Origin of the sequence: Pseudoalteromonas rubra (assembly GCF_005887095.1) — a bacterium.
GTDB lineage: Bacteria > Pseudomonadota > Gammaproteobacteria > Enterobacterales > Alteromonadaceae > Pseudoalteromonas > Pseudoalteromonas rubra_E.
This window is the reverse complement of the sequence record NZ_PNCI01000001.1, coordinates 57672-173014: the sequence shown is the minus strand read 5'-3', so window position 1 is coordinate 173014 and position 115343 is coordinate 57672. Positions and strand designations below refer to the sequence as shown.

Genomic DNA, 115343 nt, shown 5'->3' with positions numbered 1-115343 from the left:
ATCTACTTTGTGCCACTCAAGTACCTGCCCATTTGCATCGGTCGCATCAAATGTGCGGATCCCGTTTGCAAGATTAAGAATTTCATAACGTCCGGTTCGCCAGTCTGCCAGTTTGATATCCATGTGGGCCTGGGCACTCTTTGGAAAAGTAATTTCAACTTCGCCAAGGTGGTGCTCTGGTTCTGTGATAGTCAGGGTATATTCAACATCTGCGAATGCAGGGAACGCGCTCAACGCAATGAGCATGGAACAGATTTTTTTCATAATGGATCGGTAAAATTGCAAATATGGGACTAAGCTAACAAAAAAGTTTGAGTTAATACCACCAAACACGACGAGTCGCCTGCCAAAATAGGTAGATCTACGACCTAAAATCTTCCACATTAATCAGTAATTTGATGTAAACTTGCTAATGAGTAGGTTAAAATAAAAATGTTAGGTTTCTGTGACTGATAATACTGCGCGATTAGAGAAAAAACTATCACAAGCAATTGAAGCAAGAAAAGCGCTGGAAGAAGCGAGAAAACAGCAGGTGGATACCCTGTCTGAATTTGCTGCAAAGCTCACCCTCGGCTGTAAAGGGCAAGATGTGTCTTTGGACAACTTGTTGGCAAAGTATCGTAGTGCACTAGCAAAGGGGATGGACTTTGATCACCTGGCCCCCTTAATCGAAAATACCAGCGTTCAATTAAAGCAGCTAGATAGCACCAATTCTGCGAATCACCGCAATCTTGTTACACATATTCAAAGTGCGGGTAAGCAGTTGCAAAAGCTGCGTGGTGTGCCAGAAGATACCCGTCGTAAGTTACGTAATTTACTCGACAATGAACTGGGTGACATAGATGCTATCCCAGAGTTTATCCCCTTGCTTGATAAACTTTTACAATTTTATATGCAGGTCTTTGATGCCAAGTACGACATTGATACCTCCACACAACAAAACAACCCAGAGTTAGCAACTGAATTACTTGGGCTGACCAACGAACTTGTTTTCGAAGATGATGTTGCGGACGAAGTAAAAGCCATCAAACACAGTATTTCGACCGATTCAAATATCGACTCCCTGCTGGAAAATGCGATCGCTGTTATTCGTATTTTTGCGAAGTCAATCGCTCGGGAAAGGCAATCTGCGCAAGGATTTTTGGTATCTTTAAATCAGACTCTGGAAGAGTTGCACAAGTCAATTATAGATACCACTAGCCACTCTAAATCCATCAACAAAGAACTCAATGCGTTAAATGAACGTATTGATTCAAAGATCAAACGGCTAACAGAAAACACACAAAAAGCCTCCTCAATTGCCGAGCTTAAGGGGCTAGTCGACGATGAGCTTGCTCAGATAAGCAAAGATTTAGTAGAGCGTGAAAACATCGAACGCCGCGATAAAGAGGCTCTACTTGAGAGCTTTGATGCTATCAATAGTCGTATTAATGTACTTGAGAACAAAGTCAATACCTATAAAAAGCGGCTTAATGAGCAGAGATTTAAGAGTCTCCTGGACGGCTTAACCAAACTACCTAACCGATCGGCCTTTGATGACAGATACAGTCAGGAATTTCATTTGTTTGAAATACAGGGCAATGACGTTACTTTGGTTGTAGTCGATGTAGATCACTTTAAATCTATCAATGATAAATATGGCCACAGCGCAGGAGACAAAACACTACAAGTGATTGCTCGTGCACTGAAAAAGTCCATCCGTAAATCTGATTTTATCGCACGATACGGCGGCGAAGAGTTTGTCATTCTGATGCCTGGTATGCCAATAGAGGCAGCCTACGCACCGCTGGAAAAAATTCGTACAACGGTTAAATCAATTCCGTTTCGCTTCAAAGACAAAGAAGTGCGGATCACTATCTCATTAGGGGCAACACAGCTCAAAGAAGGCGACTCCAAATTGACCGCCTTTGATCGTGCCGACGAAGCCCTTTATGAAGCTAAAAACAGCGGCAGAGATAAACTTTGCTTACGTGATTAACAAGGAGACTGCCTATGCATGTACAGTTGAACCCAACAGGTGTACTTAATCTACTTTCTAAACTGGAAGTCGACCTACTTCAACAGTCCTCTACGATTGAACGATACCGACTATTCAGAAACTGTGTACTAGCAGTACTTAATGTAGGCAGTCATACAGACTCTAGCTACGAGATTTACAACAAATATCAGGACTTTGATATAAAGTTGATTGCGCGCGAGCGTGGCATAAAAATAGAGCTGACAAACCCACCTGAATCCGCCTTCGTCGATGGTCAAATCATTGCCGGGATCCATGAACACATTTTTTCCGTGATCAGAGACATACTGTTCATCTGCCAACGTCACGAGGAACAGATTAAAGATCCCAGAGCCATTACACACATGGTCTTTGATATGTTACGCAATGCAGATGCGCTCGAAGTTAACACCGACCCTAATATGGTTGTCTGCTGGGGCGGCCACTCTATCAATGAAGAAGAATATAAATATACAAAAGAAGTTGGTTACCAACTTGGGCTCAGAGGCCTGAATATCTGCACCGGGTGCGGCCCGGGTGCAATGAAAGGCCCAATGAAAGGTGCGACCATTGGCCATGCCAAACAGCGGATAACAAGTAACCGCTACCTGGGATTGACTGAACCCAGCATTATTGCTGCTGAGCCGCCAAATCCGATAGTCAACGAACTCGTGATCCTGCCTGACATAGAAAAGCGCCTGGAAGCGTTTGTCAGAACTGCACACGCCATCATCATTTTTCCTGGCGGTGCAGGTACAGCTGAAGAACTGCTCTATCTGCTTGGGATCTTACTCCACCCTGATAATGCCAAGCAGCAGCTGCCTGTTATATTAACCGGCCCAAGCTCGGCAAAGGCCTACTTCGATGAACTCTGTGATTTTGTAGAGAAGACACTGGGCAAAGAAGCCCTGAGTAAATTTGAAGTACTGGTGGATCAACCAGAGCAAGTTGCACAGAGGTTACGCAGGGGGATGGAGCAGGTCAGAGAATATCGCAAAGTCCAGGGCGATGCCTATTACTTTAACTGGACACTAAAAATCGAAGATCAGTTCCAACAACCATTCGAACCGACTCACGAGAATATGGCAGGTTTGGATTTACACTTAACACAGCCTAAGCAAGATCTGGCTGCCAACCTGCGCAGAGCGTTTTCTGGTATAGTAGCAGGTAATGTAAAGGAGCAAGGTATCACTGCCATCAAACAGAAAGGGCCTTATACCCTAAGCGGTGACGCTTCTTTAATGAGCGATATGGACAAGCTGCTACACGCTTTTGTTGCACAAGGCCGAATGAAATTACCCGGCAGCACTTATGTGCCCTGCTATGAAATAAAATCATGACACCTGGGTAAGGTACTGCCTTACCCCCTATTTTTAACTGCTAAGAAATCCCCCTAATTCACACATGGCAAAACTACTTCTTATTGACGCACTTAACCTTATTCGGCGAATCTACGCAATTGATGTCGATCAACACGGGGTAAGTGAACAGCAAGTCATGCAATCATGTAAAGCTCGCGTAAGCAATGCCTGCACAAAACTGCTGCGGCGCGTTGACCCAACCCATGCGATTGCCGTTTTTGATGGTGAGCGCAGCTGGCGCTATCATTATTACGCGAATTACAAACACAGCAGAAAGCCCATGCCTGAGTCACTCAAGCAAAACCTCTCCCTGATTGCCGAAGGGTTTAAAACGTGCGGTATTACCGCCTTTTTCCCGGAGCAGGATGAAGCTGATGATGTTATTGCCACGCTGGCAAGCAAAGCAAGCCACAACCAGGTGCCCTCAGTGATCGTGTCAACAGACAAAGGGTTTTTGCCTCTGTGTTCAGACAAAGTGGCCGTTTACAACTATTTTTCCCAATCCTATCTGGGTCATCAGCAAATTTTGGACAAGTTTTCGGTGCCCTATCACGCGCTCACAGAATTATGGGCATTAATGGGTGATAAAACCAATGATATCCCAGGTGTGAAAGGTGTAGGAAAAAAAACCGCCATAGAACTGATAACAGAGTTCGGTAATGTTGAACAAGCCTTAAATGCATCAAGCCTCTCGTCGACTACTCGACGCAAGCTAGAGGATGGTCTGGATGACTTTATTTTGAGTAAAACACTCGTTTCACTACAAACTGACATCAATCTTGGCTTTAATTTAAGTCAACTCAGAGTGATTGAGCGCAAATAACTTGTTCCGGTCAAGCGCTTCCGTTACGCTAGCTTTGGGAGTTTTTGGTGTATTTCAATGATTAAAAAGGTTTTACAATACGTTTTTCTTGGTCTTGCTGTATACGGTGTCATTGTGTACCTGGTCATTAATTTCTATAAAGATGACCCTCAGGCCATGATCTGGCAAGACAGAGAAGCCTTCAATAAACGTTATATCAGCAAGCTCAAACCCGACATGGTAGTCGAACTGGATGAGGTGTTAGAAACGCTTGGCAGCCCAGACCTGACTTATGTTAAGTCTGAGGGCGATCGCGTGCTGCAGATCGTCTTTTACAGAACACAGCTGGTCAAACCGGATGGGATCACCACGCAAGATGAATGTACCGGATTACTGTTTGAAAATGGCCAGCTTACACTTTGGGGAGCTGGCGCAATTGTTGCGTATGACAAGGCTTTCTAATGACTGTCAATGAGGATATCGCAAGACAGCTGCATAAACTTCTGACTCAGTCTGAGTCCGTATTGTCCTTGTACTACGACAAGGCTAGCTGGCCTAAAATTGATGTCACGCTTGCACAGCTCGCTGAACAATACACCCGTTTGTACCGCCAAGCACCCAATGCCCTGCATGCCCATCTACACTTTGTAGCCACCCCCTACAGACATTCAACTAACGTACTGGTTAAGCAGTCGATATTGCTGTGCATGCTTGGCTATGCCCATGGTTATACAGAGCAAATGATCCATGAACTGTTGGTTGCAAGCTTTGCCAGTGTATTGTGCGCCAGTCGCGAATATGACAAAGTCGCGGCTGATAAACCCTTATCAAGTGTCGAGTCGAAAAAACTGAGACTGCGCCATCAACTGGCAGTTAAAGTACTAAGTGCCGGACAGCTACAGTCGCCTCAGGTAACCCGGATCCTAGCAAGGTTATCTGGCTATGAACTGTCTATCAGCCGCAAACGCTCCACCCCGCTATATGACAATGTGACATTATTGGTCGCGATTGCGACCCAGATATCCGTTGCATTGATGAAAAAGAGTCATCGAATTTCTCTACCCACGATTATTAAGCAACTGTATCTGAATAATACCCATACTTTTTTGCAAACCAGTTTACAACTACTGGCCAGACAACTTGATGCCTATCCAGCAGGTGCTGTGCAACGACACCCGGATCATCAGGCACTGTTACTTTGTGAAGAAGAGAATCATGCTATTCTTGCGATTATGCAATCAGGGAAGATCACTCGCCTGATCAAAACGCAAAGGCGTTACCAACAGCGCTACCAGGCATTAAAAGTGTCAGACTCGCAACTACTCTATCGAGTATGGTCACGTATCCCACCCAAGCCGTTGGCTACAGCATCTGATCAGATGACAGAAGCCTTGCATGTGGTCGAACAGCTTGGAGGCGCAAACTTTGGTAGCTTCAGAGCCATAGAAAAAACAATCGCCCCATTCCCAGAAATTGAAACAGCCTTGTCACAGGCGGCAAGACTCTACAACAGAGAAGCGCAAAAAGGGGCAAATCTGAGACATTGTCTCACTATGGTTGGCCTGGACGCAGCGGCCTTACTCTGTCAACGAGTCTTGGTGGAGCAATTAATTGTGCAACTTAAGCACCCTTTTGCCAAAGATATTTGGCATAAATATCAACTCTTTGCTCAGGTCTTGGCTGCGCTTGTACAGCAAAATTATGGCCACCACTATGAGAACATCCTTTCTCCGGTTAGTGCAGCTGTCGCATTTATGCTTAAGCGACACAGTGTAGACATAAAACGATTCCCCTTTGCGCTCGACTCAACTGACAGTATTCACCCTGTTTCTCTTGCACATTTATTTGGCTTTGCAGCGTTCAGTGAAGAGGAGTTCAAGCATTACTTTCATACCCATTTTGCCTCCAGTGAGGCCCACCGTGCGTTTGAACAGTCTGAACTATCTCGTAAATCAAAATTATCAGGCCTGGCACTGACCTTTACTGCTGTGAAGATACTAACCTTGTTGATCTGTGACTCAAATTTTGAAACCTCAGCCTGGCAGCGTCAGGTATTGGATGAACAAGCAAGGTTACATGACTGGTCCGGCATTGATGCTCTGATGGCACACCTTCAGTCTATTGGTTTATATAATTTAATTGACTGATATTTACCCGATAAATACCATGCATTTTGGGTATTCACTATATTTATGTCTTTTATTCATTCCTTACTGGAATATAAATGAATAAATTGCTATAAAACGCGCTTAAATTTTCAAGCGATCTAACATCACAGAAAAGGTCAACTACACTAGGTTAGATCTGTTCTACGATGTAAATTTACTTTTGATAAAGGAAACATAAATGGCTAAGCAAACTATCACGGTGATCCGTGGCGACGGCATCGGTCCAAGCATCATCGACTCAGCAATTGAAATTTTGAATGCAGCTGGTTGTGAATTCGATTATGAGTACGTTGACGCGGGACTGGCAGCACTGGAAAAAACCGGTGAGCTGCTGCCTCCTGAAACGTTGGAAGCCATTGAACGCAACAAAATTACTCTTAAAGGCCCACTGACGACGCCTGTTGGTGAAGGCTTTACTTCTATTAATGTGACACTGCGTAAGCACTTTGGTCTGTATGCAAACGTGCGCCCTGTTAAATCTTTTGAAGGCACTAAAGCACGCTACGACGACATTGATATCATCACAGTGCGCGAAAACACACAGGGTATGTACTCTGGCCTGGGTCAGGTAGTCTCTGAAGATGGTAGCGAAGCAGAAGCTATGTCTAAAATCACGCGTGAAGGTGCTGAGAAAATCGTTACTTTTGCATACGAGCTAGCCCAGCGTGAAGGCCGTAAAAAGGTAACCGCAGTTCATAAAGCAAACATCCTGAAGTCTACTTCTGGCTTATTCCTGAAAGTGGCACGTGAAGTTGGAGAGCGCTTCCCGGAAATCGAATCAGCGGAAATGATCGTCGATGCAACTTGTATGAAGCTGGTTATGACCCCAGAAGAGTTCGACGTTGTCGTCACAACTAACCTGTTTGGTGACATCATTTCTGACCTGTGTGCAGGTCTGGTTGGTGGGCTGGGCATGGCTCCAGGCGCAAACATCGGCGAAAATGCGGCCATTTTTGAAGCAGTACACGGTAGTGCTCCTGATATCGCAGGTAAGAACCTGGCAAACCCAACTTCTGTAATCCTGGCGTCTATTCAAATGCTTGAATACCTGGATATGGGTGAGACAGCCGACAAGATCCGCAACGCTGTTGCTGATGTGATCAAATCTGGTGACCGTACAACACGCGACCTGGGTGGCAACCACGGTACGACTGACTTTACACAAGCAGTTATCGAGCGCCTGTAAATCTTACCAACGCTCTTAGCATCCCTGCGCCCTGCTTTTATGCAGGGCGTTTTCTCATCCCTGTAATTACAAACATCAACATACTCAACGCGAATAAACCACCCGCGGATCCACCCTGCCCTTCGTCCGTCGGCTCAACAAGCACTACATCTGCTGATACAACGATTTGCTGATTGTCGCTTAGATCCGTGAGCGTTGCTGACACCTGATAGCTACCGGCACCGTCGTAACTATGACTGACTGATGCGCCACTACCTGTCTGACCATCACCAAAAGCCCAGCTAATTTCATAATTTCCTGACCCACCTTCAGTAACTAGCGTAAAGTCTGCCGCTAACCCACGCTTTACCACGTTAATCGTTCCGCTGAGTGGCACCACAATACTCTCTTCTATCGATTTGCTCACTTTGCTGCCATTGGCATCTTCCAATGTGACCACGATTAAGTACCTAGCGGACAAACGATATTGATGTTTAATATTATACCCTTCTAATACTGCACCATCCCCCAAATCCCAGCTTACAGCGACTGGGCTAGCCCCTCCATGAAACTCTACACTGGCTTCCAGGCTACCCTTATCGATAGCAACATTAGTACCGGTCAATACTAATGGTGCTGTGATCACCACTTGTTGTTCAATCGACAGCGTCTCTCCAGATTCATTAGTTCGTGTAAATGTCACCTTATAAACTCCCTGACCCTGATACTGATGTTCCGGTTCAAGTAATTCACTGTGGTTACCGTCGCCGAATTGCCATTGAAAGGTATCGGTCGTATCAAGTATCAGGCCAGAAACGGAAAAGCCCACGCTCAGGCCATTCACCTTCAGCTTAATTTTAGGCCTGGTATCTACAGATACTTGGAGCTGTGCATTGCGGTAATCTTGGCTGATTTCAAGTACTTCAATCGATAGCCCGTTTTCAGGTAACACGACCCCAGATAGCGGCTGCTGAGGGTGACTATAGTCCTGGCTATCATTAAATTCAGAAACGGGCTGCAATCGGTTATCGCCAAGGCCAGCAGGCTGATCTTGTACTCTCATTGCCGCATCCCGTAATTGGATCCGAGTTGCAGCAGGCGTCACGCCATTTGCTCCGGGTATGATAAGTTGGTCTGTATCGACCACCAGGATTTTACCTTTGCCCGGATGTAAAGACACAGAGTTATTCTCGACATTCTCATTACCGTACCAAACTAAGACACCTGGCGCATAACTGGCACCTTGTAGCCCCGCATCTATGCCCAGATGAGACCTCAGCTGTAAATAGTATGCCTGTTCAAGTCCTGCTCGGTAACTGGAAATTCGACTAAAACCTGCGAGCAAGAGCTGCTCAGGAGATTCTGCATCTGCAACAGAGATCACATTCTCTCCGGCGTAAACAGTGATATCATCCAGCAGAACCCCAAAACCATATTCAACATTATCCGTTTGGTATAATAGTTCCAAAGTGACTGTCTGGCCTGAATACTCAGTAAGCGGGTATACTAACTCGACAACCTTACTCCCGTTTGAACCACCCTCAGCCTGGCCACTGTCGCCGTCAATATAATGAGTAACAGAAGGATAGATAGGATGTTGTGCTTTCGTCAAATTGCCGGCAAGGGACTGCTCGTTGACCTTTACCTGGAAAAAGTCGTAGCCGTCCTCAATATCAAAACGAGCCTGAACTGTCAGACGAAGCTCGGCTGTATCAGGTAACGTCACAGCCATGGTAGCACGGTTGATTTTGGCATTGCCCTGACCTGAGTAATACTGATACTTACCATTGATTGGTTCGCCTATATACTCGAGACTGGCAGGTAAATTTACCTTCAGCTGATCCGTTTTCCCGGAGTACTCTCCAACATGATTCAGCTCTACCTCGCTGCCCTGAGTCAGCTGAGCAAGCTGTAACTCGCTCTGATTCACCCAGTTTCCACCTAATTTAGCTTGCAGCCTTTCCAAATTGCGAGGCGAAAAAGACACAGGTTGTGAGCCTCGCAGAGCACCCAGCCAGTTTCCGTTAGACATCACGGACCAGTTTGCAACCGGTTCACCAATAGTACCATTGCTAAGATCGTATTCGTCTATTAGACCTAACTCATGACCGAACTCATGTACCACTACACCCATGCTGGCATCAATCGGGTTAACGGTGTAATTATGGATGCGTACATCACTGTTGGAAATTGCTACGGGTGTGTAGCCATCTTCTGATACCACAAAGCGGTGTGACCAGATGGCATCTGTGCCTAAGACTCCGCCACCTGCTTCCTCACCAATGCTTGAGTGAAACAGCATAATATGATCCACAACGCCGTCGGGTTCATTTATGATGCCGTCCCCATCCAGGTCGTTTAAGTCACTAAGATCGTACTCGCTCAGATTAATGTCGTAGCGGCTAACCGCTTGCTCCACCGCCTCTTTCACTAGTGAGGCGACATTGATATCTCGGCTGACACCGACTCTTTGACCGTAGTATTGTGCATTTTGTGCTGCCGTGATCCAGCCGTAAACCTCGCCTGTAAGGCTGAAACTCCCCCCTGAGGCCAGCTGATAGTATTGATACGCACTCTTGAGTAGTTGTCCGTCAGGTGCTTTAAATCCTTGTTCCGAAAATATCAGCTGCTCGTAATGACTGACAGGATAGCTTGGATAGAACATATCAGAGTCAGATTGCACCAAACGGTTATCATCATGTGGCAAGTCAGGAAAATCGACCAGAATAGCCAGTATTTTTGCACCACTGACAGGGCTGCCTGACGCACCCTGATAGCCACGTAAATGCAAAGACTCAGCAGGCGGTTTGCCATTGAACGGCACACGCACAGTAAAGCCATCTACCTCTGACAGATAATCTGAAATTTGCTGACTGGCCTCGTAGTCAGAAAGCGTTCGGCCCGCACGCTTTTCTAGCCAGTAACGAAGCTGCTGTTGGTCTACTTGTAACGCTTGCAATGGTTGTGCAAACAACGCCAGAATAACTAAAAGGCTGAATTTCATACTAATATACCCAATACGATAGTCAAAGGGATAGTAACAGGTTGCTGAGTATAATTCTAAACGCGCCAACAGCGTGAGAAAAAGCATTATTTATCCATAAAAACATCACCAAACCGCAATGAAATACTACATTTCAATATTTAAAACACCGAAAAGGCACATTAATGCATTTTGGCCATTTTGTAACTTGACAGTTCAGATGATTACCCTTTAAATAAAGAGCATCAGATTAAACTTTTTACGCAGAAATTAACTATGCAAACTATTCTATTCACAGTTGTGGTACTCGTACTGGTCTTAGTGGTAAGTCCGGCGGGGCCGTTGTGAGCGAACGTTTGCACAGACCCCGCACTAGCGGGGTTTTTTTTTGCCTTTAATTTAAACTTTGCTGAGGAATGAGGTAATGAATGAGCAATTTAACGGCTCAGAGCTAGTTGTAAAAGCACTGGCCGAACTGGATGTGGACTATATTTTCGGGTACCCGGGTGGTTCAGTGCTGGATCTTTACGATGCGTTGTTTGCACAAGATGAGGTTGAACATATCCTGGTCAGACATGAACAGGCTGCTACACACATGGCTGATGGCTACGCCAGAAGTACAGGAAAGACCGGGGTTGTGCTCGCAACCTCTGGACCTGGCGCCACAAACTGTGTGACGGGTATTGCCACCGCTTATATGGATAGCATTCCTATGGTGGTGCTGTCAGGTCAGGTACCCTCCAATTTGATAGGTGATGACGCGTTTCAGGAAACAGACATAGTTGGCTGTTCGCGCCCCATCGTTAAACATAGCTTTAACTGTCGTGACGCTGAAATGATCCCGTCGGTGCTGGCCAAAGCATTTTATTTAGCAAATTCTGGCAGACCAGGTCCCGTGGTTGTCGAACTGCCAAAGGATATTCTCAATCCTCAACTTAAATTCGATTACAAGATGCCTGCACGCATTGAAATGCGTACTTATAACCCAAGCTCAAAGGGACATTCTCGCCAAATCAAGAAAGCGGTAGATGCAATTTTGGGTGCTAAACGTCTGGTCGTATATTCAGGTGGCGGGATTATTCTATCCAATACCTCAGAGCAGCTCACTGAGCTGGTTGAGACGCTTAATGCCCCGATCACCAACACCTTAATGGGCCTGGGCGGAATCAGCGGTACGCACCCAAATTTTGTGGGCATGCTAGGTATGCACGGCTCATTGGAAGCAAACAAAGCGATGGCCAATGCAGACGTTATTCTGGCATTGGGTGCCCGCTTTGATGATCGGGTAACAAATAATGTCAAAAAGTTCTGCCCCGATGCCACCATAGTGCACGTTGATGTAGATCCGACCTCAATTTCCAAGACAATCCAGGCACACATACCTGTTGTCGGTTGCCTGAAGACCGTACTGGAACAGCTACAAAGTGCAATTGAGAAAAGCGCATTGCGTATTGACCGCGCAGCACAAGAGTCATGGTGGCAGCAAATTACAGCTTGGCGAGAACAACGCTGTTTGTCGTACGAGGCTCAGGGGGAAAAAATCAAACCACAAACCGTAATCGAAAAGCTCTACCAAATTACCCAAGGTGACGCATATGTATGCTCGGATGTAGGCCAACATCAAATGTTTGCAGCCCAGTACTACCCCTTCAAACACCCCAGACAATGGATTAACTCCGGCGGTCTGGGAACCATGGGGTTTGGTCTGCCCGCAGCAATGGGCGTAAAAGTTGCCTACCCCAACGCGGATGTTGTGTGCGTGACCGGTGATGGGTCTATACAAATGAACATTCAGGAACTTTCCACCTGCCTTCAGTACGGACTCAATGTAAAAATTGTCTCTCTCAATAACCGCTCTTTAGGCATGGTACGCCAATGGCAGGACATGATGTATGGGGGACGTCATTCGAGCTCTTATATGGAATCCCTGCCCGATTTTGTTGCCCTTGCACAAAGCTATGGACACGTCGGGATCCGAGTCGACCACCCGGATGAACTGGACGACGCTTTGGCGCGAGCATTTGCCATCAATGACCGCCTGGTTTTTCTGGATATTTGTGTGGACGAAAATGAACACGTTTACCCCATGCAAATTAAACTGGGCGCCATTGATGATATGTGGTTGAAAAAAGGAGTGAAAGCATAATGCGTAGAATATTAGCCATTTTACTTGAAAACGAGCCGGGTGCTCTGTCGCGCATTGTGGGCCTGTTCTCTCAACGTGCATATAACATTGACAGCTTAACGGTAGGCACAACCGACGACAAAACACTTTCTCGCATTACCATAACGACACATGGAGATGACAGAGTTGTTGAGCAGATCACCAAGCAGGTAAACAAACTCGTTGACGTGCTTAAAGTCATCGACCTTACTGAAGCTGCTCATATCGAGCGCGAGCTATTGCTCGCCAAGGTATTTGCGGGTAACGAACAAACCAGAGCCTCGGTCACGCGTGTCACAGACGTCTTTGGAGGCGTCATACTGGACATGGGTAAACGCAGCTATACCGTACAACTGGCAAGCAGCAGTGACAAGATCGAGTCATTTCTGGATATGCTCAGACATGAAAGCGATATTATTGAAATCGTTCGTTCCGGAACCGTAGGAATAGGACGAGGAGATAAGGCATTAAGAGGTTAATACAAAAAGGGGCAAAAGCCCCTTTTTTAAAATATATAAAACTGTGCTAGCAGTTTATTAAGGGTTAACCTGATCTTTAAGGCCTTTACCCGCCTTGAAAGAAGGGATATTCGCCGCTGGAATTTGGATTTCAGCGCCAGTTTGAGGGTTACGACCCGTACGCGCTGAACGCTCTTTTACAGAGAAAGTGCCAAAACCAACCAGTGCCACTGAGTTACCATCTTTAAGAGACTGAGTTACAGCACCAGTGAATGCTTCCAGCGCGCGTGCCGCTGCAGCTTTTGAGATCTCAGCGTCAGCCGCCATCTTTTCAACTAGTTGAGCTTTATTCATTGTATAATTCCTATGTTTTTATAATTTGCCGAAGCGGATTCTATGTTTATCCATTTTTTTTCTTTGTGCAAGCCTAAAATCCCCTTTTAACTAAAATATTTACGCTATTTCGCCTTATCTGGCGCGGGTGTAATCATATCAGGCACAAAAAACCCCATTTTTTGATTACTTTACATCCACTGCGTCTTAGCCCCCGTCGCTATTGAGCTCACAAGAAATTGCTGTGACTGCTTAAACCTTAAACGCTGCCAGCGCTCTTTCCCGTGCCGCTTTATGTTCCACTATGGGTTCAACATAACCATCTATGGAAAATGCCTGTAAATAATCATGAGGAAAATGGATCGACTTGGCGGGTATCTCACTCAGTTCTGGCACAAACTTACGTATAAAATCCCCTTGGGGGTCAAACTTTTCACTTTGGCTGATCGGATTAAAAATCCGAAAATAAGGCTGTGCATCACACCCGGTACTGGCAGCCCACTGCCAGCCTCCGTTGTTACTCGCCAGGTCACCATCAATCAGCTTGCTCATAAAGTACTGCTCACCTTTGCGCCAGTCTATCAACAGATGTTTAGTTAAGAAGCTTGCTACTATCATGCGCAAACGGTTATGCATCCACCCGGTTTGGTTAAGCTGACGCATAGCCGCATCGACTATAGGGTAACCTGTTTTTCCTGCACACCAGGCCTGAAACTGAGCCTCATCCTGGCGCCAGCTGACCTCGTTGTACTTTTCATTAAAATTAAAGCCTTTACATAGTTTTGGATAAGCACAAATAAGGTGTCGGTAAAATTCTCGCCAGATCAACTCATTGACCCAGCTGAACGCAGGTGCACTGGTCATGTGTAACAGTTCAGGCAAATGAAGCTGGATTTCAGCCAATAATTGCTTCACCGATACTATGCCCAATGCTAGATAAGGGCTCAGTCCTGAGGTGCCTTTTACACCCGGGAAGTCCCTCTGATCCTTATAATCTGCCATTTTATCCTGAATAAACGCTTGAGCGACCTTCACCAGGGTTTCATCATCCACTGGCCACTTAGCTGAACTGCCGTCCCCCGTAAGCAGCTCAGGCGCTTCCCACTCAACGGGCGTCAGGTCTAGTTTGGGCCAGCCTGGCAAAACAAAGTGCTGTTGCTCATACTGTTTGAGCCAGGCTTTTTTAAATGGCGTAAACACTTTGTACATTTCGTTACTGGCCGTCGTAACACTCCCAGGTGGTGCTATGACATCGCCATCGAATAGGTGAAATTGTACACCGGCCTCCTGACAGGTTCTGTCTCTGGCCTGCTCATTTACTTCATACTCTCGGTTGGCGTATACCCGTTTAACCTCATGAGTCTGGCAAAACTGAGCAAGCAGTGTTGGTACCTTGGCAAAGTTACCTGCATCCAATACATGTAAGCGCACACCTAACTCGGCCAGTTTATGCCCCAACCACACCACACGTCGCTTGAGCAAATCAACCTGCACAGGTGCCGTATTGTGCTGTTGCCACTGTTGTTCACAGACAAAAAAAAGGGCATCACGGGCCCCATTTTCAACAGCCTCTATGAGCGCCTCATTACCATAAATACGCAAATCGCGACGAAACCAAAACAGTGTAGACATTAAATCGCATACCTCAATTTGAGTTCATTTGGATAAGGATGGAAATACACTTGCTGCATCAGATAATCGTTTGGATGCATTATCAGGTGGTGGCGCAATAAAGTTAACGGTACCTGCAAGGGCACCTGACCAATGCGATAATCGTCAATTGCACGGCAAAGTTCCTGTTTCTCAACCTTGCCCAATACTTTCTTAAAATAGCCCTGCAAATGCGATAATGTATTCGCCTGATCTTTACGTCTGGCCGGTCGAGACAAGGCCTCCATCAGCCCTTTAATGTAGGTCCCTCTGAGCTCATCCAGATCTGTTCCCTTACCTTCTGCCAACAGCCTGCCAAGTTCGCGATAAGCCTCGTAATTGTGGCTCATCAATAAATATTTGTGGCGTGCGTGAAAGGTCGTTAATTCATGTAATCCTGGGTTGCTGACCACCAGTTCCTGCCAACTTTTATACACATAGACACGCATCACGAAATTTTCTCTCAGGTGCATATCGTTTAGCCGGCCATTTTCCTCGCACGGCAGCAGCGGGTTACGTGCCATGATTTGTTCGGCAAAGATGCCTATACCTTCGGAAGTATTGCCCGTTTCGGCTTCATTATAGATTTTCACCCGCTCCATACCGCAACTAGGGCTTTTGGCACAAAAGATGTAGCCAGACAACTGCGCACCATGCTCATCTGATACCTTCTTTCCGTATTGTGCCAGATCTGGAGCATAATCTTCGTCGCTGTGTGCAGGACCAACCTTAATCACATCCTCTACCCTCACCTGACGAATGGTTTTTCTCGGAATGGGTAAACCGATGGCAACTTCTGGACAAAAACGGACATATTCGACGTAGTCTGCCAGTTCGTCCATACAAAAATTGCTGCGTTTATGCCCGGAATCAAAACGCACTTTATCCCCTGCCAGACACGCGCTGATCCCTATTTTAATGGGGCTGTTGAAGTTAAAAGCTTGCTCTATCATTGCTCTCTCCATAACTTAAAAATGACGGATAGATTTAGCACCACTGATACTGGCGTAAAGCAACTTTACCGCCTTGTATCTGCACTCCCTCCGAGCGCAGCAACGCACTCTGCTCGCTGAATTTGTCGCTCTCGGGTGGAAAAGAAATCTTCCCCTGACTGTTAATCACTCTGTACCAGGGCAGACTCGAACCCGCGGGCAAATGCTTCAACAAGTAACCAACCGCCCTGGCATGCTTGGGTGCCCCGGCAAGAGCGGCTATTTGCCCGTATGTTGCGACATTACCAGGTGGAATGGCGCCAATCAGGGTGAAGACTTTGGTTCTGAATTCCTCTTTAGTTTCCTCTAGCAAACTGCGCTCCTAATGCTGTGAACTGTTGCCATAAATGCCGGGCAACCGGCCCATAATGACTCTGGTGACGACGAAATGCATGTATTGCAGCAGTGAATTCATGTTGTCTGTCTATGATTTCAATGCGCTCAAGCTCGCCGCTTTCCAACTCCTGTCTACAGGTGTTGAGGCTGGTCAATGCAAACCCAACCCCCTGAGACAAGAATAGTTTGATGGTACTGACATCATCCAGTTTCATCACATGTAATCCTCTGGAATAGGCCAAACGTTCACTGTCAAAATCAAAACCGCTCTCTACCATCGCAAGACAAGGATAAAGACTCAATTGATCATAGTACATACGTTTGGGCAACAAGCCCCGTTTGGCAACCACACCTAACTTAGTTTCTCCAATTGCAATGGATTCAAGTTCTCCCGTGGCGTGAAATAAGTCAAACCAGGGGCCTATCCCTAGGTCGGCGGCGCCAGCATTCACTTGCTCAAGGGCCACAAAGCGCCGGCCGCTGGAAATCACCAGCTCTGTTGAGGGAAATTGCTTAAAAGTGCTACTAATCTGCGCGTTATACGTTTCCTGATGGCACATGGGTTCATAGCAAATACGAAATTTTGCTTCGTTGCCCTGAGAAAATTCATCCGCCAGAATTTTGAGGTGGTTGTGGTGCTCTAATAGCTTTTGGGCGTGCTGATGAAAGCGCTTGCCCTGCTCAGTCAGTCGTATCCGATAATCTTCTCTCGTCACCAACGCAAAGCCCAGCTCATCGGACAGCCTTTTTAAGGCTTGCGTTACCGCCGGTTGTGATTTATACAATCGTTTTGCCGCCTCGCTCAGGCTTTGTGCATTTGCTACGGCATCGAGTACCTGAATATCTGCCAACTTCATAAATAAAATTTATTTTATACCAAAGTTTTAATAATTTTTATTTTATGCCCAAATTCATTATCCTGCACTAAATTTTAGTCTGAGGGAGTAATATTCGTGAATAAACTCGCACTCTTTTTTCCCGCTTTGCTGTTTTTGTCTGCCTGTCAGGAAGCCACACAGCCGGCATCAACCAGTCAAGTCATTCGCCCTGTTAAACTACACACGGTGTCCGATCCACAAGCCAGTCAGTTACGGAGCTTTCCAGCTGAAGTCGTCGCCAATCAGGGGTCCTATCTTGCTTTCAGAGTCAACGGAGAGCTAATGGAGTTTCCGGTATTGGCCGGTCAGGAAGTGAAAAAAGGACAGCTTCTGGCTAAGCTCGACCCGGAAGACTTCGAGCTACAACATCAGCAACGAAAAGCACAGTTTGAACTGGCCGTTGCGCAGCTGAACCGTATTGAGTCTTTGTACAAAAAGTCAATTGCCAGTAAAGCAGAATACGATCAGGCTCTGGCAAATGAGCAAGTCGCCGAATCCGCTTTTAAAATCGCTCAGACTAACCTGGAAAACAGTGAACTCAGAGCACCATTTGACGGTACGATTGCCAAAGTATTTGTGAAAAACTTTGAGAACATTGTCGCCAAACAAAATATTTTGCGCCTTGAAACACGCGACCGTATGGATGTGGTTATTCAGGTACCCGAAAAGCTAGTTGCCCGCGTTAACAAAGACCTGGATTATCACCCGACAGTCATTTTCGACGGCTACCCGGACAAATCTTATCTGCTAAACATTAAAGAGTGGGACACGCAAGCCGATCCGGTCACCCTCACCTATAAAGTGGTGTTTTCACTGCCTATTCCGGAAGACTTTAACCTGCTTGCCGGTATGACGGGACATGTCTATGTCGACCCGAGCAAAATCACCAATCAGAGTATCTCCGCGATTATCGTGCCTAATGAAGCAGTATTTTCAGAGCAGACTCAGGCCGCTGAAGGCAACCACTACGTCTGGATCTATAACCCAGATACTCAGCTTGTTTCAAAACGCGCCGTCCAACCGGGCTTGTTCCGCCAACAAGGATTTGAGATTAAGAGTGGCCTGCAGCCGGGTGAAATCATTGTCTCTGCCGGCGTACATCACCTCAGCGACGGTCTGAAAGTCCGTCCGTGGACTAAAGAGCGAGGCCTGTAATATGAGTCTTGCCAAATGGTCTATTGAAAACAAAGTCATCAGTGCGATGTTTGCACTACTGCTGCTGTTAGCAGGGACAGTCTCGTACTTTGGCCTTGGGCAACTGGAAGACCCTGAGTTTACGCTTAAAAAGGCGATGGTCATCACCGTTTATCCGGGTGCATCCCCTCAGCAGGTTGAAGAGGAGGTCACTTACCCTATAGAGAATGCCATTCAAAGCCTGCCTTATGTTGATTATGTCACGTCTATTTCTTCGCCGGGCCAGTCTCAGATCACGGTAGAAATGAAAAGCACCTACCGCAAGGAAGATCTCAAGCAAATCTGGGATGAGTTAAGGCGTAAAATAAACGATTTAGAGCCCAATTTACCACCGGGTGTTTACCCTCCTAAGATCATGGATGATTTTGCCGATGTTTATGGCGTACTGTATGCTATAACCGGAGATGGGTACTCCTATGAAGAACTTAAGGAATACGTAGATTACCTGAAGCGAGAGCTCGTGTTGGTCGATGGCGTCAGTAAGGTCACCATTGCCGGAGAGCAACAGGCTCAGGTGACCGTTGAAATATCCAGTCAGAAGCTTTCGCAGCTCGGGATATCACATAACCGTATTTTTTCGCTACTCCAGACACAAAACAGTGTGTCAAATGCTGGTAAGATCCGCGTCGGAGACGAGTCTATCCGTATTCATCCCACAGGGGAATTTAACCAGGTTTCCGAGCTCGAAGATCTGCTGATCTCAAAGCCAGGCGCCAAAGAGTTAATCTACCTGGGTGATGTTGCAACAGTCAGACGCGAATATGCAGAAATTCCGACGCATATCACTCGCTACAATCGCGATCAGTCTTTGCTACTCGGTATCTCGTTCAGCTCGGGTGTCAATGTAGTAGAAGTAGGTAAAGCCATAGACAAGCACCTCGCTTCGCTAGAGTATCAACGCCCACATGGCATGTCTGTCCACACAGTTTACAACCAGCCTAACGAAGTAGAAAAATCCGTCGACGGATTTATCGTCAGTCTGCTTGAAGCCGTTGCCATCGTTATTGTCGTACTGTTGATCTTTATGGGAGTCAAAAGCGGTATTCTGATTGGCGGCATCCTGCTTCTCACAGTGCTCGGTACGTTCGTTTTCATGAAGATGTTTGCAATTGACTTGCAACGAATTTCACTGGGTGCTCTGATCATCGCACTCGGTATGTTGGTTGACAATGCCATCGTTGTTACTGAGGGGATCCTGATCAACCTCAAACGTGGGCAAACCAAGATTAAAGCAGCAGTCAACATTGTGGAGCAAACTAAGTGGCCATTGTTAGGTGCGACGGTGATTGGCATTACCGCCTTTGCGCCCATAGGGCTGAGCTCTGATGCCAGTGGTGAGTTTGCTGGCTCTCTGTTCTGGGTGTTACTCATTTCCTTGCTGCTTAGTTGGGTAACGGCCATCACACTTACGCCCTTTTTTGCAAACATATTATTCAAAGAAGAGATCCAACAAGGTAACAACAGCGAAGACCCTTACCAGGGCTTGATCTTCACCGCGTACAAAGCCCTGCTAAGAGCTTGCCTGCGATTCCGCTGGACAACTGTCGTTGCTATGATTGCACTACTCGGGTGTGCAATGGTTGGTTTTAAATCGGTAAAGCAGTCCTTTTTCCCAGCTTCAAACACACCTATGTTTTATGTCGACTATTGGCACTATCAGGGGGCTGATATTCGCAGTACAGCAGACAACCTTGAAAAGCTTGAACGGTTTTTGCAATCTGATGATCTGGTCAAGGAGATCACCACCACTATCGGCCAGGGTGCCCCCCGATTTATGCTCACCTACAGTCCGGAAAAGCAATACGCTTCTTATGGCCAGTTAATCATTCGAGTTACAGACAGAGACGCAGTTGCGACAATGATTGCGAAAGTGAGAGATTTTGCCGCTAACAATGAACTCGATGGCAAACTCAAAATCAAGCGCATGGAGATTGGCCCATCGACGGATGCTAAAATTGAAGCTCGCTTTTCCGGGCCAGATCCTGTGGTCCTGCGTCAGCTGGCAGATCAGGCAAAAAACAGGTTAGCCCAAGACTCAGGGGCATTTAATATCCGTGACAACTGGCGTCAGCGTTCTAAAGTGCTGGAGCCGGTGTTTAATGAGCAAAAAGCACGACGCCTGGGGATCAGTAAATCCGATCTCGATCAACTATTGCTGACCAGTGTATCGGGCAACAAAGTTGGCCTGTATCGCGATGGCACCAAAATGCTACCAATCGTCGCGCGTGCTCCTGAAATCGAAAGGCGCAATGTCGAAAACCTTGTTGACCTGCAGATATTCAGCCCGGTCCTCAATGTCTATGTGCCGTTGGGCCAGATCCTTGACGGCGTGGAAGTCGTCTGGGAAGACAGCCTGATAATGCGTCGCGACCGCAAGCGGACGATCACCGTCATGGCAGATCATGACGTCATTGGCAATGAAACACCGGCTAAGCTGTTTGCCCGGGTTCGTGCTGACATCGAAGCCATTGAACTACCACAAGGTTACGAAATGCAGTGGGGCGGTGAGTTTGAATCCTCGAGTAAGGCACAAAAGGCGATCTTTGGCTCACTTCCTCTGGGTTACTTATCCATGTTTATCATTACTGTGCTGCTGTTCAACTCAGTACGCAAACCTCTGGTGATCTGGAGCACAGTACCACTTGCCATTATAGGAGTAACAGCGGGACTGGTCATATTTCAGGCTCCCTTCAGCTTTATGGCACTACTTGGGTTACTCAGCCTGTCTGGTATGTTGATTAAAAACGGCATTGTTCTGATGGATCAAATAAATCTGGAATTAGACAGTGGTAAAGACCCCTACCAGGCGGTGTTCGATTCCGGTGTGAGCCGTGTGCGCCCCGTTTCAATGGCTGCAGTGACCACCATTTTGGGTATGATCCCTCTGTTGTTTGACGTGTTCTTTAAATCAATGGCCGTAACCATCATGTTTGGTCTGGGCTTTGCGACAGTCCTGACCTTGATAGTTTTACCCGTTATTTACTGTTTGTTCTTTAAAGTAACCGCACCGAGATAGTAAAAGGGCCGCATACTGCGGCCCTTTTACTCATTTATTTTTTCAAAGACAATGTCCCTTTAACTCGCGTGCGTGGATTAGCTCCCGTGCGGTTTTTTGGCTTTTCAGAGCGCACTGCTTTTTCGGAACGACTTCTGTCTGAGCCATGCTGTTTTTTAGCCTGACCAGCTTTACTTCTGGTGCTTTTTGGTGCCGACTCATGACGACTATGATCTGACCTGGCTGGTTGTCGTGCGACACGTTTTTGCTCATCAACGGATGCTTCTTCCGTTTTCGATGACCCTTCGATTGAGGCATTGATCTCTGCCATTTCCGATTCACTGAGGTGACGCCACTGCCCCGGGCGCAACCCATTCAGATTGACATTCATGATGCGCACACGCTTAAGCGTTTGTACTTCATAGTCAAAGTATTCGCACATGCGTCGGATCTGGCGATTCAGCCCCTGCGTTAACACGATAGTGAACTGCTTCGCTGCAGTTTTCTTAACAAAGCATTTTTTAGTGACAGTGCCAAGAATTGGCACTCCTGAGCGCATACCACGAATAAACTCCTCGGTAACGGGCTTGTCGACCGTCACCACGTATTCTTTTTCATGGTTGTTTCCAGCGCGAAGTATTTTATTGACGATGTCACCTTCATTGGTCAAAAAGATCAAGCCTTCGGATGGCCTGTCCAGTCGGCCAATAGGAAATATGCGTTCAGGGTATTGAATGGCACTAACAATATTACTTTTTATCTTGCGCTCCGTTGTGCAGGTCACACCCACGGGCTTGTTGTAAGCGATATATACCCGCTTTGGTTTAGATTTTAGCGGTTTATTGTCAATCAGTATGGTGTCTGCATCACTGACCTTAAGTCCCATTTCGGCGACCTGGCCATTGACGGATACCCGGCCGTCGCTGATCAGCGTATCCGCTTCTCTGCGGCTACAAAACCCTGTTTCACTGATGTATTTATTTAATCGCTTAAGTTCGTTCATAAAGAAGCAGTTATCTTATCTTGTACATGGAGGCAATACTCACCTTACGACCAGATGAGTTACAGGAAGCGCATGGTAACAAACTTTGCAAGCCAGTAGAAATGTTTCATTGTTATTGTGGCTCACAAGGTACTGACTCATCAACACTGCTATTCGGATATTACACCAGGTGCCGTCTCTCTGGCCAAAAACTCGGGTGACACTAGATATTGCGTCTGTTTGTTTTTTAATAAGCTGAACTTACTAAAATCAACACCTGACCAGTCTGATTTATCAGCCAGCCACAGGTAGCGATGGACATTATGTCCATTGATCACGACTAAAGGGTAAGTGATTGACTGGTGCTCTTGCCAGTATTTATGACCATGGAACCTATCGTATAAGGACAAGATGGCTAGCCCGCCCATGATAAAATGTCCGCCAACAGACGCTTGTAACTCCCCCTTTTCTATCAATCCAAGTGTATCATTGAGCCAGTCAAAGCCGCCAATTGCAACGAACCTCTCTTTATCACTACTTTGTTGCTTGACCGCACTCAGTGCGCCCATCGCCATTAAATCGGACGCACTCCAGATAATGTTCGTTTCTGGATATCGCTTAAGAAGCCGTTGTGTTTTTTCCATTGCCTGAGTCTTGGACCAACTGGCATAGATAGACTGCTGTAAGGCAACTCCCTGACTTCCAAAATACGACTGCGCTCCCTGATTGCGGGCATCTGACTCGCTGCCATAATGACCATTGATTGCTATGGCCTGAGGTTTAACCTGGCTATCTTGTTCACGCAGGGACTCTGTCAAAGCCTTAGCCAGCTCTGCCCCGGCACGAAAATTATCAAAGTAGATTTCTCCCAGCCAGTTTTTATATCTTTGGCCGGGCTTGCCTATTTCAGTCTGTTCAGGCCCGTTAATGGTTTGCTCCAGAGTCAGGTATTGGATCCCATATTTTTCTAACAGATCCAGATGTTGCTCCGCGTTACCCGGGTACAGCATCAGTACGACGAAGTCAGGTGTGGCACGATACTCCAGGTACTTTTGCAGCTCGGCGAGCTGAATATACCGGCTCCCGTCACCATATATCACGTCAAGTTTCACATTGAGCTGTTTACTTGCAGCCTGTGCAATGGATTCGACTTTTTGCCAAAATGGCTCCCCGGATACAGAGGGATTAACCAGCAAAACTGAAAAGTCCGCCTTTGCAAAACTCAAATGAGATGACAATAAAAGAAAAACCCAGAAAATACACTGCACAAACTTCACGATAAACTGCCTTTTTTTGTGTTACGCACGGCTCAGATACCCTACGCAACGCTTCAATATGTACTCAGCCGGACCCGATTTTTTGGCCCTATCAAGCAGTATAGCCAAAATCACTTGCCCCAGCGTAAGGTTCAGGAAAAACAAGAAGTAATCAACACGGGTAAATGAGAGTCGGCTGTCCGGAAAAACAAAATGAAAAAAACTTATTCCGATGACCGTTTGGGTTAAGTAAAGCGTCAAAGAATAACGTCCGACTATCGCCAGCATGCCGCTCAGGGTCGGTATGTTCCTATTTATGGCCTGGAGCAAAACTAAATAACACAGTGCCATAGGGATGGCTGCGAGCCAGTTTACTGTTTCGAGTACCTGTCCAATAACCGACTCTTTAACCAACCAAAGGAGCAACGAGATACAAATACTGGCCCACCATGCCGCCCATAGCCACTTCCGGGAAAGTAATATTTTCTGTGTAAACCACCCTCTTTCATACAGCTCCATACCCAACAACATTAATCCGAGTGTATTCCATAACGTGGCAATGGGGATGAGTAAAATCATCATAGTGAAATTGCTCATATTCTGGCTCAGTAACTCGTTGTAGGTCAGCGGCAAGGTATCCATCACAATGGCATATTCCACGCTCGTCCGATCTATAGCGGGTTCACGCACTAGATAGCTGAGCACAACCAATAAACCCACAGGCAAAACGGTCAGTAGGCCAGCTGCAAACAGTCTCTGTTTTGATTCTAACCACATCAGAGCCAGCAATCCTGACAACGCGTAGTTTAGCAAAATGTCTCCGGGCCATAGCAAGTACCCATGCAAGATACCAAACAAAGCGAGTATGCAGAGCCTGGTTTTTATAGGGAAAAGGCGGTGAGTGCTATGCTCATATCTCTTAAACTGGATCAATAAAGCGGCGCCAAACACCAGGCAAAACAAGGTTCGAAATCGCCCATCAGCCAACACAGTGGTCAGAAAAGATAACACCTGTTCAAACAGTTCTGTGTCGACAGGAGGAATATAGCCATACGAAAAATTGGCCATAAAAAACAGGTTGGTCAGGCTCAAACCAAGTAAAGCAAACCCCCTAACACTGTCAATAAATGGATTTCTCAACATTAATACACATGATCACGATACATATCAGCCCAAGTAACGGCCGACGCATGGAACTCGGGTAAGCTTTCGTCTGGCATATTGAGTAATGCACAGGCTTCTTGTAATGCCCACCAGCTGCCACTCTCATAGGCTTTCACGACATTCAAAATGTAATACAACGTGTTTGATTTACCTAACAGCGCGTCGTGAATTATTTCTGGAAATGGCAAACGTCCCACCAACAACTCCATTGGCTTATCTAAAATTGCATCAAGCAATGAAAACAGCCCCGTCAGAAAACTCATACTTGCAATACCTGGGGCGATCTGCTGGGCAATCAGCTCACAAAAGCGTGAACGAACAATACTCAGACGGGTCAGCTCGGTTGGCTTGTTCGTTGCTACATGTGCCGTCATGATAAGATTTACAAACTTGAGCACGCGCTCATTCCCCAGATAAACAAGCGCCTGTTTCAGGGATTCAATGCGGCTTTTTATCGGAAAGACACCAGAATTTATCAGACGTAGCAGCTTGTAGGCCAATGCTGTATCCTGGGCGAATAGCTCGGAGATCCGCCCCAAATTCATATGAGGTTTCAGCACTTCGGCATAAATCAACATGACTATGGCATAATTAATTTCGATGTCCTGCTGGGATATCATGGTTGGTTTTGCAAAAAAGTAACCCTGGAAAAATGTAAAGCCCATCTTTTTCGCTTGCACGAACTCTTCTTCAGTTTCTACTTTTTCGGCGAGTAACTTGAGGTTTTTGCGCTGCTTTAGTTGCTCTACCAGCGGGGCTATTTTATCCAGCGGACTTTCAACTAAATCAAACTTAATGAGTCGGACCAACTTAAGGAAAGGTTCCCAATCTTTGGAATATGTGAAGTCATCCAGCGCCAGACGATAATTATTATGAAACAGTTGTCTCACTCTTTCATAATTATCCTTCGTTGGGGGAATGGTTTCCAGTAATTCGAGGATCACATCACTGCTTGGTAGGAAATGCGCAAGCTCCTGATTCAGCGACTCTTCACCGATATTGATAAGTGCCTTCTTTCCCGACGTCAGATAGCGGGTACCCAGATTAAGTTGGTTGTCCATAATCAGCCTGGCTGTGGCGGCATCATCAGCAATGTTGGGGAAGCAATTTTGTTTACCATCACGAAACAGCAATTCATACGCAACCACCTGTTTCTTTCGATTAAAGATGGCCTGCCTTGCCACAAACACTTTCAAATCATTGCTCCCAGCTATCTACTGCTCAATTAATAGCACTTTTGTTTTATTAGCTTGTTCTATTGGGGAATATTTTAACCCCATTTCATTAGAAAAAAAATCAAACTAAAACATTAATGTATTAGAATAGTCGATAGCTGAGTGAGCAGGCAAACGCCTACTCATACAATTTCTCTATATACTGGCTTGCAATCGTACCCCAGCTGAAGCGTTGTGCCCCTGCATTTGCTTTGATCTCAAGGTATTTCTGAGGGTCATCTCTGTGTATATCAAGCGCTTGCCCTAAACATTCTAGCAACTGCTCAGCTTGCTCTGATAAGTTGTCGCCACCGAATAAAAACCCTGTTTCACCATGTGTTATGGTGTCTCTCAAACCGCCCACCTGATGTGCCAGACAGGGTTGTCCCGCTCGCATAGCCAACATTTGACTAATGCCGCATGGTTCAAATGAGCTAGGCATCAGGAATAAATCGCCAAGTGTGTAGAGGTGATCTCCCAAAGCTTGCCCATATCCTTGTAAGTAAAGCACATTCTCATTACGGGCCATCACCTGAGTAAATAGGTATTCCAGATGAGGATCACCTGATCCCAAAATAACCAGTACGCCCCCATACTCATTAATCAAAGCTGCAACATGATCAAGAATGAGCTGTCCATCTTTTGGTTGCCTGAGCAACAGAGCTTTCTGATCCGTCAGGCGCCCGACACTGGTGATGAGCGGTCTGCGAAATACTGATTGCTGACGCCACTGAATGACTCTCTGATGAGCAATATAATGGGCCGGTTTAAGCGTGCCTCCGTTTGCCATCCAGACAAACAGCGCTTGTTCCGCCAGATCACAGTATTGATGCAAAGAGATGTCAGTTGCTTCGTCTGATGATGCATCATAAGTACACCCATTCAGAATTCCCGCCAGCCTTCCAGTTCGATCCGCGGCCTGCATATCATGCTCTAGCCCTTCCCCACCAAAAAACCCCCTTTCATGATCACTACTGAGTTGCACTTCCTGACAATAAGTAGGAGAAACCAGATGAACTTTGTCTGAGAGGCTTATTGCTGCCCGCATCGGATTAAAACAGTGAGGATATACATGATCACAAATCTGGCTGCCATCATAACTTAACGTCGGGAACCAGGATTCCAGACTGGAATCATCATGCTTGAAAGGACGGATCCCCTGCAGGGCCAGGTTGTGTACTGTGTAAACCGTTTTAATCTGTTTCAGATTCACAAACCGCGGACTAAAGGTTTTTAGCACAGCAACGACCGCTGCATGCCAGTCGTGTAAATGAAGTACATCGACAGGCCCAATCATAGTATGCTCAAGCAGCTCACTTACTGCAGCGCAAAACAATGCAAACTTATTCGCATCTGTTGCAAAAGGCTGATCACCATCATTGCAATAAATTGCGCCATCATGCTGTGAGAACAAAGAGTGCGAAACCACATATTGATCTACACCGGCGTCACTGGCTACCCGCCACAAAGTGGCAGTTTCCAGATGCTGCTTGAATGGCACTGCGATGTCTGCCACAAACGTCCGGTTTAGTGCATACTGACCGTAATCAGGCACAATCACGGAACAACGCACTTGCTGTGTTGCCAGTGCATAAGGGATGTCACGGATCACATCCGCAACTCCCCCGACTTTACAATTAGGCAGACGGTCGTTCTCCGCTGCCACCATAACTACGTGCATGCTTGTCCTTTTACGCTGTTTCCTGGGTTTGCCCTGCTAACAGCCGCTGTTGCTTTTCTAATGCAGCTAGCATATCACGAGTCACCAGCACGATGCCTTTTTTAGACACTCTGAAACCGTTTCTTTCATCTTGTGCCCTGTCATAGCCAATTTCCATTCCCTCCGGGATATGACAGCTTCGATCAATAATCGCATTTTTTATGCGACAGCCACGCTCTATCACCACACCAGGTAACACAACCGCGCCTTCAATCTCACAGTATGAATGAACATGGACATTCGAAAACAACAAAGATTTACGCACTCTGGATCCTGAGATAATACAACCGCCAGATACCGTTGAATCTACTGCCATACCGCGACGCTCGTCATCATCAAAGATGAACTTCGCCGGTGGTAACTGCTCTTGGTAAGTCCAGATTGGCCAGCTCGGGTCGTACAAGTCAAGTTGAGGCTGAGGTGAAACCAACTCCATATTGGCCTCCCAGAATGAATCAATTGTCCCTACATCGCGCCAATATGGCTGTCCTGGGTGACTGGGGTCACGAAATGGAAACGCAAATACATTATGCTCTTCAATGATTGCGGGGATGATATCATGACCAAAATCACGGCCAGAGCCTTCACGCTCAGCATCTTCTTTTAGCTGTTCAAAAAGAAACTCTGTATTAAAGACATAGTTCCCCATAGACGCAAGACACAAACCGGGTTTACCCGGGATTTCACTGGGCTTAGGTGGTTTTTCATCAAAGCGCCTGACCCGCTTATTTTCATCTACCGTCATCACACCAAATGTATTTGCAGCATCCTCACAGGGCACTTCAATACAGCAAACGGTCATATCTGCCCCGGTTTCAACGTGCTTAGCAAGTAATGCACCGTAGTCCATGCGGTAAACATGGTCGCCGGACAAGATCATTACATACTTAGGCAGTTCATGACGAATGATGTCCATATTCTGGAATACGGCATCTGCGGTGCCACAGTACCACTCGTCGCCGTAACGCTGAGACGCTGGCAATATTTCTACCGACTCACCAAGCTCTTTCTTAAAATGACCCCAGGCACGATTAACATGTCTGATTAAAGAGTGAGATTTGTACTGCGTGGCTATGCCGACTCGGCGGATACCCGAGTTAATACAATTTGATAACGGAAAGTCTATTATTCTGTGTTTGCCTCCAAAATACACTGCGGGCTTAGCTCTCCAGTCGGTCAGCTCGTGCAGCCTGCTACCACGACCACCTGCCAGTATCAGTGCATACGTTTCTCTGGTCAGGTTACTAATATATCGGTTTGCATAACTGGGCATTCATAATCTCCATTAAAAGTCTATCTACGATCTACTGCATTGGGGTTAAGCGCCAAATATCGTCACAATATTGTTGAATAGTTCGATCGCTAGAAAAACTGCCACTAGCGGCCGTATTAAGTATGCTCATTCGCAGCCACTGCGACTGGTCCTGATAGGTTTCAGCGGCACGTTGCTGAGCTTCAAGATAGCTGTCAAAATCGTGCGCAACCAGCCAGGGGTCGTGGGGACTGCGAATAGAGGCAATGATGTCGTTAAAAATACCAGGCTCAAACAAGTTAAAATGACCACTTTCTAGCAAAGTCATCGTATTGCTCAAAGCCTGGCTGGATTGAATAATGGCATTGGGGTCATAATGCTGACGGACCTCGTCTGCCTGCTGAGCGGTGGCACCAAATAGAAAGAAATTATCTGCCCCAACCTGCTCTCTGATTTCGATATTTGCACCATCCAGGGTGCCTATGGTCAGCGCGCCGTTCATCATGAACTTCATATTGCCGGTTCCTGATGCTTCCTTACCAGCCGTTGATATTTGTTCTGACAGATCGGTTGCTGCGCAAATCGTCTCCATCGCTGTGACATTATAATTGGGGAAAAACGCAACTCTTAACAATGGACTAGCCTGTTCGTCTTTATTGACGACGTTAGCGACATTGTTAATGAGCTTAATCACTTGTTTGGCCATGGCGTAACCGGGCGCTGCCTTTCCGCCGAAAAGCACACACCGTGGTACCATGTTTTGTGTATCTCCGCGACGAATACGGTCGTACAGAGAAATAACGTGTAATATGTTTAATAGCTGACGCTTGTATTCGTGGATCCGTTTAACCTGAACATCGAACATCATCTTGGCATCAAACTCAACGCCACACCGCGCTTTAACAAGTTGCGCCAACTTACGCTTGTTACCTTCTTTCACGGACTGCCACTGTGCCTGAAAAGCCCTGTCATCGTAATAACGTCGCAAAGTCTTGATTTCAGCAAAATCAGCTTGCCACTGCTCACCAATTTTACTGGTAATTAATTTAGCCAGCGCCGGGTTGCAATAAGCCAACCAGCGTCTGGGTGTTACCCCATTGGTTTTGTTGTTAAATTTAGCAGGCCAAAGCTGGTAAAAGTCATGGAATAGTCCTGATTTGAGTAATTCAGTGTGCAGTGCAGCAACACCGTTTACCGAATAGCTACCCACTATCGCCAAATAAGCCATGCGGATCTGAGGGTGATCCCCTTCTTCTATCAAGGATAATGCACGCTGTTTTTCCATATCTCCCGGCCACATAAGTGCCACTTCAGATAAGAAACGCGCATTAATTTCATAAATAATCTCAAGTAACCTGGGCAACAGACGTGAAAACAAGGAAACTGACCACTTTTCGAGCGCCTCAGGCAACAATGTATGGTTAGTGTACGCCATAGTCGAGGTCGTGATCGACCAGGCAACCTCCCACTCCAGTTCATGTTCGTCGACCAGCAGACGCATCAGCTCAGCCACTGCGATACTTGGGTGTGTATCGTTAAGCTGGAACACATGCAAATCGGCAAATTCACTGAAATCATCTCCATGTTGTTCTACCCACTGATGTAGTATGTCCTGCAAACTGGCACTGGAAAGGAAGTATTGCTGCCTAAGCCTGAGTTCTTTCCCATTTTCGCTACTGTCGTTTGGATATAGCACCATAGTGATCTGCTCTGCCAAATTCTTTTTGGCAACCGCTTCAGAGTAACTTCCGGCATTGAACTCTTTTAGGTTGAACTCATCCGTAGCCTCTGATTTCCAGAGCCTCAGTGTGTTCACAACCCCATTTCGGTATCCGGGGATCGGCACATCGTAAGGCACCGCCAGTACATCCTGAGTGTTCACCCAGATACGATGAGAGCGACCTTGCTTGTCCTGATGGGCCTCAACATGGCCAAAAAACTTAATTACTCGGGATTGCTCTGGTGCTGGCATTTCCCAGGGATGCCCCTCACGTAGCCAGTTGTCCGGATGTTCAACCTGGAACCCTTGATCCAGCGACTGATTGAACATGCCATATTCGTAACGGATCCCATAACCAATCACGGGCAAAGCAAGCGTTGCACAGCTATCCAAAAAACACGCGGCCAGACGACCCAGGCCTCCGTTCCCGAGACCAGCATCATGCTCGGCCTGTTCAACGTATTCAAATTCAGTGCAGTATTCTTTGAGTGCATCACGAGTTTGCTTTTCCAGATCAAGGCTGAGTACTGCGTTACCTAATGCCCGCCCCATCAAAAACTCCAGCGACAGATAGGCTGCTCGCTTACACTTGTTGTCTGCCAGGTATTGGTTCGTCGCTCTGCACCTGGCCACCAGCCGATCTCTGACTGTCAGCGCCAGCGCCTGAAATAAGTAGTGCTTTGAATCTCCAACTTTGTCGCGCCCCAGGGTATAATAGAAGTGTCGCATCAGATCATCCGCTAGCGTACTTTCGTCCAGCTTTGGGGCTTCCTGCCAATGCTTTACAACACACACATTTGACGTTTTCTTAGTCATTCTTGAGATCCTCGTTAAGAGATTGGTATACCCAGGCACTGTGTGCACTCAGGGTTTGGGTCTGGTGGCCATTATCTCCGGTTTCAGTAGGGTGTACTGAACTCAGTAACAGCTTCCAGGTTGCGCCTGGAATCGCGGGTAGCTTAACCTCCAGATCGTCGTTTCCGGCGTGCAGTATCACTAACAAATTTTGCTTCCTAAGCGTATCTGTCAGCATATAAATGAGCGTTTTGTTGTGGCTGTCATGCCAGTCACCTTCAGTCATAGGCGTTGCATTTTTACTGAACCAGCTAATATTGAACCGCTCTTCTTTGGTATGGATATAAAATGGATGATGGAATATGGCGTAATCACACCTTAATTTCTGAAGCTGAGACATTAAATCGCACAGAACACTGGCCTCATCTTTAGCGCCCCAATCAGTCGACCTTTGGCTTAGGCCTACGCGCTCAACAATACTCCCAGGCCAGTCCAGCCAGTTAATTTCATTGTCCTGACAGTAGGCGTTGTTATTGCCCTGCTGTGAGTGGCCAATTTCAGTGCCGGCTGCCAACATAGGTACGCCTTTGGACATCATCAGTGTAATGAGCGCACTTTTCTGAATTTGAAGCCTTAAAGAGAGGATATGTTCGTGTTCTGTCTCACCTTCTACACCACAATTAAAAGAGATGTTTTCGCTGTGACCATCGCGATTATCTTCTCCATTGGCAAAATTGTGTTTTTGTTCATAGCTCACCCAGTCCGCCAGCGTAAATCCATCATGGCTGGTAAGAAAGTTCACGGAATTGAGCGGCCCACGCTGGTTGTGTTCAAACAGCTCATGTGAGCCATGCACCCGCTTAGCCAACTCTGATAAAGTCCCTGCATCGCCACGCCAAAAACGCCTTACCGTATCCCGATATTTGTCATTCCACTCGCGCCAGGGTGATGGAAAACCGCCAAGTTGATAGCCTCCTGGTCCCACATCCCAGGGTTCTGCAATCAACTTGACTTTGCTCAACACAGGGTCCTGTGCAATGACCTGTAAAAATGCATGATGCTGAGTAAAGCCATGTTCGGTCCGTGCCAAGATCGTAGCTAAGTCAAACCTAAACCCATCCACCCCCATATATTCAACCCAGTATCTTAGGCTATCTACAACCAGTTTTAGAGTATAAGAATCGTCTATATTCAGCGTGTTGCCACACCCGGTGTCATTAATATAGTTTGCCGGCTCACCCACCATACGATAGTAGCCCGTGTTATTTAATCCTTTAAGTGACAACATCGGGCCATCCATTCCCCCTTCTGCTGTGTGGTTATAAACCACGTCCAGGATCACTTCTATTCCGGCACGGTGTAACTCACGCACCATCTGCTGGAATTCTTTGATTTGTCCGTCAACCAGGTAGGCTTTATGGGGGACAAAAAAACTCAGTGAATTATAACCCCAGTAGTTTTTTAACCCTTTGGCTGTTAAGAACTGCTCTGAAATAAACGCATGACAAGGAAGTAGCTCGAGCGTTGTGACGCCCAGGTTGGCAAGGTGCGCCACAAAATTGCTATGGCTCAGCCCAAGAAACTTGCCACGCAGATGCTTAGGCACAAACTCACATTGTTGCGTGGCGCCTCGCACATGGCACTCATAAATCAGGGTTTTGGACCAGGGAATACAAGGCCTTGCCCCGTCATATCTGGGTATATCTTCAACCCTGGACTTGGGCATATCCACTGCGTTGTCGCTGGTGTTGAAGGTGCCAACTGGCAAGTGACAAAAGTGTCGCTCACTCCAGGTAAACTCGCCCTGAAAGTCTTTACAATAGGGATCTAACAGCAGCTTGTGATGATTAAATAGCTGCCCTTTGTCTGGATCATAGAGACCTTTGACCCTGAAGCCGTATAATGCACCTGCCCGTAGTGGAGAGACGAATACCGACCACAAGCCGCCCTCGTGACGATACATAGTAAGCGCGGCGATTTCGCTGTGCCCGCTTTGATCAAACAGACACAACTGCACCTCAGTCGCATCTGGGGCATATACAGCGAAGTTCACACCTTGTTCGTGCAGTGAGCTACCTAATGGAGCAGATTGGCCTCGGTGCGACGTTAACATGGTTCATCTGTACCCAGGTATTGTAAATACACTGTGCTCAATGGCGGGATCGTAATTTCTATGCTGTGCTCAAAACCGTGACACTTCATTGCTTTGCTCTGAAGCATTTGTTGTCGATGTGCAACCACTGTTATACCACTGCCATATAAATCAGTATCATCCGAGTTGAACACGACCTGATATATACCCGCCTGTGGGACACCGATCCGATAGCTGTGCAAAACCTGCGGCGTAAAATGGCTGACCACCAGCATCAGATCTGCCCGCGACTTGCCGAAACGGGCAAAGCTTAAAATCGATTGTTCACCATTGTGACAATCTATCCACTGAAATCCACACGGCGAGTTGTCAAGCTCAAACAAAGCCGGAGAGTTAGTGTAAAGGTGATTCAACGACTTAATTGTCTGATATATACCTTTGTGCGCTGGTGACTCCAGTAACGTCCAATCCAGCCCTGAGTTATGATCCCACTCCGTGCGAGGAGCCAGTTCACTGCCCATGAATAAAAGCTTCTTACCTGGGTGCGCATACATAAAAGCATAATAGGCGCGCAAATTGGCGAATTGTTGCCAGTCATCACCTGGCATTTTACTCAAAAGTGCACCTTTGCCATGTACGACTTCATCGTGACTAAGCGGTAAAATATAGTTCTCCGAGTAAGCATAGGCCATTGAAAAAGTCATTTCATGATGGTGATATTTACGATGAACTGGGTCTCGCTGCATATAGCTTAGGCTGTCATTCATCCAGCCCATATTCCACTTATAACCAAACCCCAACCCATTGTGCTCTACTGTTTGAGTCACACCTGGCCATGCTGTTGACTCCTCAGCAACCATCATAATATGTGGATGCCGGCCATATCCGCGTGTATTCACCGCTCTGATGCAGTCTATCGCCCCCAGATTTTCTCTGCCACCAAACTGGTTTGGGACCCATTCACCATCTTTACGAGAATAGTCCAGGTAAAGCATAGAGGCCACGGCATCGACTCTTAGCCCATCAAGTTTAAATACGTCCAGCCAGTAGTTTGCATTGGAAAGTAAAAAGCTCTTAACTTCTGGTCGTTCGTAGTTATAAATATAAGTATTCCAGTCTGGGTGAAAACCCTGTCGGCTGTCGGCATGTTCATAAAGGTGTGTGCCATCAAAACGATGTAATCCATGTGGATCAGAGGGAAAATGCCCTGGTACCCAATCGACCAAGATGCCCAGGTCCAGCTCAGCACACTGCTCAATGAAATAGCGGAAATCTTCAAGGCTACCAAACCGGCTGGTTGGCGCAAATAATCCCACAGGCTGATATCCCCAGGAACCATCAAACGGATACTCACTGACAGGCATAAGCTGAATGTGAGTAAACCCAAGTTCTTTCACATAAGGCAGTAAATCATCAGCCAGTTCACGATATGTCAGATAACGACCATTTTCTTGAGCTCTGCGTTTCCACGACCCTAAATGCACTTCATAAATTGTGATGGGCGCATCAACAGCGTTGCGCTTACGGCGCCGCTCCTGCTCCTGCTGGGTGAGAGGCAGATTATGCTGCTCAGGTTGAATAACACTTGCGGTACCGGGGGCTTGTTGCATTTTGATAGCGTATGGGTCGGCGCGTTCAGTGACAACGCCATCTACGCCAACAATGGAGTATTTATATCCCTGCTCGCCTGTGAGATGCGGAACAAACAGATCCCACACGCCACTGGCTGGGTGAAAGCGCATAAAATGCTGAGTGGACTGCCAATGATTAAACTCACCTATCACAGATACACTGCGTGCGTTCGGCGCCCACACACAAAATTGGGTACCTGCACATCCCTGATGTGAAATAGCGCGGGCGCCAAAATGCAAATGACCGTGCTCTAACGATCCTTCGTTAAACAGGTACATGGCAGCCTCGTCAAGCGCACTGCTAAAGTCATAAGCATCCCGGGTTGTAATCGTCGCTTCCGGGTATTCGATTCTCAGCAGGTAACCAGATGAAACTGGTTGGTCAAACTGCGTCACAAACAATGCAGAGTCGTCTATTCTGTGTAGCTCGGTCACTTGTTTGCCATGTATCACAGAGACCGACAATGCACCGGGCACATATACTCGGATAATGGAACCCTGCCCGGCACTATGTAAACCGAGAAAAGAGAAGGCATCACGAAAACACCCGGCTTTCAGTGCCGAGATTTGTGCTGCATAGTCGTAGGTAATAATGGGCGCTTTACTCGCTGAATTCATGCCTGCTCTCTGATCCTTTTAATTTCTGTCATTAGGTTGCTGTTTTGTTTAATTGTTTGATCTGCTTGTACAGCCAAACGACGGCGCCAGTTGGGATACTCCCGGTCTGTGCCTGGGATGTTGACGGGTAGTAGCTGCTGCTCAAGGTCGTCCAGCTGGATAGCCAGTAATTTGCTCGGACTCGCTGCGAGCTTTTTAAGTACCGCACAGTAAACACGCATAGCGTCGCTTTTAATCTGCTCCACTTGCTCTGCACTCAGCTCAAGCCAGGACAACAGGCGCTCTTTATCTTCATTTCTTGTCAGCGCCATCTGCGCGGCTTCTTGTTCATTACATAGTTGGTATTCTTTTCTGAGATCCACATCCATGCCATTCCACCACGCAAAAAATGGCGCAACATCATGATTGGCAACCATTAGTAATGTATCAGAGCGATACTGGTGAGTTGGCTTGAAATCACCTCTCTGATCTTTGGCAAAATACATCAAAATGTTGCCATAGAGATTTGACTCTTCCATGGCGGTTGATATCTCAGGCGGCACTATGCCCAGGTCTTCTCCTATCACCATGGTCTGATTGAGATGAGATTCAATCTTCAATATGGCCAGCAAATGTTCAAACGGATAGTAAACATAGCACCCACTTTGCTGACCGTCGGCTTCAAAACACCACCACAAACGCCGAATAGCCATAACGTGGTCAATGCGCAGTGCGCCAACGGACATCATGTTGCTCCGCACCAGTGAACGAAAATAGGCATACCTATCTTGTTTCAAGGTGACTGGATTCAGGGCTGGAAGCCCCCAGTTTTGACCTGATTCGGCCCATGGATCCGGTGGCGCGCCAACATTAGCCCCCTGTGCAAATAGCACGTCATTTTGAGCAAACTCATGCCCTTCTTTTGCACACCCCACAGCCAGGTCATTGATCAGCCCAATCACCATCCCAGATGCCTTAGCATGCAACTGACAAGCACTCAGCTGCTCATATGCGAGCCACTGAAAAAACCATTCTCGCTCGCTAAGAAAACTCAGGTCTAACGCCTGTGTTCTGCTTAGTTTAAACGCTTCTACCGCAGAGCTAACTGCTTGTACACCTTGGCATTGCTCAAACAAATGCGTTAACTGACGGTACTTCACCTCAGCTACAGCGCAATAGTCGATGTAGTCTTCATGATGGCTGCTCTGAGCAGGCTCATCACTCGTTTCAACAACCAGATGATAGTCCTTGCTTAGCAATTCAACGGACCAATCCAGTGCAATGTACAAAGGATTAATCAAACAACGGTGCGAAGGACTATATGGACTTGCCCGTTCTGGTTGCGCTTCAAATAGCAGGTGAAGTGGATTAAGCAAAATGAAGTCACACTGATTGACAGCAGCACTGCTTATCAGTTGATATAGGTCCCTAAAATCGCCTATACCTGAATTACGTGCACTGCACAAAGTGTACAGCTGAACCGACAGGCCAACTCGTTTTTCGTGGTCGTTTTCTATTGCGTAGCAATGTGGTGGCACTGACCACAGTTGCGTAGTTTTTGTCCCAAACGGCCCTTCAATTTGCATTTCAAAATAGCCAGCAGGCAGCTGGCCTAGCTCAACTTTTACCTCAAGATAGGTTTGACCTTCATATCGATAGTCACCGCACACTGGTGCTTGTGACAATCCAACAGTGACAGACAAAGACAGCTCAGGAATACGAATAACGATAGAGTCACTCAGAAATGATTCAGGTACCTTTAACGAAAACTTGCCACTGTTGGCATCAGCCAGTGTCACCTCTTCGACCACATTGAGCCAGGGCATGACATCAAGATTAAAGTTCAGCTCATCAACTTGAGCGCCATTTTCGGTGTTTACACCACAGCAGCGTAGCGCGCTGAGCCTTGTTTGGTGATCGAAATAGACATGTTCACCATTGTATTTAGTGTAGTCATAGCCTATTCCATGCAGGTAAAACAGCTGATCCAGCCCTTGCATTGTGCTTAACCCTGTTTATGTGTATCGACAATGCTGTTCTGCGTCCCAAAACCATTTGGCACATAGCCATCGGCCTGCTCGTCATTGTCCCAGTATTCACCATCAATTAAATATCTAAAATGATACTCATGCCCGGTTGGTAAACGGTGCTTAAGCTTAAATCGTTTGTCTTTTTTATGGAATTTCATCGCCAAAGGCTGCCAGTCGTTGAATTCTGCAACTAACTCAACTTTAAGAGCTTCCGGATGAGTGATTTCAAACGTGACTTCCGCTTCGCTTTTTGTTTTGAAAAAACGCTTAGTTAACATTGTGGGCTCCAAAAAACCGCTAGGTTGTTTATCCTTGCCACAGTGCCGTGCCCGTTACAGCTAGACGAACGGTTGCTGTGAAACTACAAAGCATAATTGCTCATTGTCTACATACAGTGTGTACGCTTCATTACAGTACAATGACAGTCCAGTCTTGCACAAATGTGGTGATTTTCACTTAGAAAGCTGGCACAACTGCCTGTATATTAGTATACGGGCAATAAACGCGCCAAAACTTGTTAAAAAGTTAGGTGAGAACTATTCTCGTGTAAAGTGAATTTAATTGATACTTGATCTCAAACACATCACCGCAGTATTAATAAATTAGAATACACTGAGGCACTGAGCTGCGATTAAGATCACCCTGAATTAGGTGTAAAACATGTCATACTTAGGGCTTATTTATAGTATACTTACTGCTCCTGGCAGGGACGAATTTCATTAGGTAGGTGGATACGCTCAATCATGCAAAGTGTTTTTAAAAATATAGCAACCTGTATTGTCTGTTTTGTTGTGATTGGCATCGTCATTAGCCTACTGTTTACAAAGCATGTGGTTGACGTACAAACTGGTCGCACCACTGTGACGGTGCACAAACAGCCATTAAGCGCGCAGATTGAGCGCGCGCCTTGGTATGGGTTTCTATTCCCCGATCAACGGTTTTTAGATGTAAACAACCAAACACATGTCTTGATTAAACAAGATAAAATGGGTACGGCTTCGGTGACTGTCAAGCATGTTTTAACGCGTGTGCTCTCTTCGCCCGTTTTATTGTTATTGATTATGGTGATGCTGCTACTCACTTTGACCAGATTGCGCGAATTAAGACAGCAGCACACGCGAACCAAAGCGCTATCAGATATCGACCGTGACCTGCAAGACATCATTGGTAACCTTGAGATAGATTACAAAGCCCTACCAATTGGAGGGTCAGTGGCCCAGATAAGCCATGCCGTTCATACCATAGCGAGCAATATCCAACGTATAAAAATTAAGACCGACAGCCATGTCTTCCAGGATAAACTGACCAAACTGATAGACCGCCACGCTTACATTGAGCACATCAGCAATGAGTTGGCGATGGCTGAGCAACAGCAAAGTAAGTGTGGCTTATTATTTATCGACCTGGACGGATTTAAGCAGGTGAACGATTCTTTCGGTCACAGCTTTGGTGATGAAATATTAATTCAGGTTGCCGAGCGTTTATGCCAGGTAGTACGCCAGTATCAGTTGCAGGCACTGCATGCCGTACACGGACTTGACCAAAACCTGTCGAGACTTGGCGGCGATGAGTTTTCCATATTTATACCTGACTTGAAAGATACAGGGTTTTGCACTGAAGTGGCGCAGACCATACTGGGCGAAATTGAGCGTGATTTTGTTCTGGGCAACAAACTGGTAAAAATCAGCGCAAGTATCGGTATTGCGGTGTACCCAGACAGTGCAGCGACCCCAAATGCTTTGCTGCAGATGTCTGATGTAGCTATGTATCGCGCAAAAACGGATGGCCGGGGTATCTTCCGAGTTTATTCGCCGGAAATGGGTAACAAAATCAGACGCTATCATTATTTGCTGGAAGAGTTACGACTGGCCATTGCATCACAGAACTTCCACCTGTCGTTTCAACCCATAGTCCATGTGGAAGACTGCTCAATTGATTACTTTGAAGCTTTGGCTCGTTGGCATCATCCGATTGAAGGGCTTATTCCTCCTTCTGAATTTATTCCTATTGCCGAAGAGTCGAATCTTATATTGGACCTTGGTGACTGGATTTTACTGGAATCTTGTCGCCAGATGTCAGCCTGGCACAATGCGGGAATGAAACGAGTACGTATCTCGGTCAATGTCTCTGGGATCCAGCTCAAACACCGTGCTATTTTTGATTGGGTGATGGCTGCTTTAGAAAAGACAGGCCTGCCTCCCACCTCTTTAATGCTGGAAATTACAGAGTCAACGCTTATCACCGCAAGCAATGAAATCATTGCTCAGCTGGAGCGCTGTCGTGCAGCGGGCGTGACCATTGCTATTGATGACTTCGGCACTGGGTTTAGCTCACTGAGCACTTTGGCAGACTTACCAATTGATGTGATTAAAATTGACAAGCTATTTATTTCTCAGGCCAAGGACAATCCTAAGTATTACAAGATACTCAATTCAATCAGCGAGCTTGGTGCACAGCTGGACCTTAAAATTGTTGCCGAAGGGGTCGAGCAGGTTGACCAGTTTGAACTGGTCAAACAAATGGGCATACGCTGTGTTCAGGGCTACCTGGTCTCGCGCCCCGAAACCTCGAGCCGGGTGGGTAACAAAGTGCTTAAAAGTAACATGAATCACATTGCTTCTACGGGAACCAGTGTGTGGCTGCCTGAATCCAGTTAAGCCAACACGAGCTCTCTAGCGCTTAAACTTGGTTTCCAGAATCACCGAAGAAGTCGTACGTTCAACCCCTTCCAGATTCCCTATGTCGTCGAGCAGCTGACTCAGCTGTTCAAGACTTTGTGCTTCCACCTCTGCAATCATATCGTATTCGCCGCTGATGGCGTACAAAGCCGAGATGTTATTGATCTGCTTGAGTGCATTGTTGGTTTGTGCGGTCAGTTTTTGTCTGACCTTAATAGACACATGGGCAGCAACCTGAGACGCCTGATATTGTCTGCCCAGCTCAACACTGTAGCCCTGGATCACCCCATTTTGTTCCAATTTTTGTAAACGACTTTGGACCGTTGTTCTGGACATATCAAGCGTTCTTGCCAGCTCAGAGATACTGGCACGGGCATTTTTCCTCAGTTCAGAAAGTAAACGTTCGTCTTGTGAATGGATCATTGTGAAAAATTCAATCGTCATTTTGACCGCTATTTTAATCATTTTATTTATTTTTGCACTGCAAATTGACAACACAACGCGTAATAATGACAAAAAAGCGGGGAAAGCGAATTCGTCTGTTGCAGATGAGCGCCTAATTCAGCCCTAAGAAGTAAAGATTTATTAAGAGGAAGTCATCATGCAAGTGAATCGCGAGTTGTTTAACGAAGTAATGGTACCAAACTACAATCCATCTGAAGTGATCCCAGTAAAAGGGAAAGGTTCACGTGTTTGGGATCAAAAAGGCGACGAGTATATCGACTTCGCAGGTGGTATCGCCGTAAACTGTCTTGGCCATTGTCACCCTGCTTTGGTTAACGCGCTGAAAGAACAAGGTGAGAAAATCTGGCACCTGTCTAATGTGATGACCAATGAACCAGCTCTTCGCTTGGCGAAAAAACTAACAGACGCCACTTTTGGTGAGCAAGTCTATTTTGCCAACTCAGGCGCAGAAGCCAATGAAGCAGCACTGAAACTTGCACGCCGCTGGGCAATTGATAACTATTCAGAAGAAAAAACTCAAATCATCGCATTCAACAAAGGCTTCCACGGTCGTACATTTTTCACGGTTACCGTAGGTGGTCAGGCTGCATATTCAGATGGCTTTGGACCTAAGCCACAAGATGTGACCCACGTTGATTACAATGACCTCGAGACCTTTGCCAAGCTGATCTCGGACAAAACCTGTGCAGTCATGATGGAACCACTTCAGGGTGAAGGCGGTATTATTCCACCTACCAAAGAATTCATTCAGGGCGTACGCGAATTGTGTGATAAACATAACGCATTGCTGATTTTTGACGAAGTTCAGACGGGTGTTGGTCGTACCGGTGATCTATATGCATACCAGGGTCTGAACGTAACACCTGATATCCTTACTACGGCTAAAGCACTGGGTGGTGGTTTCCCAATTGGTGCAATGCTAACAACTAAAGACATTGCTAAACACCTGAAAATCGGTACTCATGGTTCGACTTACGGTGGTAACCCACTAGCCTGTGCGGTAGCTGAAGCAGCATTCGACACTGTTAATGATGAGCAATTACTGGCAGACGTAAAACGTAAAGAGCAACTATTCCGTGACGGTCTGGCTGCAATCAACGAAAAGTACAATGTATTTAGCGAAGTACGTGGTAAAGGGCTACTGCTTGGAGCAGTTCTGAACGACAAGTTTAACGGTCGCGCCCGTGACTTCCTGGTTGCCAGCGGCAAGCATGGTTTGATGGCACTGGTAGCAGGTATGAATGTGGTTCGATTCACACCATCACTGGTTATTCCGGACGAAGATATCCAGGCTGGTCTGGCTCGCTTTGAGCTGGCAGTCGCGGATGTTGTGAACGGTTAATGGTGAGGGGCGCGAAAGCGCCCTGTTTAAACTATGCAAGTACTCAGACCAATTTCAGAAAAAGATTTTGCGGCTTTAAAAACCATCGCCATCGAGTCTGGCCACGGATTCACGTCCCTGCCTGTTGATGATGACTTACTAAGCAGTAAAATTGCGCGCTCAGAAAACAGCTTTGGAAAAACTGTCGGCTTGCGTACCGACGAAGGCTATTTGTTTGTACTGGAAGACAGCAACAGTGGTGAAATCTTAGGCACCACTGCAATTGAAGCTGCGGTTGGCATGCAAACCCCACTGTATCACTATCACCTAGGCAAAACCGTTCACCATTCGCGCACCCTGAATGTTTACAACACAGTCGATATCCTGACTATGTGTAATGACTACACGGGTGCGTCAGAGATCTGTACCCTGTTCCTGAGAGAGCCATTTCGTCAGGGTCTGGCTGGTCGGTTTTTGTCACGTACGCGCTTTAACTTTATGGCTCTGCACGCCGAACGCTTTAGCGATACCGTGATTGCCGAAATGCGCGGCGTCAGCGATGAAGACGGGCATTCACCCTTTTGGCAGTGGTTGCAGGAGCACTTTTTCAGCATTGAATTTCCTCAGGCGGACCATCTGGTTGGGCTCGGCGATAAAGTATTTATCAGCGAGCTTATGCCTAAGTACCCAATCTATGCAAACTTACTGAGCAAGAAGGCACAGGCAGTGATAGGTCAGGTGCACGAAAAAACCAAGCCAGCCCTGCGACTCCTACAAAAAGAGGGGTTCGAACACCGTGGCTATGTTGATTTATTCGATGCAGGTCCAACTGTCGAGTCCAGGCTGCACAACATTAAAACAGTGCGTGAAACTAAACGCGGTAGCGCACGCATCGTCAGCTCAGCTGAACTTAACGCAACGGGAAGCGAAACCTGGTCTGTTTCTAATTGTCGTTTAGCCGACTTTAGGGCTACTTTTGCTACTCAAGTTGGGTGGTGTGGGAACTCCAGCACGTTCAAAATAAGTGCAGACATTGCAGCAGCACTTCAAGTCTGTGAGGGCGATGAAATCAGCGGGTTTATACTCTGAAACACATTTGTACATCAGGTTATTTGACAACCCAATGCCATCGCCTGATGTAACAACCGAATTAAACGTTTGCGTCGTGCTTAGTCGTAACATTTAACGCGGCTGGGCCGCCATTTTAAGGATTGTCATTATGCACAACAATGTAGATAGCTTATTTGAAAAACTATGGAATAACTACCTAGAAGTTACTCCTTCTGCTGTTAAGGTTCACGAACTACTTGGTTCTACACAGCAAGATGACGTGATCAACGATCATATTGCACTGCGTACCTTCAACCATGAGAAAATTGGTCTGGAAAAACTGGCTGCTCATTTCAAAGCAGTAGGCTATACAGAGTGCGGTGAATACCACTTCGAAGCTAAAAAACTGTACGCTAAACATTTCGAACACAGCGACCCGACTAAACCAAAAGTATTCATCTCTGAGCTGTTGGTTGAGAAGTGCTCTGAAGCGCTTCAAGCCATTGTGAATGAGCTTGTTGAGCAAATCGATGAAAACGCCGTCACTGCAGACAACTTCCTGTACTCAGGTACCCACTGGCAGGTCAGCCATGAAACTTACAAACAACTCCTGGCCGAGTCTGAGTACGCAGCCTGGATGGCAGCCTGGGGCTACCGTGCTAACCACTTTACAGTCAGTATTAACCACCTGGGCAACTTCGAGACTATCGAGTCCGTAAACCAAGCGCTGAAAGATGCTGGATTCGAACTCAACGCATCGGGTGGTGAAATTAAGGGCTCGCCTGAGGTCTTGCTTGAGCAGTCATCGACTCTGGCAGATCACCATACCCTTGCTTTCAGCGATGGTGAATTCAGCATTCCAAGCTGTTTCTACGAGTTCGCACTGCGCTACAACAAGCCAGATGGCGAGATCTACACGGGATTTGTTGCCGCATCAGCCGACAAGATTTTCGAAAGTACTAACGCGCGTTAAGCGTATATCACAGTAACTTGTCAAAGCAGCCAATCGGCTGCTTTTTTATTGTCAGTCAAATCTAATTCCCTTGCCAGATCAATACTCCAAAGCAAAAACTATGTCAGTATGTGGCTACACACCGGTTGTTTCAGGGCAGATTACAGGTTAAGTTTTCTGTTGTCGGATAATGACCTTAACGAAACTGTCATTTATGTGGGCTAGCGTAGAAGCTGTGTAGCTGACAACGTGTCGCGGTCATGACAGTATAAACTGCCAACGAGGTGCAGCTGTGAATATTGAACCAAAGTTAAGTGTACTATTGAATCGCAAAATCACGGTTAAGGCACCGTTGGAACATCCTGCGCTGGATGACAAAAAAGCCTATCGTCAGGCACTCAAATACTGGCAGAATGAGCTGCTACATGTGCAACAAGCGTATTACCACCAGGGCCGCAGGGCGCTGATTATCTTTGAAGGATGGGATGCCGCCGGTAAAGGCGGCGCCATCCGCCGTATAACTGAACGCCTGGACCCTCGGGGTTATCAGGTTTTTCCCATCAGTGCACCAAAAGAAGAAGAGCAAGGCAGACACTATCTTTATCGTTTCTATAACAAGTTGCCCAAAGCCGGAACGCTGACTATTTTTGACCGCTCCTATTTCGGCCGAGTGCTGGTAGAACGTGTTGAAGGGTTTGCGACACAAACGCAGTGGCAGCGTGCTTACCAGGAAATCAATGAATTTGAACGCCTGCTCCATGACGACAACGTCAAAGTGGTGAAACTATTCCTACATATCAGCGCAGAAGAGCAGCTAAAACGCTTCGAAGAGCGGCTAAACAACCCCTACAAACGCTGGAAATTGACAGAAGAAGATATTCGAAACCGTAATAAACGCAAAGAGTATGAGCAAGCTATAGATGACATGTTTACTCTAACCGATACCGAACAAGCTCCCTGGCACCTGATACTGGCAGAGCACAAGTGGTACACCCGGGTAGAAGTACTAAAAACGCTGGTCAAAACGCTCAGTGAGGGTATCGATATTACACCGCCTCCGGTTGACCCAAATGTGGTTAAACTGGCAAAAGAGCACTTAGGTATCAAACATAAGAGGAAGGACTAATGGAAAGAGCAGATGTACTTGGTCAATATTTTGACCACCATGATGGTACACACCCAAGCATGACTTTGCCTAAACACAGCAAAATGGCATCGAGCGCATTTCGTTTTTTCCGTGGTAGCGCGCCTTTAATGTACAGGGACATTGCCAATGGCATCATTACATTACCACAGCCGCTGTTTGAGTTACCCCTGACTTATGTTCAGGGAGATTGCCATGCCAGTAATTTTGGCTTTTTGAGTGAGGAAGGCTCTCATGGTGAGACATTGGTTTTTTCGCCCAACGATTTTGATGATGCCTGTATTGGTCATGCAGTTTGGGATCTGCTGCGCTTTTTGGTCAGCATACCGCTTGCCCAGCAAGAGGGTGCCTTGCTTCAGAGCACCAGCGATGATTTGAAGCTTAGGCAAAAGCCGCTGGCGGACTCAACACAAGTTAATCAGGCCCAACAGACTTTCATTGACAGCTATGTGGCTACCTGCCAAGCCTCATTGCGGGGAGAAAACAATAATCAAAGTGCCCTCACCGAGTTCAGCCAGGAGCATATATTACACAAGCGTTGGCAAAAGGGGTTGCAGCGTTTGGTCGGGGGTGTGGCATTTAACCTAAAAAGTAGCCTGGCCAAAGAAGTAGACCTCAACACTACCCCTCTTAGGTTTAAGGACAATGGTGAGAAATTCTCTCGCCTTCATGAAGATCTGTACAATACCTTGGTCGAATATTTCCGCCCATATGTTGACGACGAGATAGTCGATTGCGTTGAGCGCATTGATGCTGGCACGGGGTCGAATAATCTCAAACGTTATTACTTACTGGTAGGTCCAAAATGTTGCTCTTCAGCCGAGCTATACCACATAGTCGAAGTCAAGCAGCAAAGACTCGCCGCCCCCTTACATTACAACGCCGACCTGAGCCCAACAAACCGGCTCAATCATGCTCATCTAACGGTCAATTGCCAGCGTCAGATGCAGCGCAGGCCCGATCTGGTTCTGGATGATGCGTTATGGCAAGGAGTCCATTGGCTAGTACGTTCCCGCCATCATGCCCGCGTTGGCATTGATCCGGAGCACATTGTGTTAGGCAAACGTGCCGCCGAGCGCAATGGCTTGAGTCAGTATACAGAAGCCTGTGCCACAGCCCTGGCCTATGCACATATGCGTGGCGACCGTCGCTCATTGATGTTCCAGCAAGTTGTCTGTGACATCATACCTGAGTATAAAACCGAGCTAATCGCGTCAGCAAACCAATATGCAAGTCAGGTTGAACAGGACTGGGGTCTATTCTGTTCACTCAGAAAGTAGTCTTTTAGGGATAGACACCACCAAAGAGTCGTAAGCCAGATGCAATGTACCCTGAAAATAGGCTCTGGCTTCCTGCTCAAGTGCATCCAGCATGCCTTCACCATGATATCTGACACTAAAATGAGTCAGAGTTAGTGCCCTGACGTTTTGCTGCTGTGCAAACTGCGCAACCCGTTTCGCATCGCTATGCCCTGTATGTGTGCCAACCCTCATAAGATCAGAATGGGTAAATGTTGCCTCATGAACCAGCATGTCAACATCAGCACAATAAGGAGACAGCAATGCTGGCTTTTCGTTATCGCCACAAATGATAGCCACCCGCGGCCGCCAGCTTGGAAAGGCATAAGTGTCAGCACGCAGTCGTCGCCCTGCAAAATCGACATCCAGGCCCTTTTGCAGCAAGTTGTAGTGTGGGCCGCTCTCAACACCGTCATTCGCAAGTTGGGACACTCTCAATTTACGAGGGATATCGGTTTCTGTGATTTTAAACCCGTAGCTTGGAACTCTATGTTTCAGCTTGATAATTTCAACCTTACAAAACTCAAAACACACTAACTGATCATTTTGCTCAATTGGCATCGTATACAGATTAAAAGGTAAAGCCACTTGAGTTACGGTCAGTGTTGACATAACAAACTGGATGACCGCCTGAGGGGCAATAAGATGAACGGGAGCTTGTCTGCCCGACATGGCCATAGACGCCAATAAGCCGGGCAAGCCATAACAATGATCACCATGCAAGTGGCTGATACAAATCACACTTAAGTGATAAGGGGATAAGTCGGACTTGAGAAGCTGGTGCTGAGTTGCTTCTGCGCAGTCCACCAGCAACCAGGATTTGCTTTTGTCGAAACTGACACCGGTTGCTGACATGTTTCTGCTCAGACTCGGGCTTCCTGATGAAGTCCCCAAAAAATGTAACTGCAAAACAACTCCTAAAATGCGGTCAGAGACATTGATCCTGCCACAGCTTAGGTTACAGTGGAACCAGGGCCAGTTGAATTCAGTTAGGTTGGCTGCACTGCCCTGGTCGAAGGAAGTTGCAAACCCCTTGCTATGACAGGAGTATGATATGAAAAATGAAATAGATAGTCGTCAAATACTCGCCGTATATGAATACATTCAGCAACATGGTGAAACAGACGAAAACGGTAAGCTGTTTGAAGGGATCCGTGCCTACTCAGATCCCGATGGATATACCATTTACCTTGAAGGCAGTGCTTTGTTACTCAGGTTTGGTTTTCACAATACTTATCATATGGATTACCAGCACGAAAAGAATAAAGAGGACTTCATCAATAAGCTCAACTTTATATACCAAATGGCTAACGAGGCCAAAGATTGACCTTTATTGTTAGGTACAGCTGAGTATTTTACTCATTTTGTCTCAGAATCTTTCAAAATTAACGCTTTGCTATAAACCTAGCGAGTGATTGGTGGTAGAGTAACGGCATTTTTTATAACCGAGAAATTTGCTATGTCGAATGCTGTAGAGACGTCAGCTGATCAATCCAACCAAAAGCAAGGCGGCCTGTTTAACCGCTTTTTAGCAACGGTTGAGTTTCTGGGCAATATGCTGCCCCACCCCATCACTCTGTTTGCGATGTTCTGTGTCGCCATTGTCGTTTTCAGTGGCATTGCCGACTGGATGGGCCTCAGTGCCATAGATCCTCGCCCAGAAGGAGCAAAAGGTCGCGCACCAGACGGTGTGATTGAGGTAGTAAGCCTGATGAGCGCAGAAGGTCTGCAGCGTATTGTCACCGGACTCGTTACTAACTTTACCGGCTTTGCGCCGCTTGGAACCGTTCTGGTCGCACTTCTGGGTGTAAGTGTTGCAGAACACTCAGGTATGCTCTCTGCAGCAATGCGAGGCATGGTAATGGGCGCATCGAAACGCCTTGTTACCTTTATGGTTGTGTTTGCTGCGATTCTTTCGAATACCGCTTCAGAACTCGGTTATGTTGTTTTAATTCCATTGGCAGCGATGATATTCCATAGCCTGGGACGCCATCCATTGGCAGGCCTGGCTGCTGCATTTGCAGGTGTTTCGGGTGGTTACAGTGCAAACTTATTGCTGGGCACCATAGATCCTCTGCTTGCCGGTATTACCACCCCTGCAGCTCAGATGATCGACCCTAGCTATCAGGTTGGGCCAGAAGCAAACTGGTATTTCATGATGATTTCTGTATTCCTGATTGCCATCGTCGGTACCTGGGTAACAGAGGCTATTGTTGAACCTCGACTGGGTAAATATAACCCGGATGAAGCCAGTATCGATCTCTCAAGCAACAATATTGAACACCTCACTGACAAAGAAAAGTCTGGTCTAAAGTGGGCCGGTGTTGCCTTACTGGTTGTTTCTGCTCTGCTAGCATTAACCATAGTCCCGGAAAATGGCATTCTGCGTCACCCGGAAACAGGCGCGGTCGCAGGCTCTCCTTTCCTTAAGGGTATAGTTGTATTTATCTTTGTGACATTCGCTATTCCGGGATTTGTCTATGGACGCGTTGTTGGCACCATGCGCAACGATCGTGACGTCATTGATGCCATGAGTAAGAGCATGAGTTCGATGGGCATGTATATCGTGCTGGTATTCTTTGCCGCTCAGTTTGTTGCCTTCTTTAAATGGACAAACTTGGGCACTATTCTGGCTATCAACGGCGCCGCTATGCTGCAGGCACTGAACCTGACAGGACCAGAAGTCTTTGTATTGTTTATCTTAATGTGTGCGGTTGTTAACCTAAGTCTTGGCTCTTCATCGGCTCAGTGGGCAGTTACGGCGCCAATTTTTGTGCCTATGCTAATGCTGGTTGGCTACGCCCCTGAAACGATTCAGGCCGCTTACCGTATTGGTGACTCAGTAACTAACCTGATCACACCTATGATGAGTTATTTTGGCCTGATCCTGGCCGTTGCTACCAAATATAAAAAGGATATGGGAATTGGTACTCTGGTCGCAACCATGCTGCCTTACAGTATGTGTTTCTTTATCGGCTGGGTAGCACTTTTCTATATCTGGGTGTTTGGGTTTGGCTTACCTGTCGGGCCTAATTCACCGATTTATTATCAACCCTAACTAAATGATGCCAGCGCTTGCTGGCATTTTTTTTGGCGAATATGCAAGGTTCTATTTGTTTAATAGTCGATGCTGTCCTACAGTCCTATAGGAATCGCCGAAAAGGAGTTTACACCTACGACATAAACTATTTAAGGCTAACCATGTATACACTGTTTTACTATCCACGCAATGCGAGTTTAGCACCCCACTTTGTTCTAGAAGCCCTCCAGGTCCCTTATCAGCTTGAACTTGTCGACAGAAAAAAAAATGTTCAAAGATCGGCACAGTATTTACGGCTCAACCCTACAGGAAGGATCCCTACTCTGGTAGACGACGAGTTTGTTCTGTTTGAGAGTGCTGCAATATGCCTCTATTTATGTGAAAAACACCCCGAAGGGAACCTAATACCTTCTGAGTCACAGCACAGAGCTGAGTTTTATCAATGGCTGATGTATCTCACAACAACAGTACAAGCAGAGTTGATGATTTATTTTTATCCGGAGCGACATACACAAAGTGCACTGATGTATGATGATATTATTCGGACTCAGCAATCGCGGGTTCAGGACATGCTCACTATACTGGACAGGCACCTTGCAGATAAGACCTATATGGTCGGTGAGCAATTCACAGTCTGTGACTGCTATTTATTTATGCTGTGCATTTGGGCTGACGAGCTTGCAAAACCTCCCCTACAGTTCGAGCATCTGGGGCGTTACTTAGCAGGTATATCAAGACACCCAGCTATTGAAGCGGTATGTAAGAAAGAAGGGACAGAATTAGGCATGTATCGCTGAACGCTGAGATCTGGTCCATATGGCCAGATCTCAAACACTGAATTACTTTTGTAATTTTAGCTGAGCGCCTTTTAATCTCTGACGTACATTACTAATTTTAGAACGGTTTTTAGCACGAGCTTCGCCACTGGCCTGGTTGCTCGGACGGTTGGTACGTGCTTTTCGACGCTGATGAGACGGCTTCTTGGCCAAATTCTCAATCAGGTTTTCTCGGTTGGCAACCTCATATCCTGGTAAATAGTAGCGTTTAATCTTTTGCTCAATCAAGGTTTCAATGTGGATAAGAGTTTGCTCTTCCTCTCGCGCCACAAAAGAAATTGCCTGACCCGAATTGCCGGCACGACCAGTACGGCCTATACGGTGTACATAGTCTTCTGCCAGATACGGTAGGTCATAGTTAATGACGCGTGGCAAGCCATCAATGTCGATACCACGAGCCGCTACCTCAGTTGCCACTAATACCCTGACTTTACCTTCTTTAAATTCGCGCAATGCACGACGACGAGCCCCCTGACTCTTGTCACCGTGACATACAGTAGCACTGATACCATCCAATTCGAGCTCTTTGACCAGTTGATCCGCATCGTCTTTCATATTGACGAAAACCAGTACTTGCAACCAGTTTTTCTTGCCGATTAATTCTGAAAGTAACTCCTGCTTACGTTTTTGTTCAACCGGATAAACAACGTGTCTTACCGTTTCAGCGGTTGTATTCTCTTTGGCTGCCTGAACGAATTTTGGCTCTCGAAGCACTTGCTTTGCGAATTGTTTTACGGCTGTTGGGAAGGTCGCGGAGAACAACAACAGCTGTCTGTCTTCGCTAACCATGTTAATGACCTTCTGCATATCGGCAATAAAGCCCATATCCAGCATACGGTCCGCTTCATCCAATACCAGGTATTTAACCTGAGCAAGACTGACAGCACCTAAACGAATTAAGTCGAGCAAGCGGCCCGGTGTCGCAACCAGGATATCAACGCCCTGAGACAAGCGCTGTGTTTGACCATCTACGTTCACACCACCAAAGACAGCCTGAACGGTTAAAGGGGTATATTGACAAAATGCGTCGCAGTTATTGGCTATTTGCTCAGCCAACTCACGGGTTGGAGCCAGGATCAGCGCTCTTGGCGATGCTAGTGACTCTCCCTCCAGCAGACGGTGTATCACAGGCAATGCAAACGCTGCGGTTTTACCCGTTCCGGTTTGCGCCGTTGCCAGAACGTCGTGTCCACGCCTTACAACTGGAATAGCAGCTTGCTGTATCGGTGTCAGGGTATGGAAATTTAATTCATCAAGCGCCTGTAGTAAGGCATCGGGAAAACTGAAAGACTTAAAATTCATAGCAAAAAACCTGCGACCAATAATGAAGGGCCGCAGATTATACGCTATTTACAGGTTCAGTGTCACCAATAGTAAGCGGTTAATATAATTTAACATCGTCAGGGTTGATAACTGTCGCAGTATCACCGACCACTGCTTCATGACTCAGGCTGTTGATAAGCTCTGCGCCGATCTTCTGTTGTGCCTCGCTCAATGGCACATAAGGCAAGCGAAATACAGGCAATGCCGCGCCAGTCATTGCTAACGCTGTGTTAATCGCTATAGGGTTTGGTTCGCAGAACAACCAGTTCATCAATGGCTGCAACTGAGCGTTCAACTCATCATTCTTATTGTCCATCAGTGTTCGGAATAACTGCGGTACAAGATTTGAGGTAACCGAGATCACCCCATGTGATTGATGTAAATGGCGGCTATCATGAGCTTGATCATCGTTTCCAGACCAGCAAGCTATGCCCTTCTCTTCGTAATGGGCTATCCGTTCATGTCCCGCACATTCTTTCATACCAACAAAATTAGCGTGTTGAGCAAGCGGCTCTATGAGATCAGGTGTCAGGTCCTGACCTGTACGCCCTGGCACGTTGTAGATAAATGCAGGTCCTATTTCAAGCAAACGAGAAAAGTGCTCATTCAACCCTGCCTCTGACGTACGTCCATAATATGGATTGATCTGCAGTGCGGCATCCATTCCGGATGCAAAACCATATTCCGTTGCTTTGACCGCTTCACGGGTATTGTTACTGCCGGTATTGCCGACAATCACCAGCCTGTCTGAAAATTTGTTAACACTGTGGGCGATAAGCATCAAGTGCTCTTCCCAGTTCATCAACTGGCCTTCACCTGTGGTACCACCCACAATGATCCCATCAACGCCCGCCGAGATTTGAGCATCGACAAGCCTGTCGAAGCCGGCAAGGTCGATATTACCATGCAAATCATAAGGTGTTTTGATAGCAGTAATTAAGCTGGCTTGTTTTATAGTTTCTATGTTGCGCATACGGATATCGTTTGGTTCTTTGTTGGCGCTAAGTTTTAACATAAATCAATGTCAGATCCGAGGGGCAAGTGGAAATTTTGTAAAACAACTTGCCTAAACAGATTGATTCCGACACAATAAAAACACTGTACATACAACCAGTGTTTGTTTTATGCGTCTGTCCCAACATCTTAATACACACTTCTTCAGTGCCGAAGAGCTATGCAGCACGCTCAGAATCACGCAAGACCAACTGCTCCATTGGCAGGAGTCGTGTATTTTTCCCAATGCCAGTTACAGCCTGGAAAACCAAATAAAATGCAGCTCCTATCTTGGCCTATATGAATGTGTTGAGCATACGGAGTATTACCCACGAGGAGCGGAACAATGGGGTCAATTGCTACTAAAACATCAGGTAGAGCAATCATCGCATGCCTTTGAATTGTTCCAACAAAAGTACACCCAGACATTGAGCAAATGTGCACAACAAGGCTTGATCAGCCATGATTGTCGGTTTAACGAAGATTTACCTGAGCACATTCAGCAAAGCTGGCAACAATACTTGTGCAGCAAGTACGGTGTTATCAGCCAAAACGGACTCGTGGAAGAGGTCGTATTCATTGACTTAGGCCGTGCGCTGGTTGACGCATTAACGGAGGAGCGCACAGCCAGCCATATTCCAACAGAACACAGAGCTGAGCTGCTTAACGCACTGAAACTCTTGAACCGCTCGCTGAGTCATCATATGGAGCACGAAAAGCCCATGTCTATCCGTTATAAATACATTGAGTGCCTGGTCGCAAAATACGACCTATCAATTCGCTAGCCAGTGCGCTCTGCAGGTAACCATTGATTGGCTAATGGGCCTGCTCATAGTGGGCCCGAAAAATTTCAAACGCCTTTAAAACGGTCAGTTGATCTGGGCATAAGGCATCGTACCAGGTATCAAACTGGCTATCATCATCTTGCTCACTCAATGCCAGATACTGTGCTAACAGCTCAATGATATCGCCATGCGTGCAGCTCAGGTTATCCAGTTGCTTTAATTGCTCTGAATGGTCTTTATTTTGTAATTCAGCAATGACGCTGTTATCCAATTGTTGTGTTTTGTCCATCATGACGAATTCCTGTTTCTCAATCCATAGCTAGTTATATCAGCCTAGTCCGTAAGATCCAGTGCTTTGTATGCCGTTCGCTCAATCTATCAACAATTTGTTATAAAAAGTAACCTTAGTTCGACAAAACTGCGCGCAACGTACAAATTTTATGCTACTTCATAACACAAAAAAGGCGAGCCGGTATGCACTGACTCGCCTTGAATTCGTCTTCTATCAGATTACTTACGTCTTCTGCGTAGCATCACTAATGGTAAACTTAGAAGTGACAACCAAGCGAATGAACCTGAATCACCATCATCATCGTCATCATCGTTACCGCGCAGGTCTCTGATTGTGACATGCACTTCAGCATGGTTAGACAAGTTACCATAGGTATCTTCAGCCTGAACACCAAAGTAAACCTCTTCCTGGAACTCAAAGTCCAACTCTTTCGCAACGATTACATTGCCCTCAGCGTCAACACTAAAGAAGCTGTCACCATAGACGTGGAACTTAGCTACAGGCGATACCTCTACATCTGGGTCGCTGAAGTCAAGTTGACCGACAACGGTACCAATTGGTGTATTCTCTGCTACTTCGAAGCTCTGATTAGATTCTATAACCGGAGAAGCGTCATAGATATTGACTGCGAAGCTTGCTGAAACTTCATACTCACCATCTGTTGCATGTAGTTTAACATCACCGTTGAATACGCTGCTCGCTATACCGCTCAGCACACCATCTGTGAATCTCAGGCCCGGGATCTGCGGCTCAATTGACAGGGTAATATCTTCACTGTCCAAATCAGAAACCTTACCATTAAAGTCTACTTCAACAGCCTGGCCTAACATGATTTCAAGGTTTTCAAGCTCTGCGATAACAGGCATGTCATTGACGCTTTCAACGTTAAGCTCAACGGTTACCTCTTGTGTCGACTCGGCTTTTTCAGCAGTACCGGTGAACTTGAAGGAATCTTCCCCAGTAAAGTCAGCGTCTGGCTTGTAGGTCACCATGTCAAACTTATCCAGCGCAACAACAGCGCCAACAGCCAATAGCTCTTCTCCCAGCATCAAATCGCCTGATTCAGGTAGCTCGGCAATTTCGACCGATGCAAATGCATTTTTGAACCTGTCTGCAAATGCAGGTGCAACACTCGCTGAAGAGTCTTCATCCAGCGTGATTTCATAATGCTCGTCGGTGGCTGATGCAACTTTGTAAGCACTGCGTCCATGTGTGAATGCAAAGACTTCATTACCATGGAATGTCACCTTAGCAACATTGGTATTTGCCAGGCCTGAACCATCAGCAAACCAGTTTTCACCGCCATCTATCGAAATAAACACACCTAGATCGGTACCAATAATGATGCGCTTCGCATTTTTCGGGTCAACCGCCACAGACGTTGCTGGCACGTTCGGAATGCCCTTATCAATCGGCATCCAGCTCTTACCACCGTCAGTGGTCTTCCATACATGTGCCTGATCAAAAGTCGATACAGTTGCGTAAGCAATTTCGTCATCTGTCGGGTCAAATGCTATCGCACTGATCGTTGCGCGAACGCCTTCATCACCGATTTTGAAGCTATTCCAAGGTGTCGAAGCATCCGCTTCACCCGCATTATAATTAATGTAGATATAACCTTCTCGGGTACCCGCAGCTACAATGTTTTCGTCTTGCGGAGCAATTCCGATTGCATAAACCGAACTGTCCAGTACCGGGCTACCTGCCACCCAGTTTTCAGCCTGATCAGTAGTACGCCACAGCTGGTTACCGCCTATCCACAGAACCTGTGGGTTAGATGGCGCCATTTCGAAACGTGTAATAAACGGGAAGCCATCACCAGTAATACCATTGAAAGAATCAGCAAATGTCACACCGCCATCAGTCGATTTCTGTATAGATAGGTTGGTATATTCACTGAACAACACATTTGGATTAGTTGGATCAACTGCTGTCCAGCCACCGTCACCACCAGTGATTTCACGCCACTCATTAAATCCGCCGTCTTCACCAAGCAATGTACCATTATCCTGTGTACCACCAAAATAAGCCGTACCATCAGGCATTACTGTACCGTGGTAGAATTGCGTTACCGCATACCCATTATTGAGTGTTTGCCAATTCACTTTTCCTTTAGGGTCATTTGATGCACCACAGACTTGTTGAAGATCTAGACGCTCATCAAGCGCGTTGTCCGTTCTTTGGATACCACCATCGTTACCCACGAACATGGTCGTGTTGTTCACACCATCATATGCAGGGTGGAAAACAATGGTATGTTGGTCTGCATGAGCATACAGCTCATGATCCATATCAAACCACCAGATACTGGTCGGTACGAAGGTCTTGCCGCCGTCATCTGACCGGAATGTATCAATACCACCGGTCCACACAACGTCAGGGTTTACTGGGTCAACGGCAATAATGCTGTCATACCAGCCTTGGTTGAAGAATTGAGGCTCAGGACCATACCCACACTGAGGGAATAACCCGTAAACAGTGTTACTAAGTAGTAATCGGCTAAAATCATCCGCCGTGTCTCGAGTCACAGTTGCGTTCCAGGTAGCCCCCATGTCTTCTGACTTGTAAACCGCTTCCATACCGTGGTCATCAATATTCGCCAGCAGCGCATACATGATGTTGTTGTCAGACGGTGCTACTGCAATCGTCGAGCGGCCTTGGGTTTCAAGTTCCAGTACTGCCGCCCAGGTATCACCACCATCGGCGCTTCGGTGCATACCACCTGTATCAAAAGAACCACAAGCGGTGACCAGTACGTCATGATCGCCACCATCGACTACGGTCAGATCAGTACAGCCAACAGCCGCCTCCTCTTTTACGAATACGGTTTCCCAACTGGTGCCATTGTCTTTTGAGCGCTGAACACCACCGCGGGTGGCCGCATAAAGTGTCGACGGATCGTTCTGACTAAATACGATTTTATTAGTGTAGTGGAATAGCTCATTACCAGCAGTCGCTTCCAGCTGCGTCCAGGTCATACCGCCATCAGTTGACTTAAAGATACCATCGCCGCGTAACGCATCTGCATTGAAAAAACCTTCACCAGTACCTGCGTAGATAGTGTTAGGGTCGTTTGGTGCAAAAGTCAGAGTTGTTACTGCCAGGTTTGTTGCTAAATCACTGAGCGGTTGCCATGATTTGCCGGCATCTGTTGTTTTCCAGACACCACCAGCAACACCAGCGGTGTACATAGTATCGTGCTCAGTTGGGTGAATGATCAAGGCTCTGGTACGGCCGCCTATGTTGCCCGGGCCAAGCTCTTCCCACTGCCCAAGTTCACGGTGGACCCCATCTGGAGAGTTAAGTTGCGGCACATAATCAAAGACAATCTTGTTATCTGCCAGAGAATAACGGCGCATATTCTTAATATCTTCAAGCGCCTGTGAATACTTTTCAGTCGGTATTGTCTCTACGCCTTTAGGCAAACGCTGCGAAATATAAAACTCTTGTGCCTCTTTCGGCTTGTCATAACGTTTCGGTGAATTGGCTTTTTTCTCAGCTTTTGCAGCCAGATAATCAGCCTTCTGATCGTATGGCGTCTGTTGCGCATGTTGATATGTCAAATAACTGGCACCGCCCAGCGCTATCGCCACAGCTAGGCTAACAGGATGTAAGAGTTTCATATTTTTCCCTTCAGTTTATTTATCGTTTTAATTAAATGTCAGCAAACCGAAATACCAGTTTACTTTTGAACCGTTCACACCAAAAAACGTCAATAAAGTTAAGCACAAATACAGAAAGTTACAAACAATGTCATTTCACCGCATTTGCTTTAACTTCATTAGCAATTAAAGGTACATTGAAAATGTAACAATAACAGAATTTCATCAAATATGAATGAGTTCTTAACGAGTAAGAACAACTAACTTAGGGTTTGCAGTACATGATCCAGTGTTTACTATTATCCACGATCGCGACGCAAGGCAGCGCTATTGAGACAATTGAAGTCATAGGCGGGAAAAATTTACTTGCCTCAGAGTCATTTACAAACGTTAACATTACACATATTGGCAAGGAAGATTTGCATGGTGCTAACAACACTATTGCAGATTGGATAATACAGGTTCCAGGCGTTGCGCTAAATGGTCAGGGTGGCCTATATCAGAGTTATAGTATACGAGGCCTCAGCCGCTGGCGTGTCAGGACGGAAGTCAACGGTATTGTCTTACTGACCGACAGACGTGCTGGCAACTCAGCCTCATTTATTGACCCCGGTTTACTGCAGCTTGCCAGTGTCCAAAAAGGCCCTGCCGCTATGCTCTATGGTTCAGAAGCAATAGGAGGCGTCATTTCCATGAGTTCAGTTCAGGGGGAGCAAGATACGCTGGAACTAGGCTATGAAGACACAGGAAATGGTCGTCGTTTCCTTGCTGTTACAGGCGAAGAGCACTACAACCTGGCGTTTGCATATAGGAAGAAAGAAAAAAGCTACGCGCCAAACGGCGACGAGCTGAACAATGGGTTTGAGCAATTTTCTTCTAGTTTACGCTACCAGCATACGCTCACCAATGGTATCGAACTGAACATGTCATGGCTCCCATCCCTCAGTAAAGACGTTGGAAAAAATAGTGTCACTTTCCCTGACAGCCAGATAGCGACTTATCCCGAAGACTTGCATAGTCTGGCACAACTGTCATTGAACTCTGAGACTTGGTTTGTCAATGTGTTTCACCACTATCAGAACTGGGATAGCGATGTCACACGCCTTGGTAAAAGACATAACTTAACTCAATATCAGGCACATACATTAGGTACTAACTTGTATCACGAATACGACTGGCAAGGTATTCCTTTGCGCGCAGGCTTAGACTGGACGGCAAGGCGTGGTGTCTCCATTACGGATCAGGAGTCAGACCTGAAAGCTGTCAACGACCCAACTAATAGTACTTTGCTCAATGGCAAACAGGATAATATTGCAGCCTTTATAAACGGTATATGGGAAGACAAGGGCTGGAGAGTCGATTTCGGTGCGCGCTTTGATCACTTCAGTGCCAGTAACTTTGGCCGCAGTAAATCAGATAGTCACATCAGTCACAGCATTGGGGTTACCAAACAATGGCAATCCCATAGTCTGTCATTAAATTATGCCAGTGCATTCAGGTTCCCCACACTTACAGAACTATATTTTAATGGTGTTACACCAAGAGGAAATACTCTGGGCAATGATACGCTTGAGCCTGAGACAAGCCAGGGATTTGAACTGACTTATCGCCTGGAAAAAGACAATATAGATACCACAGTGAACTTGTTTCATACCCGATTGGATGACTATATAGAAAGAGTCAAACTGGTGTCGGGAGACAGGACCTATCAAAATCTCGACCAGGCAATAATTTCGGGCGCTGAAGTTGCCACCAACATAGAAGTCAGTGATGCACTGTCTTATACTTTTGGCTACACACACCAGCAAGGTAAAAGTAAATCAGGCGATCATCTTGCGGACATTTCACCCAGCAAGCTTAGCCTGTCTGGCCACTATGCCTGGCAATCCTTTGAGTTCGCACCCGCAGTCCATTATCAACTGGCAAAACAAAATGTTGGCTCTGGTGAAGCGGCATTGAAGCGCAGCCTTGTCGCAGACCTAAATATGAGTTGGTATATGGATGAAAGCTGGACGCTAAGAGCGGGCGTACTAAACCTCTTCAACCGTTTACATCGAACCACAGCAGACGAAGATGCGCCCTATCATGCCGAGCGAACCATAAAACTTGATATTAGCTGGCAAATTTAGAGCTCTTTTGCCCTGGGGCGCAATCATTGCGTGGCTCCCGGGCAATACGAAAGCGCACAATGTTATTTACCAAACAGCAGCTCCCAAAAACCAGGTGGCTCGTGCAATTTGTGATAGTCTTTGCGCAATACATCCACTTCTTTTAGCAAGTGCTTGGCCTGTTGGATTTGCTTTTGAGCCAGCAAGCTTTGCGCTTCGTTTATTACTCCCGCCACTTTGTCAAGTCCCTGTAATGACTCAGCTTTAACATCGGTTTTAAAATGATGTTGTTTACTTTGCTGCAGGAGTGACAACATAGTATCCAGATGTCTATTGATCTCTTGCGCTTCTGTGGCTTCCATCGCTTGCTTATATGCGTGACCCATATTTTTCATGGTCTGATTTAAATCCTGGCCTTGTGATGCAATAGCCGACTGGACAAAAAACAATGAAAAAATAATAATTACCAGGCGTTTCATTTTCCCCCCTTATTTAAGAATGGACTAGTATATAAGTAAAAACGTGGCAAACAAACTAACGTCTTCATATTGAGAGGTGTAATGGAACGATTAATTATCCCGGTCGCCACACTGTTTTTTGTTGCATTCACCATTTACGCCCAGCCAATTACAGTCACTTTTATAAATCCAGGCCATAAACAAGACAACCCGACCGGTGCATTCTGGCACAATGTATCTAAGGTTATGGATGCTGCTGCAGAAGATCTAGATATCCAGTTAGAGACGCTGTACGCGGAACGAAATCATATCGTTATGAAGAAACTCGCTCAACAAGCACTCCTTTCCAGTGCAGACTATTTGGTATTGGTCGACGAAAAAGGAGTGATTACAGACGCATTGCTTACAGCAACAGGCGAACATAAACGGGTTTCATTTTTGCTCAACAGCCCCGACAAACTAGCGCAGAAACGCCTCGCAGCCAAAGGGATTGGTGTACTAGGATCCGTCACCCCCGATAACTATCAGGCAGGCCGAGTGCTTGCACAACTACTCCATCAGTCTTTGCCAGATGAATTACAAAAAACAGGCGAACGTAGCACCATGCTAGCACTGCTCGGAGATGTCGCCACCAATGCCGCGATTGAACGAGAGCAAGGCTTACTTGGCTACACAAACAGACACTATGGGGTCAATCTGGTTGATCGGGTAGATGCACAATGGTCAGAAAAAAATGCTTATGATTTGGCAACAGGACTGCTGCAACGATTTCCGGATACAAGGCTGATCTGGTGTGCAAATGATGCTATTGCGCGTGGCGCCGCACGGGCTGCAACAGAACTTAATATCAGAGATCAAGTGCACATCGGCGGTATTAACTGGGACAAAGGGCACGAAAAGACCGTCGATGTATCGCTGGGCGGTCACGTTTTGCTAGGAGGCTATCTGTTAACCGAGATTAGAAAGTTCCATGATCGCAAGATAAGTGCAATCGGAGAGCAAAAAATTGCTATTTTTCGACCATATTCAGAAAACTTTAGACCATTGTATGACGCACTGCACGGTAGTGGCTTACGTGACATAGACTTCAAAAAGTTCACGACTGGCGGCCAAAGTTACAATATTAAGACACTGAATCAGCAAATAAAATTTTAATTTTTTTATTCTTTATATAAAAAATATATTACCACACAAGTTGCATATGCAACAAATTTCTATCCACGAAACCAGCCTCAATAGTATAAAAAATCCCCAAGCAAATATTCCTAATTTTTTCATTATTGACAGCGCTAGCATTCCCTGTTTTAGTTATAAGGGTTAACAACATGTAATAAAGGTAAACTTATGAAAACCAAAGTTCTAACAGGCGTAAAATACTCATTGCTGGCCCTGGGTGTCACAGCAGCACTAGGCACAGCGCAAGCCGCTGAAACGCAGCGTGTCATCGTTACAGTCAAAGACTCTGCAGTTGCTAATACACTTCCTATGCGTGTATCAGGCGCAGAACTGTCTCAGTTTAAAGCGCAGGGCCTTGTCAGCATCGCTTCACAGGCCAATGTTGAAGCGATTGAGACTTTGCCAAGTGTCAATGCTGTTGTTATGGAATTAACCTCTGAACAATTAGCAGAACTGGAAGCCAGTGGAAACGTTGAATCTGTAGAGGTGGATCCTAAGCGTTTTCTACCTGAAGTGAGCAGCCAAGCTATCTCTCCTTACGCAGAGTCAGTCCCTTACGGTATTACTATGGTTCAGGCAAACCAGGTTAGTGATAGCAGTGCCGGAAACAAGAAAGTCTGTATCATGGATACTGGCTACACACGCGGCCACCCTGACCTGCCAAACACAGGTGTTACCGGTAACGACGGTCACGGCTCTTATAACACTGGCAACTGGTATCAGGATGGCAATGGCCACGGTACACACGTTGCGGGTACGATTGCAGCCCTTGGTGGCAATGGCCAGGGTGTGGTTGGTGTCAATCCGTCGGGTCAACTTGGCTTACATATTGTAAAGGTCTTCAATGACCAGGGCCGCTGGGCTTACGGTTCAGACCTGATAAAAGCGATCGAGCAATGTGAAGCAGCAGGCGCAAACGTAACCAGTATGAGCTTAGGAGGCAGCGGTAGCTCAACAGCAGAACGCAATGCCTTTGCCCAAAGTGCTCAGCGTGGCATGTTACACATCGCAGCAGCTGGTAATGGCTCTAATAGCTCATTCAGCTACCCAGCCTCTTATGACGCAGTTGTTTCTGTTGCGGCTGTCGATAGCTCTGAAAGAGTCGCCTCATTTTCACAGTACAACAGCCAGGTTGAAATTGCAGGCCCGGGCGTGAATGTTAATTCAACCTGGAATGACAATGGCTATAAGAGCATCAGCGGTACATCCATGGCCACACCTCACGTCTCAGGTGTGGCAGCACTGGTCTGGAGCAACTTCCCAAGTTGTAGTGCAGATCAGATCCGCTCTGCGTTGAATGCAACTGCGAAGGACAAAGGTGCTGCTGGACGCGATAACTATTACGGCCACGGTATCGTACAGGCAAAAGCTGCCTATGACTATCTGACAAATGGAAACTGCAGTGGTCCAGGCCTTATCGCCGACTTCTCAGCAACACCAAACGGCCTGAGCGTTCAGTTCAGCAACAAATCAAGCGCAGGCTCTTATAGCTGGAGCTTTGGTGATGGTAATTCAAGCTCACAAACCAGCCCTAGTCACACTTATGCACAGGCAGGCACATATAACGTAACCCTGACAGTGACTGGTTCAAACAACAAAACGGCGACTAAGAGCCTGAGCGTTACTGTCACAGATGGTGGCAATGGTGGAGGCTGTAGCGGTGTTGAAGCTTGGAATTCAGGCACCTACTACAACACAGGCGATAAAGTGTCTTACAAAGGCTACGAGTATCAGGCTACCTGGTGGTCACTGGGCGCTCGTCCTGACATCTTCAGCAATGTATGGCGCAAAGGTGCACAATGTAAGTAATTAAACAAAGGCAGCGCTCATGGACGAGGTTGTCGCTCTGGGAGCAGGCACTTAGCTTGCTCCTTAGTATAAGGACAAGGTCCCGGCAAGGATCACAAAGATACTGAACCACTGGTGGCGTTTTAGAGTTTCTTTGTAAAAATAAACACCAAGTATTGCCGCACTGATAATACCGATCGCACGTTTAATGGCTTCCATAACTCCGGGCTGCAACTGTTGTAAAGCAATTAACTGACCTAACACAGCAAACGAAAACACGAATGCCGCACACCCCCACTGCCATTTGAAACTCAAAATTGATTTAATGGGTAACTCAGGCCTGAAAACAATACTGTTTATGAGTACCACAGACAAAGTCAGAAAAATCAGATGAAAGCTGACACTGCCAAACTCCAGTGCTTGTTTATCGAATACAATGCACATCCCCCAGCACAAAGCGGTTACCAGCATGTACCCAGTGCCCCGCTCTGCCATTGACAGCCTGCCTCCTTGCAATATAAACGACCCCAGGGTAATGGCCGCCAAGGCCACCAGCTCAGCTTCACCCAAGGGTTCTCCTAACCAGGCCCAAGCAAAAGCGCCAGACACCACAGGAGTGATAGACAATAAAGGGAGCATTACAGCAATTTTTCCTACCGCCAAACCGCGAATAAAACACACGCTGCCCAGAGCGGCAAGCAATCCACTGACTGTGCCCGGAATAAAGTACGCCGCATCAGGCAGAGGGGCTTCGAGCCAGGCCCAGTAAATCAGGTAGCCAGGTAACACCAGCAAACTGAACATAATTGACATTAAAGGTGCGCTAAATTGCTGAGCCAATTGCTTGCGCAAGAAATCAAAGCACGCCCAGCATAGAGCACTGAACAAAGCCATCAGCATTACGCTTCTCCGAGTTGTTCAAGGCAAAGCTCTGTTTGATGGAGCATGTATGATGTCAGTTTTTCATGGTCAGGTTTCCAGCCAAGTAAAAAACGATGAAAATCCGCCCACACAAACGTCCATAGGTGTCGCCAGCACTTTTCCAGATCAAGAAACTGCTCTTTGGGCCAGTGCTCAGCTAATGCCTCCGATAGCTGCTCAAAGTACACGTCAAGATACTGCTCAGCATGTAACTCCAGGTCGCGTCCACAATACAAACTACTAAGCAGCAGCATAACATCAGCAACTCCAATACCCTCTCCTATATGCTGGAAATCGTAGCCCAACGCCTGGTTCCGAGAAAAAGCGAAATTTGCCAATTTTGCATCTCCATGAATTAAGGTCTGATAGGGACAATCCAGCAATCGTTGGTCAATCTGGTTCGCACTGCTTTTAAGTAGGCCAGACATCATGCGTTCATACTCGTCTGGGCGTGTGCTTAAATGCCAGTAATTTCCTCGTCCGTATGTACCGCGCGAGGGCGAACTGACAAGCCCTATTGCGTGAAAACGCGCAAGCCATGTCATCATTTGAGTGACGTGCGAAGGGTCTGCTTTGCTGATGTTGTGATACCCCTGAGCTTCAAAGTCAGTAAACACAGAGATAAAAACCTGATTATGATTTGCAACAGCTTTTACCTCTGGCAAAGCACATTCACTAGCATAACTTTGCGCTGTATCGCGATAAAACATCAGTTCCTTTTCATAGGAGCGAAACTTGCGGTGCAGCGAATGCTCGCTTTGGGTAATATGCCTATGATCGAGCTGCGCGGGCACAGTCGCCACTTTCGCAACGAGCATGTCGCCCTGATAAGTGAACTTATAAATATGGCCACAGCCACTCCACAGCGCTTGGCTGTGCTGCGAATCTGGCAACATGGTCATGACGTGTGAAACAAGTGCGGAGGCTGACATAACATTCCCTGAGTTCTTAAGTTTATGTTGACAATAACGTACTGAAGATATGTTTATCTCACAGTGTAACACGTCTACAAATACTTCAAGGACAGCTATGACAAAGGCTTACGAAAAAGCCCCGGTTAAACGGGGCTTTGTAGAAAATAGTATTTTGCTGCTTATTGATTAACTGCAGACTTTACATTGCCTGACACTGCCTGGCCGTCCAGTAGGTTAAGGTCAAAGTCAAACTCGTCAACACGAATCGCTTTTTCACGTTTGCGGTTGTAGTCAATCAGCTGGGCATACTCGGTCTCAGTGATAACTTTGGCAATCAAGGCGTTGTCCAGTGTTTCATAGAAACGCACACCCGCTTTGATTTCACGCTTCTTCAGGGCCTTCTTCACTTTGCTCAGCAGATCCAAACATGCAATCTTAGCTTTATATGCTTGCTCGTTGATGTCGTGTCCATCGCCCGCTTGAGGCTTAACCAGATGTGTCAACTGGGCTTTAAACGCCGTATCCAACTGTGCTGCCGTCGCCAGTTCACGTATCATATCGTCGTTAATCTGCGGCATTGAATGGCTAAACTGCATTGTCAGTACTCGCATAAACTTACGCGTACCAGGTGCCGGGAAGTTATCCAGGAATTTATGCAGTGCCTGCTCTGCTTCAACCAGTGCATATCGTGTTGCATAGTGGAAGTAAGGTGCGGCAGCCTCTCGGTCTGTAACAGCCACTTTTTGCTCGTAGTACTTAATAGAAGCCATTGCTGCATACAGATAACTCATCACGTCGCCCAAACGCGCAGACAACATTTCAGCTTGTTTCAACTTTCCGCCCAAAACAAGTAGTGAAAAGTCTGCATACACTGCCAGTTTTGCTGACAAACGCTGTGCAGCTTTTTCATATTGTTGTACTTCTGGCAGGCTTGATTTACTGCCCGCAGTGAAGGGAAGCAAACCCAACTTGAATGCACGTAAGCTGTTTGCAACGCTGTAGCCAACTGTTTTACGCAAAATCTTGTTAAAGGTCTTGTCAGCGTTAGCCTCTTCGCTGTGAATTGCTTCAACCATTGACTGCAGGTAGGGATGACAGCGCATTACCCCCTGGCCAAAAATCATCAGGTTACGGGTAAGGATATTGGCACCTTCTACCGTAATTGCAATGGGTTGAGCCACGTACCCGCTGGCAAGCGTATTTTGTGGACCGTTCTGAATGGCTTTACCCGCTAAGATATCCATTGCGGAGTCCAGTACGTCTCGGCCTGTTTCCGTCATGTGATACTTTGCAATTGCCGTGACCACTGAAGGCTTCAGTCCCATTCCCAGACCTTCTGTAGTTAAAACACGCATGGCTTCTTGCAAGTAAGTTTTGCCCGCGATATCAGCCAGTTTTTCCTGAATGCCTTCAAACTGACCAATTGCCAACCCGAACTGCTCACGCACTGCTGCGTACTCAGACGCTGACTTAAGCGCAACCTGACTGGTAGATACGCCCAGTGCAGGCAATGAAATACCACGACCAGCACCCAGGCAGCTCACTAGCATCTGCCAACCTCGGCCGATGTTTTGCTGGCCACCAATAATAAAGTCCATTGGAATGAACACCTTCTCACCACGTGTAGTCCCGTTATAGAAACGAATACCCATAGGGTCGTGGCGATTGCCCAGTTCAACACCAGGATGCGATTTGGGGATTAACGCACAGGTAATTCCTAAAGATTCTTTACCACCTAACAAACCTTGCGGGTCCAGAACTTTAAACGCAAGGCCCAGCACTGTGGCAATCGGTGCCAGAGTGATATAGCGTTTGTCCCAGGTCACTTCCAGACCCAGAACCTCTTCACCGTTGTATTGACCTTTGGTTACGATCCCTTGATCAGGAATACCACCCGCATCTGAACCCGCTTCTGGGCTGGTTAACGCGAAACACGGAATGTCAGTTCCGTTCGCCAGGCGCGGCAAGTAGTGTGCCTGCTGCTCTTTAGTGCCGTAGTGCATCAGCAGTTCACCCGGACCCAATGAATTAGGTACCATGACCGTCACTGCCACTGCAGATGATTTGGTTGCAATGGTGCCAACTATGGTTGAGTTTGCATAAGGGCTGAACTCTCTGCCGCCGTACTCTTTTGGAATAATAAGAGAGAAAAAGCGCTCTTTTTTCAAAAACTCAAGGATGTGATCTGGCAAGTGCTTTTCGTTCTGGATCACAGAGTCATCGATCATCGCCATCAGTTCCTGTACAGGACCATCCAGGAAAGCTTGTTCTTCACTGCTTAATTTGGCTTCTGGTACCGCACGCAATGCGTCAAAGTCTGGTTTGCCGCGATAGATTGAGCCTTCGAGCCAGACATCTCCTGCATCAAGCGCTTCTTGCTCGGTAACTGAAATGCTAGGCAATATTTTTCTTAGTTGTGTTCTTAAACTCATAATAAACTCATCCGACCAGATTGATATAGTTACATTACGGCACAAAATTTCGTTTAGATCAATTACTCTAAGCCTTTTTTTAACGGCTTTTTTACTGAAAGGTCTGAGTTGTTTAAAAAACTCATAAAGAATTAATAGCTTACAGGTGTTCGCTGAAATGCTTTCTTTGTCTGTTTTTTACTCAAAAATAAACATTGATGAGGTATAGCCTTCTCTTTTACAGAAGGAGTTATCGCACAGGGTTGGTGGGCCAACTCAGAAGTCAGCTACCTGCGCTGAGCAGACAGCTTGTAAAGAAATGGGACTCACGGCTAACTCTAACCCCCGTCGCCCGCCACTCACGTAGATCGTATCATGACTTAGCGCTGAGCTATGTAGCATGACGGGCAAGCGCTTCTTATGCGCGAAGGGGCTAATACCGCCAAGTTGATACCCGGTTGCGTTTTCTGCTTGTTGTTGAGTAGCTAGCTGCGCTTTTTTTCCTTTGCAGCGCTTAGCAAATACCTTTAAGTCAACCAACTGAGTTGCCGGTGTGACCGCGACACTCAGCTTACCATCTACACTGATCACTAAAGTTTTAAACACTTGGTTGGGTGACAGTCCCAGCGCTTCTATCGCTTCGTGTGCAAAATCGGTTATATCTGGGTCGTGGTCAAACTTCAAAACTTGATAGCTGACCTTATGGTGTTCGAGTAAGGTTATCGCAGGGGTCATGCCCGGTTTTCCTTTTCCTGGCTATCTAAAAGTAAGCAAGTGCGCTTTATCTGAATTTTAACTTACCTGATGGTGGACAAAGCGCTAAATTAGACTAAAGTCTTATTAACTCTATACGCACTGTATTATTGCAGCTTGGAGTCGTTATGAACAGGCGTCTTGTTCGTATCGCGGCCGTATGTGCGGTTAGCTACGTTGCTCTGTCTTTTTTGACCAATGAATACCATTTTTGGGAAAGCAGTGTGGCCTGTGCGTCCAAGTGCAAGCGATTGGGCTGTAACGATGGACTTCTCTTAACAGGACACAGTCGAACAGTGCTGGCGTGTAAATGCACTGGAGATATGGACTATCTCATGCTTTTAAACTGAGAGAAAACGGCGCAATTAAGCGCCGTTTGTTTTTCGAGCGTTAGACATTGTAAACGACGAGTGTCGAATTACTTGGTCAGATCATCAAAGAATTTCTTCACGCCATCAAAGAACCCTTGAGCCTTGGGGCGGTTTTTACCCGCATCGCTGCCCATGCTCTCTTCCAATTCTTTTAATAGCTCTTTTTGTCTCTCATTAAGGTTAACCGGTGTTTCTATCACGACTTTACAGATCAAATCACCGACAGCGCCGCTACGCACTGATTTCACACCTTTGCCGCGCATTCTGAACATTTTGCCAGTCTGGCTCTCAGAAGGCACTTTTAGGTTAGCACGGCCATCAAGGGTCGGTACTTCAATCTCGCCACCTAAAGCTGCTGTGGTGTAGCTGATCGGCACTTCGCAATATAGGTTATTCCCATCTCGAACAAAAATGGGGTGCTCTCTCACGCTCACCTGAACATACAAGTCACCGGCCGGCGCTCCGTGCATACCCGCTTCGCCCTCTCCGGACAACCTGATACGATCGCCCGTATCAACGCCCGCAGGGATTTTGACAGACAGTGTTTTAGTTTTCTCTACGCGACCCTGCCCGTGACAGCTATCACACGGATCAGAAATGACCTGCCCGCTTCCCTGACACGTAGGACAAGTTTGCTGTACAGCAAAGAAACCTTGTCTCATCTGTACCTGACCGGCACCATGACAGGTAGGACATGTCTTTGGTTTAGACCCAGACTTTGCACCGCTACCATCACAAGGCTTACAGGATACCCAGGTCGGCACCTGGATTTCGACTTCTTTACCGCGTACCGCGTCTTCAAGGCTCAGATCTAAGCTGTATCTCAGATCTGCGCCGCGCTGCTGGCGAGACTGGCGTCTGCCACCTCCAAAAATATCACCGAATACGTCCCCGAAAATATCACCAAAATCAGCACCGCCGCCAAATCCACCATGGCCTGCACCACCGTTTTGTTCAAAGGCAGCATGGCCGTATTGATCATACATCTGGCGTTTTTGACTATCCGTTAAGACTTCGTAGGCTTCTTTTACTTCCTTAAACTTTGCTTCCAGCTCAGCATCGCCCGCCGTTCTGTCTGGGTGATACTTCATTGCAAGGCGTTTATAGGCCTTTTTAATCTCACGTTCACCGGCGTCTTTTGATACCCCAAGAACGTCGTAATAGTCTTGTTTTGACATAGTTCTCACACATCTTACTGAGCGATCAGCCACTATGATGACCGCCTGGCGAATAGGTGTTTAATTGTGCCACAGATGAGGCTTAGTGCCTCTGTTCGTCCACTTATCCGCTCTAATTTAAATACGTCAGAGCCTGCTTACCTTTGCCATTCGCTAGAACTTGAAGGATAAACAGGCCCTGTTTAGCACTCCAGGCTAGGCCTGTGTGCGCTTACAAGTCAACAATTACTTGTCGTCTTTTACTTCTTCAAACTCAGCATCTACTACATCGTCGTCAGCTTTGTTTGCTTGCTGTGCACCTGCGTCACCGCCAGCTTGTTGTTGCGCCTGAGCTTTCGCCTGAGCAATTTCCATTAGCTTCTGAGATTTTTCTGCAAGTGCCTGGGTCTTAGCATCGATTTCTTCTTTGCTTTCGCCTTTAATCGCTGTTTCCAACTCAGACAGTGCCGCTTCGATTGCTGTTTTGTCGTCAGCTGGCAGTGCATCACCGGCTTCTTCTACTTGCTTGCGAGTTGCGTGAACCAAAGCATCAGCCTGGTTACGAGCGCCTACCAGCTCTTCGAACTTCTTATCTTCTTCGGCATTTGCTTCTGCATCACGAACCATGTTTTCGATTTCATCGTCGCTCAGACCTGAAGACGCCTGAATCGTGATCTTCTGCTCTTTACCTGTGTCTTTGTCTTTCGCAGATACATGCAAGATACCATCCGCGTCAACATCAAAGGTTACTTCGATTTGTGGTACACCACGCTGCGCAGGACGAATGCCTTCCAGGTTGAACTGACCAAGAGACTTGTTGTCGCTTGAACGCTTACGCTCACCCTGAAGAACATGAATCGTTACCGCAGACTGATTGTCTTCTGCTGTTGAGAAAGTTTGCGACTTCTTAGTAGGGATAGTCGTGTTTTTCTCGATTAGCGCAGTCATCACTTGACCCATGGTCTCGATACCCAGAGACAGAGGGCAAACGTCAAGCAGTAGTACGTCTTTTACGTCACCTGCAAGTACACCACCTTGAACCGCAGCACCTACTGCCACCGCTTCATCAGGGTTAACGTCTTTGCGTGGCTCTTTACCGAAGAACTCAGCAACTTTCTTCTGTACCAGTGGCATACGTGTTTGACCACCCACCAGGATGATGTCATTTACGTCGCTTACAGACAGATCTGCATCAGCCAGTGCACGCTTCAGCGGCTCAATTGATTGCGCAACCAGGTCTTCAACCAGAGACTCAAGTTTCGCACGAGTCAACTTCACGTTCATGTGCTTTGGACCTGTTGCGTCAGCAGTAACATAAGGCAGGTTCACCTCAGTTTGCTGTGCAGATGAAAGCTCGATTTTCGCTTTTTCAGCTGCTTCTTTCACACGCTGCATTGCCAGCGGGTCAGTTTTCAGGTCAATGCCCTGATCTTTCTTGAATTCAGCAACCAAGTAGTTGATTACGCGGTTATCGAAATCTTCACCACCTAAGTGCGTGTCACCGTTCGTCGCAAGTACTTCGAATGTGTGCTCGCCTTCAACTTCATCAATCTCGATGATTGAGATATCGAATGTACCACCACCCAGGTCATACACTGCAACAACGTTGTCGCCTTGTTTTTTGTCCATACCGTAGGCAAGTGCCGCAGCTGTTGGTTCGTTGATGATACGTTTTACATCAAGACCAGCAATACGACCGGCATCTTTTGTTGCCTGACGCTGTGAGTCGTTGAAGTAAGCAGGAACAGTGATTACTGCTTCTGTAACTTCTTCGCCCAGGAAATCCTCGGCAGTCTTTTTCATTTTCTTCAGGACTTCGGCAGAAATCTGAGGTGCCGCACGCTTTTCGCCACGTACTTCAACCCACGCATCGCCATTATCTGCTTTAACAATCTTAAATGGCATGATGCCGATGTCGCGCTGTACTTCTTCGTCTTCAAAACGACGACCGATCAAACGCTTGATTGCATACAGTGTGTTCTGAGGGTTAGTCACAGCCTGACGTTTTGCCGGTTGACCTACTAGCGTTTCGCCCTCTTCGGTAAATGCAATAACCGATGGCGTTGTACGATCCCCTTCAGCGTTCTCGATAACGCGTGTTTTATCACCATCAAGTACCGCTACACAAGAGTTAGTAGTACCTAAATCGATTCCAATAATTTTACCCATGTGAATCTTCTCCGACTTCAAAAATTCGTTGTTCTGTTAGATGACTTGATAAATAGGGGCGGCAAATTGTAATTCAAGCGTCACAACAAAAAAAAAGTGATTTTTTTTGAAATTTTTTCGCCATGCCGTTTTTTTCATCAAAAATCACCAGGATTTGACATTTTTACCCTGGTATGACCAGATAAGAGCATCAAAACCCAACTGAATATAAGTGTTATGACATTTGACGAACTCATTTCTCTACCCGAATTAAAAAACGCACAAGCTCAGCTGTCATTGCCAGCAAGCTGGGGTCAGGGCAGAACCGTATTTGGTGGTCTCTCTGCTGCATTGATGCTACAGAGCATGCTGCATCAACTGGGTGACCCAAACAGACGCCTACTATCTTTTAGCTGCAATTTTGTAGGACCGCTTTTAAGCGAACAACCATTCGAGCTGAACACCTTGTTATTACGTTCGGGAAAGAGCGCAAGCCAGATGCAAACAACCATCACGCAAAATAACCAGGTTTGTCTTGTTGCCCTGGCCAGCTTTGGGAAACCCCGTACATCCTCTATTAATGTGGCTGCGGATGATGACTTTACGTTGCACAAGGTAAATCCAAAACAAACGCTGCCATATACCGATGGCTTAATGCCCGCCTTTATCCAACATATCGACCTCAACCTTCAGCAAGGTGCATTACCATTCAGTGGCGCCGACTCTAGTCATATTGGTGGCTGGATGAAGTTCAAATCCCCTGCGCAGCCTCACCTGTCAGTATTGCATTTACTGGCACTTGCCGATGCCTGGCCACCCACTTTACTGCAATTATGTAATGGCCCAACACCTGCAAGCAGTATGTCATGGTATATTGAGTTTCTCAGTGACATTGAGTTACCCGGCTCAGAATGGTTTGCCATGGAGGCAGTCACGCACCAGGCGGAGCATGGTTACGCAATAGAAGATGCGAAACTGTTTTCACAAGATGGCAGGTTGCTGGCATTGAGTAGGCAAACCGTAGCGGTATTTGACGGTTGATAAAAACAGGTAAGTCACTCACACTATATGCAGGAGTAAGTTAAAGTATTGGTTAAACAGTGATAGTCGCCTGCCAGCATTGTGATTATTTAGTATCTATAAGAGATTTGGGCGAGCAGCAAAGGGCTGTTTGTCCGCATTGCGGCAACGTGCTCGCCACGACTCAGCGTAACTATGCTCAGTGGATTGCCGCGTTCAGTCTTTCATCCATTATATTTCTGTTGCTGAGCTTACAACCGCACTTTATTTCCTATGCACAGCATGGACTTAAACAAACCATCAGCCTGATGGCTGCAATCATGCAGCTGGCAGAAAACTACAGTGTGTTCTTAGCTGCATTGCTTAGTGTCAGTATCGTTATCTTACCGCTTGTCGCCAGTGCCCTGATCCTGTTGGTCCACACCCCTGTTTGGCAAAAACTCAATCCGCACAATGCCCGCGCTGTTGCTAAATTCATAATGACTCTGAGACCACTCAATCTCGCTGATATTTTTTTAGTTGCAGTGTTAATCAGCGCTTTTAAACTGACCGCATTTGCAGAAATAGAAGTGGGTCTTGGTTTTTGGGCTTACATTCTGTTTGTGCTGTGTTTTATTGAAACCCTCTCATTATTAAGTGAACATCAGTTGTGGCAATTACAACAGGCGCACTTCACGCCAACGATAGAACACTGTGCCAAACGGGCCAGCTCTCAACAATTAAAGCAATGCCATGTCTGCCATCAAATAAGCCGCAGTGAACACTGCCCACGTTGCCTGGCAAAATTAACCTATCGAAAAAATAACTCAGTTGCACGCAGCGCCGCCTGGATGTTCACCTCTTTGGTATTTATGGTCCCCGCGCTATCTTTTCCTATCATGGACACCATCAATTTGGGGTTGCATACACCCGCTACAATATATGGTGGCGTTGAAGTATTGTGGCGAAATGGCTCATACCCTATCGCTATCGTAATTTTCATTGCCAGTATCTGTATTCCGCTGATCAAAGCGGGCACTTTGTTCTATTTGCTGTACCGAGTCAGGCGTCCTGCCAATCCAAAAGTGACCGCAAAATTCTACCGCGCACTGGAAGCGGTTGGAAAATGGTCAATGATCGACGTTTTTGTCGTGATTCTCTTGGTTTCTCTTGTTCAGCTTGGTACTGTACTGAGCGTTGAGCCGCAGCCAGGTATAGTATTTTTTACTGCCATGGTTATTTGCCAGATTTTTGCAGTGAACAATTTTGACCCTCGACTACTTTGGGACTCTCTGAATAAACATGAATAAAGAAGCGCATATCGAGCCCAAGCCCAGGCTTTCAGTCATCTGGATTGTACCTTTATTGGCCATATTGATCACTGGCTGGATGCTCTATCAGCATCAGCAAAACAAAGGCCATCAAATATATATAAAGATGAAAAACGCAGATGGTGTTATCGCGGGGAAAACAGAGGTAAGGGTTAGAAGTGTCAAGATTGGCATAGTTGAATCTTTACGCCTACAAGTCGAGCAAAAAGCTGTTGTTGCTACCGTCAGAATAGACAAACACTACGACAGCTTGCTAACAGAAGATGCCAAATTCTGGATAGTAAAGCCCCGAATCGATCAATCCGGGATCAGCGGGCTTAACACTCTGTTGTCCGGCGTTTACATAGAATTATTACCTGGCGAGAGCAAACAACGCACCAGCCTGTATACGCTTCAGGACCAACCAGCGCTGATATCCACAGATGTAGAAGGCTTACGATATCAACTCAGCTCTGCCAGCGGTGAAGTACTAGATGTGGGTACTGGCATTTTTTTTCGTAACTATCATATCGGCCAGATTGAAAGCGCCACATTTAATACTGATACGCTGCAAATGGAATACGGTATTTTTATCGATTCTCCTTATGACAAACTCATTACCCACAATGCCATTTTTTGGATCAACTCTGGGGTTGAGATCTCATTGACCAGTGAAGGGATTAGTCTCAATACCGGCTCTTTGGCTAAAATGATTAAAGGGGGTATATCCATCGACTACCCGCCCGAGCAAGGGGGCGGACAAATCGCCACTGAAGGGCGTGCATTTAAATTACACCAGAATTTTGCGGTTGCACTGGAGCGACGGTTTGATTTATTTGATCACTACCTGGTTGAGTTTGAACAGTCGATCCGCGGTTTAAAACCGGGTGCTCCTGTGGAATATCGCGGTATGCGAGTCGGCACTGTGGAACAAGTACCAGCAAGGTTGGAACGCGATGGACTGCCACTTTACTTCCAGCAAGGCAACACCTCCATACCCGTTTTAATTAAAATTGAATACGGTCGTATCTATGAAGTTGATGCGAAAGCCAAGCAATATTGGCAAGAAAATATAGAACAATGGGTTAAAAATGGCTTAAGAGCCTCACTAAAAAGTGGTAATATTTTAACAGGTGCGGTATATATAGAACTAGATTTTTACAATTCTACCGATCCGACCAGTTTAGGAATGAATTACGCGTACCCGGTATTACCGAGTGTACCCAGTGGATTTACTGCCTTGTCGGAGCAGGTAATGGCTTTGTTAAACAAGCTCAACAAATTGCCTCTGGACAACTCGCTCAACGAGGCACAAAAAACAATGCAGGCGTTTACGGCATTAGCAGAGGAAACGCAGGCACTGGTAAACGGTTTCAACACAACGAAAGTATCAGAAAAAGTGGAAAAGAACTTAACACAATTACAGGGAACGCTGGCACAGCTTACTGCCAGCCTGAAACAATTTGAGAAAACGCTGAGCAATTACCAAAAGGGTTCAGGTATGGTTGAACAGTTGACAGATACCCTGCAAGAACTGGAAAGCTTAAGTAACTCCCTCAAGCCAGTATCAAAAGGACTTAACGAACAGCCTAATATGCTATTGTTCGATAAAGATACCTTAGCAGACCCAGAACCGCGGAAGCAGCAGTGATGAAAGGCGTCATCGCGGTATTTATCATATTCATGATGGGCTGCACCGGCTCAGCTCCTGCTCAGTATCATTACTATCGGTTTAACGCCTCTCAAGCCGAAACTGAGGATCACAGCACTGATCAACCCAGAATCTATTTAGATCAGATAAATATAATCGGAGTCGCTGATCAACAGGCACTTGTTCAATATACAGGTGAGCACACAGTCCATATCGCCAATTACCATTACTGGGCTGAACACCCTAAACTGTTGCTTACAAAGGAAACGCTGCGCTATCTGAATGACACCGGATTTACCCCAGCCCTATCAGTCAATGCGAGCGAATTCAAGCCAGGTGAATATAGATTATTGATAGAAGTGTCAGACTTGGCCGGACATTACCAGCAAGGTGCAATACTGAGAGGCAACTGGTATCTCTATCGTATCTCAGCTGAAGGAGCCGATTTGGTTGAAGTGCGACAGTTTAACCATAACTCCCCTCTTGTTACGGACGGGTTCGATGCACTGATCACCGCCCACCAAAGTAACTGGCAGCAATTAATGAACCACTTACAGTCATACATTACCCAAGTCGCACTTTAAAATCCTTATTTATTAAGCTGATTTATATATAGGTTGGTCTGGTCCATGTCGGGTACCAGTTGAAACGTGCCAACCAGTAGAAAATTCAGCTTTTCTAACAATCTGTTACTCGCAGCATTCTCCGGTGCCGTAATCGCACCCAGTGCATTGTATTTGCCGCAATCACGAACAAACGTTAGCAAGGCCTCTGCCGCTTCATACGCAAAACCTTTGCCACAATGCCTATCCAAAAACGCATACCCCAGGTCGGGGAATGCCAGGTAAGGTCGCTGGTAAAGCCCGCAAATACCAATCGCGGTCTCATCGTGCAATGTCACAATATAGGGACTCGGCGCCGCCAAATCGTAAGATGTAAAAAATGCACTTTCTATATAATTCTGCGCATCACGCAATGTTCTGATCTGTTTATCCGCAACATTATCGATAAAACTCTTCTGGTTGAGAAGCTCATAAATTAGCTCTGCATCGGTGATCCTCGCCCGACGCAAAAACAGACGCTCAGTTTGAGTGACGATATCTGCCATACAAAATTACCCTTAATATACTAGGCGGGGCAAGTGCCCCGCCAGATTGATAACAGCTTATTCAAACTGTGCTTTATTATAAAGCTCATTCATTGAGTTAATTTTTACTTCATTAGGCAGGGTTGCAAAAGGTTTGTCGGCAAACTTCTTACCTCGGATCTGAATATTTAATCTTGCAGCGTCTTCATTGAGCATACTCTGCGCAAAGTAAGATTTAAGATCTGCCAAGGTAACCTGTTTGGTTGCCTCGATTAGCTTAGCTCTCGAATCAAAAGCCAGGTTGTTGCGATACCAATCTATGAGGATTGGTTGCGATTCCTCAGCGAGATTCTTAGGCACTTCAGACAAAGAAAGTAGCGCTGCATCTTTGAGCTGATTGAAAGTACCCTGGTCAAGCTCATTGAGTACTTTTGCATATTCCTGTCTGTATACATCGAATCGAGCCTGCATAGCTTGAACATCCAGCACCGGGGTTTGAATATAGAAGCCCAAGGCAGAGTATTCATCTATTCCCTGTGCTATGGCCCCCACAGCATAGGCAAGCTGCTCTTCAGTTCGAAGTGCATTGAAAAGGTGGCTATTCAGATGCGATTTCAGTACCAGCGCTGCAGCTTTTTGCGCATATCCAGGAGTGGGGTGCACGAACATATCGACAATAGCGACATCTGCCGTGTCCGTATCCTGCTGCCAGACCAGCGCTTTGCCGGCTTGCGGTTGCAAGAATTTAGCTCTGACATAGTCATTGTGCTCTCTTGGCTTATTAAGCGTGCTCTTAACTTCCTCGACGACATTTGCCAGAAACGCTTTACTGTAGTTGCCATAACCAAATATACGCACTGTATGCTGATTCAGCAGTTCATTTTGCGCCTTGGCGAAGCCGTCCTGAGTCATTTTACCCGCAATATCAATCAGTACATCTTCATCAAAGTTACCAGAGCGCACCAAGGACTGGTAACGGCCAAACGCCTGATAAAACGGGAATTGTTGACTTTGATTTTGAATATTTCTGATAAACCTGTCAACAGCCTGCTCCAGCTGCTTTTGGCTCGGCTGCACCTTCAGACCGTCCAGTGCCTGCGATAGCAAAACGCCTTGTTTATCCGTAAACCCGGATATAGTCAGTATTAATCCACTATTTACGCCAAGTCTCAGCCCCATGCCAGCGACCGATGCTTCGGTCAGTAACTTTGCTTTTTCAATCGAATATAAATCCGCCCACAAAGCGGCTGCTACCTGAACCTGTGCACTGTCTAGTGTCTTTGGAGAATTAATATGTATCTGTAAGCGCCCTTTTGGCTGAGCGCTATATTTTTCACTGGTTTTTTGCCATACCGCAACAGTATTGTCCTGATAAACCTTGTTTACTCTGTCATCTTGTTCTGATTGCGTCACTATATCAAATTGCTCGGGAAGCAAACGGTTTATGCTTGGTAAGGCGAGCTCTGGATTTATACTTGCCTGCCAGGAGGCAAGCTCTTGTTCCGGAATATCAACCACCTTATAGCGGCCATCATAAAAGTGTAGTTTCTGATCGTGTGGTTCACTTTTGCTGATGTACCAAATGCGAAGCCGCTGTGCATTTAACTGTTCCAGTACTTCTGTGACTGCCTGTTCGTTAAAATCGGCAAAGAAGTAAGGAGCATTAATTGCGTGGTTTATAGGAAATTTTTGCATGCTGTCTGCAAGACCAGAAACATAGTCAAACTCATCTCCACGCTCTAAGAACCGGAACTGGTTAGCAAGTGACGTTTTAATCTCTTTAAAGTACTTGCGGTCTACACCTTGCTCTTTGATAAGTTGGATATACTGCATGACTATCGCAACGGCTTGTTCCCGATGGCTCATACCAAGGTCCGTCAGCTGAATATCAACAGACAATGAGCCATAGTTACCATATAAGTCAGGTACCGCATTGGCTGTCAGCTCTGAGATCCAGCCTTTGCTTTTTAGTACCTGTGCCGGGCTACCCTGCATTTCGTTACTGAGTAAATAGGTTACAAAGTAGTTAGGCTTGAACGCAAATTCATCCATGTTATTGGCAATTGTAAAATCCAGCTTCAATGATTTCACATCTTCATTCGGGACATAATGAATACGTTTTTGTCCAATTTCTGAAAAATCTAATTGTGTATCTACGCTTGGCGCTTCAATTTGTTTGTTTTTAATCGTTGCAAAGTGTCTGTGTGCTTTTTCTGCCATCTCGGGCAAAGGTAAATTGGAGATCATCGCCAATTTCATGATATTGGACGAATAATATTCATTATAAAAAGCAACCGTTTCTTCGTGCAGGTTACTATCTGGTTTATCGCCCAATGTTTCATTGTTGCCAATCAAAAAGCGGTTTGCGGGGTGTGTCCCCATCATGCTACGCGATAGTTTATACTGACCAAAAAAGTCCATCTCCCGGCGCATAGACCACTCAGCATTCACTGCATTTTTCTCTTTATCTGTGTACTCGGGATAGAGCTTAGGCGATTTGAAGAAATCAGAAAAACGATCGAGCGCTTCATCATAGGCCTGGTTATTTACCTTAAACATATAGTTAGTAATGTCTAACCAGGTATAGGCGTTGTGAGTGCCGCCGTTGCGACTCATAAAATCTTTATATCCTTGCGTATCAGGGTAACGATCGGTACCCAAGAAAAGCATATGTTCGAGATAATGTGCCATCCCTTGTTGCGACATGGGGTCATGAAGTAAGCCAACGCCCACGCTCAGTGCAGCGGCCGACTTTTCCACTTCAGGGTCTGATACCAGAATTACCTCAATGCCATTAGACAAGGTAAGAGTCTGGTACTGTCTTTGATCATTGGGGCTAACCACGAGCGATTTTGACAAGGGTGCTGCAGCAGTTTCATCTGCTCCGTGATATGTTGACACACATCCTGCTAACAAAGCCAATGCAATGCCGGCGACTATCATAGTTTTTTTCATTAACTATCCATCTCAATATAATTATTCTGGTCTTGAGGCCGACCCTAAAGACGACCTTAGTCCCCAAACGCTACCATCTTACCTCTGTGTAATTCAATGGTTATTGGGCATTTTAATGAGGTCGGAAGATCTGAAATACACTTTTGTCCTTATAGCGATTAGTAATAACAACGAGAAAACCTAAAAGAATTATTTATCACACAGTTTTTTCTATTTGATAACATTACCAGCAAACAATCACGATAATGTTGAATAATCAGAGGCACATATAATGGAAAGCAATCAATCTATCTGCGACTTTGGGCTTCATAGCGGTGAACCTTACAGCAAGCTGCCAGCCAGCTTTCTTAATTGGATGGTTGCCACCGGACATGCCAAACAGAATTTGGCTAAAGAAGAGCTGACTCGCAGACACAATGCAGTGTATGACTCCAGAATGAAGTCAAAAATTCAATAATCGGCTATATTTGCTTAGAGCTTTTAGTTTAAACTAAGGCGCATAGAAAGACCCCATTGAAGTAGACTTATGCGCTTTATCATTCCATCGCTGTTGGCACTTTCCCTAACAGCGTGTAATACAATACAACAAACCAAATCTGACCCAGCAATAAATCCTGTTCAGTATCTTACTGTGCTTCACACCAATGATCACCATGGCCGATTTTGGCACAATGAAGACGGTGAATATGGCATGGCAGCACGAAAAACCCTGATAGATCAATTAAGAGCAGAGGCCAAGGCACAAGGCCACAGCCTGGTGCTATTGTCTGGCGGTGATATAAATACGGGAGTGCCAGAGTCAGATCTTCAGCATGCAGAGCCCGATTTCAAGGGAATGAGCTTACTGGGTTATGATGCCATGGCCATTGGCAATCATGAGTTTGATAATCCACTTGATGTCCTGGACAAACAAATTGCCTGGGCTAACTTTCCGTTTTTATCTGCCAACATATTGCACAAACATAATGGTGAGCATGCTTATCAACCTTATACAATAATAGAAAAACAGGGCCTGAAAATCGCGATTATTGGTTTGACTACGGTAGATACAGTAAAGATCGCCAACCCTGAGTTCGTTGGTGGCCTCGACTTTGTAGAGCCAGCCCCTATTACTGCGCAGCTCTCGCAACGCATCAGACTACAATATGATCCAGACGTGACAATCGCAGTAACGCATATGGGTCACTATCATGATGCAGCTTATGGTATTAATGCACCTGGAGATGTAACGCTGGCTCGCAATGTGCCTGCTGGTACGCTTGACATGATCATAGGTGGTCATTCTCAGGAACCAATCTGTATAGATGAAAATGGCGCAGAGGATTCTGACTTTGCACCAGGCAAAGCGTGTAAGCCGGACCAGCAAAACGGCATCTGGATTATGCAGGCACATGAATGGGGCAAGTATGTGGGCAAAGCGGTTTTCAGAATCTCTGAAAGTGAGAAAACGCTTGAAAGCTATGAATTGATCCCGGTAAATCTAAAAGATGAACACGGTCAGTGGGCACATGATTACATAGAGCATGACTCGGAGTTAAAAGCCTTTTTAGCCCCTTATCAGAAAGCCGGAGAAAGTAAAATTCTGGGCGCTATTGGTGAGGTCGATGCATTTTTAGATGGACGAAGAAATACTGTTCGTTTCAAGCAAAGTCCCCTTGGCGATTTGATCATTAAAGCACAAATGGCAGCCACAGGAGCCGATTTCGGGCTCATCAGTGGTGGCGGAATAAGAGCCAGTATAAAGGCCGGAGAAGTGAGCTACAAAGACATTTTAACGGTACACCCGTTTCGAAATCGGATCACTTACATCGACTGGAGTGGTCAGGAGCTAATCGACTATATGTCGGTTGTTAGCGCATTTCCACCAGACTCTGGCGCCTACTTGCAATATCATGGTATCGAGTTCGATATACAAAGCGGCAAGCTGATAAATGTTAAGATACAAGGTAAGCCAGTTGATCCAAACAAAACGTATCGAATGAGTATCAACAGCTACAACGCCGCTGGTGGAGACGGTTACCCAGTATTGACCGACTTACCTGGCTATACAGCCACTGATAGTACTGATGCGCAAGTTTTGAGAGATTTTATCGAACGCTACTCTCCCATCAAGCTTTCAACATTATCAGACTAAGGTTAAAACACTCACGGGCGCCATCTGAATGCGCCCGTCTTTTATTACTTTCCGATCACCTCTATATCCTCTGCCTTCTGCGCTTTTAGTCCATAGCTGTGTAATTTTGAGCGTGATCCTTCTCCATGAGCTTTAGGCGGGTACAGCTTTGCTTTTAGCTCAGGTTGGTGTGTTAGCAGCTCATCCAGCGCCGCTCGGATCTCACTCAGTGTTTTCTCAAGACTATTAGAAAAATTAGGCCGTTTTCTGATCGTGTGACCCAATGCAACCAAACGATGGAAGTATTTATCAGCGATGTCCAGTAACTCGTCGGGCACCTCTTTATTCTGATTGAGTGATACATCTGGATTATGTAAACAAAACTCAAGTAGCGCCAGGTAAAAACACAATGGCTTATTGGCCAATTGAACCTGACGCGTTTTGTCGCCACTCAGACATAATGTCTTTGAATACAGGTCAACAACCAAATGCTGTGGTTTCGGCTTGGCAGCCAAGCTTGTCGCCGATTGCCGCTTCGCCTGTTCTCTTTTCTGAGAAACTGAGCGATAAAAAGCGAGGTTTAGTAAGGCAATTACCAAAGGTAATATATATAGCCAATGGTTGTGGCTCATATTCGCCTGGTAGCTGATAGCGGTATCACCATCTGCCCCCGATAACAGTATCTGCTCTTTGGGTGCCTGGTCGTCTTTTGTGGTGATACTCAGGACCCGAACCCGGCTCATGTCCTTATGTAGTCTTGTATTCAGGGCGTCTATATATTCCTGAACACGCGCGGCATCACCGGCATAATTTAGTTGTGGATCTGCAATTGGAAGTCGATTTTTATCCAGAGCAACACGAAGCTTGATACTTCCCAAGTCTTGTTCAATGGTGTGCCTGATAGCCCGCTCGTGAGCAAACACAAACACCAGGGAAAAAATGACACTATAAATAGAAAATGCCAGCAAACCTGTTTTACGACTCATCTTTTTCTCCAAGAAAATAAACAGGTAGATCATCACACTGCCAATACAGATCCAGTTTATCAAAATAGCTTGAGCCGTTATTTTTGGCTACGTCCTGCAACTGACGCTGTAAAGAACATGCCAGATCGGTGTTATCAACATCCATTTTTACATACCAGCGGCTTCCACTGATGTTCTTACCGATCGGCGTAATATAATTCGCAGAGAATCGATTCTCGTCGCTTTCTTGCCAATAGGTTGCAATAATGTCCAGCTCACCCGCTGAGAGCTTTTCTCTTAACACCTGATGAGAACTGACATACTGGATATCCAGTACGCGCATATCCAAATCGAGCCGTTTAAACATTTGTTTTGGAATGATATGCCCTGAGCGGCTGGTTGGGTAATCCACAAGGCCTATTTTTTTATCCAGAAAGTAGGCTTTCTCTAACCTTGGCTTTTCGCGATTTGAAATAAAAAATGCTGTATAAGCTGGATAACCAACGACCGGCATATAATTATAAGTAGACTGTGCTTTTAGAGCCGCCATTACGTTATCTTTTGATAAAGTCAGATCAGCAAGCCCCTTGGCAATATAGTCAATTTGCTCCGCCAGTTCACCACTGTAGCGTACCTTAACCCGACCAAACTGCTTGGCTATTACCTCGTCCTGACACAAAGCAGGCGCCAATTTCCGAGCCAGAGGTTCCACCGGAACATGCACCCTGAAAACGGCTTTATTGCTCGTTGAACGGGTCTCACAGGAGACACTGCTTTCGACCAGTTTTGGTAACTCACCAACCGGCTTGCCAGTGAGATTACTGGCAAGTAACCAACAGCACCAGACTGAGAGAAACAAAACTGTAACAATAGTTGTTTTATTGCTTAGAGAGTGATTATTTTTCAAAACTTCGTATTTCTTAAGTTGCGCGCCCCTATATTAGATCAATTTTTATTACTTATTGCAATAGGTAAACTTACTAAAAAGGCATAAACACTTGTTTTAGCTACTTTATCAACAAGAAATTATGAATCCCATTGAGTCCTTTTCTTTTGCGAAAAAATCCGGACAATTGGCCGCATTCCAAAGGTGTAAACAATACCCGTTTTGGGTAACGAGAATTTTTGATGTTACGAGCTTCTATACAGTGTTTGGTGTTATCTACTGTAATTTTCAGCACCAGTGCTTTGTCTTGGGGTATGAATGGTCATAGAGTCGTGGGTGAATTAGCCCAGCAACACCTTACCCCAGCGACCGAAAAAGCAGTAAAAGCCCTGCTAGCAGAAGATTCACTTGCTGAGGTGTCTACCTGGGCGGATGAAATGCGCTCGAGCCCGGATTCGTTCTGGAAAAAGCACTCTGGCAAGTGGCATTACATCAACATCAAAGATCCAAGCCGCATGACGCAACATGACAATCCGTCGGTAGAACACAAACATGACGTGAAACACATACTAGACGGCATCAACTACTCTGTTTCTGTGCTTGAAAACACAAAATCCTCTAAAGAAGACAAGCAATTCGCGCTAAAGTTCCTAGTTCATTTAGTTGGGGACGCACATCAGCCATTCCATGCCGGTCGTAGTGAAGATCGCGGTGGTAATCTCATTAAAGTGACCTTTTTTAGTGAAGAAACAAATCTACACTCCGTTTTTGATACTAAACTAATTGAACATCAAGCGCTTTCTTATCGGGAATTGAGCGACTTTATTGCAACGCGCGATAAAAAGAAAATAGCGCAAATGCTCAACAGTCGCCCCACCGACTGGCTGGTAGAATCGAACCAAATAGCTGAAAATATTTATAATAGCAATGAAACTGACATCAGCTGGGCGTATATTCATAGGTACACCCCAGTTGTAAAGTCTCGACTTCTTCAAGGTGGGATTAGACTGGCAGGATTGCTAAACCAAATTTTTGACAAAAATTCAAGACCGCTTGAAACTGCGTTAAAAGCAGCCAAGTGAACCTTGACGATTATTATTTAATAAACCTATAACACGGGAAACAACATAATGAAAACGCAACTACGCAAAACGGCTCTTTCACTTGCAATCGCTGCATGTGTCGGTGCAAGTGGCGCTGCTTATGCGAATGACACTGCTTCTGCGGTAAAAGGTCAAATCACCGGTCCAAATGGAAACCCGGCAGTTGGCACCAAAATCACCATTATTCACACGCCTTCTGGCTCTGTGAAAACAACGACAGTTGGTGAAAACGGTTCATTCTCAGCGAAAGGCCTGCGCGTTGGTGGTCCTTACCAGATTATCGTTGACTCTGATAGTTTCGAAGACACTATGGTAGAAGATGTATACCTGAGTCTGGGTAAAACTTACCCTGTTACGGTTCAGCTACAGTCTAAAAGCCAAATGGAGCAAATCGTTGTAACTGGTCGTCCAATTACCATGAACTCTGGTAGTACAGGTCCGGCAACTAACTTCTCTTTAGCAGATTTGCAAGAAAAGCCAGCAATCAACCGCGACCTGAAAGACATCGTACGTACAGACCCGCGTATTTTTGTTGACGAGTCTAACTCAGGTGCAATTCAGTGTGCGGGTGGTAACCCAAGATTCAACAGTCTGACCGTAGATGGCGTTCGTATGAACGACAACTTTGGTCTGAACAGCAACGGTTACCCAACTGAACGCATGCCTTTCTCTTTCGATACTATTGCACAGGTTGCAGTTGAGTTAGCACCGTTTGACGTACAGTACGGCGGCTTTACTTCGTGTAACATCAATGCCGTAACTAAGTCTGGTACCAACGAAATCCATGGCGGCGTTTTCTTTGACTACACTAGCGATTCACTTTCTGGTGATAAAATCGAAGGTGCTAAGCAAAATCTGGGCGACTATGATGAGAAGCGTTATGGCTTCAACGTAGGTATGCCATTGATTGAAGATACGCTTTTCCTTTTCACCAGCTACGAAAAGCTGGAAGGCTCTCAGGTTTTTGAATACACACCATTTGCCAATGGGAAAATCACGTTAGACGAAATCAACGAAATCATCGATATTTCTAAGTCTTTGTATAAATATGATCCGGGTTCAATGATCCCAAGCATGCCTGTAGAAGATGAGAAAATCCTGATTAAGCTGGATTGGAACATCAACGAAATGCACCGTGCTTCGTTCGTATACAACTACAACGACGGTTTCTCTCTGAGCCAGTCTGACTCAAGCTCAGACCGTATGTCTCTGTCTAACCATTTCTACGAGCGTGGCGCAGAACTAAACTCCTACGTTGCAACGGTATACTCTGACTGGACCGACGATTTCTCAACTGAAGTACGTGTTGGCTACTCTAAGCTTGATAACCGTCAGAACTCTCTGGACGCTGCATCTGGCTTCGGTGAAATGCAAATCTATACTGACGACGTAACTGTTTACATTGGTCCAGACGACTCACGTCAGGCTAACAAGCTAAAGTATGACAACCTGTCTCTTAAACTGGCTGGTACATACTACCTTGACTCACATGAGATTAGCTTCGGCTACGAAATGGAAGAACTAGATGTCTTCAACATGTTCGTACAGCACAATGAAGGTGAGCATCGTTTCTTCGGTGGTATTGAAGACTTCCGTAATGGTGTAGCTCGCGTTTACTATGGTAACGCAAGTAGCCACAACCCAATCGATGCTGCAGGTGAATTCAAGTACGCGCTTAACACCCTGTATGTACAAGATAAAATTGACCTGGAAGATTACGAAATCTCAATCACTGCCGGCCTTCGTTACGACTGGTACACCAGTGATGATGTTCCTGCAGAAAACAAGAACTTCCAAGGCCGTTACGACTTTTCTAACCAACAAAACCTTGACGGCGTATCACTACTGCAACCACGCTTAGGCTTCAACTGGGTTTACAACGACCAGCTTGAGCTGCGTGGTGGTATTGGCTTGTACTCAGGTGGTAACCCGAACGTTTGGATCTCAAACAGCTACTCTAACGATGGTATCCGTAACATCCAGATCAACCAAAAGAACATGCAGCTACTTGGCCCGGATGCGGTTACATTCGTAGATAACGGCGATGCAGGTTATGCTATCCCTAAAGACCTGTATGATGCTGTGGGCAGTGGTACCGCTGATGCAAGCACCAACGTAACAGATCCTGATTTTGATATCCCTTCTGAGTGGAAATACTCACTAGGTGCAACGTATGTTACAGAAGAAGACTACGTCTTCACCGTTGATTACTTATACACTCACAAGCAAGACTCGGCTATCGTCAGAAACTTAGCCTTAGTTCGCGCTGGTACTGCACCAGATGGTCGTCCAATCTACTCAGACGATCCGCACCCAAGAAATTCAGATTTCTTACTTACTAATGTAAAAGGCGAAGACGCATATTCACATATCCTGTCGTTCGGTATGAACAAGTCATTTGACAACGGCATCGATTTGGCAATGTCATATGCTTACACTGTCTCTAAAGACGTGCACCCAATGACAAGCTCAGTGGCGTTCTCGAACTACCACTTCTTTGCAACGGCAAACCCAGAGGCACCTAACCTGTCGACTTCTAACTATGAAGTGCCACACCGTGCAACTCTGTCACTGTCGTACAAGCATGAGTTTATCGACGGCTACGAGACTAAGTTCAACCTATTTGGACAGGCAAGCGTAACTAACCCTTACTCTTACACGTTCGACAACACAGGTATGTTTGGATTTGCTGATACTGAACGTGACCTATTGTACGTACCAAACATTGAAGACAATGCTGTTCAGTACGGTGCTGACTTTGATAAAGCAGCGTTTGATGCTTGGGTTGAGCGTGAAGGCCTTGCTCGTGGTGAAATCCTTGACCGTAACTCTCAAGACGGTGAATGGTGGGTTACTTTTGACTTGAAAGTTGAGCAGGAATTTGCTGGCTTTGCAGATGGTCATAAAGGTTCTGCGTTCTTCACAATCAAAAACCTGGGTAACTTGTTGAACGACGACTGGGGCGTAATGGAAACGGGTAGTGAGATGCAAAATGCAGTTACTGCACGTATTACCGAGGCAGGTCGCTACGAGTTCGTTAAATTTAATGACCCAAGCGGTACTGATTTTGAAATTCGCCCTTCACTTTGGGAAATCCGTATCGGTGTTAAATACGATTTCTAATATCTATAACACGTAATTAGATAATCTCTAAAGGTCAACTTCGGTTGACCTTTTTTAGTTATAGTGGACCAGTAAAACAAAGCTTTGGTTACTTAATCTGGCTACTTGCTACATTATAAAAGAAAACGCCCTTCCAGCTTTTTCATTGTCGCCAGTAAAGCTTGTTTTTCATCCGGGTTTAACTCGCTTAAGAGTTTACTTTCCCAAACCAGCGCTTCAGGAGTCAGTGTTTCATACAACACTGTGCCCTGCTCTGTTAACGTCATTTCGGTGGCGCGTTTATCCGCCTCACTTTGCTGGGCAACCAGCATTCCCTGTTGTTGCAATTGCTTAATGGCCCGCGACACCGTTGACTTATCCATACTTGCCAGGTCGCACAACTGCTTTGCGGTTGCACCCGGGTGCTGAGCCAGATGCACCAACACCCGCCACTGGGGTATAGTCAGCCCGGCTTGTTCATACACTTCAGAAAATGCTTCACTCATTGCATTGGCCAGCCTAACCATGCGGTACGGCAGAAATTCATTGATATCAAACGCCATTATCAAGCTCCGGGTACATCTGGCGAATTTTCGTATACATAGGTTTACACATTAAAAACTGCCAAGGATTGAAAATACTCTCACATGAGAGTATCTTTACAAAAAACATCAACGGAGTCTATGCAAAATGAGTGCAGAATTCGAGTATATGAGCGGTTTTGGTAATGAATTTGAAACCGAAGCCCTACCCGGCGCCCTGCCTGTGGGTCAGTTTTCACCACAAAAAGTAAAATACGACCTTTACGCAGAGCAATACAACACGACAGCTTTCACAGCCCCCCGTGCTGAAAATCGCAGAAACTGGTTCTACCGTATTCGCCCGTCAGTTGTTCAGGGGGATTATCAGGCCATGGATAACGGTCTGCTGCGCACAGCCCCAATCACTGAAGTACCGACTCCACCAACCATGTTGCGCTGGAATCCGGTCGAAGTACCGACCGAGAAAACTGACTTTGTCGATGGCTTAATCACTATGGCTGCGAACGGCAGTGCCAACGGTCAGGCTGGCATCGGTATCCATGTATACGTTGCCAACGCTTCTATGGAAGGCCGTTATTTCTACAACGCCGACGGCGAATTGCTCTTTGTACCTCAGCTGGGTGAACTGATACTACACACAGAATGTGGCAAGCTGGCAATTAAGCCTGGTGAAATAGCGGTGATCCCACGTGGTATTAAGTTCCGCGTAGAGCTACTAAATGAACAAGTTCGTGGTTATATCTGCGAAAACTATGGAAATCCTTACATCTTGCCAGAACGTGGTCCTGTTGGTGCAAATGGCTATACCAATGAGCGCGATTTCCTTTACCCGGTAGCTGCGTTCGAAGACCTGGAAGGAGATTTCGAACTCGTTGCGAAATTTAATGGTAACCTGTTCCGTTGTGATATCGGACATTCGCCACTTGATGTCGTGGCCTGGACAGGTAACAGTGCCCCGTATAAGTACGACCTTGCCCGTTTCAATGTGATGAATACGGTGAGTTTTGACCACCCTGACCCGTCAATTTTCACTGTTCTGACGTCACCTTCGGGCACACCTGGTGTTGCAAACGTCGACTTTGTGATCTTCCCACCACGCTGGATGGTGGCAGAGAATACCTTCCGTCCTCCATACTACCACCGCAACATCATGAGTGAGTTTATGGGTCTGATTGAAGGCGTATACGATGCCAAAGAGCATGGTTTTGTTCCCGGTGGTATGAGCTTGCACAACTGTATGTCTCCCCATGGCCCTGAAGCTGATGTTTTTGAAAAAGCATCGAATGCAGAGCTTGAGCCACAGCGTTATGAAAACACACTGGCCTTCATGTTTGAGTCACGCTATGTGATTTCACCGACTAAATACGCTTTAGAAGGGAAAGAGCGCCAGCCGAATTACCTTGATTGTTGGAAAGGTATCAAGAAATATTACCAAGGTGCGTAAACGCCCTTTGTGGATACCATTGAGTACGCTGAGCGGGTTAAACACCTGCTCAGCGTTTCTTATTTGAGCCAAATACTCTTATGGTTGCCTTATTAGGACCAGAGTAATCGTCGTGAATTAAAGGATCAAACATGAAACTGTATACTTATTTTCGTTCTTCAGCTGCCTATCGTGTTCGTATCGCATTAAATCTGAAGCAATTGGATCATGAACTTGTTCCAGTGAACTTGCTGAAATCAGAGCAACAAGGTGCTGAGTACTTAAGCAAAAATGCACAAGGTCTGTTACCTGCCCTTGAAACTGAACAAGGCATGCTGGCGCAGTCTTTGGCCATACTTGAATGGCTTGAAGAAACCTTCGATGCAACACCATTGTTACCAGCTGACGCATGGCAAAAGGCTCAGGTGCGCAACTTTAGCTATGCAATCGCTTGTGATATTCACCCAATTGATAATCTGAGAGTGCTAAAGTATCTGAGCAATGAGCTATCGGTCTCAGATGAGCAAAAAAATACCTGGTATCAGCACTGGGTAATTGAAGGCTTTAAAAAGCTGGAGGTTATGCTGGGTGATGACGCGTTTTGCTTTGGTGATACGCCGACACTGGCTGACGTTTGTTTAGTACCACAGGTTTATAATGCACTGCGTTTCAAAGTTGATATGAGTGAATTCCCGAAAATTGCCCGTATCTACGAACACTGTAATACGCTTTCTGCGTTTATAGAAGCAGCACCAGAAAATCAGCCTGATGCACCTCAGTAATACATAGTACAGGAGCGCTGATATGTTGCGCTCCTCTCATTTCATATCCTACTTAAGGGCACTATGTACCTGATCCAAATGAGTTAACAAATCATGTCCAAGGTCGGTCAAGTACCCACCATCGGGCTGATCGATAACGCCTTTCGCATACAAGCGTTCGGCAGCTGCCAAAATACCCTGATCTGCATTTTTATGTATTTTTATCCCCTGGTGCAAACTACTACGTGGAAACTTCACCAGTAGTTCCAGCTCAGCCATTAGTTTTTCATCAAATGCCATAATCCCTCCTGAGACCTAAGAATAGGCCCAACTTCTGCATGTATTATCTTGGCCAGACAGCAACAAGATGCTTGCCGACACATTACCAATAGCTAAGGTATATAGTACATTAGCTTACCCACTTAAATTTAGCTTGAACTGGGAGTTATGCCATGAAAAATCGGTCAGTTTGCTTTTTATTTACATTTTTTTTGATTCCACTCAAAGGACTTGCCTTTGGTAATGAAACAAATTTATACCTTGAGCAGCTGCAGCCCGTGTGTTGGTATCAGGATCTCCGATACACTCAGGGGGCTATCATTAAGCAAGTTGATAAACTTTATGTTTGCAGTCACCGTTATGCAAACCAACCGCAAAGTCAGCTAATGTGGCTTCAACTTGATGAGAACGGAAACCCCATCAGAGTAGAAATGAAAGGTAAAATCAGGGTACACTAGGCGCTTTGACACAATGAATAAAGCAGTATGAGCGGATCACAACCCAACAACCCATTACATGGCGTCAAGCTTCAGGACATTATTGAACGCCTGGTTGAACAACTCGGCTGGGAAGCAATGTCTGAGGCAGTCAATATTAATTGCTTCAAAAAGGACCCTTCGGTGAAGTCGAGCCTAAAGTTTCTACGTAAAACGCCATGGGCAAGAGAAAAAGTAGAGGCGCTCTATATAGACACTTTTCATGGCTTTAGCTGGCCGGAGATTAAGAAACCCTAATACAAGCGATCGTAGGCGGCCTTGATGCGTTTAATAATACTTTGGGGTACTTTTTTATTGCAGGCGAAATAGAGTTGAGTATTCATCTGATTGAGCGTCATTACACGCTCAAGTTCACTGCTCATAGGCTCGCTCTTGCTCTTATGCTCAAACTGAGCGTCACTCAGAATCACTAAATCAACAATATCTCGTCGCGTAGCAAGTAACTGAAATATTTTATCAAATGATTGGATTAGCAAGAGCTGCTGACCTTCTGAAAAGCCTTGGCTCTTGAGGTATTGATGACTGAAGTTATCTCGAATAACTGCTATCTTATACTGCCGAGCCTGCTCCAGGTTATCGATATGAAGATTCGCAGACTTAAGAGCATAAAAAGAGGTCGTAAAGCCTCCGATGGGGAACACCCATGAAAATAGCGCGTCCCGCTGCTTGCTTTTGGCAATAGAGAAAATACAGGTGTTTGGATCGCGCTTTGCACTGTTATAAGAAATACTCCAGTTATCTACCGATAGCTGGTAATCAACGTTTGCCTCATTTAACACTTGAACGACTTTATCCGCAGCATGACCAACCAACTCGCCCTCTCCGTTTACATACTGAAAATGCGCGAAATTTTCAGTAACCAGAGTCAGTGTATAGGCGTGTGTTCCAATACTCCCTAGCATTAACAACGGGTAAATTAGCCAGCGTACCAAGCATCGCTCCTTTGGTTTTTATTAACCTACAATTTTTAATATAGGAAAATATTCGGATACTGTGAATAGAGTTAGCAGTTAAATTTTAATTGAAGTGGTTAGCTCTGATGACGGTAAGATGAAAGAAGGCCGAAGCCCTCTTTCACTGTTTGATTAGCTTTTGTTGATGGCATCAATCAGAAAAGCGGACAATTTCGCCCCTTCTCGAAGCGTCGTTTCGGAACTCGACGAGCCAGCAAGAGAGCTGTCTGTAAATGGCGCTATCTCCATCATATCAGCACCCGTGATCGGAAACTCTTTGCTAAGCGCCGTTAGGATGATCATTGCCTCATCGGGTGTCATACCACCAGATTCTGGTGTACCAGTTGCCGCAGCAAATTCTTCATCCAGCGCGTCAATATCAAAACTGACATACAGCTCATCGACTTTATCTTCTTTAAGCTGCTTAATGACCTGCTCTACGATAGCACTTGCACCCTGTTCGCGAATTTCATGGGCCCAATGTTGTTTAACGCCAAACGTAGATTCCCAATGTGCTTTACTTTTGCCACTGGAACGGATCCCAAACTGAATAAGGTGGTGCGGTGCAGGAAGAAATTCCAGAATATGTGTACACCAGGAACCGAAGCACAGGTCAATCCCTAAGCGCTCAACCAGCAAATCAGTGTGTGCATCAAAGTGAATAATTGCCGTGCGCTTACCCTGATCTCGTTTGGCTTTAAGATACGACTTGGTAAGCGGGTAACTGATAGAGTGATCACCACCGATACCAAAGATCCCTTTTTCAGGATAGTGTGCATAAAAGCCATCACATACATCTTCAGTGATAGAAAGCGGAGACACATGGTACTCACTGTTTTCGTCCTGATACAAGGCCTTCTGACAGTTACTGATGGTTCCCTCATTGAGGTATTTGTCATGCAGCAAATGAGGAATAACCCGCACATCACCCAAATCAAACGCGCTGACTTGAGGTTGCTGTGTCAGCAGTGTGGAACGAAGAAATAAGGGTCCCCAGTTAGCGCCTCTTAAGATGCCACCGCCACAATCTGAACTGATCCCCAAAATGGCAGCTTTGTATTCGCTATCAGATAGTGTATTCAGTGAAGCTTTCCAAAGAGGCTCAATGTTCTCTGTCTGACCATAGAGTTTCTCACGCAACGCAGCTTTTCTTTCTTTTGCCGTGTTGACAGTAAACACACCGTCGCCCGGCGGACATAAACAGCTTTCTATTTTCTGATGAAATTTTACCTTGCTATCACTCATTGAGACCTCCTCAGTCAACTGCATAAACATGCCACACCGTTACTCAAAGAATAATTATTAAATTATCAAAATCAGTGTGACCGGTTAGCGAAAAGCTTCACAAGCATCTCACTAATACACCAAGTCACTTCTTATTTTTCAATTGGTTACGGAAATCTAGTGGACTTTAAAACGATAATATAAATTGTACTGGAGTCGGTATAACATGGCTGAGAGATAAGTCAACCGCTCCGACGTTGACGAAAGTGTCCAGAGCGGTTGAATATGCAGGCTAAGTGTTTGCTTATTCGTATTTTCTTGGTTTTTTGGTTTTAATTGTCGCAATATATCCATGCCAACTGGCATAGGCCAGCAGCGGCATGATGACAATAAAGCCAGCCGTACCAGTCAGGAAACCCACGATTACCAGAACACCTATGGTCGCGCCCCACACTATCATCGCTGCTACATTAGACTTTACAGCATGAATGGATGACACTACTGCCGTCATAATATCAACACGACGCTCCATCATAATCTGAGGTGTAAACGCAGAAATCGCGAACACCGTCACCACGAGAATGCCACCCACCAATGTTCCTAGTCCCAAAAATGCCGAAAGCTGCTCAAAGTTGGGGTTTGGCACATTGGGGTACAATGCGTGGATTAATGCCGCAAGGCGCATCCAGACTATCATAATGACCATGAGTAAGATTGCAAAGCCCCACTCACCGGCCGGGTTTCTGAACATACTTTTGAGACTATGACTGAGGGTTGGCTTATGGCCTTTCTCTAGTTCCCAGGCCACGTCATACAGCCCAGCGGCAAACGCAGGACCTATCAGTGCAAATGCAACAGCCGCAGGCAAAATAACAAGGTGTGTTTCAACTTCAAACGCAAGCCACATAATGGCCGCGGGAATTGTTGTAAAAACCAGTCCATAAATTAAACTGAGCAAAGGCGCTCGAGCTATATCTTTAAAAGCGAGCGCGAGCCAATGAAACGCCACAAATGGGCTTAGCTTGTTGCTTTCAAAACAGCGGGCAAACTCGTTGTGCTTGTCTATCGATTGTGTTGCAGGCATAGTAGGTATTCCCCATTTGCTTTCTCCTTATTAAGGTTTAGAAGACAGTCGACAATGTTGCAAGCAATCGGTTAATTTCAATTAGCTCTGCGTTTACAGTTTGGCGTTTAAATGCCGATATCTAATATCAGCGCAAGATAAACAACCCTTTGTTTCATTGAGGCTTAAACATAAAATAATTGCATAAACCCGGGCTCACGGGGGGATTTCACTAAACGACACAATTGTAACGCTCAAAGGCCAGGATAAGGACATTCGTCCTGTACTTAACTGCAGGTAAAATTGACCATTGGGCTTTAGAACTACACAAGGTTTATTTATGGAAAAGGTATTTCACCTGGGTCTTTCGAAAGCAGATCTAAACGGTGCAACACTGGCTATCGTTCCTGGCGACCCAAAACGTTCAGAGCGGATCGCTGAGCAACTGGACAACCCAAAATGTTTGGCTCAGACACGCGAATTTCACGTATATCTTGGCGATATTAACGGCCAATCTATTGTGATTTGCTCTACTGGTATCGGTGGACCATCAACGTCAATTGCGGTTGAAGAACTCGCTCAACTTGGCGTCAATACCTTTTTACGCATAGGTACCACTGGCGCTATTCAGCCGCATATCAATGAAGGTGATATTCTGGTTAGCACCGCTTCTGTGCGCCTTGATGGTGCCAGTCAACATTTTGCCCCACTTGCCTACCCTGCAGTGTCTGATTTCCACAGCACCTCTGCCATGGTTGAGGCCTGTGAGCAGCTGGGTGTGACCTATCATACTGGTATCACCGCCTCTAGTGATACCTTCTATCCGGGCCAGGAACGCTATGATACCTTTTCCGGATATGTGCCAAAGGCGTTTCAGGGCTCGTGTGAAGAATGGCAAAAGCTCAATGTAATGAACTATGAAATGGAGTCTGCGACGCTCTTTACAATGTGTGCCGCTTTGGGACTAAAAGCAGCCTGTGTAGCCGGCGTACTGGTAAATCGTACACGCCAGGAGATCCCGAATGTCGACCATAAACTGGTAGAGAAAAACGCAGTCGCGGTTGTGATCAAGACTGCCGAGATCGTACTAGAAAGAACAAAGTAGGCGTCGGCCTACTTTAGTTCAATCACATGATACTGCAGTTCTAACGCGTCGTTAAAACTGCTTATTACAGCTTCTGTCACAGCCCTTTGGTTCTCTCTTCCTTTTGTTTCTACCAAAGTAGCTCGTTCAAGCTTTGCCTCAGCCAGAATCTCACCGCTCATTGCCAACTGACTAAGCGCACTCTGCATAGGCGATAAGCTTGGGCTGTATGCTGCATTCTCTATGTAACGCCCATAAAATCGCTTGCCGCTCGCCGTCACCAACTCTGCCGCCGCCACATTTTTTGTATAAGGCGCATACACTTGACTTAAATGTTTAATTAACTCTTCGGACAGGCCGTCTATGTTCTGTATATCGATAGATTTACTGCCAAACAGCGCCTCCTGATTACCCAGATCTGTAGGGCCAAAATCACCTGGAAGCAATTGAGATAAGCTCGTTTCTCCGGTTGGTAAGGTGATTTTAAGCTGTTTCGCATTTTTCAGCTCATTCATAAACTGGCGACAATACCCACATGGCGCAGCAGTAATGTCCATACGAGTGATTTCTTGAGCCCCATTTAACCAGGCATTGTTAATTGCGGCTTGTTCAGCATGAACAACCAACGAAAGCGCCCGGTGAGAAAACTCAAGGTTAGCCCCTAAGAAATAGCATTCAGTGTTTTTGTCATAAGCGACAGCGCCAACCAAAAACGATGAAATAGGTGCCTGAGCAAAGCTAGCTGCATAAGGTAACAGGACTTGACCTAATTGCGTATTATCACATCCGAGAAGAGACTTAATGTGGTTCTGAAGGTCGGGGGTTAGTACCCCGTTAGCGGATTTGCACACTTCCAGTACGGAAGGGTTTAACTTGTTGTCAGTGTCTACCATATATCATTATTATTCGCTCAGGCTAATGCCTGAGCAGCGCTGTTTTGCGCTTGTTTCATGGCAGACCAGTTTACGCTCGAATTAGCTTTTACTCAACCATTCCTTGGCACTTTTGAAGCACTCAAAATTTTCTGCATTAATGCCAAAACGCTGCACTTTCTGTAAAAACAAATCGTGCATAAACCCCTCAATACCCACGACTCTGGCGATTTTCATGTTTTTAACATGGTGCGCTACCTTAGGCATGACATTGACAACATCGATTGCAGCAAACCTGTGCTCAAGCTCAGAAACATCCACCAATAGTTTACTGCTTTGGTGCTTTGAGGCATAACTATTTGCCGCTTTGTAGGCATTAACAACATCATCCACCCCAGCTTTGCCTCTAAGGGTCATCATGATTAAGGTTGTCGTTTCATCATAGGTGATACTGGTAGAAAGCGTTGACATTGTAGCCTCTGACTATTGCTTAAACTAGTGTTAAGTGCGTTTACAAGGTAGCAGGGCATTCTAGTTAAATACGAATTGATGTCAACAAATCAATCATAAAAAACTAGATAAAATCAAAAAACCAACCCTATAGGATTGGTTTTTGTTATTGCGCAATGTAATCATTATTGCATCAATAAAAATTAACCCGTATTTCTTATCCCTGCCGCAATGCCCATCATAGTGATCATCAATGCGCTGTCCAGATCTGGGTTGGCCTTATCTCTGGTACGTTTGAGTAACTCCACCTGCAGTACGTTGAGTGGGTCCGTGTAAGGGTTACGAAGCGCTATGGACTCACGGATCCACGGCTGCGCCGATAGCAACGAGCCCTTGGGAGCATACTTTTCGATAAACTGCGTTGCTTCTTTCAATTCACTGCGAAGTAACTTACCTAAAGGCTGAAGCGGTGCGGGGACTAGTCGGGCATCATAATATTCGCTTAACCATAAGTCGGTTTTACAAAATACCATTTCCAGCATCTCCAATCGCGTTCTGAAAAACGGCCATTGTTCGCTCATCTCTCCAAGTAGCGACTCTCCATGCTCCTTAACTACACTTTGTATCCCAGCCAAGGCACCAAGCCAGGCAGGTAGCATCAGGCGATTTTGGCTCCAGGCGAATATCCATGGAATGGCACGAAGGCTCTCTATGCCTCCCTGTGGCTTACGTTTTGCCGGGCGTGAACCTAAAGGCAACTTTGCCAGCTCAATTTCGGGTGTCGCCGCTCTGAAATAAGATACAAAGTCTGCATTGCCACGAACAAAATCTCGATACTGCTTACACGACTGTTCGCTCAGCAATGCCATCGCATCGCGCCAGTCCGACTTGGGCTGCGGAGGCGGATAAAGATTATTCTCAATAATGGCGCTGGCATAGAGTGACAAGCTTTGTATTGCGACCGGAGTAAGACCAAACTTAAAGCGGATCATTTCACCTTGCTCTGTCACTCTCAAACCATGACTCAGTGATCCCGGCGGCTGAGAACGTAACGCCTGCGCAGCAGGTGCGCCGCCACGCCCTATTGTGCCACCCCGACCGTGAAACAAATGCATCTCAACCTGGTATTTTTCGCCCACATCAATAAGCTGCTCCATGGCCAGATACTGTGCCCAGCCCGCCGCCATCATGCCAGCATCTTTAGCTGAGTCAGAATAGCCAATCATTACGTACTGCTGCTGTCCTACGTGCCCTTTGTACCAGCTTGAATCGAACAGTTGCTGCATCACCACCTGCGCATGATTGAGGTCATCCAGAGTTTCGAAAAGTGGTGCCACAGGCAGTTTAAACGGGCAGCCACTTTCCTGAAGCAATAATTCCACAGCCAGCACATCTGACGCTTCTCTGGCCATAGAGATAATATAGATACCCAGCGCAGCTCTATCCTGCTTGGCAATCACGGCAAAGGTGTCCAGCACCTCCTGAACCTCTTCGCTGGGTTGCCAGTGTTTAGGCAACAAGGGACGTCGAGAAGAAAGCTCTGAAAGCAGAAAAGCCTGCTTATCCTGCTCAGACCATTGTGCATAATCTCCAAGCCCCAGATAACGCGTCACTTCAGACAATACGTCACAATGCCTTCCCGAATCCTGACGAATATCCAGTTTGCAAAGCTGAACCCCAAAGCATCTGAGTCTGTGCATCACGTCCAGCAACATACCGTTTGCGACCACTTCCATACCGCACTCTGTCAAAGATCGATAACAGACAGTCAGCGGAGCCATGAGCTGCTCCGTCGAACGGATTTTGTCCTGATGTGAGCTGGGCAGCGATTTAATCTTATGTTCCAGCGCCAATATGGTTTCGTTCACATCAGCTTTTAACTGCTTGAGTAACGCTCGGTATGGCTCTGCATGCTCTCCCGTAAGCTTTCTTAACTCCTCATTTGCAGGTGCCATTGATAATTCTGAACTCAGTACGTCCAAATCGCGGTAGTACAAGTCCAGCGCCATCCAGCGGCCATGATCGAGGACACTTTGAGTGACCTCTGCGGTGACGTTGGGGTTGCCATCTCTGTCCCCACCCATCCACGATGCCAAGCTCACAGGAGCGTAATCTTCCGGCAGACTTATACCGAGTTGCCCTTCTGCCAGATGGGTCAAGGTCCGCGTAAACTTGGGTACCGCGTCCCATAAGCTGTTCTCAATGACCGCAAAACCCCATTTTGCTTCCTCTAGTGGCGTCGGGCGTTTGTTTCTGATTTCATTGGTATGCCAGGCCTGGCAGATCAGTTGTTCAATTCGAGAAATCACTTCAGTGCGGCATAAGCTGCTATCCTGACAATCAGCCAGTTCTGATAAACACTCACTGAGTTCGACGTGCTTACTGATCAAAGTGCGGCGTGTCACTTCTGTCGGGTGTGCTGTTAAAACCAACTCAATGGACAGATTCTCTATAACGCTGGTCACGGTTTGAAGATCGGTATCTCCCTTGGTTACTTTCGCTGTCACCTCAGACAAGGTTGTTTGCAGTGTGTCAAAGGGCCCTTGCGGACAACCGGCGTCTGAAATCGTGTGCTGCTGCTCAGCAACGTTGGCGAGATTCAGGAAATGGCTAAATGCGCGACATACGGGTAATAGTTCCTCGTCTGGCAAGGATTGCAAAGTCTCTATCAGCGTCTCTCTTGCCTGCACATCACCACTGCGAGATGACTTGGCCAGATGTCGGATCAACTCAACCTTTTCAAGTACCTCAGTCCCCTGGGAGTGAGCGATAGTAGTGCCCAATAACTCACCAAGCAGGCTGACGTTTCGTTTCAATTCTGTATATTGCTGTTGCATAACATGCTCCCTGAACAAATTTCATTCATCTCAATATACTGACTATAAAACGAAAAAGAAAAGATACTTTGATGACACCCGGAAGCGAAAAGTTATAAAGACAACAATTGCAATTAATTATCATTTGCAATTGACTTATCAAAAAAGATAAGTGATAATCATTCTCAATGAATCTCGAGACACCTTTATTCTCCGTTCAGGGCTTCATTAAACGTTGATCTGCCAATGGCTTTTTCACAGGAAGCATTGGTAAACGTACTCATTTACTTGCTACATTGCTCATATCAGTGACGGTTGATATGTATCTGAAAAGCCCGAAAGGGCTTTTTTTATTATGCCTCAATCGCTTATACTAACCCCTTTGTACAACCACTCGCTAAAACAGTTTCAACTCCAGACTGCTATACTCAACATCTACTGCCAGGCGATTTGCTAAGTCGTTACTATGAAATGGTGCAGTTGTAGCCATATCGCAAAAAGCTATCGTAGCGATTGTGAGGCATTGTTCGATGTTGGGATGTCCATAGCGGCGAATAGTGTTTAATTTAGTTAGGTCAACTGGCTATCTGTTTGCGCTAATTTGGTATTATGTTTGGTGACTTAAACATAGGTTATTAAGGAGAACGCACATGTGGCATAAACTTACTTACGCACTGGCCCTTACGGGTTTGCTTGCTGCCGCCCCAGCTGCGAAAGCCGGGCTGGAGGAAGGCATAGCGGCAGCAAATGCCGGGCAATTTGATGTTGCACTCAAAGAGTTCAGATACCTGGCTGATATGGGGTTTGCGCCTGGCATATACGAGTTAGCTAAAATGCATGAAGGCGGATATGGGGTACCCAGAAACCCGCGAAAAGCCGCTGAACTTATGCAACAAGCTGTAAAACTTGGCAGTGCCGATGCCATGTTTTCACTGGCTGTAATGTACGATCAGGGCCAGGGCGTTAAGCTTGATAAACAAAAAGCGGTTGATCTGTTTAATGCCGCGGCCAGAAAGAATATGCCCGCGGCACAGTTTAATCTTGGCGTCATGCATGCCAATGGCGATGGTGTGACCCAGGACTACAACGAGGCAAAATTCTGGTACGAACGGGCGGCAGCGAACAACTATACCCTGGCGATGTTTAATCTTGCCCTGCTTTACTATCAGGGCCTTGGTGGCGAGAAAAACATACAACGCTCCTACATTTGGAACACACTGGCAGAATATAACGGTTACCGACCGGCCACAACGAGCCGCAGACTTGATGAAAAAAGCATGTCGCGCTCGCAACGAGAAGATGCCCAGGAAATCGCCGATACCATTTATCATAAAATTCAGGCCGGAACCTATATCGCAGGTTCACAAATCACTGAGGATTGATCATCCGTTATCTAACTCCATAAAAAGACAAGCCGCAATAGCGGCTTGTCTTTTTGAGCTCTGTTCTTAGGGGTTCCTCAGTAGCCGAATACTCTGCTGCCCACCACCATAGTAAGCGTTGTGATGACCACAATCGCGAACAGGTTCATAACAAACCCAGCCTTGATCATATCGCGAATCTTGATCTCCCCCGAGCCAAACACAATGGCATTAGGCGGAGTTGCCACTGGCATCATAAACGCGCAGCTTGCTGCCATCGCAGCAGGAATCACCCAGATTAGTGGGGTACCAGCAACTTGTTCAGCAACAGGACCAAGCAGAGGTAAAAAGCCTGCCGCCGTCGCCGTATTACTGGTCAGTTCGGTTAAAAAGGTAATCAGAGCAGCAACCGCCAGTACACCAAGGATTAGAGGAATAGCACTCGCGCCCGCCAACATATTGGCAATATATTCCGCCAGTCCGGAGCCTTTGATTTGAGACGCCAGCGTTAATCCGCCCCCAAATAGCAATAATATTCCCCAGGGAACCTGTTGCGCCGCCTGCCAGTCCATCAGGCGCGTGTCGCTGCCGCCTTTTGCTGGCAACACAAATAACAGTAACGCAGCTGCCATCGCAATACCGGTATCCGTGATATCCAGTCCAGTCAAACCGGCCAGATAAGGTCGGGTGATCCAGCTTACCGCAGCAAAGATAAACACAAAGAGCACATTTTTCTCCGCCAGACTCATACGGCCCAGTTCACCCAGTTGCTTTGTAAATATCTGAGTCAGGTCGGTATCCTTGTTGCTCTTTTGGACTTTGAATGCAAAACGGGTTAACCACAACCAGCAAAGCAAAATCATTCCAAATGTGAAAGGTACCGCCATAATCATCCACTGCGCGAAGCCAATCTTAATCTGATAGTTTTCCCACAAGTAAGCAACCATCAACGCATTGGGCGCCGTGCCTATTATGGTTCCTACGCCACCCAGACTCGCGCTATAGGCAATGGCCAGTAACAGAGCAATACCATAATTATTGTCCTGAGACTGATTGTCTTTTAAAACATGTATAACAGACAGTGCAATGGGCAACATCATAAGCGTGGTGGCTGTGTTGTTGATCCACATAGATAAAAAGCCACTCACCAACATCATCGCCAGGATTTGCATTTTGGGGTTATTACCGCTTCGCAACATAGTATGCAGCGCGATTCGTTTATGTAACTGCCACCTTTCCATGGCAATCGAAATCAAAAAGCCGCCCAGAAATAAAAATATAAGGGGGTGTGCATACAAACCAGAAGCAGACTTAATGTCATTAATACCCGCCAACGGCACTACGATCAGCGGTACCAGAGAAGTAGCAGGAATTGGCACCACTTCGCTCACCCACCATATTCCCAGCCAAACAGCCAGTCCGCCTGTGCGCCATGCTTCGACACTCATCCCCTCGGGCGGGGCTGTAAAACAGGTCAGCAACATAAAAGCAGGACCGAGCAGCAGACACAGCCGATCGGTCCAGAGTTTTGATTTTTTTAAATTATCCATTCTTTATATTTTTTACCTGGATTTAACACTCGGTGTCTATTATGCCAGTAAAATAAGTACAGAGTATGGAAAATCGCTTTATTGTGCCGATATCGACAACGTCATGCCGCTGGCACTTTGGTAACCCCTTACCCCAATGTACCAGGTACCTGTATTTGGCGTACTAAACGTACAGGTTTCAGAATTGCCGTTTTTGTAGGGTCGACAATCATAGCTATTGTCACTCACCTGCGTGCCAAATTTAACATACAGATCGCCATCTCCTACCCCGCCAGACAAGGTCACGGTTAGCGTCTGATATCCACTGCCCAATTGCTGCGTGAAGTTGATCCACTGACCTTGCCCAACGGACAGACTACTCTCTGTTCGATTGACAGGTGTCGGCGTACCACCCCCTTGCTGATATTCACCAACAAGCGTGACATTCTGTATTTCGTTCCAGGCTTCCACCATCACATAATAGGTGCCTTCGTTAGCCGAACTCATGTTGCAAGTTTCATTGCTGCTGGAGGTTGTGCTCTTGCAGTCATAGCTTTGCAGTGTTGGCCTCGAACCATATTTCACGTAGAGGTCGGCGTCGCCGGAACCACCTGAAGTTTTAAACACCAGGTTACTGCTGACAGCAGGCACCTCAAGTGAAAAGTCATGCTGAGACTTAGCGGCCCCACTGATGCCCGTTTTTGGCACACCATTTTGTAGTTTACCTGGATCCGGGGGGGGCAAATCTCCGGCATTCTTACCCATTTCAGCCAAATAGGCCACGGCCAGTTTGGCAAACTTGCTCGCATGGGTGGCGTCAAAAACCGTATCATTAATTGTATGTATCTTGCGGTTTATCTCTGACATACGTGACTCAAATGGCATTGAGGCTGCAAACCCTTGCGCAAACCAGGAGGCATGATCTGAACATCCATATCCACACTGATCGTAGCCGTAACTTAAGGTTGGTAAGTAAGCGTCTAGCAATTGCGCCAGAAACTGATTCTGGCCGCTGTTGGTATAGTCCGTCATCATGACAATGTCCTGACTGCTACCATGATTTCCGGTCATATCAAACTGCACCATGCCAACCACATTTTTGCCCTGAGACTTATAGTCCTGTGCAATCGCTTTGGAGCCCCTTAAGCCCACTTCTTCTGCCGCAAAGCCCATGATCTGAATAGTCCGCTGCGGTTTATAGCCAGAAGCGACAAGCGCTTTAAGTGCCTCGGTTAACACCGCTATACCAGATGCATTATCATCGGCTCCCGGAGCTCGACCTGCCAAAGGGCTGGACTGGTTGATAGAGTCCAGGTGACCGCCAATGATCACTATTTCGTTGGCATTTTCAGCGCCGTTAATCGTTGCCACAACGGATGACTGCGACCAGTTATGCGTATAATAATCGACACTAATGTCGCTGCGAGACTGCGCTATCGTCTGCCAGTTTTGCTTTATCCATTGCGCAGCGTCGACGCCCGTTTGCTGGGTGTAATAGCGATTGTGAAACGAGGTCAGATTTGCGACCGTGCTGTCCAAACTCGACGTGCTCACCTCAGCTATCATGGCATTCACCATTGTCGGGTTATCAATCGTATAGGCCTGTAAAGGCTGACTATTGAGCGCGCCCTGCAGGTCGGCCAGATATTGCAGGGCTTCATATTTGGAAGCATGTGCCACAAATCCGCCACAACGGTGGTAGTTTTCATGCATAAAATGACTCAGCTCACCGTGCTCAATATCATTGATCTGAGCGATACTAATACCAGGTACGGTACTGGCTTCTGCTTCGATGTGCCTGCCTGTCAGCAGGTTTTGTAATTGATAATGCTGGCCTGCCATTGTGTCTATGGTTATCCAGGGATTCTCTGCGCCAGACGGCGTATTTGCAAACGCAGCGCCCTGAGAGAAAAGTGTAAAGTTCGCAGCCAAAACCAGGCTCAGGATGCGAACTGGTCGTTGAGTTGTCATCGCAACACCTCTTTGTAAATTAGATAAATGAACATTAAAAAAGGGAGCAATATGCTCCCCTGTTCAGCGATTAATTGGCTTTAATATTCACCGTGACATCACTCGCTGCTGAGTAGCCACGTAAATCAATGTGCCAGGTGCCAGCTTGAGGATTGTCAAAGGTACAGCTTTCGGTGTTGCCATTGCGGTACGGCCGACAATCATAGGTAGATAAGGTCGATTCACTGCCGTATCTGACATATAAATCTGCATCACCACTGCCCCCGTTGATCGTGACAGTAAGGTTAGAGTAACCAGCTGCCAGGTCCTGAGTGAATCTCGTCCACTGGCCTGAACCTATGTTGACATTCGTCTCGGTACGGTCAATCGGCGGCGTACCAGACCCGCCACTGGTGTAGGAACCTGTGAGTGAAACACCTGAGATTGCATTCCAGGCTTCGACCATCACGTAATAAGTACCAGCCTGAACCGCACTGATATTACAGGTTTCGTTGCTGTTTGATGACGTGCTCTTACAATCGAATGTTTGCAATGAAGGACGACTGCCGAATTTAACGTACAAATCTGCGTCGCCTGAGCCCCCTGTGGTAACAAAGGAAAGGTTGGTGGCATCAGCTGGCACTTCCAGACGGAAGAAGCTTTGAGCTTTCGATGCGCCACTGATCCCGGTACGGGCAACCCCGTTACTCAACAGCTCATCCTGTGGTGGCTCTGTTGTACCACAAGAACTACCAGGGCTTAGCTGCGAGGTTACACCTACAACCGCTAATGCATCTTTGACGTCATCATGGTTATAGCCAAGATCACAGGCCGCATCCATTACACCATTACCGGCTGTGTCCCAGTCGGTACTCGCTGTCCAGTAAAGCTGATTTGCTTTAGCCATAACAATGAATGCTTTCTTGGTATCCCAGCCAGCTTTGTTTGCCAGCGTGTAAAACGCCTTATTAAACACACCCGAGCTGTGGTGTACGTCCATACTGGAGGTATAGTCTGACTGATGACCTATAGAGTTACCGTCTTTAGTCGGATCGTCCATATAGCGCAGTGCACCGGTCGATTTAAAGATTTCCTCTCCAACCATCCAGTCATTGCTGCCTTTCATATAAAACTCAGCGGCTTCACCTGCCATGTCAGAAAAAGCCTCATTCAGGCCACCTGATTTATAGCGATAAACCAGTCCTGAATTTTGCTCGGTGAAACCATGACTGACTTCGTGCGCAGACACATCCAGACTGACCAAAGGGTAGAAACGATTCAGTCCATCACCAAATGTCATGGCACTGCCGTCCCAGAACGCATTTTCATAGTTATTACCGTAATGAACACGCATTTTAAGCTGGAAGGTTAATGGCGCAGTACCCAGCCAGTCGTTATACATATTAAAAACAACATTGCCAAAGTAATGGGCATCGTTCAAAGGTGAATAGGCGCCATTAATTTCCTTAACTGTGTTCTCAGGGCAGGTGAAGCTGTGTGCCGCTGAACCGCTGCTACCATGATTTAGGTTAATGGTCTTAACATTGGCGTTGTTCATGGTGCAGGTATTACCCGACTGAGACACATCAAGGTGGCCGTAGTCTGTACCATACTGGTAACGACCCGTTTTTTGGTTGCCACCCGGGCCTGTGGCGTTAGCATGCTGAATATTATCAAACTCCATCAGCAGCTCACCGCTATTGGCATCAATAATTTTGTATGGCCGTGACGGCGACTCACCATAAGTCACATAAGTCACTTCATAAACAAGTCTGGCAGTTGATTGTTCATCCAGCCAGATCCCCAGTCGGCTGGTTTCATTATGCTTAGCCAGCGCCACTTCGTTTTTGCCTTGTTGCGCTGCAAATTGCTTCTCTAACTGGCTTTTCATCACCTGCATTGACATTTTTGGTGTAACTGAGTTCAGGTCCGTCGCTATCTCATACACAGCCGCGCCATGTGCGCGTTTAAGTGCGCCGGCGCTGTTATAAGTTAGGCTGACCGTATCGCCTATCACAGGCAGGCCTTTGTACATTTGTTGATAACGTTTAGTCACTGCGCCACTGGCATGCGGGTATGATTTTAGCTCAACCAGCGTATTGTCAGCACCCAGACCAACTAGCTGCTCTGGCTGTGCCGATAAAACCGCCGGTCCAGCAGTTTCTAGCATTGAAGAAATGGTATTATGTGTATTGAGGAAGCGCTTCTGAGCAGCATTCGCCGTGCCCGAGGTCAGCACCAGGCCAGCAACGGTTGCTAAAGCTATTTTTGATAGTTTCACTTAATTTGCTCCATGATTACTTGTTGTTTTGTTTAGTGAGCGGTTCTTTTACGATCACTTCACCAAGCACTCCGTTAATGAGTGCGCAACATGAAGACTAGTTAGAAAGCTACAAAAATAAACTTTTATTAACCTTTGATTGTTTTTATGTTTACAAAGACACACCTATAAACATTAGCTTTATTTACATAAACTTAGATGTAAAACTCGACTGCACAGTGGCTCCTTTTAAACAGCTTATGTAAGGATTATGTTACATATGGAGTGATGTTAAGTTCTACAGTGTTTGATTCGAAGTTGAAAAACCATCAATGATACATTATAACAAAACATGATTTAGAGTATAATGGTCGTTAGTCTTGGCTTTCTTTGCATACGCGATTGGCTGAGATTGATTCCACGATAAGAGACCAGCCAAGTGACGCTTCCTTTAGTGCCGACAAATCGCCAGGGTTAGTTTGCAAACATAATTGCCATTCATCTTCTTTTGAGCGAAAGCGCAGCTCAACCGTTGCGAAAGCAAAATCATCATTGCCCCGCTGCGCTTTAAAATCCAGAGAAAGCATTTTTACCGATGATGCCTCAGGGAATTGCTCAGCAATGACATTGGCCAGCTCTTTTTCGCCTTGCACCTGCGACTCTTTCAGTGCCGAACCAATCTCCTTTGCTATTCCCTCGTCTATTGCAAACCCAACTGCTATACCAACAGGCCCCATTGCGCCAACCAACATAGGACCGGCTGCTGCACCTCTGCCCTTGTAGGTCACCTTCGGCAACTCGCTATTTACCATAGGAGCCTGAGGCACTGATGAGCACGCACTCAGAAGAACTAACATCACAAAGATAAGTGGTTTCATTATTAACTGCAAAATAGTAAAGGATTGAGTGTCTTTATTATAAGAACAATCATAAATGCTGCATAGACCAACCAGAATTTTCTTTTAAAAATTAAGATTAAAGGTGCTTGTATCAAACCCTCTCGGTCGCCCGGGTATTAAACTGGATGGACATGAATAGAACTGGCGGCGACAGCTTAAAATGAGTGAGCATATTGCAGCAACAGCTGTTGTCCCCGCTGCGGTACACGCCCATCAAATACTCGAGGGTCGAATGCATTGGTCTTTTCATCAAAGAGGTTTTGCGCTTTTAACCTGAGTTGTTTATTCGAGGCGATATGCCAGGTAAGCGTACCTCCAATCAACCAGTGTGCTTTTTGCTCATAATGCTGAAAATCCGGGTCATCAGGAACTAAGACTGGGAAAACTTTAACCTGAGCTCGCCAGACACCATTGAGGCCAACCTGAAAGCGGCCAAACTGATGATTCAGTTGCCAGGAACCAAAACGCTTATAACTGGCGCTAAATGGGTCGTCAAAATGCTGGGTATAGTTGAGCTTGAACCAGCTTGACTCACTGAGCTCAAAGGATGCACTGGCTTCGAGGCCCTGCATTGTCGAAGAGTAAGAATTACTGAAAGTAAAGCGACTTTGCACAGCATCGACAGGTTCAAGGCTGATAAAATCGTCCAGTTGATTCTCAAACAAGACTAAGTCCACCTGCCAGCGTGCATACTCCATATGCCAGACCAGTTCCGTTGTTTTGATGTTTTCTGACTGGAGTTGCGGGTTGCCCCGGGTAATGTCATCATTTGAGTTCAATTCATTGCTGACAGGTATGCGAAAAGACTCTCCGTATTGTACTTTTAGTACATGATGCGGATTAACCTGATAAACGGTCGCGATGCGCGGCGATAACTTATTGTCTATATCTATAAACTCATCAAACCTTAGCCCAGTGAATACAGTGAGCTGCTCATTCAATTGATATCTCAGTTGCAGGTAGGCTGCATAAGAGTCGAAGTCCTGTTTCAGACTGTCAAATGCAGCAAACTCATTCAAAGGCTGAATGCCGCCAAGATAGTAGTCATCTGCTAGAATAATTTGTCCGCTGTCGGGGTCATAATGTGAGGTATAAGTACCCGCCTCAGATTGCTCTTCCAGCGAATATTCCAGCCCCCAATGTACCATCAGATCTTTACTATGCTGGTAGGCCAAATCCCAGTTTAAAGTGAGATCTTCAGACTGCCATTTAGGCCCATTAAAGAAGTCCTGTTGCAAGCCCAGCTCTTCTGCTGTGGCAATCAGACCGGCGCTATCAATATCATGTTGAATAAAACTCAGCGTCAGGTCACTCTCTAAGGAGTCTGACAACGAGGTCTGATGGGTAAGTTTTGCACCTAGGTTACGACTGGTATGAAAATTTTCCTGACTGTAACTCGCCAGATTCATAAATTCATCAAGCCTTGTCCGGGTCAGATGAAGTGATGCACTGAACGCGCCCCATCTTCCGCCAAACTCAACAAACACATTTGACTGAGGATCGCGCACTTGCTGAATATCATAGCTTTCGCCGGCGGTTTCATAAGCGCTCACATTGGCATAAAAAGCATACTCCGTACCATGTCCCTTACTGTAGCTTAGCGAAGCTTGTTTGCTCTGGTGCAAGCCAAGACCAATTTGTAACTGGCTGTCCGACTGGCGTGTCACTATGTTCATAACACCTAAAAACGCATTGCTGCCATAAAGTGCAGAGCCGGGACCACGAATGAACTCGACTTTATCAACGACTTCTACAGGTATAAAAGGTGCGTACACCGACGCCTTGCCAAAGGACGCATCATTCAGACGCTGGCCATTTAACATGATCAGGATGTTACCATTGTCAAGATACACGCCCCTGGCATGCTCTTTGGGCACACTCCCTACCCAATCCCCGCGAGTGGACTGGAAACCCGGGACAAAGTTCATTAATTCATAAACGTTGCGAATGCCGAGCAAAGAAATCTGCTGCCGGGAAAATAGCGTGACACTGGAAGGGACTGACTGTGCCGTCTCGGACGTTTTACTGGCCAACTCCACGGTTACATCCATCAACTCCTCGAACGTCAGCTCAAACAAAGCCTCCTCGCTAGCAAAGAGTGGACAACTGAGCAAAGCTATACTCAAAGGTAACAGAATCTTTTTCATACTCATTCGCTCAACGACGCATTCACACATAAACAGTTGCCATGTAACACAAAAATCAAACAACGATTTTGTATCTCAATTTCAATATTACGCAGACAGGGACACTTCGCAAGTTTTTTGTGATTTTTGAGTGGGTTATTGAAATAAGGTTAGTAAAAAAGCACGAGGAAGGATAGTTAAATATGAACATTTATTGCATATTTAATAAATAATAGAGTAGCTTATTTTCACAAATAGGGGAGAAGCAGTACATACACAAATGCACTGCCCAAGCCTGACTTTAAGCAACCGCAAGCCTGCGTTTTTTAAAGTACTTGTACAGACCGATTAAAGACGCAGCGATCCAGAATAATTCGATCACAAAACTTGCTAGGTTAAAGTTATAGCAAAGACTGATCAGCAGCAAAATGGCACCACTTAGGTTCATCATATTGTACTTAATGCCATCGGGACGCACTTTGTCCAGTTGCAGCAAAAAGAACGCACCAACCACCAGGAAAGTACCCGTCATACCAATGATATCAAACAATATATTTATCATGTTTTTGTCCATATAAAATAGGCTCACCCAAACACGCTGGCCCGGATCCATGGGTAGGGTGATTTTCAGTCTTTGAAACAGCACAAACCTTACTATGATAAGTGGTATGCATTCAAGAGCACAGGATAAATGTCCGTGTATTTTGAGTTAGCAAACAAACGAATTAATACCAATTTGCGCCTTCAAATTGAACAGGTATTAAGTAAAATTGGTATAAGTGTTTCGTTACGCTCGGCGATGGCGCATCAGGCCAGACATTCAAGTAAAAGCAGACCGTTAACTCAGTATGCCAAGCACAAAGCCAATCAGGCAAAACTGCGCGGTGTGATATCCAGCATTAATCAGAAACAATTTAAGGGGGCGCTGTTCGAACAGGTAACTGGTACCAAGTGTACTGGCAACAAAGCACACCCCCACGGCTAAGCCAAGCAGCACACCATCCAAAATCGCAGGGTTCTTACCCAAAAGTGCCGCCATCAGGAATGCCGCCAGAATGGACAAAAACATCGCGCCACTGAATATCAGCTTGTGATCCGCATTTTGTATATCTAAATCCGTAAGCCCTGCCCCTTCCAACCAGGACTTATGAAACAACAGCGGTGAATACCATATCCCCCCCAACGCAAAAGAGGAGATTGCCGCAATAACGACGGCAACCACATCCACATCAAACACAGTCACAGCACTTACCTCGATTATTCCACTAATTTCAATTTAGTTAATAACCATTAGAAGAGCAAACCGGGCTATGCATGGATTATTTAAGTACCGGGCGTTTCTGAAGTTTTCTTTGCAAGGTGCGTCGGTGCATGTTCAGCTGTCTGGCGGTTTCTGAAATATTGCCTTCATTGGCTTTCAGCGTCTGTTGAATGTGCTCCCATTCAAGTCGCTCAGGTGACATGGTGTTATCAGCGGTATCGTCTAACTGGAATTGCGTCCCCAACAAGGTTTTGGCTATCAGCTGGGTGTCCGCAGGTTTAGTCAGATATTCATCGGCACCCAGTTTAATCGCCTCAACCGCAGTCGCAATACTGGCAAAACCTGTCAAAAGCACAATTTTAGCATTTGGGACTATCTCGCGGATCAACGCAATATGCTGTAGCCCCGAGCTGGCAGTTAGCTTCATATCCAGCAGTACATAGTCTGGTAAGAATGACTGGCACTGACGGGCAATATTTACCTCGTCATGTACACATTGACAGTCAAACCCGAGCTTGGTCATTCTGCGCGATAAAGTGGCAGCGAAAGGGACATCGTCCTCAATAATCAGTAACTTCATAATTTATACTACAGGTAAGGTCACCACAGATACGGCCCCCTGAGTTTGATGGTTAGACAAATGCAGGGTGCCTCCGAGGCGTTCGATTGTAGCATGTGACAGCAACAGCGCCATGCCCAAACCGGATGAACTGTCGACCACCGACTTACCAATTAGCGCCAGCTTATCCATTTCGATGCCTGGGCCAAAGTCTCTGATCGACAAAGACCAGCACAGACGAGTAGTGCTTGTTGTATCCTCTGCCACGGTAACATTCACCTCAAGGTTAGATGCCGAGCTTTTCTCATTGGCTTTTGCTGCATTCGCAAACAGATTAAACAAAGCAGGGATCAGCATGGGGTCACCATTGACAGAAAATGACTCCGGCGGTAACTGGCAGGAAATACTTTGTTCGGGAAACTGTAAGGTCAACAGCTCATGGAGCTGTTGCCATAACGTCTCAAACCCCTGGCTGTGAACCTGGGCATGGGGCTTTAGCAGCTCGGTCTGAGCCCTGAAACCATCTAACTGTGTTTTACACTGCGCAAGCGGTGCCTGCATCTCCTTCACAGCCGGATGCTGTGGAAAATCTTCATTCAGCTCTTCAAACAACAAACTCAGATGCGCAATGGGTGTGGCCAGCTGATGCGTTACCTGCGCAGCCGCGCTCCCCAGTGCTAACACCTGTTCCTGCTGGAGTTGTTTCTCCCGGCTCTTGGCCAGCGCCAGTTCACGCTGCTGAATACGACTTGCAAGAAATGTCACTACGGTGACTATCACAATCACCATAAAGACAAAGTTCACCAACATACCCAGCAAATGCTGGCCCATGTGCATGCCATGATGGTGCATGGGCACAACCGTGTATAAGTATCCATACGCCACCAAAGCGGCCGCAGAAATGAACACCACAAATCGCGGCGGCACAGTTACCGCCGCAATGATGCAAGGTAAGAGTAGCAGAGAGACAAAGGCGTTACTTGCCCCGCCAAGAAAGGACAACAATACCGTGAGAAATAAAATATCAGCCACCAGCTGCATCACCATCGCCCCGGGCGAAACCTCACTGGCTTTACGGTAAGCATAGATACTGGCCAGCTGAAAAACGGACTCCAGTGCGATGACGGTAAAAATAGGCTGCTCTGGCAGATTTTTGTCCAGAAACCACAATGAAATCAGCACCAAAACCAGCTGCAGTAGGATGGCAATAGAGCGCAACAACAACAACTGGCCAAGTGCAGAATTGGGTGAAAAGTTAATTAACATGAAAGCTCAGGTCTTGTGGATTAAAAAAACGTATCGATGCGTGCAACGCGCCGGTGTTGATAAGTTGTATCAACCCGCTCGCTTTTGCTGCCTGACAATGGCTATCTGCCCGTCGATATGCACGTCGCGCTGCGGGAACGCCACAACAACATCGTGCTCTGCAAACAGCTCATCAAGGCGAAATCGTATTTTGCTTCTCGCTTGCCTGAGACCGCCTTCAACCGTCGAGTTAAGCCAGAAATTGACCTCAAATATGAGTGCATTGTCCCCAAAGTCTTCAAACGTCACCTGCGGTTTGGGGTCCGCGAGCACCTCTGGCTGCTCTTCAGTCGCCTGCTGAATCAGAGCTGCAACCTGTTTCGCGGGTGAGCCATAAGCCACGCCAACCCTGACTGACGTTCTCATCAGTTTGTCGACCAGCGTCCAGTTAGTAACCGTATTTTCCAGTAATTTACTATTTGGGATCAGCATATGCACCCCATCTACCCGGCGTAGTCGGGTTGAGCGGGTATTGATTTTTTCTACTATCCCTTTAGTTCCTTCCACCTCCAGAAAGTCTCCAATACGGATGGGCTTTTCCCACATCAGGATCCAACCACTGATAAAGTTATTGATGATGTTTTGGGCTCCAAATCCAAATCCGATGGCAATGGCGCCAGACAAAAAGGCGAAGGCGGTGATGGGCACGTTAATCACATCCAAAATGGTGATGACTGTGATGGCAATAGCAAGAACGTAGCAAAGCCTTTGCACTAAGTGCACCATATTCGGATCGGTATTTGCTGTACGGAGTCGGTTGGTAAGCTTGTTAACGAAATATCGGGTCAGCCAAATACCAATAAACAGCAGCACCGGTACCAACAGCAATTTACCCGCCGTAAATGAGCGTTCAGCAAAAGTAAACAATGGGTAATTCAACACTGCAACCAGTTTATCAACGTAAATCAATACACACCTCTATTGTGCTCCAGCTTTGGCCGGGGTTATTCATATTTGAGCTTAAACTCTGGGCATGGCGTTCCCTGATGGAACAGCAGCTGCCAGCCAGACGCCCTGTTTCGCCAGATGGACATTCTGACTGAATAGTTTAAATTAGAATAGGCATTTCTGCGATAGGCAGCATGATAAGTGATCTGTGCAAGATGTTCGGCCAGCATTTGCCCCTGAAAGTCCTGATTATAAAACTGCGGGACTTTCTCACGCGGTAGCCTCGCCAGCACATGCGACTTGTTAAACATCAGTCCATTGGCAGAAATTTCATAGAAATCCTCATCTAACAACTGTGCTAGTCGCTGCGGATTCTCTCGCACGGCAGGATCCAGCAATTCCCGCTCCAGGCCAATAAGCATATCCAGCGTATCAAATTTAATTTTTTGCATTACAAACCAAACAATTAACGCCACCACTTCTTATCAGTCTAGTCAATTCATTGATTTCGACAAGGGATAATTGTGTGTAACACAATGTGGTTTGCGATATACTGTGCCTTAGCCTACTGGTCGGATTTGAATAAGAGATAAAATGAAGTACGCAAAAATAACAGGATGGGGAAAAGCAATCCCACCCGCTTCTATCAGTAATGACGAATTAAGTAACATTGTCGATACCAACGACGAATGGATCAGCACCCGCACTGGCATTAAGTCTCGCCGTGTGAGTCATGTCAGCACCGCAGAGTTGGCTACTTATGCCAGTAAACAGGCTCTTGCCTGCGCCGGTTTAAAAGGCTCAGATATAGACTTGGTGTTGCTTGCAACCTGCACTCCCTCAACCATGGTGGCCAATACTGCCTCATTGGTACAGAAAAATATTGGTGCAGTCGGCGCGGCCGCCTGTGATACTAATGCAGCCTGTTCTGGCTTTTTATACGCGTTGCAAAATGCCACAGCGCAGATCCAGGCTGGCATGATCAAACGTGCAGTGGTCGTTGCAGCCGAGCGCATGACCTGGTACGTCAATTGGGCAAAACGCGATAGCGCAGTGTTATTTGGTGACGGCGCTGGTGCAGTTATTCTGGAAGCCAGCGATGAACCTTGCGGCCTGCTTGGCACCAAAACCGGGTGTGACAGTGAAGACCGAGGGATT

92 protein-coding genes (2 of these 92 cut by a window edge) are annotated in these 115343 nt (G+C 46.3%); 38 read left to right on the top strand and 54 right to left on the bottom strand.

Annotated elements, in window-relative coordinates; genetic code table 11:
- On the bottom strand, positions 1-264 hold the 5' end (the start) of the coding sequence (locus CWB99_RS00685; RefSeq protein WP_138551906.1) for a M61 family metallopeptidase. It extends 1518 nt beyond the left edge of the window; the window shows 264 of its 1782 coding nt (coding positions 1-264); its start codon is at positions 262-264; the stop codon falls past the left edge of the window.
- 181 nt (positions 265-445) lie between these two features.
- On the opposite strand from CWB99_RS00685, the gene CWB99_RS00680 reads away from it, so the two are divergent.
- From CWB99_RS00680 to CWB99_RS00655, 6 genes are all read left to right on the top strand, one after another.
- A complete protein-coding gene (locus CWB99_RS00680; protein WP_138551907.1) occupies positions 446-1978 on the top strand; it encodes a GGDEF domain-containing protein in 1533 nt (510 codons plus the stop codon).
- A 14-nt stretch (positions 1979-1992) separates the two neighbouring features.
- Positions 1993-3336: a nucleotide 5'-monophosphate nucleosidase PpnN gene (gene ppnN, locus CWB99_RS00675; protein WP_138551908.1), complete on the top strand. Its 1344-nt coding sequence runs from the start codon at positions 1993-1995 to the stop codon at positions 3334-3336.
- Between the two features lie 64 nt (positions 3337-3400).
- A complete protein-coding gene (gene xni / locus CWB99_RS00670; RefSeq protein WP_138551909.1) occupies positions 3401-4180 on the top strand; it encodes a flap endonuclease Xni in 780 nt (259 codons plus the stop codon).
- A 57-nt stretch (positions 4181-4237) separates the two neighbouring features.
- Positions 4238-4621: a DUF3192 domain-containing protein gene (locus tag CWB99_RS00665; RefSeq protein ID WP_138543332.1), complete on the top strand. Its 384-nt coding sequence runs from the start codon at positions 4238-4240 to the stop codon at positions 4619-4621.
- Entirely contained in the window at positions 4621-6306 is a 1686-nt protein-coding gene (locus CWB99_RS00660; RefSeq protein WP_138551910.1) for a hypothetical protein, read from the top strand. The genes CWB99_RS00665 and CWB99_RS00660 overlap by 1 nt, the downstream gene beginning before the upstream one ends.
- A gap of 199 nt (positions 6307-6505) precedes the next feature.
- Complete coding sequence (locus CWB99_RS00655; RefSeq protein ID WP_138551911.1) at positions 6506-7513, top strand: isocitrate dehydrogenase; 1008 nt, start codon at positions 6506-6508, stop codon at positions 7511-7513.
- Positions 7514-7550: 37 nt separating this feature from the next.
- On the opposite strand, the gene CWB99_RS00650 is transcribed toward CWB99_RS00655, so the two are convergent.
- The gene (locus CWB99_RS00650) at positions 7551-10496 is read right to left on the bottom strand and encodes an immune inhibitor A domain-containing protein (RefSeq protein WP_171045224.1); all 2946 of its coding nucleotides are present in this window, start codon (positions 10494-10496) and stop codon (positions 7551-7553) included.
- 403 nt (positions 10497-10899) lie between these two features.
- Between CWB99_RS00650 and CWB99_RS00645 the strand changes: the two genes are divergently transcribed.
- On the top strand, positions 10900-12621 hold the full coding sequence (locus tag CWB99_RS00645) for an acetolactate synthase 3 large subunit (protein ID WP_138551913.1): 1722 nt from the start codon (positions 10900-10902) through the stop codon (positions 12619-12621).
- Complete coding sequence (gene ilvN, locus CWB99_RS00640) at positions 12621-13118, top strand: acetolactate synthase small subunit (protein WP_138551914.1); 498 nt, start codon at positions 12621-12623, stop codon at positions 13116-13118. The genes CWB99_RS00645 and ilvN overlap by 1 nt, the downstream gene beginning before the upstream one ends.
- Positions 13119-13175: 57 nt before the next feature.
- Here the strand turns inward: ilvN and CWB99_RS00635 are convergent, their stop codons facing one another.
- From CWB99_RS00635 to CWB99_RS00615, 5 genes are all read right to left on the bottom strand, one after another.
- Positions 13176-13451, bottom strand: a complete 276-nt coding sequence (locus tag CWB99_RS00635; protein WP_054016655.1) for an HU family DNA-binding protein — start codon at positions 13449-13451, stop codon at positions 13176-13178.
- Positions 13452-13682: 231 nt separating this feature from the next.
- Positions 13683-15062: a deoxyribodipyrimidine photo-lyase gene (phrB, locus tag CWB99_RS00630; protein ID WP_138551915.1), complete on the bottom strand. Its 1380-nt coding sequence runs from the start codon at positions 15060-15062 to the stop codon at positions 13683-13685.
- Positions 15062-16033, bottom strand: coding sequence for a YbgA family protein (locus tag CWB99_RS00625; protein ID WP_138551916.1), 972 nt, complete (start codon positions 16031-16033; stop codon positions 15062-15064). The genes phrB and CWB99_RS00625 overlap by 1 nt, the downstream gene beginning before the upstream one ends.
- Positions 16034-16067: 34 nt before the next feature.
- Positions 16068-16385, bottom strand: coding sequence for an MGMT family protein (locus CWB99_RS00620; RefSeq protein ID WP_138551917.1), 318 nt, complete (start codon positions 16383-16385; stop codon positions 16068-16070).
- Entirely contained in the window at positions 16369-17265 is an 897-nt protein-coding gene (locus CWB99_RS00615) for a LysR family transcriptional regulator (RefSeq protein ID WP_138551918.1), read from the bottom strand. Before CWB99_RS00615 ends, CWB99_RS00620 begins: the two co-directional genes overlap by 17 nt.
- A gap of 96 nt (positions 17266-17361) precedes the next feature.
- On the opposite strand from CWB99_RS00615, the gene CWB99_RS00610 reads away from it, so the two are divergent.
- Entirely contained in the window at positions 17362-18441 is a 1080-nt protein-coding gene (locus CWB99_RS00610) for an efflux RND transporter periplasmic adaptor subunit (protein WP_138551919.1), read from the top strand.
- 1 nt (position 18442) lies between these two features.
- The gene (locus CWB99_RS00605; protein WP_138551920.1) at positions 18443-21496 is read left to right on the top strand and encodes an efflux RND transporter permease subunit; all 3054 of its coding nucleotides are present in this window, start codon (positions 18443-18445) and stop codon (positions 21494-21496) included.
- A 34-nt stretch (positions 21497-21530) separates the two neighbouring features.
- Here CWB99_RS00605 and rluF read toward each other — a convergent pair whose 3' ends face one another.
- The 11 genes from rluF to CWB99_RS00550 all read right to left on the bottom strand — a co-directional run bounded on the left by rluF (position 21531) and on the right by CWB99_RS00550 (position 38206).
- Positions 21531-22478 carry a 23S rRNA pseudouridine(2604) synthase RluF gene (gene rluF / locus CWB99_RS00600; RefSeq protein ID WP_138551921.1) on the bottom strand — a complete coding sequence of 316 codons (948 nt, stop codon included), beginning with the start codon at positions 22476-22478 and terminating at the stop codon, positions 21531-21533.
- Between the two features lie 149 nt (positions 22479-22627).
- Positions 22628-23653: an ABC transporter substrate-binding protein gene (locus tag CWB99_RS00595; protein WP_249331572.1), complete on the bottom strand. Its 1026-nt coding sequence runs from the start codon at positions 23651-23653 to the stop codon at positions 22628-22630.
- A gap of 102 nt (positions 23654-23755) precedes the next feature.
- On the bottom strand, positions 23756-24856 hold the full coding sequence (locus CWB99_RS00590) for a DUF418 domain-containing protein (protein ID WP_138551923.1): 1101 nt from the start codon (positions 24854-24856) through the stop codon (positions 23756-23758).
- Entirely contained in the window at positions 24856-26073 is a 1218-nt protein-coding gene (locus CWB99_RS00585; protein WP_138551924.1) for an EAL and HDOD domain-containing protein, read from the bottom strand. Before CWB99_RS00585 ends, CWB99_RS00590 begins: the two co-directional genes overlap by 1 nt.
- 157 nt (positions 26074-26230) lie before the next feature.
- On the bottom strand, positions 26231-27772 hold the full coding sequence (locus tag CWB99_RS00580) for a glycogen synthase (RefSeq protein WP_138551925.1): 1542 nt from the start codon (positions 27770-27772) through the stop codon (positions 26231-26233).
- Between the two features lie 10 nt (positions 27773-27782).
- Entirely contained in the window at positions 27783-29084 is a 1302-nt protein-coding gene (gene glgC, locus CWB99_RS00575) for a glucose-1-phosphate adenylyltransferase (protein WP_138551926.1), read from the bottom strand.
- Between the two features lie 31 nt (positions 29085-29115).
- Complete coding sequence (locus CWB99_RS00570) at positions 29116-31599, bottom strand: glycogen/starch/alpha-glucan phosphorylase (RefSeq protein WP_138551927.1); 2484 nt, start codon at positions 31597-31599, stop codon at positions 29116-29118.
- Positions 31592-33691: a glycogen debranching protein GlgX gene (gene glgX / locus CWB99_RS00565; RefSeq protein WP_138551928.1), complete on the bottom strand. Its 2100-nt coding sequence runs from the start codon at positions 33689-33691 to the stop codon at positions 31592-31594. Before glgX ends, CWB99_RS00570 begins: the two co-directional genes overlap by 8 nt.
- Positions 33685-35919, bottom strand: coding sequence for a 1,4-alpha-glucan branching protein GlgB (gene glgB / locus CWB99_RS00560; RefSeq protein ID WP_138551929.1), 2235 nt, complete (start codon positions 35917-35919; stop codon positions 33685-33687). Before glgB ends, glgX begins: the two co-directional genes overlap by 7 nt.
- On the bottom strand, positions 35916-37898 hold the full coding sequence (gene malQ / locus CWB99_RS00555) for a 4-alpha-glucanotransferase (protein ID WP_138551930.1): 1983 nt from the start codon (positions 37896-37898) through the stop codon (positions 35916-35918). Before malQ ends, glgB begins: the two co-directional genes overlap by 4 nt.
- A gap of 5 nt (positions 37899-37903) precedes the next feature.
- Positions 37904-38206, bottom strand: a complete 303-nt coding sequence (locus CWB99_RS00550; protein WP_138551931.1) for an isoamylase early set domain-containing protein — start codon at positions 38204-38206, stop codon at positions 37904-37906.
- A 465-nt stretch (positions 38207-38671) separates the two neighbouring features.
- On the opposite strand from CWB99_RS00550, the gene CWB99_RS00545 reads away from it, so the two are divergent.
- On the top strand, positions 38672-40585 hold the full coding sequence (locus CWB99_RS00545; protein ID WP_138551932.1) for a putative bifunctional diguanylate cyclase/phosphodiesterase: 1914 nt from the start codon (positions 38672-38674) through the stop codon (positions 40583-40585).
- A gap of 15 nt (positions 40586-40600) precedes the next feature.
- Here the strand turns inward: CWB99_RS00545 and CWB99_RS00540 are convergent, their stop codons facing one another.
- Positions 40601-41029, bottom strand: coding sequence for an Lrp/AsnC family transcriptional regulator (locus CWB99_RS00540; RefSeq protein WP_138552029.1), 429 nt, complete (start codon positions 41027-41029; stop codon positions 40601-40603).
- Positions 41030-41207: 178 nt separating this feature from the next.
- Here CWB99_RS00540 and CWB99_RS00535 point away from each other — a divergent pair, with 178 nt between their 5' ends.
- The 5 genes from CWB99_RS00535 (at position 41208) to CWB99_RS00515 (ending at position 46818) form a co-directional block, all read left to right on the top strand.
- On the top strand, positions 41208-42413 hold the full coding sequence (locus tag CWB99_RS00535) for an aspartate aminotransferase family protein (protein WP_138551933.1): 1206 nt from the start codon (positions 41208-41210) through the stop codon (positions 42411-42413).
- Positions 42414-42446: 33 nt separating this feature from the next.
- Positions 42447-43481 (top strand): arginine N-succinyltransferase, encoded by a 1035-nt coding sequence (gene astA, locus CWB99_RS00530; RefSeq protein ID WP_138551934.1) that lies wholly within the window; start codon positions 42447-42449, stop codon positions 43479-43481.
- Between the two features lie 130 nt (positions 43482-43611).
- Positions 43612-44415 (top strand): DUF1338 domain-containing protein, encoded by an 804-nt coding sequence (locus CWB99_RS00525; RefSeq protein ID WP_138551935.1) that lies wholly within the window; start codon positions 43612-43614, stop codon positions 44413-44415.
- A 271-nt stretch (positions 44416-44686) separates the two neighbouring features.
- Positions 44687-45520, top strand: coding sequence for a polyphosphate kinase 2 family protein (locus tag CWB99_RS00520; RefSeq protein ID WP_138551936.1), 834 nt, complete (start codon positions 44687-44689; stop codon positions 45518-45520).
- Positions 45520-46818, top strand: a complete 1299-nt coding sequence (locus CWB99_RS00515; RefSeq protein WP_138551937.1) for a DUF2252 family protein — start codon at positions 45520-45522, stop codon at positions 46816-46818. The genes CWB99_RS00520 and CWB99_RS00515 overlap by 1 nt, the downstream gene beginning before the upstream one ends.
- Here the strand turns inward: CWB99_RS00515 and CWB99_RS00510 are convergent.
- Positions 46804-47745: a ribonuclease Z gene (locus CWB99_RS00510; protein ID WP_212748492.1), complete on the bottom strand. Its 942-nt coding sequence runs from the start codon at positions 47743-47745 to the stop codon at positions 46804-46806. The genes CWB99_RS00515 and CWB99_RS00510 overlap by 15 nt on opposite strands.
- 145 nt (positions 47746-47890) lie before the next feature.
- On the opposite strand from CWB99_RS00510, the gene CWB99_RS00505 reads away from it, so the two are divergent.
- The 3 genes from CWB99_RS00505 to CWB99_RS00495 all read left to right on the top strand — a co-directional run bounded on the left by CWB99_RS00505 (position 47891) and on the right by CWB99_RS00495 (position 50673).
- Complete coding sequence (locus CWB99_RS00505; RefSeq protein ID WP_138551938.1) at positions 47891-48163, top strand: DUF3081 domain-containing protein; 273 nt, start codon at positions 47891-47893, stop codon at positions 48161-48163.
- 132 nt (positions 48164-48295) lie between these two features.
- Positions 48296-49894 (top strand): AbgT family transporter, encoded by a 1599-nt coding sequence (locus tag CWB99_RS00500; RefSeq protein ID WP_138543361.1) that lies wholly within the window; start codon positions 48296-48298, stop codon positions 49892-49894.
- Positions 49895-50037: 143 nt separating this feature from the next.
- A complete protein-coding gene (locus tag CWB99_RS00495; RefSeq protein WP_138551939.1) occupies positions 50038-50673 on the top strand; it encodes a glutathione S-transferase family protein in 636 nt (211 codons plus the stop codon).
- Between the two features lie 42 nt (positions 50674-50715).
- Here the strand turns inward: CWB99_RS00495 and CWB99_RS00490 are convergent, their stop codons facing one another.
- Positions 50716-52014 carry a DEAD/DEAH box helicase gene (locus CWB99_RS00490; RefSeq protein WP_138551940.1) on the bottom strand — a complete coding sequence of 433 codons (1299 nt, stop codon included), beginning with the start codon at positions 52012-52014 and terminating at the stop codon, positions 50716-50718.
- Between the two features lie 79 nt (positions 52015-52093).
- Positions 52094-53008: a 4-hydroxy-tetrahydrodipicolinate synthase gene (dapA, locus tag CWB99_RS00485; RefSeq protein WP_138552031.1), complete on the bottom strand. Its 915-nt coding sequence runs from the start codon at positions 53006-53008 to the stop codon at positions 52094-52096.
- A gap of 151 nt (positions 53009-53159) precedes the next feature.
- On the opposite strand from dapA, the gene CWB99_RS00480 reads away from it, so the two are divergent.
- A complete protein-coding gene (locus tag CWB99_RS00480) occupies positions 53160-53813 on the top strand; it encodes a DUF6058 family natural product biosynthesis protein (protein WP_138551941.1) in 654 nt (217 codons plus the stop codon).
- A gap of 31 nt (positions 53814-53844) precedes the next feature.
- Here CWB99_RS00480 and CWB99_RS00475 read toward each other — a convergent pair whose 3' ends face one another.
- Entirely contained in the window at positions 53845-54102 is a 258-nt protein-coding gene (locus tag CWB99_RS00475) for a hypothetical protein (protein WP_138552032.1), read from the bottom strand.
- Positions 54103-54323: 221 nt separating this feature from the next.
- Positions 54324-57728 (bottom strand): rhombosortase-dependent cadherin domain-containing protein, encoded by a 3405-nt coding sequence (locus tag CWB99_RS00470; RefSeq protein ID WP_138552033.1) that lies wholly within the window; start codon positions 57726-57728, stop codon positions 54324-54326.
- Positions 57729-57988: 260 nt separating this feature from the next.
- On the opposite strand from CWB99_RS00470, the gene CWB99_RS00465 reads away from it, so the two are divergent.
- The gene (locus CWB99_RS00465) at positions 57989-59836 is read left to right on the top strand and encodes a TonB-dependent receptor (RefSeq protein ID WP_138551942.1); all 1848 of its coding nucleotides are present in this window, start codon (positions 57989-57991) and stop codon (positions 59834-59836) included.
- A 62-nt stretch (positions 59837-59898) separates the two neighbouring features.
- On the opposite strand, the gene CWB99_RS00460 is transcribed toward CWB99_RS00465, so the two are convergent.
- Entirely contained in the window at positions 59899-60294 is a 396-nt protein-coding gene (locus CWB99_RS00460; protein ID WP_138551943.1) for a cytochrome b562, read from the bottom strand.
- A gap of 81 nt (positions 60295-60375) precedes the next feature.
- Here CWB99_RS00460 and CWB99_RS00455 point away from each other — a divergent pair, with 81 nt between their 5' ends.
- Both CWB99_RS00455 and CWB99_RS00450 read left to right on the top strand, forming a co-directional pair.
- Positions 60376-61428, top strand: a complete 1053-nt coding sequence (locus CWB99_RS00455; RefSeq protein WP_138551944.1) for an ABC transporter substrate-binding protein — start codon at positions 60376-60378, stop codon at positions 61426-61428.
- Positions 61429-61617: 189 nt separating this feature from the next.
- Positions 61618-63258, top strand: a complete 1641-nt coding sequence (locus tag CWB99_RS00450; protein ID WP_138551945.1) for a S8 family serine peptidase — start codon at positions 61618-61620, stop codon at positions 63256-63258.
- Between the two features lie 63 nt (positions 63259-63321).
- Here CWB99_RS00450 and CWB99_RS00445 read toward each other — a convergent pair whose 3' ends face one another.
- The 6 genes from CWB99_RS00445 to dnaK all read right to left on the bottom strand — a co-directional run bounded on the left by CWB99_RS00445 (position 63322) and on the right by dnaK (position 71954).
- On the bottom strand, positions 63322-64137 hold the full coding sequence (locus CWB99_RS00445; protein ID WP_138551946.1) for a DMT family transporter: 816 nt from the start codon (positions 64135-64137) through the stop codon (positions 63322-63324).
- Positions 64137-65090, bottom strand: a complete 954-nt coding sequence (locus tag CWB99_RS00440; RefSeq protein WP_138551947.1) for a phosphotransferase — start codon at positions 65088-65090, stop codon at positions 64137-64139. Before CWB99_RS00440 ends, CWB99_RS00445 begins: the two co-directional genes overlap by 1 nt.
- Positions 65091-65251: 161 nt before the next feature.
- Positions 65252-67504 (bottom strand): acyl-CoA dehydrogenase, encoded by a 2253-nt coding sequence (locus CWB99_RS00435; protein WP_138551948.1) that lies wholly within the window; start codon positions 67502-67504, stop codon positions 65252-65254.
- A gap of 255 nt (positions 67505-67759) precedes the next feature.
- On the bottom strand, positions 67760-68218 hold the full coding sequence (gene ybaK, locus CWB99_RS00430) for a Cys-tRNA(Pro) deacylase (RefSeq protein WP_138551949.1): 459 nt from the start codon (positions 68216-68218) through the stop codon (positions 67760-67762).
- Between the two features lie 436 nt (positions 68219-68654).
- Positions 68655-69785 (bottom strand): molecular chaperone DnaJ, encoded by a 1131-nt coding sequence (dnaJ, locus tag CWB99_RS00425; protein WP_138551950.1) that lies wholly within the window; start codon positions 69783-69785, stop codon positions 68655-68657.
- Between the two features lie 225 nt (positions 69786-70010).
- Positions 70011-71954, bottom strand: a complete 1944-nt coding sequence (gene dnaK, locus CWB99_RS00420; RefSeq protein ID WP_349304473.1) for a molecular chaperone DnaK — start codon at positions 71952-71954, stop codon at positions 70011-70013.
- 195 nt (positions 71955-72149) lie between these two features.
- Between dnaK and CWB99_RS00415 the strand changes: the two genes are divergently transcribed.
- Genes CWB99_RS00415 through CWB99_RS00400 form a run of 4 tightly spaced genes read left to right on the top strand, consistent with a single transcriptional unit; the run spans position 72150 to position 76456 of the window.
- Positions 72150-72953: an acyl-CoA thioesterase gene (locus tag CWB99_RS00415; protein ID WP_138551952.1), complete on the top strand. Its 804-nt coding sequence runs from the start codon at positions 72150-72152 to the stop codon at positions 72951-72953.
- A 59-nt stretch (positions 72954-73012) separates the two neighbouring features.
- Positions 73013-74221 (top strand): paraquat-inducible protein A, encoded by a 1209-nt coding sequence (locus CWB99_RS00410; protein WP_138551953.1) that lies wholly within the window; start codon positions 73013-73015, stop codon positions 74219-74221.
- Positions 74214-75872 (top strand): intermembrane transport protein PqiB, encoded by a 1659-nt coding sequence (gene pqiB, locus CWB99_RS00405; protein ID WP_138551954.1) that lies wholly within the window; start codon positions 74214-74216, stop codon positions 75870-75872. The genes CWB99_RS00410 and pqiB overlap by 8 nt, the downstream gene beginning before the upstream one ends.
- The gene (locus CWB99_RS00400; RefSeq protein ID WP_138551955.1) at positions 75872-76456 is read left to right on the top strand and encodes a PqiC family protein; all 585 of its coding nucleotides are present in this window, start codon (positions 75872-75874) and stop codon (positions 76454-76456) included. Before pqiB ends, CWB99_RS00400 begins: the two co-directional genes overlap by 1 nt.
- A 5-nt stretch (positions 76457-76461) precedes the next feature.
- Here the strand turns inward: CWB99_RS00400 and CWB99_RS00395 are convergent, their stop codons facing one another.
- Entirely contained in the window at positions 76462-76980 is a 519-nt protein-coding gene (locus CWB99_RS00395) for a GNAT family N-acetyltransferase (protein WP_138551956.1), read from the bottom strand.
- 57 nt (positions 76981-77037) lie between these two features.
- Entirely contained in the window at positions 77038-79914 is a 2877-nt protein-coding gene (locus tag CWB99_RS00390; RefSeq protein ID WP_138551957.1) for an insulinase family protein, read from the bottom strand.
- Between the two features lie 271 nt (positions 79915-80185).
- Between CWB99_RS00390 and CWB99_RS00385 the strand changes: the two genes are divergently transcribed.
- Both CWB99_RS00385 and ushA read left to right on the top strand, forming a co-directional pair.
- Entirely contained in the window at positions 80186-80371 is a 186-nt protein-coding gene (locus tag CWB99_RS00385) for a hypothetical protein (protein ID WP_138551958.1), read from the top strand.
- Between the two features lie 69 nt (positions 80372-80440).
- Positions 80441-82048: a bifunctional UDP-sugar hydrolase/5'-nucleotidase UshA gene (gene ushA, locus CWB99_RS00380; RefSeq protein WP_138551959.1), complete on the top strand. Its 1608-nt coding sequence runs from the start codon at positions 80441-80443 to the stop codon at positions 82046-82048.
- Between the two features lie 44 nt (positions 82049-82092).
- Here ushA and CWB99_RS00375 read toward each other — a convergent pair whose 3' ends face one another.
- Both CWB99_RS00375 and CWB99_RS00370 read right to left on the bottom strand, forming a co-directional pair.
- On the bottom strand, positions 82093-83013 hold the full coding sequence (locus CWB99_RS00375) for a hypothetical protein (RefSeq protein ID WP_138551960.1): 921 nt from the start codon (positions 83011-83013) through the stop codon (positions 82093-82095).
- Positions 83003-83851: a PhnD/SsuA/transferrin family substrate-binding protein gene (locus CWB99_RS00370; protein WP_249331567.1), complete on the bottom strand. Its 849-nt coding sequence runs from the start codon at positions 83849-83851 to the stop codon at positions 83003-83005. Before CWB99_RS00370 ends, CWB99_RS00375 begins: the two co-directional genes overlap by 11 nt.
- A gap of 269 nt (positions 83852-84120) precedes the next feature.
- Between CWB99_RS00370 and CWB99_RS00365 the strand changes: the two genes are divergently transcribed.
- Complete coding sequence (locus CWB99_RS00365) at positions 84121-84960, top strand: S1/P1 nuclease (protein ID WP_138551961.1); 840 nt, start codon at positions 84121-84123, stop codon at positions 84958-84960.
- Positions 84961-85008: 48 nt separating this feature from the next.
- Positions 85009-88104, top strand: coding sequence for a TonB-dependent receptor (locus CWB99_RS00360; protein WP_138551962.1), 3096 nt, complete (start codon positions 85009-85011; stop codon positions 88102-88104).
- Positions 88105-88217: 113 nt separating this feature from the next.
- Here CWB99_RS00360 and CWB99_RS00355 read toward each other — a convergent pair whose 3' ends face one another.
- Positions 88218-88646 carry a MarR family winged helix-turn-helix transcriptional regulator gene (locus CWB99_RS00355; protein ID WP_138551963.1) on the bottom strand — a complete coding sequence of 143 codons (429 nt, stop codon included), beginning with the start codon at positions 88644-88646 and terminating at the stop codon, positions 88218-88220.
- Between the two features lie 127 nt (positions 88647-88773).
- Between CWB99_RS00355 and hmgA the strand changes: the two genes are divergently transcribed.
- Both hmgA and maiA read left to right on the top strand, forming a co-directional pair.
- Positions 88774-90069, top strand: coding sequence for a homogentisate 1,2-dioxygenase (gene hmgA, locus CWB99_RS00350; protein WP_138551964.1), 1296 nt, complete (start codon positions 88774-88776; stop codon positions 90067-90069).
- A 131-nt stretch (positions 90070-90200) separates the two neighbouring features.
- Complete coding sequence (maiA, locus tag CWB99_RS00345; RefSeq protein WP_138551965.1) at positions 90201-90830, top strand: maleylacetoacetate isomerase; 630 nt, start codon at positions 90201-90203, stop codon at positions 90828-90830.
- Between the two features lie 48 nt (positions 90831-90878).
- On the opposite strand, the gene CWB99_RS00340 is transcribed toward maiA, so the two are convergent.
- On the bottom strand, positions 90879-91109 hold the full coding sequence (locus tag CWB99_RS00340) for a TIGR02647 family protein (RefSeq protein ID WP_054016710.1): 231 nt from the start codon (positions 91107-91109) through the stop codon (positions 90879-90881).
- A gap of 152 nt (positions 91110-91261) precedes the next feature.
- On the opposite strand from CWB99_RS00340, the gene CWB99_RS24850 reads away from it, so the two are divergent.
- The gene (locus CWB99_RS24850; protein WP_138551966.1) at positions 91262-91546 is read left to right on the top strand and encodes a DUF1496 domain-containing protein; all 285 of its coding nucleotides are present in this window, start codon (positions 91262-91264) and stop codon (positions 91544-91546) included.
- Positions 91547-91573: 27 nt separating this feature from the next.
- On the top strand, positions 91574-91822 hold the full coding sequence (locus tag CWB99_RS00330; RefSeq protein ID WP_138551967.1) for a VF530 family DNA-binding protein: 249 nt from the start codon (positions 91574-91576) through the stop codon (positions 91820-91822).
- Here CWB99_RS00330 and CWB99_RS00325 read toward each other — a convergent pair.
- From CWB99_RS00325 to CWB99_RS00315, 3 genes are all read right to left on the bottom strand, one after another.
- Positions 91819-92517 (bottom strand): substrate-binding periplasmic protein, encoded by a 699-nt coding sequence (locus CWB99_RS00325; protein WP_138551968.1) that lies wholly within the window; start codon positions 92515-92517, stop codon positions 91819-91821. The two genes, CWB99_RS00330 and CWB99_RS00325, sit on opposite strands and share 4 nt — an antisense overlap.
- 153 nt (positions 92518-92670) lie before the next feature.
- On the bottom strand, positions 92671-93783 hold the full coding sequence (locus CWB99_RS00320; protein ID WP_138551969.1) for an arginase family protein: 1113 nt from the start codon (positions 93781-93783) through the stop codon (positions 92671-92673).
- A 283-nt stretch (positions 93784-94066) separates the two neighbouring features.
- The gene (locus CWB99_RS00315; protein ID WP_138551970.1) at positions 94067-94846 is read right to left on the bottom strand and encodes a DUF2189 domain-containing protein; all 780 of its coding nucleotides are present in this window, start codon (positions 94844-94846) and stop codon (positions 94067-94069) included.
- A 319-nt stretch (positions 94847-95165) separates the two neighbouring features.
- Between CWB99_RS00315 and udp the strand changes: the two genes are divergently transcribed.
- Positions 95166-95930: a uridine phosphorylase gene (gene udp, locus CWB99_RS00310; protein ID WP_138551971.1), complete on the top strand. Its 765-nt coding sequence runs from the start codon at positions 95166-95168 to the stop codon at positions 95928-95930.
- 8 nt (positions 95931-95938) lie between these two features.
- Here the strand turns inward: udp and cdd are convergent, their stop codons facing one another.
- The 3 genes from cdd to ppc all read right to left on the bottom strand — a co-directional run bounded on the left by cdd (position 95939) and on the right by ppc (position 100068).
- Positions 95939-96802, bottom strand: coding sequence for a cytidine deaminase (gene cdd / locus CWB99_RS00305; RefSeq protein ID WP_138551972.1), 864 nt, complete (start codon positions 96800-96802; stop codon positions 95939-95941).
- An 81-nt stretch (positions 96803-96883) separates the two neighbouring features.
- The gene (locus CWB99_RS00300; RefSeq protein ID WP_138551973.1) at positions 96884-97252 is read right to left on the bottom strand and encodes a hypothetical protein; all 369 of its coding nucleotides are present in this window, start codon (positions 97250-97252) and stop codon (positions 96884-96886) included.
- 182 nt (positions 97253-97434) lie between these two features.
- Entirely contained in the window at positions 97435-100068 is a 2634-nt protein-coding gene (gene ppc / locus CWB99_RS00295) for a phosphoenolpyruvate carboxylase (protein ID WP_138551974.1), read from the bottom strand.
- A 629-nt stretch (positions 100069-100697) separates the two neighbouring features.
- Here ppc and CWB99_RS00290 point away from each other — a divergent pair.
- Positions 100698-101429 (top strand): tetratricopeptide repeat protein, encoded by a 732-nt coding sequence (locus tag CWB99_RS00290; RefSeq protein WP_138551975.1) that lies wholly within the window; start codon positions 100698-100700, stop codon positions 101427-101429.
- Positions 101430-101506: 77 nt separating this feature from the next.
- Here CWB99_RS00290 and CWB99_RS00285 read toward each other — a convergent pair whose 3' ends face one another.
- The 11 genes from CWB99_RS00285 to CWB99_RS00235 form a co-directional block, all read right to left on the bottom strand.
- Positions 101507-102958, bottom strand: coding sequence for an SLC13 family permease (locus tag CWB99_RS00285; protein WP_138551976.1), 1452 nt, complete (start codon positions 102956-102958; stop codon positions 101507-101509).
- Positions 102959-103036: 78 nt separating this feature from the next.
- Positions 103037-104908, bottom strand: coding sequence for a M28 family metallopeptidase (locus tag CWB99_RS00280; protein WP_138551977.1), 1872 nt, complete (start codon positions 104906-104908; stop codon positions 103037-103039).
- Between the two features lie 70 nt (positions 104909-104978).
- Entirely contained in the window at positions 104979-107168 is a 2190-nt protein-coding gene (locus CWB99_RS00275) for a M4 family metallopeptidase (RefSeq protein WP_138551978.1), read from the bottom strand.
- Between the two features lie 353 nt (positions 107169-107521).
- On the bottom strand, positions 107522-108025 hold the full coding sequence (locus tag CWB99_RS00270; RefSeq protein WP_138551979.1) for a hypothetical protein: 504 nt from the start codon (positions 108023-108025) through the stop codon (positions 107522-107524).
- A gap of 176 nt (positions 108026-108201) precedes the next feature.
- Positions 108202-110193 carry a TonB-dependent receptor plug domain-containing protein gene (locus tag CWB99_RS00265; RefSeq protein WP_138551980.1) on the bottom strand — a complete coding sequence of 664 codons (1992 nt, stop codon included), beginning with the start codon at positions 110191-110193 and terminating at the stop codon, positions 108202-108204.
- Positions 110194-110473: 280 nt separating this feature from the next.
- Positions 110474-110734 carry a CBU_0592 family membrane protein gene (locus CWB99_RS00260; RefSeq protein WP_138551981.1) on the bottom strand — a complete coding sequence of 87 codons (261 nt, stop codon included), beginning with the start codon at positions 110732-110734 and terminating at the stop codon, positions 110474-110476.
- Positions 110735-111010: 276 nt separating this feature from the next.
- On the bottom strand, positions 111011-111415 hold the full coding sequence (locus tag CWB99_RS00255) for a DUF1761 domain-containing protein (protein WP_138551982.1): 405 nt from the start codon (positions 111413-111415) through the stop codon (positions 111011-111013).
- Between the two features lie 76 nt (positions 111416-111491).
- Positions 111492-112013 carry a response regulator transcription factor gene (locus CWB99_RS00250; RefSeq protein WP_138551983.1) on the bottom strand — a complete coding sequence of 174 codons (522 nt, stop codon included), beginning with the start codon at positions 112011-112013 and terminating at the stop codon, positions 111492-111494.
- A gap of 3 nt (positions 112014-112016) precedes the next feature.
- Positions 112017-113258: a sensor histidine kinase gene (locus CWB99_RS00245; RefSeq protein ID WP_138551984.1), complete on the bottom strand. Its 1242-nt coding sequence runs from the start codon at positions 113256-113258 to the stop codon at positions 112017-112019.
- Between the two features lie 69 nt (positions 113259-113327).
- Entirely contained in the window at positions 113328-114206 is an 879-nt protein-coding gene (locus CWB99_RS00240) for a mechanosensitive ion channel family protein (protein WP_138551985.1), read from the bottom strand.
- A gap of 35 nt (positions 114207-114241) precedes the next feature.
- Positions 114242-114637: a DUF4440 domain-containing protein gene (locus CWB99_RS00235; RefSeq protein WP_138551986.1), complete on the bottom strand. Its 396-nt coding sequence runs from the start codon at positions 114635-114637 to the stop codon at positions 114242-114244.
- Positions 114638-114779: 142 nt separating this feature from the next.
- Here CWB99_RS00235 and CWB99_RS00230 point away from each other — a divergent pair, with 142 nt between their 5' ends.
- Positions 114780-115343, top strand: partial view of a ketoacyl-ACP synthase III gene (locus CWB99_RS00230; protein WP_138551987.1) — the 5' portion only. Its footprint extends 504 nt past the window's final position; the window shows 564 of its 1068 coding nt (coding positions 1-564); the start codon lies at positions 114780-114782; its stop codon lies off the right edge, out of view.

What these genes read in the sequence shown, in the direction of transcription:
- ppnN (WP_138551908.1), top strand. Translation starts at nt 1,993, where the DNA reads ATGCATGTACAGTTGAACCCAACAGGTGTACTTAATCTACTTTCTAAA.
- xni (WP_138551909.1), top strand. Translation starts at nt 3,401, where the DNA reads ATGGCAAAACTACTTCTTATTGACGCACTTAACCTTATTCGGCGAATC.
- CWB99_RS00665 (WP_138543332.1), top strand. Translation starts at nt 4,238, where the DNA reads ATGATTAAAAAGGTTTTACAATACGTTTTTCTTGGTCTTGCTGTATAC.
- CWB99_RS00660 (WP_138551910.1), top strand. Translation starts at nt 4,621, where the DNA reads ATGACTGTCAATGAGGATATCGCAAGACAGCTGCATAAACTTCTGACT.
- CWB99_RS00655 (WP_138551911.1), top strand. Translation starts at nt 6,506, where the DNA reads ATGGCTAAGCAAACTATCACGGTGATCCGTGGCGACGGCATCGGTCCA.
- CWB99_RS00650 (WP_171045224.1), bottom strand. Translation starts at nt 10,496, where the DNA reads ATGAAATTCAGCCTTTTAGTTATTCTGGCGTTGTTTGCACAACCATTG.
- CWB99_RS00645 (WP_138551913.1), top strand. Translation starts at nt 10,900, where the DNA reads ATGAATGAGCAATTTAACGGCTCAGAGCTAGTTGTAAAAGCACTGGCC.
- ilvN (WP_138551914.1), top strand. Translation starts at nt 12,621, where the DNA reads ATGCGTAGAATATTAGCCATTTTACTTGAAAACGAGCCGGGTGCTCTG.
- CWB99_RS00635 (WP_054016655.1), bottom strand. Translation starts at nt 13,451, where the DNA reads ATGAATAAAGCTCAACTAGTTGAAAAGATGGCGGCTGACGCTGAGATC.
- phrB (WP_138551915.1), bottom strand. Translation starts at nt 15,062, where the DNA reads ATGTCTACACTGTTTTGGTTTCGTCGCGATTTGCGTATTTATGGTAAT.
- CWB99_RS00625 (WP_138551916.1), bottom strand. Translation starts at nt 16,033, where the DNA reads ATGATAGAGCAAGCTTTTAACTTCAACAGCCCCATTAAAATAGGGATC.
- CWB99_RS00615 (WP_138551918.1), bottom strand. Translation starts at nt 17,265, where the DNA reads ATGAAGTTGGCAGATATTCAGGTACTCGATGCCGTAGCAAATGCACAA.
- CWB99_RS00605 (WP_138551920.1), top strand. Translation starts at nt 18,443, where the DNA reads ATGAGTCTTGCCAAATGGTCTATTGAAAACAAAGTCATCAGTGCGATG.
- rluF (WP_138551921.1), bottom strand. Translation starts at nt 22,478, where the DNA reads ATGAACGAACTTAAGCGATTAAATAAATACATCAGTGAAACAGGGTTT.
- CWB99_RS00590 (WP_138551923.1), bottom strand. Translation starts at nt 24,856, where the DNA reads ATGTTGAGAAATCCATTTATTGACAGTGTTAGGGGGTTTGCTTTACTT.
- CWB99_RS00580 (WP_138551925.1), bottom strand. Translation starts at nt 27,772, where the DNA reads ATGCACGTAGTTATGGTGGCAGCGGAGAACGACCGTCTGCCTAATTGT.
- glgC (WP_138551926.1), bottom strand. Translation starts at nt 29,084, where the DNA reads ATGCCCAGTTATGCAAACCGATATATTAGTAACCTGACCAGAGAAACG.
- CWB99_RS00570 (WP_138551927.1), bottom strand. Translation starts at nt 31,599, where the DNA reads ATGACTAAGAAAACGTCAAATGTGTGTGTTGTAAAGCATTGGCAGGAA.
- glgX (WP_138551928.1), bottom strand. Translation starts at nt 33,691, where the DNA reads ATGTTAACGTCGCACCGAGGCCAATCTGCTCCATTAGGTAGCTCACTG.
- glgB (WP_138551929.1), bottom strand. Translation starts at nt 35,919, where the DNA reads ATGAATTCAGCGAGTAAAGCGCCCATTATTACCTACGACTATGCAGCA.
- malQ (WP_138551930.1), bottom strand. Translation starts at nt 37,898, where the DNA reads ATGCAAGGGCTGGATCAGCTGTTTTACCTGCATGGAATAGGCTATGAC.
- CWB99_RS00550 (WP_138551931.1), bottom strand. Translation starts at nt 38,206, where the DNA reads ATGTTAACTAAGCGTTTTTTCAAAACAAAAAGCGAAGCGGAAGTCACG.
- CWB99_RS00545 (WP_138551932.1), top strand. Translation starts at nt 38,672, where the DNA reads ATGCAAAGTGTTTTTAAAAATATAGCAACCTGTATTGTCTGTTTTGTT.
- CWB99_RS00540 (WP_138552029.1), bottom strand. Translation starts at nt 41,029, where the DNA reads ATGATCCATTCACAAGACGAACGTTTACTTTCTGAACTGAGGAAAAAT.
- CWB99_RS00535 (WP_138551933.1), top strand. Translation starts at nt 41,208, where the DNA reads ATGCAAGTGAATCGCGAGTTGTTTAACGAAGTAATGGTACCAAACTAC.
- astA (WP_138551934.1), top strand. Translation starts at nt 42,447, where the DNA reads ATGCAAGTACTCAGACCAATTTCAGAAAAAGATTTTGCGGCTTTAAAA.
- CWB99_RS00525 (WP_138551935.1), top strand. Translation starts at nt 43,612, where the DNA reads ATGCACAACAATGTAGATAGCTTATTTGAAAAACTATGGAATAACTAC.
- CWB99_RS00515 (WP_138551937.1), top strand. Translation starts at nt 45,520, where the DNA reads ATGGAAAGAGCAGATGTACTTGGTCAATATTTTGACCACCATGATGGT.
- CWB99_RS00505 (WP_138551938.1), top strand. Translation starts at nt 47,891, where the DNA reads ATGAAAAATGAAATAGATAGTCGTCAAATACTCGCCGTATATGAATAC.
- CWB99_RS00500 (WP_138543361.1), top strand. Translation starts at nt 48,296, where the DNA reads ATGTCGAATGCTGTAGAGACGTCAGCTGATCAATCCAACCAAAAGCAA.
- CWB99_RS00495 (WP_138551939.1), top strand. Translation starts at nt 50,038, where the DNA reads ATGTATACACTGTTTTACTATCCACGCAATGCGAGTTTAGCACCCCAC.
- CWB99_RS00490 (WP_138551940.1), bottom strand. Translation starts at nt 52,014, where the DNA reads ATGAATTTTAAGTCTTTCAGTTTTCCCGATGCCTTACTACAGGCGCTT.
- dapA (WP_138552031.1), bottom strand. Translation starts at nt 53,008, where the DNA reads ATGCGCAACATAGAAACTATAAAACAAGCCAGCTTAATTACTGCTATC.
- CWB99_RS00480 (WP_138551941.1), top strand. Translation starts at nt 53,160, where the DNA reads ATGCGTCTGTCCCAACATCTTAATACACACTTCTTCAGTGCCGAAGAG.
- CWB99_RS00475 (WP_138552032.1), bottom strand. Translation starts at nt 54,102, where the DNA reads ATGGACAAAACACAACAATTGGATAACAGCGTCATTGCTGAATTACAA.
- CWB99_RS00470 (WP_138552033.1), bottom strand. Translation starts at nt 57,728, where the DNA reads ATGAAACTCTTACATCCTGTTAGCCTAGCTGTGGCGATAGCGCTGGGC.
- CWB99_RS00465 (WP_138551942.1), top strand. Translation starts at nt 57,989, where the DNA reads ATGATCCAGTGTTTACTATTATCCACGATCGCGACGCAAGGCAGCGCT.
- CWB99_RS00460 (WP_138551943.1), bottom strand. Translation starts at nt 60,294, where the DNA reads ATGAAACGCCTGGTAATTATTATTTTTTCATTGTTTTTTGTCCAGTCG.
- CWB99_RS00455 (WP_138551944.1), top strand. Translation starts at nt 60,376, where the DNA reads ATGGAACGATTAATTATCCCGGTCGCCACACTGTTTTTTGTTGCATTC.
- CWB99_RS00450 (WP_138551945.1), top strand. Translation starts at nt 61,618, where the DNA reads ATGAAAACCAAAGTTCTAACAGGCGTAAAATACTCATTGCTGGCCCTG.
- CWB99_RS00445 (WP_138551946.1), bottom strand. Translation starts at nt 64,137, where the DNA reads ATGCTGATGGCTTTGTTCAGTGCTCTATGCTGGGCGTGCTTTGATTTC.
- CWB99_RS00440 (WP_138551947.1), bottom strand. Translation starts at nt 65,090, where the DNA reads ATGTCAGCCTCCGCACTTGTTTCACACGTCATGACCATGTTGCCAGAT.
- CWB99_RS00435 (WP_138551948.1), bottom strand. Translation starts at nt 67,504, where the DNA reads ATGAGTTTAAGAACACAACTAAGAAAAATATTGCCTAGCATTTCAGTT.
- ybaK (WP_138551949.1), bottom strand. Translation starts at nt 68,218, where the DNA reads ATGACCCCTGCGATAACCTTACTCGAACACCATAAGGTCAGCTATCAA.
- dnaJ (WP_138551950.1), bottom strand. Translation starts at nt 69,785, where the DNA reads ATGTCAAAACAAGACTATTACGACGTTCTTGGGGTATCAAAAGACGCC.
- CWB99_RS00415 (WP_138551952.1), top strand. Translation starts at nt 72,150, where the DNA reads ATGACATTTGACGAACTCATTTCTCTACCCGAATTAAAAAACGCACAA.
- pqiB (WP_138551954.1), top strand. Translation starts at nt 74,214, where the DNA reads ATGAATAAAGAAGCGCATATCGAGCCCAAGCCCAGGCTTTCAGTCATC.
- CWB99_RS00400 (WP_138551955.1), top strand. Translation starts at nt 75,872, where the DNA reads ATGAAAGGCGTCATCGCGGTATTTATCATATTCATGATGGGCTGCACC.
- CWB99_RS00395 (WP_138551956.1), bottom strand. Translation starts at nt 76,980, where the DNA reads ATGGCAGATATCGTCACTCAAACTGAGCGTCTGTTTTTGCGTCGGGCG.
- CWB99_RS00390 (WP_138551957.1), bottom strand. Translation starts at nt 79,914, where the DNA reads ATGAAAAAAACTATGATAGTCGCCGGCATTGCATTGGCTTTGTTAGCA.
- CWB99_RS00385 (WP_138551958.1), top strand. Translation starts at nt 80,186, where the DNA reads ATGGAAAGCAATCAATCTATCTGCGACTTTGGGCTTCATAGCGGTGAA.
- ushA (WP_138551959.1), top strand. Translation starts at nt 80,441, where the DNA reads ATGCGCTTTATCATTCCATCGCTGTTGGCACTTTCCCTAACAGCGTGT.
- CWB99_RS00375 (WP_138551960.1), bottom strand. Translation starts at nt 83,013, where the DNA reads ATGAGTCGTAAAACAGGTTTGCTGGCATTTTCTATTTATAGTGTCATT.
- CWB99_RS00365 (WP_138551961.1), top strand. Translation starts at nt 84,121, where the DNA reads ATGTTACGAGCTTCTATACAGTGTTTGGTGTTATCTACTGTAATTTTC.
- CWB99_RS00360 (WP_138551962.1), top strand. Translation starts at nt 85,009, where the DNA reads ATGAAAACGCAACTACGCAAAACGGCTCTTTCACTTGCAATCGCTGCA.
- CWB99_RS00355 (WP_138551963.1), bottom strand. Translation starts at nt 88,646, where the DNA reads ATGGCGTTTGATATCAATGAATTTCTGCCGTACCGCATGGTTAGGCTG.
- hmgA (WP_138551964.1), top strand. Translation starts at nt 88,774, where the DNA reads ATGAGTGCAGAATTCGAGTATATGAGCGGTTTTGGTAATGAATTTGAA.
- maiA (WP_138551965.1), top strand. Translation starts at nt 90,201, where the DNA reads ATGAAACTGTATACTTATTTTCGTTCTTCAGCTGCCTATCGTGTTCGT.
- CWB99_RS00340 (WP_054016710.1), bottom strand. Translation starts at nt 91,109, where the DNA reads ATGGCATTTGATGAAAAACTAATGGCTGAGCTGGAACTACTGGTGAAG.
- CWB99_RS24850 (WP_138551966.1), top strand. Translation starts at nt 91,262, where the DNA reads ATGAAAAATCGGTCAGTTTGCTTTTTATTTACATTTTTTTTGATTCCA.
- CWB99_RS00330 (WP_138551967.1), top strand. Translation starts at nt 91,574, where the DNA reads ATGAGCGGATCACAACCCAACAACCCATTACATGGCGTCAAGCTTCAG.
- CWB99_RS00320 (WP_138551969.1), bottom strand. Translation starts at nt 93,783, where the DNA reads ATGAGTGATAGCAAGGTAAAATTTCATCAGAAAATAGAAAGCTGTTTA.
- CWB99_RS00315 (WP_138551970.1), bottom strand. Translation starts at nt 94,846, where the DNA reads ATGCCTGCAACACAATCGATAGACAAGCACAACGAGTTTGCCCGCTGT.
- udp (WP_138551971.1), top strand. Translation starts at nt 95,166, where the DNA reads ATGGAAAAGGTATTTCACCTGGGTCTTTCGAAAGCAGATCTAAACGGT.
- cdd (WP_138551972.1), bottom strand. Translation starts at nt 96,802, where the DNA reads ATGGTAGACACTGACAACAAGTTAAACCCTTCCGTACTGGAAGTGTGC.
- CWB99_RS00300 (WP_138551973.1), bottom strand. Translation starts at nt 97,252, where the DNA reads ATGTCAACGCTTTCTACCAGTATCACCTATGATGAAACGACAACCTTA.
- ppc (WP_138551974.1), bottom strand. Translation starts at nt 100,068, where the DNA reads ATGCAACAGCAATATACAGAATTGAAACGAAACGTCAGCCTGCTTGGT.
- CWB99_RS00290 (WP_138551975.1), top strand. Translation starts at nt 100,698, where the DNA reads ATGTGGCATAAACTTACTTACGCACTGGCCCTTACGGGTTTGCTTGCT.
- CWB99_RS00285 (WP_138551976.1), bottom strand. Translation starts at nt 102,958, where the DNA reads ATGGATAATTTAAAAAAATCAAAACTCTGGACCGATCGGCTGTGTCTG.
- CWB99_RS00280 (WP_138551977.1), bottom strand. Translation starts at nt 104,908, where the DNA reads ATGACAACTCAACGACCAGTTCGCATCCTGAGCCTGGTTTTGGCTGCG.
- CWB99_RS00270 (WP_138551979.1), bottom strand. Translation starts at nt 108,025, where the DNA reads ATGAAACCACTTATCTTTGTGATGTTAGTTCTTCTGAGTGCGTGCTCA.
- CWB99_RS00265 (WP_138551980.1), bottom strand. Translation starts at nt 110,193, where the DNA reads ATGAAAAAGATTCTGTTACCTTTGAGTATAGCTTTGCTCAGTTGTCCA.
- CWB99_RS00260 (WP_138551981.1), bottom strand. Translation starts at nt 110,734, where the DNA reads ATGATAAATATATTGTTTGATATCATTGGTATGACGGGTACTTTCCTG.
- CWB99_RS00250 (WP_138551983.1), bottom strand. Translation starts at nt 112,013, where the DNA reads ATGAAGTTACTGATTATTGAGGACGATGTCCCTTTCGCTGCCACTTTA.
- CWB99_RS00245 (WP_138551984.1), bottom strand. Translation starts at nt 113,258, where the DNA reads ATGTTAATTAACTTTTCACCCAATTCTGCACTTGGCCAGTTGTTGTTG.
- CWB99_RS00235 (WP_138551986.1), bottom strand. Translation starts at nt 114,637, where the DNA reads ATGCAAAAAATTAAATTTGATACGCTGGATATGCTTATTGGCCTGGAG.